This window comes from Pseudoalteromonas luteoviolacea CPMOR-1 (genome assembly GCF_001625685.1).
In the GTDB taxonomy this organism is placed as follows: domain Bacteria; phylum Pseudomonadota; class Gammaproteobacteria; order Enterobacterales; family Alteromonadaceae; genus Pseudoalteromonas; species Pseudoalteromonas luteoviolacea_K.
Genome location: NZ_AUYC01000025.1, coordinates 1 through 115343 on the forward strand (window position 1 = coordinate 1; position 115343 = coordinate 115343).

Sequence of the window (115343 nt, forward strand, 5' to 3'; positions counted from 1 at the left end):
GACGGTAACCACTTTCAGTGCTTCAGATACTAACCTCAAAGCGGGTGAAACGGCGACGATTTCCATTGTATTGAGTGAAGCCAGTACGACTTTCACTTCATCAGACATCACCGTATCTGGTGGCTCGCTGAGTAATTTCAGTTCGACTTCAAGCACACAATATAGTGTGCTCTTTACGCCAACGGCGGATTCAGAGGCCAATGCCACGTTAGACATTGCAGCAGATACTTTTAGCGATGCAGCAGGCAATAACAACACCGCAGCAACACAGCTGCCCATAACGGTGGATACCAAAGCCCCAACGGGTCACAGTGTGTCACTGGGCGATACGTTATATTCCAACACTGAAAAAACTGCAGCCTCGTTTAGCTTTAGCAGTGCCGAAGTAGGCGCAACCTACAGCTATACTATTTCGAGTAGCAATGGCGGCACGTCAGCAACGGGCAATGGCACGGTAACCTCTGCAAGCCAAACTATTTCTAATATAGATTTAAGTGCACTGAATGACGGTACACTCACGCTGTCAGTGACACTGACAGATACCGCAGGGAACGCTGCATCAGCGGTTACCGCAACCAGTGAACTAGATACATCTAGCCCATCAGTGACAACATTCAGTGCATCTGACACTGCACTTAAGGTTGGTGAAACCGCAACGGTTACTATTGTGTTGAGTGAGTCGAGTGATAATTTCACAGTAGATGATGTGAGTGTTTCAGGAGGGACTTTAAGTAATTTTACAGCTACTTCTGGCACGCAATATAGCGTGGTGTTCACGCCGAGTGAAAATTCAGAAGCGAATGCCACGCTTGATATTCTTGCTGATAAGTTTACCGACGGCGCAGGCAACCCAAATACAGCGGCGCAACAAATCAACTTGAGTGTCGATACCAGTGCGCCGACAGGGCAAGCCGTCAATATAGATCAAGCACTTATCAATAGAGATAATGAGTCTGCTCTAAGCTTTAGTTTAACTGGTCTTGAGAGTTCAGGTACATTTACATACAGCATCACAGATACAAATAATGCCTCGGTGACTGGTAATGGCAATATTACAGCTGCTACCGCTCAAGTATCCGCGATTAATGTGAGTAATCTGGCTGAAGGTACTTTGACGGTATCGGTGACTGTAACAGATGTAGCTGGAAACAGCGCAGATCCGATTTCAGATACAGTGACTAAAAAGTATAACGTGGCGCCGACTTTATCTGGCCAGCCTACAGCGTCGATTGCGCAAGGCCAAGCTTATAGCTTTACCCCTACTTTGGTTGATCCAGATGAGCAAGATACACACACTTACAGTATCACCAACTTGCCTAGCTGGTTGACGTTTAGCACGACGACAGGAGTGCTTTCTGGCACGCCAAGGGATGCTGATGTAGGCGATTACAATGGCATTGTGATTTCGGTGAATGATGGCACTGATTCGGCGTCATTGGCGAGCTTTAATATTGAAGTGACCAATGTCAACGATGCGCCAAGTGGCACAGCGTTTAATTTTGCGACTCAAGAAGCAGGCACGCTGAGCGTAACTGCGCAAGCAGGTTTACTCAGCACTGCAACAGATGACGATACTGATAACGGAGATACGCTCACTGTAGAACAGGTCGCCGCTCCTTCATTTGGTCAGTTGACACTGAATACAGATGGTAGCTTTACCTATCAGCATGATGGTAGTGAAAACCATACTGATCAATTTACCTATCGGGTTAAAGATGCATCAAACGCGACATCTGAGACGTATACGGTGACGATTAATGTCACGCCAGTTGCGGATGCGCCAACAGCGGTGAATGATGTGTTGACCGTGGTTGAAGATAATGCAGGTAACATCAATTTATTGGCTAACGACAGCGATCCTGAGCAAGATATGGTGGCCTCCTCTGCAACGGTTGTTACGGCACCGAGCAAAGGGAGTGTGAGCCTATTAAATGGGGTTGCGACCTATACACCAAATGCCAATGAAAATGGTGTAGATACCTTCACTTATACAGTCAAAGATGCGCAGCAAAACACCTCTAACACGGCGACGGTGACGGTGACTATTACCGCTGATAATGACCTCCCTGTAGCGAAAGAATTGGTGATTAATACATCTGAGGATACTCATTCAGATCCGCTGCAAGTTCGTGCGCAGACCACGGATATAGAGGATGGTATACCAACAGGAGACTTGGCAATATCGACTCAGCCGAGTAAAGGCAGTGTTGTTATCGACCAACAGCAGGGTACGTTTGTTTATCAACCTGCTGCAAATCAAACAGGCTCAGATAGCTTTGCTTACACGGTAGCAGATAGCGCTGGAGCTGTATCTGCAGCGATGACAATTACCGTCAATATTGGCGCGATAAACGATAAACCCGTGGCCGCTGCTGACAGTGTCACAACCGATGAAGATGTGAGCACTCTGTTGTCGATTTTATCAAACGACAGTGATGTAGAAGATCAAGGTTTCAACGGGGCGAATATTACACTTGAGGATCAAGGTAATGGCGCTGGTAGCTATGAAAAAGCCATGGTGACTATCCAAGCCGACGGACAGCTTAATATTGCGCCTGTTGCAAACCAAAATGGCACCTTCACGTTTAACTATACCCTGACTGACAGCGAAGGGTTAACCTCTGATCCCGCCCAAGTAACTGTCACTCTAACCCCTGTGAATGACGCGCCAGTGGCCGTTGATAACACTGCGAGTTTGCAAGAAGAGGGCTCATTTGAAGTGAACGTCTTGGGTAATGATACGGACGTAGATGAAAATGACAGCTTTAATCTTGCAAGTGTAACTGTGGTTGACCAGCCTCAATTTGGTCAGGCGGTTGTCAATGCGCAAGGCGGGATTGTGTATACCCCGAACGAGCATTACTTTGGCGATGATACTTTTACGTATACGGTTCAAGATGTAGCGGGCGCAACGTCTAATAAAGCCACAGTAACAATGACGGTGACCCCTGTGAACGATGCGCCGATTGCGCAGGCTCAAAACCTGAATTTAGATGAAGATGGCCGTTTACTTGTTACGCTCAGTGCGACTGATCAGGAAAATGATACGCTGAGCTACCGTGTTGTCACTGGTGTGTCTAACGGGACATTGGTGCAGCAATCAGATACGACTTGGTTATATACTCCGACATCAAATTTCAACGGGGTAGACACATTTACGTTCGTAGCAAGTGACGGCACTGATGACTCTGCGGCTGCAACTGTCTCTTTGACTGTCAACGCGGTGAATGACCAACCTACGGTCACAGGACAAGCTGTTAGCGTAGATGAAGAGACACAGGTAAATATCACTCTAAATGCAGAAGACATAGACAATGATAACCTCACTTATCAGATTGTTGGTGAACCAAGCAATGGTAGCTACTCACTCAATGGTAATGTGTTGAGCTATACAAGTAACTTAGATTACTTTGGAGCGGATAGCTTTACCTTTAAAGTGAACGATGGTCAGGCAGACTCAGAATTAGCGACGGTGAATATTACTGTCAATAATATCAATGATGCGCCAACGATTTCAGGCAGTCCAAGTAACCAAGTTAATGAAGACAGTGCATACAGCTTTGTGCCTACCGCCGAAGATAAAGATGGCGACAATTTAACATTTACCATTGAAAACTTACCGAGTTGGATGTCTTTCAATAGCACAACTGGTGCGATATCAGGCACGCCTGTCAATGCAAATGTTGGTCTTTACACAGGCATTGTGATCAGTGTTTCAGATGGTACAGAAACGGCCGCACTCACTGCGTTTAATATCACTGTTGTTAATACCAATGATGCACCAACGATAAGCGGCGCTCCTTCAACTTCTATCGATGAAGACAGTGCGTATAGCTTTACGCCAATCGCAACGGATATTGATGGGGATACCTTAACCTTTAGCATTCAAAATGCACCAGCTTGGATTGAATTTAATACTGCCACAGGGGAAATGACAGGCACACCGCTTGACGCCAATGTTGGTACCGGCACCAACATTATTGTCTCTGTCAGCGATGGTCAGATAAGCGCGTCTTTAGCGGCGTTTGATATTGTTGTTAATAATACCAATGATGCCCCGACAGCAATTGCACCAAGCTTTAATATTAGCGAGGGAGCAACTCTGAATGTCAGCAGTACTGAAGGCCTACTGAGCGGTAACTTTGCCCTTGACGATGATTTAGATAGCAATGATGTATTGTCGATTGTTGATTTAACTCAGCCAACGTTTGGCACCTTGAGTGTGAATGCAGATGGCAGCTTCGCCTACGCGCATAACGACAGTGAAACGCAGAGCGATAGCTTTACCTATCGATTACAAGACAGCTTTGGTGCTCAATCTGCGGTTGTGACTGCGACCATTGCAATCACGCCAGTGTCCGACTCTCCTGTTACTTTGGATGACAGCGCGCAAACTAATGAAGATACGCCGGTGACGGTAAATCTATTAAGCAATGACACGGATCCTGAAGGGGATATTGTGGCCTCTTCTGCTGTAGTCGTTGATCAACCCGCTATTGGCTCTGTATTAATTGAAAACGGAGTAGCGACTTATACACCTAATCGAGATGTAAATGGCACTGATTTATTTACCTATATCATATCAGACCAAGATGCCAATAATTCAGACAAAGCCACAGTGTCTATCACCATCTCGGCGATAAATGATGTGCCCCAAGTTGAAGATATCTCGGTAAACATTGACGAAGATGCTGAGCAGACCAGCATCAACGTCAGGGCCTTTGCTACGGATATTGAAGATGGTATCCCAACAGGCGATATTTCAGTCGTCACGGCACCACAAAAAGGCAATGCAGTTGCTAATGGCGATACGGGCTCAATTGAGTATACGCCGTTTGAAGACGATGAAGGTACCGATAGCTTCACTTATACAATTGCAGATAGCAACGGAGCTGTTTCAGAGTTGGCCACTGTGTCAATTAATATCGGTGAAATCAATGATGCGCCAATCGCAGCAGATGATAGTGTGACAACGCAAGAAGATACACCAATCACGCTGAATGTTTTATCAAATGACACCGACGTGGAAGACGAAGGCTTTAACGGCGCGAATATTACGTTACAAAATAATGGGGTGTTTGATTTCGCAACTGTGGCTATTTTAACGGATGGTCAATTGCAAATTACTCCGTCACAAGACCAAAATGGTCAGTTCAGCTTCACCTATACCCTGAATGATAGTGAGGGGTTAAGCTCCTTACCAGCCACAGTCAATCTGACGATTGAAGCTGTAAATGATGCGCCAGTGGCCATTAACGATATTGCTGCCCTTGAAGAGGAAGGGGCGTTTGCGGTGAATGTGCTGGGCAATGATACAGACGTGGATGGTAACAATGAAATAGACCCATCAAGTGTGACAATTGTGAGTTCTCCTGCAAAAGGGCAAGTCAGTATCGATGGTTTAGGGCGAATTGTATACACCGCCAATACCAATGAAGTGGGTAATGATACCTTTACTTACACAGTCAAAGACACTTCAGGCCTAGAGTCCAATGTCGCCACTGTGACAATGACCATAGATAATGTCAACGATGCGCCAGATGCCCAAGATGATAGCTATTCAGAAGAAACCTTTGATGAAGCAACGGGCACATATCGCTTAGCGGTGCTGAGCAATGACAGCGATGTGGATACTGGGGATTTACTGACACTTTTAAGTGCTCAGGCGTCGGTGGGCAGTGTAACCGTTGAAGGTAATGAACTGGTCTACACACCAGAAGATACGTTTAATGGTGTAGTGATCATCGATTATGTGATCAAAGATGAGGCTGGCGAAATCAGCAGGGCTGTTGCTGAGCTGACAGTGGTTAGAAATGATGCGCAAGGTACGCCGCCGACCATTAATGTGCCTGCTGATATTAATGTCAATGCAACGGCTCTATTTACCAAAGTTGAGCTTGGTAATGCAACGGCTTCAGACAGTAATGGCAATGTTATTGGCGTATCACTGGTGGACAACAATGTGTTATTCCCTCCAGGGCGTCACCTAGCAACGTGGCAAGCCCAAGATAGTAATGGATTAAGCACCTTTGCAACTCAAAATGTATTTGTCAATCCATTGATTTCTTTATCAAAAGATATGCAGTTATCTGAAGGGCAAAACTTTACATTAGGTGTGTTTTTGAATGGTGAAGCGGCGCAATACCCTGTGCAAATTCCGTATACGGTATCAGGGACCGCGAATAGTGCAGATCATACACTCTCGAGTGGTACGATTACCATACGTGCTGGCATTGAGGGAGAGATCCCATTTAGTGTTTTCGAAGATGGATTGAGTGAAGGAAATGAAACGATCATTGTAACTCTGGATGAGTCATTGAATCGAGGTGCTAAGTTTACTACGCAGATCACCATTGTAGAGCAAAATGTCGCACCTGATATTGTTTTGAATGCTTCACAAAATAATGAATTGCGTACTACGGTTACGGCAAATGAACAATTGGTGACGATTACTGCACAAATTAGCGACCCCAATATTGGTGATACTGTGCAGTTACAATGGAGCGCATTAGATGCTGAGTTGCAAAATATTAGTACAGTAGATAGTGAGTTTGCATTCTCGCCGCAATCATTGACGACGGGTATTTATGGCATTTCTATCACAGCGACTGATGATGGAGAACCTAACTTATCTAGTACTGCTCAGATTTATCTAGAAGTAGTCCCTGAGCTTGCTGTTTTAACCGCGCAAGATACGGATGGCGACCTCATCCCAGACAATGAAGAGGGGCACAGTGACTCTGATAATGACGGTATACCTGATTATCAAGATGCGATCACTGATTGTAATGTAATGCAAGAGCAAGTACTCGAGTCATCACAGTTTTTGATCGAAGGTGAGCCCGGCGTCTGTATTAGAAAAGGCGTTACGATTGCGCAAAATAGCACTGGTGGTGTTCAACTTTTACCAGAAGAGCTACAACAAGATGACACTGCGACAAATATAGGGGGGCTATTTGACTTTATTGCGTTTGGGCTACCTCAAGCTGGTGATAGTTATAGTATTGTTATTCCACAGCGAAACCCAATACCTTTAAATGCAGTATATCGCAAGTTGAAAGGCGAGCAGTGGGTTGACTTTGTTATAGATGAGCAAAACAAAATTTATTCATCGCTTGGTGAACCTGGCTATTGTGCCCCTCCTGGCAGTGATGTTTGGGTGGAAGGTCTCACTGAGGGAGACTGGTGTGTAAAACTTCAAATCGTGGATGGTGGACCTAACGATGATGATGGCATAGCGAACGGCAGCATTATAGATCCTGGTGGTGTTGCCGTCATAAATAATGGTAATACGTTACCAGTGGCGAGTGCCGATGAAAAAATAGTTGGATCTGGCCAATCTATTCAGATAGATGTTCTTGCCAATGATACCGATGCTGATGGAGATACATTGACTATTACCAGTGCGTCAGTTGATTTCGGTACTGTGGTTATTGAAGAGAACAAATTACTCTACACACCACCTGAAACTTTTGTTGGTTTAGCTACGATCCAGTACAGCATCACAGATGGGCAAGGCGGTACAGCAAGTAGTACAGTAGCCGTTAACTTAACTGTAAATGCTGCACCTACAACAACGTTAGACCAAGCTTCTACTACTGATAAAGCTTCTATTACATTAAATGTGCTCGAAAATGACTTTGATGCGGATGGAGATGCACTCTCTGTCATTGAGGCGGTAGCAGAACAAGGTGCCGTGGCTTTAAATTCAGACGGCACAATTACTTACACGCCGAAACTAGGATTTGAAGGCGTTGATATCGTTACATATACCGTGGTGGACAGTAAAGGGGCGATATCAAAAGGAGTTGTACAAGTGACGGTGACCGCTTACAAAACGATTGCTGTCGAAAATAAATCATCAGGTAGCTTAGGAGGGGGCCTTATTGTGATACTTTCAGCGCTGTTAATTCGTAGACGTAAATCTATTTTACCGAGTTTTGCCATGATCTCTTTGAGTTGCCTTTTGCCCTCATCTGCTTATGCAGACAATTGGGTTTTAAAAGGGACTGTTGGTGAAGCCCGTGCAGGAGAGCGATTAGATAATAGTTCCGGCCTTCAAATTCAAGACATTGATAATACTAGTGGGTCCTGGTCTGTAAGTAGTTTTTACGAATTACTCCCAAACTGGCATATTGGTGTTGGCTATGTCGATTTAGGGCAAGGAAGGGTAAATTTTGTTGGAGAAAGCTTATCGCCAAATGAGGCGCACTTGGCTGTTTCTCGCATTGCGCCTGTATTACCAGAGGGGTTTACAGTACAGGTAAATTATGACTTGTTTAAATGGCAAAAGCTCAGTGGCCAAGTGTTCATAGGTGCATTTGATTGGGAGTATAAAATTACCAGCACACGAGATACTCGCTTTCTACAAACCTATGAGGCTGCAGAAACGAATGCCTTTATGGGCGCAGAGCTAGGCTACAAATTGAGTGAGCGCTTAGAAGTGGGGGCACAATACCGTTATTTTGATATCAGTGAAAATAATATTAATGAGTTTTCGTTGTTTATAGGGGTTGAGTTCTAACACGCTTTAAGTGAGGGCACGATAAATTATATTGTGCTCTCATTTTTTTGAATAACTTCACCATGTTTTGAACGTTTTAGGCCGCTCATTTTAAAAGTGCAGACTTATAATATCGGGCAGTACAAATATCAAGCACTCCTTATCTCTCTTTCCTTCTTTTGAATTTAAAATTTATAACTCACCTCAATCGAGAACTAAATAACTAACAACTTAAATTAATCATCCATAACAGGTGTGTTGTCATAATTTTATCTTGTTAGGTGGGTAAGGTAACTTGGGGAATTTTTAATTTAATTGTTTATTTTGCAACCCCATTCGTTTTAATTAACTTTATATTTACTGCCTTTTGCAGCTGTTATCAAGTTTTTGGTTCTGACTTTATAACTTTAGCTGTGCATTTTTATTGTACTGAAAATAATTTGTAACTAAATTATATTTAATAATGAAAAATTTAATATGTTTTTTTTGATGTCGTTTTCTGATTGATTTTAATTTAGTTAAAGTGTATAAATCTCGTGATTTTTATTTGAGTTTTTATTTAAAGGGAATTAATGCGTCTGTTAGCGGATGATAGTTACTTTGAAACCATAAAGGTTTCAAAGGTAGCGTTATTAAAAGTTGTTCTTATTTTATTCTCATGTGCAATTTCGGTTGTACATGTTGAAGCATTTTATTACCAGTACAACTATCCCAAATGGGTTGTTTTTGATCTCTTTTGTATCTTTCTTATATCTTTATCAGTTTACTTCTCACCTAGAATTAGTGTCAATATTGTTAGTTTACTAGTAGGGTTATTGTCTCTATACATGCTCTTTAGTCTAATGTGGGTGCCGAACCGATTCGAAGGCATACAGTTTATTATTAGATTCTTGGCGACTGTAATATCGATATTTACATTAGCATCTTTAATAAAAAAAGAACGCCTAATTGACATACTCACAGAAAGTGTTTTTTACAGTACAGTTGTATTTAGTTTAGTGCTTGTCTACGAACGTTATTTGTTAGGAATAACATACGGTGATACAAACTTTTCGCCGGTTGGGTTTGTTAACTATCTCGGACAAGTTTTAAATATTTGGATCCCCATACTTGTTCTATCTATATATATTAAGCGTAAGTCCATAGCTCACTTAGTATTGGGCTTGGCTAGCTTAATGTTGCTTATGAACCTATTAGTCGAGTCAAACACTCGAGGCACTATTTTGGGGTTGTTGAGTGCCGAAATATTAGTCTTGTTGCTTGTTCTAATAAAAACAAAGAAATTTGCTTTTAAATACCTTTCGATTTCATTCGTGTTTGTGTTGGCTGTTGTAACTTTCAGTTATTGGAAAAATGCTGGAACCGAAAAACTAGAAGAGCAAGTTCAATCTATTCAGAATATGGATACCGGTCGGGATAATATATTTTTAAATACATTGGATATGGTGAAAGAAAACCCCTTTGGTGTTGGGGTTAATAACTTTGAGTTTGTTCATCAAAAGTATTCGAAAGCTGGCACCTCAGAGTCATCACCATATGTATCTAGATATCAAGTGCTGCTTTCGCCATACAATATAATTCTAAAATTTTATAGTGAACTGGGTTTGATTGGGGGGAGTTTATTTGCACTTCTTTATGGTTTTGTTCTGTTTAGAGCATTAAGGAATTTATTAAATGGCAACTTTATAGATGCATGGATTTTTATGGCAGTGTTCTCATTGTCGTTTCATGCCATGTTTAGCTCAGTCTATTTAACCCCAGTTAGTTTATTTTTTTCAGTTATTTTATTCTCTGTTGTTTTTTCCAGAGATAAGCCTGATACACGATTTACTTCGATTGGAAAGAAAAGCTCAATATTAATTTTTTTACCTGTAGCACTGAGCTTGACTTATCTATCTGTAGTAAAAACAGCTTCAGGGTATTTGACTTCAAAAGGTGCTCGCTTGGGAGAAACTAAGCTTGTTGAAAAAGCATTAAAGATAAACCCTCACGATTATTTTGCAGCTGTTCGACTTGCTGATCTTTATTTATATAAAGAGCGTAATAAGAGTACTGCTTTAAAAAGCTTAGAGCATGCAATCAATTTATACCCTTATCATGTTTATCTTTTAATAAGAGCAGCTGAGCTATCGTTGCAATTAGGTTTAACCGAAAAGGCGGCGCAATATAAGCAACGAGCCTTAGATATTTACCCAAGTAACTATAGAGCTTCGGTGATTGATACGGGGGGAACATAAAACCCGACTGTAAATATTTACCCAATACAATTTTGAATACAGACAGTTCATTGATGAACGTTATTTTAATAAAGGAAAACGATGAAAATAAAATTACATTGCTTTACTTTGACACTGCTTGCTTGTGTCAGCCTCACCGGTTGTGGTGGCAGTGATGACCAAGCTGCCAATGACTTAGGAAAACCTCCTATCACTAAACCAGACCCCAAGCCAGATCCCAAGCCAGACCCCAAACCTGAGCCAGGGAAAAAAGTAGCTGAACATAAAATGGAAAAGTCTAAATTAGGGGGTGGCCGAGTCCAGAAAACGACCTCTGGTGCCCATGATTTAGCTGCAACTGTGTCGATCGTGACTAAAAAATCTAGTTCAGAGAACTTTAGCCTCTCTAACGCTGCAACCAATTAATTAAAATTAAAAAATATTAAAGGGAATATATGTTTATTAAAAATGCTATCGCAGCAGCACTTGCTACTGTGAGCGTTATCTCTGCTCCGGCCATAGCTGCTCAACTAAACCATCAAGGTACGTTGACTAATTCCAATACACAAGAAGCTGTGAACGGCACTGTATCAATGACATTTAAGTTGTACTCGCAAGACCTTGTTGTTTGGGAGTCTACCAGAGAGGTCGAGGTCGTTGATGGTGCTTACACCATCAGGTTAGGTGAAAATAATGATATTGATGCGTCAATATTTAAAAATAAAGACTTAGAACTTGGCATTACCGTTGGTGACGATACTGAAATGTCGCCTCGCCTTAGCATTGACACGGCACCGAGTGCTTATCATGCGGATGTTGCAAGTAGAGTTGAAGGTGATGTTGATGCAACGCAAGTTTCAATTGGTGGCAATGTAATTATTGATGAAAACGGTCGTTGGTTAGGTGATAGTACTGGTCTTCGAGGCGCGGATGGTGCAGACGGCCAAGATGGTGCCGATGGATTGCCTGGAGCCCAAGGTGAAAAGGGTGAAAAAGGTGATACGGGTGCGCAAGGTGTGCCCGGTATTCAAGGCGAAAAGGGTGATACCGGTGCGCAAGGTGAGCGCGGTGAAAAAGGTGAAACTGGTGCACAAGGTGAAGTTGGCCCACAAGGTGAAACAGGTGCACAGGGTGAAAAAGGTGATAAAGGCCTTCAGGTAAAAGGCGCTTGGAGTGAAGTTGCTGCCTATGTCATCGATGATGTTGTGTCGTTTGACGGTAGTCTTTATATCGCTATTGCAGAAATAAGCGCACCAGAGGGAGAAATAAACCCCAATCCTGTTGTTGCATCTAATGTTTGGAGCCTATTAGTTGCTCGTGGCGAACAAGGTGAAGCAGGTCAAGTCGGTGAGAAGGGTGACAAAGGCGACAAAGGTGATGCCGGAGCACAGGGTATTCAAGGTGAAAAAGGTGACCAGGGCCTTCAAGGCTTAAAAGGTGATAAAGGCGATAAAGGTGACCAAGGTATCCAAGGTGTCCAAGGTATCCAAGGTGTTCAGGGCCTAAAAGGTGATAAAGGCGACACGGGTGAGCAGGGCATACAAGGTATTCAGGGTACCCAAGGTGAAAAAGGTGACAAAGGTGACAAGGGTGACCGTGGCCTTGTTATGAAAGGCAATTGGAGCGCGACAGAAGCATACGAAGTCGACGATGTGATCGTGCATGCAAACAATGCTTATATTGCTAGAGTTGCAGTCGCAGCGGTTGTTGAAGGGAACGAACCTAACTTACCTCCATCAAATACTAACGATAGCTGGTTACTGTTATTCAACGGTGTGGGTTCAGGTCTAGCTGGTAAAGATGGCCTAGATGGTCGTGATGGCGCGCCGGGTCAGCAAGGTATTCAGGGTCTACCAGGCGAAAAAGGTGAAAAAGGCGAAAAAGGTGAGCAAGGTCTCCAAGGTGAGCAAGGCTTACAAGGTTTACCAGGTGCTCAAGGTATTCAGGGTGAAAAGGGTGACCAAGGCCTTCAAGGTGAGAAAGGTGAAAAAGGTGACGCTGGTGCTCAGGGTATCCAAGGTATTCAGGGTGAAAAGGGTGAGAAAGGCGACAAAGGTGAAAAAGGTGATACTGGTGCTCAAGGTATTCAAGGCATTCCAGGTGAAAAAGGTGAGCGAGGTCTGCAAGGCGAGCAAGGTATTCAAGGTATCCAGGGTATCCAAGGTGAGAAAGGTGAGAAAGGCGACAAAGGTGATCGCGGCTTATCTATCAAAGGCAATTGGAGCGCAACCGATGCTTACGAAATCGATGACGTCATTGTCCACGAAAACAATGCCTATATTGCCCGAAAAGTCGTGGTTGCAGTAGTAGAAGGTGGTGAGCCAAATCTGCCTCCATCAAACACCAATGATAGCTGGTTATTATTGTTTAATGGCGTTGGCTCTGGCTTGGCCGGTAAAGATGGATTAGACGGTAAAGACGGTTTAAATGGTGCTGATGGTAAAGACGGTTTAAATGGTGCTGATGGTAAAGACGGTTTAAATGGTGCAGATGGTATCAATGGGATCAATGGTGTAGACGGCACCGATGGTATCGACGGCAAAGATGGTAAAGACGGTGAGAAAGGTGAGCCTGGGGAAAAAGGCGATCCTGGTCAAAAAGGTGATAAGGGAGACAAAGGTTTACAAGTAGTAGGTGCTTGGTCTTCTGTATCAGCTTATGCGATAGACGATGTTGTTACCTTTGAAGGCAGTGCATACATTGCAAAAGTTGCAATTTCTGCAAGTGAGCAAGCAAACCTTTCACCAAAAGAGGCGACAACACAGTGGACGTTGTTTGCGTCCAAAGGTGATACTGGTATTACGTTTATTGCTGAGGGCTATAACTTAGTTACTGAATTCAATGCGGGTGATGTGATCACATATATGGGGAGTGCTTATATTGCAACACAAAGCACAGTAGCTGTGCCTCCTACAGACCCACAGGGTAATTTACAGCAGCCATGGCAGCTATTAGCTAAAGGCGCAAGTTATGATGAATCACAATTTGCATTGAAAGCTGATTTACCTGATATGACTGTCTATGTGTCTAAAGCAGAGTTTACCGCTGGACTAGAGTCTAAAGCAGATACGATTACAATTACAGGTATGCTTGATACGAAAGTAGATAAAACAGCGTTTGATTCAGCGCTTAGCTTAAAAGCCGACGTAACTTTACTTGATTCTAAGCTGGCTGTTAAAGCTGACCAAACTACGGTTGATACAGCCCTTGCGAGCAAAGCGGATCAAGTTGCGGTTGATACAGCCCTTGCCAGCAAAGCAGATCAAACGGCTGTAAATACAGCACTTGCGAGCAAAGCGGACCAAGCTACGGTTGATACAGCCCTTGCCAGTAAAGCGGACCAAGCTGTGGTCAATACAGCCCTTGCGAGCAAAGCGGACCAAGCTGCGGTTGATACAGCCCTTGCCAGCAAAGCAGATCAAACGGCTGTAAATACAGCCCTTGCGAGCAAAGCGGACCAAGTTGCGGTTGATACAGCCCTTGCCAGTAAAGCAGATCAAACGGCTGTAAATACAGCCCTTGCGAGCAAAGCGGACCAAGCTGCGGTTGATACAGCCCTTGCCAGCAAAGCAGATCAAACGGCTGTAAATACAGCACTTGCGAGCAAAGCGGACCAAGCTGCGGTTGATACAGCCCTTGCCAGCAAAGCAGATCAAACGGCTGTAAATACAGCACTTGCGAGCAAAGCGGACCAAACTGCGGTTGATACAGCCCTTGCCAGTAAAGCGGACCAAGCTGCGGTTGATACAGCCCTTGCCAGCAAAGCAGATCAAACGGCTGTAAATACAGCACTTGCTAGCAAAGCGGACCAAGCTGCGGTTGATACAGCCCTTGCCAGCAAAGCGGACCAAACAGCGGTTGATACGGCCCTTGCCAGCAAAGCAGATCAAGCAATCATGAATGATGCGTTAGCAGGTAAGGCGGACAAAGCCGTCGTAGACACTGCGCTTGCGAATAAAGCAGATAAGACAGCAATGAATGCTGCATTAGCAGATAAAGCGGACAAAGTTGCGATTGATATAGCACTTGCGGGCAAAGCGGATCAAACAGCGATGAACGCAGCATTAGCTGGGAAGGCTAATCAAGCAGCGGTAGACACTGCCCTTGCAACTAAAGCGGATAAAACGACCATTGATGCAGCTTTGAATAACAAAGCAAACCAAGCGGATATGAATACGGCTTTGGCGCTTAAAGCAGATAAGACATCCGTAGATGCCTCTTTGGCAGAGAAAGCCAGCACAACTTATGTGGACAATGCAGTACAGCACTCAATGAAGCTCAACCCCGCTAAATTAGCATGGAGTACAACTATTTCCTATCAAGCCGGAGAAGTGGCTAGATATTTGGATGGTCACCTTTACATCGCACTGAAGGATGTCGAAGGAGGCTCGCGAATAAATCCGGTTTTTGATACTAGTTATTGGATGCTTTTAGTTCAGGGTACCCCGAGCACCGAAAACAGAATGGTGTTTACAACAAGTCAGCGTTACAGCGCTAATTTAGGAAGGGTTTCGGGTGCTGATGCGAGCTGTCAAGCTGCAGCTGATAGCAGTAGTGTAGTGCCTAAAGGAACTTATAAAGCCATCTTAGGCTCAGGTTCAAGGTCATCGGTAATGACTCTATTGGCCTCTGGCTATAATTACTATCGAACAGACGGTAGTTTAGTTGTGGGTAAATTTGGAGATTTCTTATCTGGCAGTCGCTCAATCGCATTTAACTACGATGAAAATGGTAATGCAGTAACGGGGGCTGTTTGGACTAACCTTGAGTCTAATGGGCAGAGATACAGTTGGGAAGCCTGTCGCGACTTTACGAGCTCAAATGGTTGGGATTATTATGCTCCTACAGGTGCAAAAATAGGTGACTCAGAATCTGTTTCAAACACTTGGTTAGATAATGGAACAGCCAATTGTAGCGCTTACGCAAGATTATATTGTGTTCAGCAATAAAGTAATTTAAAAAGAAAAGCCTATTCAGCGAATAGGCTTTTTTATTGCTCATTTCTTCAATAGCTCCACAGAATTTATTTTTTCGAATACTGTGCAGCCAATGCTCGAATTTATTATACAGCACCATTTTTAAAATTTATCTAATCGGTAATGTTGTAAAGTCTTCCCCTTCGCTTTATAGCTCATCATAAATTAACTGGATGCGCGCCACTCAAGTAGTATCTTACCTGCTGAGTGATGTATCTTGTGCTGCTTAACGAGGTGCTATGATTGATGAGGTTCTAAGAAAGTCTCATTGTACGACCGAATTTATCTGTCAAAATGCGACAGGACTTAAAATTGGCTATAAGCTCTACTTCACAATGGCTGACAGCACAATTTTATCGTCCAGAAGATTTATTTTGTTTGAGCGATGCTTTCAGAAAAGTTGCAGACTTTTATCTGAGCATTCTATTGAAATAGTCTTACTTCAAATTTATCTGAGTAGCGTTCTTGAATGGCCCTTGCACGACTACCTTCTGCATATTTAGTATCAAGAGAGCTGTATCTGATCCTTTCCATGTATATGTCAGCTTCACATGACTTTTTGTCATTCAGTGTTTCAGAGTCGAAACCATCAAGTGATGACAAGTCTACACTGAGGTTGCCGTCATCTGTTAAATCAGTATACGACTGGGCTATGCTTTCTTCATTGCCGTCTTTGTTTTTACATCGGATAGTCAGTAGAGCATCTAATCGAGTATCGGTTGCATCGTCAGGTGTCCAGTTGATTTCGACCGTATCTTGCTTATAGTAAGATTGATTTTTTTGCGGTGTAATAATGGTAAATGGTGCTGGTAATAAGAGTTCTGTCTGCAGCGTATCGTTGCTCTCGGCTCTAGTCAGCGTGACAACGAATCGTGTGTCTTTTTCGGCTACGTTAAAAGTGGCTCGGTAGTCTATATCTAAAAAACCATCATCAATTGTTAAATCTTTGGTGATGCCTGCGGCCGTGGCGTGTAATTTATCCTTATCTGAAAGTTTTATATTATTCCCGTTTCTTGAACTGACGTTGAGCTCTGCAATGACACGGCTATCTTCTCCCTGTGACGTAACATAAATATCAGCCCAAATAGCCTCTGTTTTAACATTTGCTGATTCGGTGGTTTCACTAGAGCAGCCTGCTAATAGAGAAAGCGATAAAGGAATTGCCGAAAAAGTTTTAAGATTCATGAGTGTACCCGCAGTTAAAGTGTGTACCTAATAGTAGAGCTGTTTTAGTTAAACTAAAATAACAATTAACACTTTTACACAATTTAAAACAGTTCTTAATTTTGACTAGGTGCAGGTAACTGACTTCAGGGTAAAATGATTAAATTGAACATCCATGTCCAGGTAAAAATCTAGTTCACTTTATTGGAACAATATGAATATAAAATGGATTTTAATCTATGGCAATGAAAAAATTTAATTAATCAAATTTTACAAGGAAAATAGGTTTAATATTACTCAGAATTTATAGATGTATTTATACAAGTATTTAGATAGCGAATTTGGTGACGTCCTAACAAATAAATTTTAATCCGTTTGTATTGCTAATCAACTTTGTATAAGTAAATAAGTTTGTTTTTTTAATCGGTCTTAATTGGCTCCATCCAAATTATTAATCATGAGAGACTTGCACAGAGAGGGAGTTTATATATTTTTGCGTATTGTTAAGGTTGGCGTTTTGAAAGTGAGGCTGCTTAGGCAGGCCAACGTCCGTTCCACCGTAATCACAAACACCAAGTGGGAAAATCTGCTCTAGGCTCGCAATATGATCAGACATTTGCACATTGCCATATAATCCTTGCTCAATCGCTTGTGAGACAGGCATCAGCGGGCATTTGAATATAGCGCCATCCCAGTTACCGCCCGCTTCAATTCTGCTAGTACTGAACATGGGAAATCGATTTTGACAAGCCCCTTCACTTTTGTCGTTCCATTTACCATCAAATACGCCTTCACCTTGAGCGAAAATCGCTCCATCAGGGCCAAAGCAGGTATCGTTTAAGCCCTTTGGTTTGGCAGCAGCAACATCCGCATGCTTTACAGAAGCTAGCTTTGTTAGCCACAAGTCCATCATTGCAAATGCTTGCTCGGTTGGATTAAAATTTTTGTGTGCAACCCAAATGATGTGGTTATGACTATTCCCTTTGCGATTTTCTATCCGAAGTCGGCTGTAGAAAGACGCGGACATATGGTGCATATCGAGCTCGTTTTCCAAATAGTGTCTTGCATCAATGACTGGAATATCTATATCACCTATGAATACTTGCCCAGATAAGTACGCTTTGTTCATTGCTTTAATGGAACCGACATGCCTTGGTGCGACCTTATCGATAGGTGTTGTGATATTATGATTCCCCCATAGGGTTAACCAAATAGGCACTTTATGACCGAGAGGGAGCACTATTTCTTCTTGTTGCATTTGGTGTTGGGGCTTCCAAGCTCCGATATTCGCGTTGAGGTGCAAGAATTCATCTATTGAGATTTCTTTGGCCTTTAGGGCATTCAACCCATATTGTACGCCCACATTGTCCCAAGTACTCAGCCCATACCCAAATTGGTCTGTGCCGAAGATATGTGACATATCCTGCCAATAGCTCCAGTTGGTTTCTGTCACAACATGACTGGTAAAGTGCTCTCTGATAAAGCCTTGCCTTGGATTATTAATGAATGCGGATAAGCCAAAGTAACCATTGATGCATTCGCTACTGCCTTTAGGGAAGCTAGGTACAAACCCTGACATTAACTGATTAATGGGCTGCAAGAACCCGCCTTTTTGTGGAAAACCATTGATGGCATTCATACCTTCGATGAGACGACGTCGTTCCCAATCACGCCATGATTTTTTGTTGTCTGCTCTAAACGTAAAATAGTTGTTGAGTAAGTCACAGTCTAATGCATAGGTTGTTTGTGTGATCATGTCAGGGTAGCTGTATAGGGGGATAAGCCCATCTAAAATTCCCTCACTATTTTGAGCTATCAAGTATTGGGCAAGCCCACCTCCGGACCCACCAACACCGACAGTGTAAAGAGGTGAGCCGTATAAACTGGTAAATTGCAGTTTTACTCTGCGCGCCGTGTCTTCAGCCAAAAGCATGTTGTACGTGTAGCTCGTTTTGTTACCACTAGAGCTAATGACAGCATAGCCATCAAGCAATTGCTGTGCTTGACGAGTCATGACCCGAGCGGCTTTTTGCCGACCTTGTCTAAATCCAATTCCAGAGCCGCCGTTAAATTGATAGATCAAGCGATTGTTCCATTTGCTCTTTGCTAAACGGTTGCCTATCTCGGTCTTTGTTATCGGCATAACTATGGTGTAGATAAAACGATTAATGGACCCTTGCTCTACTCTAAATAGGGGCTGAGTTGTCTTCTTTGCTTGGTCTAAGTCGGTTACTTTGCTGGCTTTAAATGTGTCGCCTTCATTTCCCAATGTGTAATAGTTAATTCGCGTTTTTATTGAGCAGTCTTTGCTATAACCGATTATTTTTTTGTTTTTATAAACAGGGATCCCTAGCATCTTATGGTTGTCTACTTCAGGTTGGCCGAGCAAAGAGTCTCGTGTCATACAATAAAAGGGGTATTGATTTGGACCTGAGTACAGGCTTTCTGTGGGACCTATCTCTCCGATTGATATTGGGAATGAAAAGCGCTCTGGAGGTCTTATGATCTGAGAAATATGAGTATTAAAATCAAGTAAATAGTTATCTTTCGGCTGCGCTTTGTTTTGAACGGCAAAGTAACGATCTTCATTTGTGTAATCTTGATAAAACCAAAATGCGAAACCAATGCTAACTAGTAATAATAAGACCAACATGAGCTTTTTTAACATAAACACCTCTATGACTCTGCCGTTACTTTAAGTTTAGAATTGGTCTTACTGTTATGTTGTTATATGTTTGTTATTTAAGGTGAACTGAAAAATATTAATATATAAAACATGATATTAAAGATTGATTTTTCATGGGTAATTGATTTTAATAGTATAGATAGCTTGATCAAAAAAACTAAAATTAACAATATTAATATGGCTGTTAAAAAGTCTTAAATACTTAAATTTTTATTTATAAAATACCACGTTGCCTTCAATTATCATGGTATCTTTGTTGGACATTTTTTAAGTGTGTTCGTCGGGCGAATAAGTACCAGCTAATATACTTTCTTGTAATAGTGTCAGTTTGTCCTTTTCAAGCGAAATAGTGTCTACGAGTATTTGTTTTTCAGGGAGTGTTAACGCCTCAGATTGATAAACGTCTTTTTCTAGTAAACTGAGCATATCGGCACGAACGCCAGCTTCTTTGTACTTTAAAAAATCAATTCCGAGGCTGCTAAACAGTAATGCTTCGTTGACCTCATCAATTTCAATGTCGACTTTTATTGCAATATCTCTTATCTCGATGACGGCTTCTTCAAAGAGTTGGATTTTTTGGTTTTTTACACTTTGGCTCTTATCTACGCGTTCTCTGGCATTAGGTAAGACTTGTTCATAGTAGTATCTCCTTGTTTGTTCACTAATTTCATCAAAATTGACATTCAGTGACAGTGCCATCAAATGATCTGAGTTACTTTGATTAGGCTTTTCTGTTAATGCATCTTGCAAGGTTGAGGCAAAATTTGCGTGCTGCGTTAACTTGTTACGCATCGAATATTGTTGAGCTTCAACGAAAGGCATGTGTTTTAAAGTTGAAATACTACTCATAGATATCCTTATTTAGTGGTTATTTAATTAAAGTATGGTGTCGATATGATCAAGGCTTAAAGTCAATGGTATCAAAACGCTTTTGAATTGCGTCTTTGTGATCTGTATTCTGTTCTAAATAGGTGCCTGCAAGCATTTCTTCTCGTTGCCGCTCCAATACCTGTCGCCTTTCGTTCAATACGCTTTTGAGCTTTTCTTTATCACTGCTCAGCAGAGTTTGAGAGCTGTTGATGTCTTGTTCCATTAAGTTGAGCATATCAATACGTACGCCCATTTCTTTATACTTTAAAAAATCAATGCCGAGGCTTCCAAACAAGAGGGCCTCATTGATTTCATGCTGTTCAATTTCAACCTCGATGGGCATGTCCATAATTTCAATAGTGGTTTCTTTGTACAGCTGAATTTCTCTCAAACGTTCATCTTCGAGTTCGGGGTCGACTCGTTCTTTAGCTATCTCGAGTGCGAGTTGATAATACTCGCGGGCTTGATCTGATATTTCGTCATAATTTCGATTAAGAGACACTGGCATTATGAGAGCGGGGTCGGTGACTTCAGGTTTGCTATTGATTGTTTTGTTCAACAGTGACGCGAACTCAGCGTGTTTTTCAATGCTTTTATTTATTGCATTGTGTTGGCTTTGAAATGCTCGATTTTGATTGATGACAGAGATGATACTCATTGATATATCCTTATAAGCGGCAACAGTGATAAAAACCTTAATTTTTTAGCAAGTAATAGGCCAGTTTATGCCGATATAAAGAAGTAATATGCTTTTATTATGCAGCTCAAAGAACGGTATAGTCTGATAGACTTTATAGATAAAGCTAAAGACAAACGCTGTGATATAAAAAAGGCGGCAAGTGAATTTGCCGCCGATTAAATATTTAAAATATTTAGAACTGGTAGTTGAACGTGAGCTCAGCGTTGCGTTCGTTAGCAGGTAAACCGCCTAAGAATAGCGCTTTACTGTAGTGTGTGCCGTCAGTTAAGTTCTCAATATTTAGCTGAAGGTGATAATTGTCAAAGTAGTAAGCTGCTGACATATCCCAGCGGGTGTAGCCATCGATTTTCGCCGTTGGTAAACCAAATGAAGGGTGGTTTACGGTACGTTCACCGACATATTGCATACCTAAACTGAGTTCAAGATCACCTCCAAATACTTGATTAACAGTATGTGTTAACCAAGTGCCAGCCATTTTTTCAGGTATCCCTTTTTTGGCTGCTTCTCTTTTGTCTGGATCTGATTCTTGATGATGAATGGATAACGCTTCTTGATATGTTGCATTCACGTTTAGCTTCCAAGCTTCAGCTAGTGCTAAGTTTAGGTCAAATTCGACACCTTTAGTCGTTTCATTGTTATCGTATTTGAACTCTGGAATACCAGCGTTAAACTCAGCGCCTTTTTGCTCATCATACTCAGGGTTGCTGTAACGTAAGTTAGTACGTTTAGTGTCAAATATAACAATTGAACCAAGTAGATCTTCGTCAAATGCAGTAAAGCGGATACCAATATCTAGAGTCTCTGATTCTGAGTCTGGTTGGTTCGGCGTTTCCACGCCATTTGTGATTGTAGATAAAATACCGAAAGCTGTGCGGCCTTTACCAACGTTCACGAATGCCGAAACTTCTGGGATGATTTGATAGTTAATACCAAGTGAATAGGTCAGGCCAGAATCATCAGTATCATATTCAGGTCTCATCCCTTTGACTCTATCAGTACCCAGGTGCTGATATTCTTGCTTAATTGTAGTGTAAGCAACGCCAGCTCTCGCAGTTAGTGCGTCTGTTAGATATAAGACTTCTTGAGCGCTAATACCGTATGCAGTAAGTGATTTATTGTAGTTACTTCTTACACTTGGGTCGTAATCCATAAAATCACCCGCGCCCCAGTTTGGATTACGAATGTCTAAAATATATGGGATTGCATTGCCGGACTTATTACCATCAGCATCATAGGCAGACCATTGCTTGAATGACATATCGCGTTGTTCATAGTTTGCACTGATAAGGTGTTCACCACTGATATCGCCATGGCTCCAACCAAGCTGCAAGTCCGCAAAGTATTGCCATGTTTGTTCATTAGAAATAGCACGTCGGTATTCCTGACGACGCGCTGCATAAGGGTGTAGCTCACCATCGTCAGTGACTAACGGAGCGCGAGGGTTCGCGTTTATGATTGAACCGTGTGCGCGGTCTGAGCGGTTCCAGTAAACATAGTTGTAAGCACCTGTTTGACGCACCAAGTCTGAATCATATTCGCGCCACAGAACTTGCTGAGTCAATGTTGACTCTTCACCCAAGTGCCAGTCATGGCGAAGTTTAAAGCGCAATTCTTGGCCGTCGTTAGGCGTAGATAACGGAGAAATAAGGCTTGAGTCACCTAAATCAATCGGTCGAAGGCCGTCTGTTGTATTAATAGAGGCAGCAAGTTGTTCACGTTGCGCTTCGGTCAATTGGATACCTAAGTACTCAATTTTGCCTGCTTCGTTAGTGATAAACTTCGGGTCATTTGGTAGATCTGCGCCTGTAAGCTTTCTTGGATCGCCATTAATACTGTCCCAGTTAACGATTCGTACCGGATCGCCTACTGAGTCAACTTGCATGGCATCATTAATATACGCCGCTGAGAATAACAAAGCATGATCTTTCGATGCTTCAAACTTTAAGCTCGCATACACTTCATCGCGGTCTTGCTGCAAATCACGGTAGCCATCACTGCGCTCATGATTCAGCACCACGCGATATGCTAAGTCATCAGTGATTGCGTTGGTTGCATCTAGCATGAGTCCGTAGGTGTTCCAGCTACCTACTTTTGCACTAAGTGCATAAGCTTCTTCAAACTGTGGCTTTTTCTCAATTAAGTTAACCACACCACCCGCTGCGCCAATACCATATAAGCCTGTTGCTGGGCCTTTTAACACTTCCATGCTCTCAATATTTGTCATAGAGCGAGTCGGGTTATAATTGTTACCCAAGCTCGCACCGCCGTACATACCATCGTATGTATAGTTGACACCTAAACCTCGGATCGCAAGGTTATCGCCAATACCATAGTTGTTACCGGCTTGTGTAAAGCCACTCACATTTCTGATGGCGTCTTGTAGCGTAATTGCAGATTGAGAATCTAGCAATTCTTTATCAACAACCACAACTGCAGCTGGTGTTTGCATCAGGGCCATGTTTGATTTGGTGGCAGTACCTGATTCTAAAATCAGTGCATTGTGCTTGTTATAAACGCTGATGCGCTCGATGTCTTCTTGGGCTTGTTCTGCAGCCTGAGCTGTTGCGACAACGCCACCTAATAAAGCAACTTTAATCGCAGTTGCAAGAACACTTTTTGAATTTAGTGAAAGAGAGAATTGCATATTACACTCCATACTTCGCAATATGATTGTTTATTCGCAGAGGGGGCGCATACTAACAGCGATGGCAAATGATAACAACTCTCATTTGCGTTTAATAAAAGTTGCCAAAGTTAATCAATGTAGCAAGTTTGTTTATTTGTTTTGTATATGTGCTTTATGGGTTTTTTAATTGTTTTGTTTGTGTTTTTATCGTTTTTTATTTGGGGGGAGGATGTTTGATTTGTTGCAATGATTGCGTTGTTGGTTACTGGTCTTATAAGAATGAAAATTGCACAACTTATTGTTTACATTGCGCTGAGCGAACAATCTCAATGTAGTGCGCCATGCTTTTTGTCTGCTCGAACAAAAAGGTTTCTTCTTTTTTCTCCACGGCTTTTATTCTATCCAGTCTAAACTCACGATATGCATTGCGCAGTAAACAGAAGGCAATAATGGTCCATTTTCCTCCCCAATAGACCAGCCCGAGCGGTTCGATATCTCGTGTACTTTGCACTTCATGGGCATCTTCGTAATATAAACAAAGTCGATTTCTACTCTCTATTGCTAAGCGGATTATCTGGCTATGATTTTGATCTTTCTCACCATGAGCGTAGCCTACTGCAAGAAAAGGTAGGTTATCGTTAAGCTGTTTGAGGTGAGGTGGTAAAACTGCATCAATTTTAGCAATGGCAGATTGAGCGTGTTGTGATAATTGTGGGTCAGTCCACGCCTTTATCATTTGGCTGCCGATAAGCAAAGCTTGAAGCTCTTGAGGAGAAAACATCATCGGCGGTAAATCATAGTCTCGGATTAAATACCCAATACCAGCCTCGCCTTCTACGGGGACACCAGAAGTTTGTAGATTTTGAATATCTCGGTAAATCGTGCGCTCAGACACTGCCAATCGCTCGGCTAGCTGTTTAGCGGTCACTGCTACTTTGCGACCTTTTAAGTGATTGACGAGTTGAAACAATCGTTCTGATTTATGCACGATTTACTCCACTAATAATTTAAGCAGTACAGTCACTTTGTGATAGCACCGAGTGATGGCTGATCCCAACTGACTCCGAATCAACTAACGCACAATATGCCTGACATACAGCTGTGTCTTCAAACGCCAGTTGCATGTGTTGACAGTCTTCCATGGTTTGCCAATAACTAATATCAACGAACGTATCTGTATTGGCTTGCTGTGCTAATGAGCGATATATAAAGCCAGGTTGTTTCGCCACAAACTCTCCAGATGCAGTACTCTTTTCCAGAAGTTGCTCTAGCGATACGCCTTTGTTCAATGTGAACGAAACGATTTTAATGACATTTTGATTCATAATAGCTTGCTCCTTAATATTGGTCTCACAATTAGAGCAAAGGGCTATGTCAGGGAGCGTCAGTAGTGTGGCATTTTACGCGATACCTGCTCATTTTATAAAAGCTAACTGCGGCATATTTCAGCGTATATTATCTCGCTAAGTCATAGCCTCAATTTGTAAAGCTTAGGTTTGTGGACTTTATTGTAGTGACTGGATAGCAAGACTATCATTTACTGTTCGGATAAAGTGTACCGTTTGTCTTAATAATTTGAAGCCACTGTTCAACCATCGCATGAGCATATTCTAACTCTTCTTCAGACATGTTTGGGTACTGCTTTTGTTCATACCAACTGTAACGGTTGTATATATCGTCACTGTCCGTTATTTCCATGATGAGTTTATTTAAGGCATAAGACTTGGCAAAGCTATGTTCATCACTTTGTTGTTGTGTGTAGTATAGGTTTGACAATGCCATTATGGCTTTTTCACTGCCATGCTGACTTGCGCGTTGTAAAAATCCCAATCTTTGGTCGTTAAATTTATCTCGTGTCGCAATATACAGTGCTCTATTTTCCGTCGTTATATTTTGTGATTTCATGTAAAACTCAGCATGTATATTGGCAAAAGCTTCTTGTGCTGGCACAAACCCACTTTTCGCAGCATCTTCAAGATAAGCGTAATAGGCTTTTGTCTCATCATTGCTTAAACCTTTGCAGTAGGTAAACTGATTTAAAGCTGTATCTATGGATGTACTTGCATCACTAAATTGTGCTAGCTGCTCTAACTTAGTATTTAATTGGTCATCATTCTTGGGTGAGGACAAACAGTACTTGAGGTTTTGGGCAATAATATACTTTGATTCTAAATTGCCGCTTTTCGACTTTTCGAGCAGTTTTTCAAAATGCGTTTTGAAATCGTCCTCTAGACGCCAGGTTGGCTTACTCTTAACTAACAGCCGCGGATGACTCTGAACGACTGTGTGGGTTAACTCAATTGCAAGTTGTTGATTTTGCATGGGGCTAAGCGCTGTTTCGCCTTTGTTTTTCGAGGATAAGTCGTCGCTACTCAAACGGGCGTTGTTTTGAATGTGTTCAGCCTGCGTGTTCGGTTTATTATAAAAATGATATGCGGTTAGTAAAAGGGCAGAGAAAAGCAATAAGCTCGATAATATAATGCGTTTATTTTCTGCAATAGGCTGTGTATGGCGCTTGTTCACAATGTAAACTTTATCTAGAAAAGATGCTGTATCATATAGCGTTTTTATTATACTTAATAGTTTAATTGTAAAAGGCTTGCTGAAGCGGCAAGCCTTTGCAAGGAAATTAAATGATTTTCTTTTACTCGATGTGTGTAACATAAAATCAGATGAGAATAGCTTTATCTACCATACTCATTAATAAATAACGGCTATATTTTGAGTAAATAACACCTTAAAAGAAATTGTAGATATCTTTTATTGCGTCATTGAGTGCGATTGGTTATGTAATGGTGGATTAATTTTAAAAAGTGGCTTTCTTAATTTGTAGGTGAGCTAAACTTCAACGTGATTAGCTCATTGATTTAACAAGGTTATTTGTCCGTGATTTTAAAGTCCAGTTGTGCTTTTTCACCTATTTTTTTTACCGGATTACCATTGACCATTTTGGGCTTATACGTCCACTTTTTGATTGCTTCAATGGCCTTTTTATTAAAAAAACCATTGTGACTAGAGTCGATTACAACGATATTTTCTGTTCTTCCTTGTTCATTGACATCAAAAGAGAGTTGCACATAGGCGTCACCTGACATGAGTTCGTCTTTTGTTGGGGTCGTTGAGCAAGCTGTTAAGAATAGAAGCGGTATTAATGTAAGAATTTTTTTCATAAATGTATTCGTATTATTGTTATTAATATTTGATAACTGTTAGTAGCTTACCAGTCTTCACTATATTTTTTTATTGGCTTTAAAGGCCTCAACTTCAAGCGGCGAGTTATTGTAACCATATTTTGCTAAATCAGAGAAGTGCTGTGTCACAATGGTATTTAGATCAGAACGCTCAATTTGTAAAACATGCACTAATTCATGTGCAAGTTTTGCACGATTCAGGTCAAACCCTTTCCTAACATAAATTGAATAGCCAAATACTTGTGCGTTGTTAATGATGCCGTCTCCGATAAAGCCGAGCGCTTCACCTAAGGTTTTTAGTGCAAAATTTTCACGCGGGAAGGGGACTTCATCAACATACACAATTCTGACTTTTTCAGGGTGGCGTATGCCTATTTGGGCAGCTAGAGTAAGCTCTTTATTATTTAAAGGCTCGCCCGATTTCACGCCTTCCTTTTCGATACCATGAGCCCATTCAATGTATTGAGGTAGTAACACCTCGGAGATGACTTTTTGGAATTGTAAGCCGTAATGGCGATAGCTATGACAGTCAAAAGTAACGTCATTTTTATGATTTTCACTGGTAAAATAGCCTGATTAGTTATTGTTCTAATGGCTGATAAGTGAGCACTTTCAACCACTTTGCTATTTTTTAAACACAAAAGTAAGGCTTATTGAAGCACCCTGATACGTTGATGTAAATATCCTTTTTTCATTGCGTTATGAATACAGTGATAATTAAACCATCATCGTATTCGATGAATAACAGACTGTAGTGCAATTTTTTATTCACATTGAGTCGGTAACTTAGGTAAACTCGCCGCCTGAAGTTTTCTGGAGGTAATGATGGATTTATCAGCGTGGCTAAGTTTGGCCTTGATCTGTACATTAGGTGCGATGTCGCCTGGCCCGAGTTTAGCAGTGGTACTGCGTCATAGCATTAATAACGGTCCTAGCGCTGGCATTTCTGCAAGTGTTGCGCATGCATTAGGCGTAGGCAGCTATGCCGCGCTATCAATATTAGGGCTAGCCAGCTTAATTGCGCAATTCCCGGCGGTGTACACGTTTCTTTTGTATATTGGCGCTGCTTACTTAGCCTATTTGGGCTATAAAATACTGACAAGTAAACCGTCAGAAGGGGGCGACTCAGCCGAATCTCTCAGTGCTAGCGCCGATTGGATTATTGCCGCAAAAGAAGGCTTTACAGTTGCATTTGTAAACCCAAAAACAGCCATCTTTTTTGTTGCACTGTTCTCTCAGTTTATTGATCCTGAGGCAATGACTTTTACACTCGCGTTTTTAATGTGTTTTACCGTGTTTATCATAGATGCGGTGTGGTTTATTGGTGTGTCTATTGCCGCCTCTACTGCAAAACAACGCTTTAACTTACAGTCAAAGCAGGGCTTTATTTCTAAAGTGTTGGGCATTGCATTCATCCTGCTGGCTGTGCGTGTTTTATATCAAACGCTATAGCATTGCTCATTATCAGCGGCATAAAAATGCCGCTGAATATTTTCATATTTTAGATTTGAGATAATGACTGAGTATGAGCAGCTTTAACATCGGGTTTTCTCTTGTGTGATGATTAAACTGTAGCGCGATATAATCTTGATTACGCGCTATAGCACGCTCTACATAGACATGGATATGCAAGTTGTCAGAAAGCTCAAGGTATGCATGTTTATTTGTAAAGTATTTCACATGCGCTGATCCACTCAAAGGAAATGAGGCAACACAAGCCCCTGACAACGATAGACTTTGTACCGAACAAATAATTTTTGGATAGGTCAGAGAAAACGTAATTGAGGGCGATGGATAAAAACGCCAGCTTCTTGGACCTTTACTCGTATCCACAATATCTGGGAGCTTATTGATAAGCGTCAAAAGCGTTGTGATTTTGTGCGCGTTTATATCATCGCGATATGCCTCTTCTCCCAACAAAATACGGTCGATATAAGATTTGTTCGCGAAGTATTGATTGTGCGCTAAATAAAGCGCGAGGGGTTCCACTAACCATAATTGGTATATACGCTTTTTTAGCTCTTCTAGGCAGTGCTTTTGCTGCGCAAAGTGGTCGTACTTATCAAAGTGGTTTGTCTCTACTTCGTGGAGTAATTTGAGCTCTTCAGGTGTTAGTTTCATCATAGCAAGCAACCATCCATTGCAATTACATAAAACTAAGCAAAATACGTACCTGTGCAGCATAAAAAAGCGCGACTTATATGGTCGCGCTTTCACTTGGGGTCGTTTATTTAACGACGCATGCTGCCGCTAAATCTAGAGTGATTATCTGGACTGTCATTGTCAGTAGAATCAAGAGGGTGTTCTAGTTTAATAACATCGACGTTCCAACCGTCATCAAGCAAGCTGGTCGGTGTAATAACGTAGGCCTCTACTTGTAGCCCTGCACTCGGTGTGACTGCTGTTAAATGGAGTTGTCCAAGTACGACTTTCCATGTGAATGAACGAGTTTGTCCATTACTGACAAAGTCTGCGGTTCCACCCACTTTAAAATCAACGTAATAGGAGTTGTCACCATTAATGAGGGCAAAGCGCTCATATTCAATTTTATGGCTATCAAAATAGGGTTGTTCACTATTTGATTTGGTGCGAACGACTGCACCAACTTCATCCATGTCTTTCCAGTGGATCACATCAGGGCCTGCTTGATACATAAAGAAGGAAATATCATCAGTATTAAGTTGATTTACTTCAAAAGTCAGCGTTGCTAAGCCTGTTTCTCCATTATAGGTGTAAGAACCATAATTAATGCCTGGACCGTCAGAGTTGGCCGGGTCGTACTCAGCTTCGAAAAACTTATTGCCAGGCAAAAACACAGATACCCAGACTCGACTGGTTGTGAGAGGGTATTCTACAAAGCCGCCCACTCTTGGCTCGTTTTCGTCTAACAAGCGTTCAAAGGTGATGGGAGACTCTCCCTCAACCTCTAGGGTCATGGTATTCCCATTCACGGTTGCCTTATGCGCTAAGTTCTCATCAAATCCGTATACGCCATTGGTGTCTACGACCTTGTTCACTAGCAAGGTGCCGGTTGATTCATCCCAGCTCAGAGAGCCAATTTCCAAACCGGCAAAGCCTTGCGGGTCATTGTCAGTTTTGAGCTCCATATGCACCCAAGTACCGTCTCTAATGATGATGACAAATTCTGGTGAGTTGGGTTGATACCAAGCACCATCAATTGCATATTGCATTGGAGCAGGCGGTGTATACATACTTCTTGAAGCGATATTGGGATCAACGTAGAGGTTTCTGACTTCGCCAAGTTCACAGTTTGTGCCTTCAAAGTAACCACAGACTTTGAAGTAGTCTCTATCAAATTCTTGGATCTCGGTCACACCGACAGACCCCATTTGGTCAATCAGTAATTTACCGTCGGAAATTGAATAATCAGCAACGTCTCCAGTCCCTAAGCGCACTTTACGTGACGTTGAGCCGTCATCATTTTGGCTTTCAGAGAAGAAGTTATCTAATACTTGTTGGTTCTCTACGAAATAAAGCGTTCTATTTGGTAACCAATAATATTCAAATTTATCAACGGTAGACACTGATTTTTTGTACTGTTGAACATAAGAGCCACCGGTTGTATATGAGTTGTCTGTTGGGTAGCTTTCTCTTACATACCAAGTGTCACCATTTTGTGCAATTACCTCAAGTTGTTGTGTCCAGTTGACTATGCACATATCGGCGCTAGCGCCTTCTGGGCATTGGTGCACCAAGGGACGAGGAGTGGTTGGGCCATAACTCAGAGATTGTATGCTAAGTGTTCTGCCTGATTGCGCCCACGTGTTCATCGTTTTATACATGAACCTGTAGGATGTACCGTTAATATAATTGTCCACAAAAAAGTTTTGAGGCTCGGCGACACCTTGATACGCTCTAAACCGACCTATGACATCATTATTTGTCAATGTAACCGCTTGCTCAGGGACCATTAACCCCGAACGTCTTCTGTAATGCTCGGTATCGGTTTTGTCTGTGGTTGCCCAGAATTGATAACCTGAATCAAGGCTTCTTATCAGCCAGTATTTAAACGTCTTTGCTACCATTAGGTCTGTTTTATCAAGCGTGAGGGTTAAGATGTTATCTGTTATTGACCAAGTGAGTGAACGAGACGTGTCGTCAGGCATTTGCGCACTGCCTGTACCATCTTGGTTAAATGTTACCTTACTTGCAAAGCTACCCGATACAGAGTAATACAGCGCATTGATATACCAATCTCCGCTAAACTGGCTTAGCAATGGGGTAATGGTTTGCGTTTTACCAATCATTGACAACTCATGGTTACGACTTACGTCACTATTTACGATCATTTCATTACCAGTACTGTCCATCGTGAACTCATCACCGATGAATGTAATACTGATGGCTTTGGCAATGGGGTTTTCATCATAGATAGAAAAAGAACCACTTTTGTATCGATACTGGCAATCATATTCCTGATCACTCGCACCTTTACATCTATACGTTTTGCTCATAATACCTGATTCAAAAACCAAGGAGACTAAGCCTTCTTCGTTTTGTGACCAAGTCATGCCACCGCTGGAGTAATCGGCAAAAGTTCCGGTATTGTCCTGATTAAAAGAAGCCTCGTAAAAGAGTTGGGTGAAGACTTTAGTTGAACCAATCAAGTAATCCCCAATGATGTCCGATTGACTGTTATCAACCAAGTTATCGTCTTCTTTTATATTATTTTTTGTGCTGTCGATTAGGGTCGGGTTTTTGTCATTAATGGTGTCGGTGAGCTCGGTCACTGCTGTAGGTGTTGATACCAACTCAAATGTTGAGTTCACCCCTTCAGGTAAGCTAAATGCGTTGTCTCCCTCACCATCAACGACGATTTTAATTAAAGCCGCGAGCGTCAGTTTTTCATCGGCATCAATACCCACAAGGGCGTTGTTAAGTGATGTTTCGCTTTGTGGCGTACCCACCTCTCGGGTGATCAAGGCGTATTCAGAAGTGGTTACATTGGTGATGTTTACACCAAAATTGTCGTCTTTGTTTAGGATACCATCTTCGCCGGCTTGGGCTTCTATTGATGAAAAACTGGGCAGTTGAGAGTAAAACTCCACTTCAGATTGCGAACTGCCCCCTTTTGCTCTGATCCTGACTAAATCGTCGATCATGGAGTCATCAATATCTAGTGTGTAATTATAGGTGCCAGTTTCATCAGCAGATAACTCAAAACTTTGATCGCCAATAAATATAGTGAGTGCGGCATTTGGAATTGGTTCGTCTGTTACTAGACCTGTAATGGTCACTGATTTTACAATTCTGTTTACGTTTAGGCTGAAGTCTGCATTTGCGGTCGCTCCGTCATCATCAGTCACCGTGACACGCAGTGTCATTGCGGTGTCTTCTGTGACATCAGGTGCTGTAAATGTCACCGTATTAGTCGCGGCATTAGAGAGCGTAGCTGAAGGGCCCGAAACGATTTGCCAAGCATACGTGTTTACCGTACCGTCGCTATCAGAAGCCTGCGCCGTTAGCGAAATTTGCTGTTTCTCTTGAATTGAGTTTTCACCGCTGACAGTGACAGTTGGCGCGCTATTTTGAGGTGTACTTGGGTTTGATGGCGTTGAAGGTGTGCCACTGTCTGAGCCGCCGCCACCGCACCCAACCAGTGAAATACCTAGCACCCAAGCGAATAGAAGGTGCATCCGTTTACGTGAATAAAACATGTTCTTGTTCCTCCGCAACACACGATACAAACTGTGCAGGTTTTGAGAATATTTATTGGGTTCAGTAAGCATAGTAAAAGGATGAAATTCGTACAGCTTAATTACTCTGTGCATTTGAAAAAGTAATGCCTGATAGGAAATTAACGTAGATAGATTGTGTTAGAGCTTAGTTTATCTGCGAAGTGATTGTGGCAAAAATGCGCGATTGATAATTGACAGAGTGAACTGACTAGATTAGTTTAAAATTCAATGTTTTGTACTGAAAAATAATATAACAATTAAGATTAAAACAGGAATGTTCGATGTTGTATCCTTCTCCAATAAAATCTGGCAGTTGTATCGCGGTAACTGCCTTTTCCTCCGGTGTGCCAAGCATATATCACTCTAGACTAGATTTTGTGCTTGAGGGATTGACTCAGCGCGGTTTCGACGTTATCGAGGGGCAATGCTTGAGGGACAATCACCTTCATGTAAGTGCACCTTCTCATGAGCGCGCGAAAGAGCTTATGGCATTTCTGTGTGATGACCGTATTGATGTGATTATGGCTCCATGGGGCGGGGAAGTGGCGATGGATGTGTTGTCGTTGCTTGATTGGCAACGTTTGGAAACAGTTAAACCTAAATGGTTCATGGGGTTTTCTGATATAAGTACGGTGTTGAGTGCTATCAGCTCCAAGCTTGGCTGGGCGACATGTCATTGTACTAATTTGATGCAGCTGGGATTGAATCAGCAGGATAGCTTAACTTCGAACGTATTTACCTATTTGGCAACTCCCGCAGGTTCAGAATTTAAGCAAAGCGCCGCAACACATTATGAGCCGCACCACGCGGATTATAGTAAACACCCTAATGCCGTATTTAATTTAACAGAGCCGAGTTTTTGGAAAGCGCTCAATACAAATTGTAATAATACTTCTGCTCTTGAATTTTCAGGGCGATTAGTTGGCGGATGTATAGATACACATATGGTGCTGTATGGCACAGACTACTTTGCCCCCTATGACAGACTGATAAATGAGTTTGAACCAACGATTTATTACTTTGAAAATGGCGAACTAACCCCAACACAGTATTTTCGTGCATTGCAAAGTTTAAAGCTCAAAGGGGCATTCAAACATGCCGCTGGCATTTTAATCGGTCGTAATATTGCAGCACAGGGCAAACGGGGGGAAGGCTATGATGATCTGATGGCGTTAAAGCAAGCGCTGGGAGATCTTGATATACCCGTATTATATGATGTCGATATTAGCCATCAAGCACCTAATTTGACCCTGATTAACGGTGCAATGGCGAATGTTAAGCTCATAAATGGTATGGGCGAGATAACTCAAAAGCTGATTTAATCATCATCTTTAAAGAGTAACGATAAAAATATATTAGTGATTTTTTAGTCTTGATGCGCGTATTGGTTATATATCTCAAATGCGCGCTATTTACCTCATGCCTTTTTAATTTGTCATTTTAAAAAGATAAAATAAGGAAAATTTTTTATTTTGAGGTTTTGGATGACCCATTCAAAAAAAATACTGGCTGTTATTTTATTTGTATTTTTCTCTTTTAATACTATAGCGCAAGAAGGCGAGCAAAGTGTTGTGCTATTTTCTCTTGATGGCTTTCGTTGGGACTATATTGAAAAGCATGATGCAAAAAATATTGCAATGATAGCAAAAAGTGGCGTACGAGCGAGCCATATGCGTCCCGTTTATCCGACGAAAACATTTCCCAATCATATCTCAATCGTCACCGGACTATTGCCGTCAAATCATGGCATTATCGATAACTATTTTTGCAATAAGCGCCGTCAAGAGTGTTATAAAATGGGTCAAGGCGGCAAAGACAGCACTTGGTTAAGTGGGGTACCGCTTTGGAATTTGGCCGAGATGCAAGGGGTGAAAGCTGCAACGTATTTTTGGCCCGAATCTGAAGCGCGTTTTAATGGTCGGACACCCAGTTATTACATGCGTTATGCCAAAAAAGGCAGCTATCAAAAGCGTATAGATCAAATGATAGATTGGCTAAAGCTTGAAAAGTCACAAAGGCCGAGATTTGTGGCTGGTTACTTTTCACTGGTTGATGATATGGGACATGATTTTGGTCCAGATGCAATAGAGACTTATCAAGCTGTGCAAGAGGTAGATAAGCTAATTGGTCAGTTGTGGAGTAGGCTTAAAACAGAGGTGGACCATGATGTGAATCTAGTGTTGGTTTCTGATCATGGCATGGTGTCTGTTGATCCCGAAAAAACCATTATTTTAGATAAACTTGGCTTTAATTTAGAACACTTTTATGTCAAAAATGGTGGCACTCGCACACACCTATACAAAAAACCAAATTCTGAGGTGAATATAGCTCGCTTAAAGTTATCTCTGAGCGCGCAAAGTGAAGGACGTTTTGAAGTGCTTAATAATACGGTTTTGGCGTCAAGAGGCGTCAAAATTGATGACACAACGGCAGACATCATCATTGAAGCATTTCCACCGTATGCATTTGGCACGCATGAGAAAATAGATTACGTTGGCGCGCACGGATATCCTTATTCAAAGGATTTAGCCGCAACTTTTGTTGCCATTGGGCCTGCGTTTAAACAAGGGGTTAAACTTCCCGAAGTTAATAATTTAGATATTTACCCCACCGTTGCTAACATTTTAGGGTTGAAATTGATGTCCAAGGTGGATGGGGATGGAAAAACGTTAACGTCGGCACTGAAATAAACGTTTTCATATCCGTCAACGTATATGACTCGTCGATAATTTATATGTGAGAAGCGGGTTTTCGTAACATGAGTATTACACTCCAGCACCATAATTAGATTATCGTCCGTTAGATTGGTGAGTTTGTCGCAATTTATGCGTTAGACAAACTCATTCAGTGTATCTTGTTTAAAAACAATTATCATTTGAGGTGTAAAAATGCGTTGTATGCCTGCGTTTGTATCCGTTGTTGCTATGTCCGTATTTGCGGCGTGGTCAACACCAACCTGGAGCGCGCCAGTAGAAGTCGCGGTTTTTCAAGCCAAGGATCTTCAATATAAAAATAAATTAGCGTTGAGTGGTACTGTTGAGGCATCCCAAAATGCAACCCTTGCTAGCCTAGAAGCTGGCGTAGTAAATGAATTAATGGTGGAAGTCGGTGATGTGGTCAAACGTGGTCAGGCGTTACTGCGACTTGACCCAACTTTAGCGAAACTGGAGCTGGAACAAAGTGAAGCGTCTGTATCGGCTGCAGAGGTTGCACTCTTGGAGGCAAAACGACAGCTAGAAGAAGTAGAATCGCTGTCTAAAAAGCAGTTTGTTGCTCCAACCCTATTGGCAGAGCGACGTGCAAATGTTGCAGCCGCCAAAGCTGAGCTTGCAAAAACTAAAGCAAACTTGGCTGTTAACAAAGAGACATTGAGAAGACAGACGCTGTTCGCGCCATTTGAAGGCGTAGTCATGAAGCGTAATGTGGATTTAGGTGAGTGGGTAACCACTCAGACACACACTTTTACCTTGGTTTCGGCAGAGGATTTAAGGCTCAACGTCGCTGTGCCCCAAGAGTACATCGGCGCTTTTTCAAACGATCAAATCCAATCGCTAAATATTATCCCAGACCACGATCAAAGCAAGCTAGTTGAAGGTCAAGTTCAGGCTGTTGTGCCAGTGATCAATGCGGGAACTCGTAGCTTTGTGGTACATATAGCAGTGCCACAGCAAGCGGGATTTGTCGCGGGCATGTCTGCGCAAGCTGAATTTGAATTACCAAGTACCGGCACTCAGGCTGTCTGGGTACCAAAATCGGCACTTAAATATCATCCGGATGGCGCACTAAGCGTATTTATTGATAACCAAGGTACAGCGCAAAGACACACGGTAAGACTATTAGAGCAGCGCGGTGAGCAAGTGCTGATCTCCGCTGTATCAGGAAACAGTCGTGTATTAACCTCACCCATTATTACAACAGCTGTGCAGCTGCTTAAAAATGGCAGTGAAATTTCTGTGAATAAGGGTTAGTCGATATGATTGAAAGCGCCGTAAAGCGTGGCACGCTGGTTGCCGTCATCTCTTTAATCATATGTATTTTGGGTTTGGTAACTGCGCTGAAAATTCCCGTACAGATGATCCCTGATCTAGAAGTTCGAACCATTACCGTTCAGACTGGCTGGCCTGGAGCGACCCCTCAGGATGTTGAAAAAGAAATCCTCGTAGAGCAGGAGCGATATTTACGTAGTCTGTCTAACTTAAAGCGCATGGTATCATATTCGCAAATGGGGTCGGCAAGAATACAACTAGAATTTCCATTTGGTGTCGATGTTAACGATGCGCTCATTAGAGTCAACAATGCTTTGAGCCAGGTGCCTGGTTATCCTGAAAACGTAGATCAACCTAGGCTTTACTCTAGTTCGTTCTCTTCTAATGCATTCATGCATTTCGTACTTAAACCACAGGCCGGTAATCCACTTGATCTTGACGTAGATATGTTGCGCGATTTTGCAGAAGATTTTGTCAGGCCGCGAATGGAAAGTGTTCAAGGCGTCTCAGAAGTGGGCGTTGGCGGCGGTGCTGCAAGGCAAATTCAAATCAATGTTGACCCGAGCCGATTAGCACAGCGTGGCTTGAGTGTGACTGATTTAAGAAGCGCAATTCGAGCACGCAACCGTGATGCTTCGGCGGGCGATATTGAAAGCGGTCCGAGCCGATATTTGTTGCGTATGGTAGGTCGATTTGAGCAGCTCAATGAACTGGAAGATTTGATCATCTCAGAGCAAAACGGGATTACCACTAAGCTCAAAGATGTGGCCGTCATTTCACTCGATCACTTTGAACTGCGTGGTATTTCATACTCAGACGGTGAGCGTACGCTCAGACTATCTGTACGTCGGGAAAGTGGCTCAAATGTGATTGATATCAAACAGCAGATGTTACCTGTGATTGAGCAAATTAATCAGGAGCTGTTGGCACAAAATGGTCTTGAGCTTATCTTGATGAGTGATGATGTTCAGTACGTTGAAAGCTCACTTAAAAATGTGTGGACTAACTTAGCTTTGGGTGCGTTGCTAGCAACGTTAGTGATGTTTTTATTCCTGCGTTCAGGGCGGGCTACTTTGGTCGGTGTGATTGGTATTCCGATTTGTACCGTTGCGGCATTTCTTGGTTTAACACTGTTCGACCGTACTATCAATGTGATCTCATTGGCAGGTGTTGCATTTGCCATTGGTATGACGGTAGATAACACCATTGTTGTACTTGAAGCCATTGTGCAAGCGAATAAACGCGGTACCAGTAAATTACATGCTGCCATTAAAGGGGTGAAGGAAGTTTGGCCTGCGGTATTGGCCTCCACTGCGACTACTGTCTTGGTGTTTGCACCGATTTTATTTGTTGAGCAAGAAGCTGGGCAGCTTTACTCGGACATTGCCATAGCGGTGTCTTCAGCGATTATCGCTTCAATGTTGGTGGCTATTTTCATTGTTCCGACGACACTTGCTAACTTACCTAATCGCAAAGAGGAAGTGAAAACAGTGACCTTGTCAAAGCGTTGGTTGGCTTTGGTGTCTTTTTGTGTGGCATCCAAAGCGCGCGCGACTGGTATTACTGTCGGGTTCGTCGTTGTCATTTTAGGGGCGGCTTATGCTTTGATGCCCGCAGCTGAATATTTACCGGAAGGTGAAGAGCCAAAAGCGTTTTCTATGATGATTGCGCCGCCCAGCTACAACTTGTCAGAAATGAAAGAGATAGGTGATGAGCTGAGAGTATATTTTAACGGTCATATAAACGCGCCGAGTGACGCATTTGATAACGGCGAGACGGATATGCCACCATTGGCATACTACTCGATGTCTGTGTCAATCGGCCGTATTTGGTTTTTAAGTGCACCGACCGACCCTGATAATATACAAGCGATGATGGACGCGATTACCGCTAAGTTTAGAAGCTATGACAATATGCGTGCGTTCTCGGCCAGGGGCTCAATTATTTCTAGTAATGATGGGGGCACCAGAGCGGTTGCGGTAGATATCGCGGGGAGTAATTTAACCGATTTATATCGTGCAGCTGAAGCGGTTTACGATCAGGCACAAATCACGTTTGATAATCCTCAAATTAACTCAGATCCGCGGGCGCTGAGCTTAGATCAGCCTTTAATTGAGATTAAACCTAAATGGCAAAGACTGGCTGAACTTGGTATTAGTTCAAATGAGTTTGGCTACACGATTTCATCACTTAGTGATGGCGCTTATGTTGATGAGTTTATTTTGAATGATGACAAAATAGATATGTTTATCTTTAGTCATCAAAAAGAAAAGCAGACTATTGAGCAGTTAGCGACGTCGCCTATAGTCACACCGTCAGGTGATGTATTGCCATTGAGTGCCTTGGCAGATTTAGTAGAGAGTAAAAACAGTGATAGCTTACGTCGAGTAGACGGCAAAAGAACCGTGACGGTTTATATTATTCCACCGAGAGATGTAGCACTTGAAACAGCTGAAGAAATAGTCCGTACTGAGTTGCTGCCAACTTTATGGCAGCAAGGTAAAATCGCGCAAGGGACTAAGCTGTCTATCAGTGGTGCGGCGGATCAACTTGAGGCGACTCAAGCATCTTTGTCGAGCAACTTTGTTGTTGCGCTGGTACTGAGCTACTTGCTGCTCGTAGCTATCTTCACACACTGGCGTTATCCGTTGTTTATTCTGGCAACAGTACCGCTTGGTATGGCTGGCGGCTTATTAGGATTGATCTTGGTGAATGGCGTCAATGCGCTATTAGCTAATTTCGGCATGACCCCTTTCCATCAACCTTTTGATATGATCACCATGCTGGGTTTCTTGATTTTATTGGGCACGGTGGTAAATAACCCAATCTTAATTGTTGATCAAACCCGTAAGTTGATTGTTGATCAAGGGATGGAAGTTGTCACGGCGGTTAAACAAGCCGTAGCGACGCGATTAAAGCCAATTTTGATGTCGACAGCGACCACATTATTTGGTCTTGCGCCACTGGTCTTTATTCCTGGTGACGGCACTGAATTATATCGCGGTGTTGGTATTATTGTACTGTGTGGCATCGTATTCTCGATGTTGCTTAGTTTAACTTTCTTACCCGCTCTGTTGGTCAGTGTACTGAGTAACAAGCGGGCCAGATAGTAATACAAAAAGGAGCTTCGGCTCCTTTTTTAATGCCTGAACAGCCCTGCTAAGTGTTGCCGTTATTGGGCTCAGATTGTTTAACTGCTTCAAGATATCGACTTTCAATAAATTGGTTTTCTTTGGTTAGGTGCTTAATTTTTTGTTTGGCTTGTTGTAATTCCGTTTCGAGTGCTTTGGTATCTGCCCCCCCTGTGGGCTCGGGTAAATTCACTGAGAGTTGATCAATAAGTTGGTTTTGCTCTGCTATTTGTCGTTCATATTGTTGCACTAAGGCTTGGATTTCTTGCTCGTTTGGTGACTGTTCACTGACTTGTACAGACTTCATTTGTGTTTTTAATTGCTCGATTTCTTTTTGTAAATCGGTGTTTTCTTGTTTGAGACTACCTACCGATTGAAACTGATCTTCTAACTTCGTTTTTGCATATTTGAGTTTTTTACCACTGATATCTAAATCCCCTTTGAGTCGTTTAATCAGCTTTTGAGAACGAGAGAGTTTTTTATTGAGCTCGTTAATAGAGGCTTGCTCTTCTTTAGTGATATGGTCTGCGGTTGAGGCACGGATCTGGGCGAGCTGGTTTTCAAGATTTGCTTGTACATGAAGGAGTTCAGTGATGGTTTGCTCATGTTGGTTGTTAAATTGTGTTGCCCGATCTACTGAGTCTTTACACAAGGCCATCACCTCATTTGACTCAGGGCTGCTTACTTGATTACCCATGAACACGCCTGCGAATTTTCTAAACTCTCTTAATATCAATAACAGAATATAAAACCATGCCGCTAAAATAAGCAGGCCGAAATTTAAGGCAATATATTGGTAAACTTCTATCGGCAGCATGTTGGCTTTTCATCGCATCATTGATTATCAATAGGATAAGTTTAGTTTTACTGCAAAATTCTGCCTATACTGAATATGAAAATTTAATATTGAGGTGAAAGTGAAAGTACTGATAGTGGATGATAGCCATGCAACATGTGAAATTATCAGGCGTGCACTTCAACAGTTTACGTATCGCAAGTTATTTATTTCTTGTTCAAATAGTGTTGATGATGCACTTGAGCGCATTGAATTGTGGCAACCTCAGATTATATTGACGGATTGGCATATGCCAGATAAAACGGGCATTGAACTACTTCAAGTGGTTGGCACAGCGTACCCTGAGATCCTAATTGGTATGATATCCACGGTGGATGAAGAAGAGCAAATCAATTACGCCAAGTCTATGGGTTGTGCTTTCTTCTTATCTAAACCTTTCGCTGACAGCGAGCTAAGAAAAATCATGATGCCGCTGGTTAAGGATTTAGAAGCCAAAGAGTTTATGTTGGAGCAAGAGGTACCAATAAAAGAAGGGCTCGCACTCCCCAAAACAGATTTTTTGGAGCGCCTAATGCAAAAGAACATCAGTGAATCGCTGACACTAAAACCCATTCGCGCTCAATCTTTAGATGAAAGTAAATTACCTTGTGTCATGGTGGTGTATGCAGAGAGGGGGAGTCAAAAGGTTCGCGTGATCTGTGTATTGGATGTTTACGCCACTTGTGTGTTAGCAAGCAGCGTAGAAGTGATCCCAGAAGATGAGGCGCAAAGAGCCATACACATGAATCAAATAAATTCGCATATCATGACTGCTTGTAAAGAGGCGCTAGGTAAAACTGCATACGCATTTTTAGACAACCAGAGCAAAATGAGCTTGTTTGTCAGAAGCTGCAAGTGTGTTTACACTCACCATCCAAAACTAGAGCTCATGTATAAATACCCCTTAGACAGCCGCATCGACTTAAGTTGCGAAAGAGAGGGGATGGCACAAGGTAAAATGTTGATTGTGGGGGTATGAAACACTCACTCCTTCGCTGTTTCTTGCTGTTTACTCTTTCTATATTTTGCAGGCGTGGTATCGGCAAACTTCTTAAAAGCGATATAAAAAGTGGACTGGTTGTTGTAGCCACATAATTCAGAAACTTGTTTCAAACTCATTTTTTCATTGTCATGCAATAGGGTTTTCGCCAGCTCTACTCTGTGATGATTTATATAGGATGTGAATGAAGTACCTAGATTATCATTTAATATCTGTGACAGTTGAGGTACTGATACATTCAATTTTTCAGCGACTTGAGATAAAGATAGGTTGGGGCATTTAAAGAGTTCATCTTCTATCATTAATTTATCGAGTTTAGTAAGAATGGGAGTCGCGGTGACTTGAGAAATTTTCTTGCTGGCATATTTTTCAGGCTTTTTATTTTTAAAAGTGGATTTAATAATAATGATATTGAAGTAAATCGGCGCGATAAAACATAGTACCACGATTAAGTAAGAGGCATACGAGGTGAAAATATAGGCTAAGAATAGTGCAATTGATGTGCATAACACGACAATAGCATTTAAAATATTTTGGTCTTTTGATAAATCGAAGCTTTTATTGATTAACACTGGATAGGCTGAAATAAGTGAAGCTAATAAATAGGCAAACCAACTATAAACAATAACAGTGGAGATATGGATATTCCACAGTGTCGGGAAGCCAGTGTAAGGCCAAGTTATGCCGACTATCACAGCAAGCCCCGCTGGTGGAAGTAAGTGTACTTTCCAGTTGATATTTTTTGCTGTTCTTATTTTAAACGACTGTTTAATATAGGAATAATGTAGTGGTCCGGACAGGAAGTTAGCTGTGAGTGCTAACTGTAAATAGGTTTTAGTTAACTCTGGGTATAAGAAAAAACTACTCGACTTACAGATCCGTATGAAGATCAGAAAAATAAAAGCAGCCAGTAACTTATTAACTAGATTAGCGCCACGGAAAGTAAAAAAATATAGGCTTAAAAAAAGTGTATTTATTGCGCCAACAACACTTAACACAAACCAAAAATAAGCTGAATCAAAAACCATGAGATTCCCTACCACATACTAAATACTATTTTATGACTGGAGATACATGCTTTTCAATTGCAAAAGTTGCATAAGAGTAGGGGTTGATTTTGATATTTTATTTGTTCAAATAAAATTATCGTAGGCATTTTACTTTATTGAGATAAAGTTTTTTCAGTTAAATTTTTAAACTAAATATATAATATTTAACGGTATATGATGTGGAGATCTCTATCTGCCACATCATTATTTTCAAGCCGAAGCGTAATTTACTGATTTACTTTTCTGGCTCTAAAGTGACGACCTTTCATTTTACCTTCGGAAATAATCTTCAATGCTTTATTGGCAAGCTTACGCTCAATCGCAACATAAGCGGTAATGGCTGTCACTTTAATCTTACCAATTTGAGTACCTTGGATTGACTTATCAGAGGTCAGTGCACCAAGAATATCACCAGGGCGTAATTTTGATTTCTTGCCACCGTCTATTTGCAAAGTAACCATAGGCGCTCTGGCAATTTGATTGCCAAAAACATCGTCATTTGGCAGTGGCGTAGGCTCTATTGTCTGAGCTAAGTAGTCTTCTAAGGCGTTTACTTTGTGGGATTCTTTGTAACTCATAATTGAACAGGCCGTGCCTGTATTACCTGCTCGTCCAGTACGACCAACACGGTGTACATGCACTTCAGGGTCATGGGCTATATGATAGTTCAAAACCATATCTACATGGTCAACGTCAATGCCTCGCGCCGCGACATCTGTTGCGACTAATATAGTTAAGCTTTTATTGGCAAAGCGCACAAGGGTACGGTCTCTGTCTTTTTGGTCTAGGTCGCCGTGTAAGGCTGCACTATCAAAGCCAAGCTGCTTAAGGTTATCACAGACCGTTTGGCACTCAGCTTTTGTATTACAAAAAACCACAGCTGACATTGGTTGAAACTTGAGTAATAGCTTTTGCGCTGCCACAAGTCTTGCGTCATTGTCCGGCACTTCATAGAAAAACTGCTCAATGGAGCTATGGTCGTGTGTTGTTTCAACTGTGACCTTTTCGGCATTGTGCATGATATGTTTTGCTAGCTGCTCAATACGAGGTGGGTAAGTTGCACTGAATAAAAGGTTTTGTCTATTGTTAGGACAGTGATCTAGGATACATTGAATCGCGTCTTCAAAACCCATTTCTAGCATTCTATCTGCTTCATCTAATACAAATGTATTGACCTCATCTAGACACAGCCTACCTTTACGTAAGTGCTCTTCTATTCGTCCAGGAGTACCAACGATAATATGCGCACCATGTTCAAGAGAGCCAATTTGTGGACCCATAGGTGCGCCACCACATAATGCCAGCACTTTGATATTGTGAATAGCTCTGGCTAGCTTACGAATTTCAACAGCCACTTGGTCGGCCAACTCTCTCGTTGGACACACAACTAATGCTTGTACACGGAAACGCTTAACATTGAGGTTGTGAAGTAAACCCAGAGAAAAAGCGGCGGTTTTACCCGAGCCTGTTTTTCCTTGACCAATCAAGTCTTTACCTGCGAGGATTTTTGGCAGTGTTTGAGCTTGAATTTCTGTCATGGCAGTGTAGCCAAGCGTGTTAAGGTTATCTATTAAAGTATTTGAAAGTGGCAAACTAGAGAATGACGGCTGAGACAAAACGAGTATCATCTATTAAGAAATAAAGCACAATTATAACACGAGCTATGGAGTGTGAGTATCATTACAATCGTCATCGTGCTCTATTGCCATGATACTCATTGTTTACTGGGCTTTAAAAGGGTAATTAGAGTGAATGATTGTCTTTTTTCTGTTTTAATTTCGACTCAATTGAGTTGATAAAATGCCTAGGGTTGTCGAGGCCTATATAAATTGTTTGTGTATTGCCAATTGGCTTTTTGAGTTCAATGACTACGTTTGGTACGCCAGAGTAGTTTAAACGCTTTATATGTTTTTCGCGGTTAATATATTCCGCGTTGACTTTTAATCGAGCGATATTGTTAACCGGAATAGGAATTGGTTGGTAAAGGCCATATCGAATGTGTAAAACTTCATCGCAAAGAGAAATTGGTCTTCTATTTATCGCCCTATATTCTGCTATAAAAAAGATTAAGCTAAAAACAGTGAGAAGCGTAACGATATTGGCGGCCATTGGTGACCAAATAAAGTGAAGCAACAAATGCACAATAGGTATTTCGAAGGCGATTAAAATAATGAAGCCTAATAGATTGCTTTTAGCCCCATCTTTCTCATGATAGCTAAAGTGAATATTGCCATGAAAATGAGTTGCTTTAACCTGTTTAGCAAACAGGGCAAATGTCCACATACGAGTTTCAAAGCACAGTAGTGTTGCAATAGCACCCTTACCAACATAACGTGTTATTGCTTCCTCAATAGAATGGTCTGGGTCTAACTTTTGTTTGAGTGCAACGCTTATTGCCAAACACACAGTCAATAAGGCTATGAGTTCAAAAAGGATGATGAAAGAGACTATAAAATAGCGACCTTGTTCAAAGTAGGGCCAAAGTACTTTATGTTGCTCAGGAATGATATAGCTACCAATAAAAATTGCTAAGGTGGTCAATACAAGCAGTTTGAGTAATGCCTGTTTTTTGTTTTTTATACATATAAAACAAATTATGGGCAGCGCAATAAATACATCAATAAGAAATAACCACTCCCATTTAGCATTTCCATAATTATTCCAGGCGCTTTCAGTGTTGTAATAAAAGAACCATAGTGTAGACATGCAAGCGAGAAAAGCAAGGGGGAGTTTTGATTTTATTGAGGTCTTCATTATCTCATCCTGTCAAAACGGTAAAATTAATATTCTAATTATTATATTGGGAAAGTGTTTTTTAAGAGGTAACTTTAAAAATTTGTTATGATTTTATCATTGGTTTGTATTTTAGTAAAATAATTGGTTGAAAATCCGGGTTATATCTTCATTGGCTTTATTTAATCGATGGTTAGATTTTATAGTGAAGGGTAAGCCAGATAATGTATTGTTGATTTTTTAGGTATTAATTATTTTATAAAGATGTTTTCAAGTTTTCAGTGTTAATTTATCTTGAGAAAAATTCAGTTTATAAGACTTTTTTATAAGTAAAAAGCATTGAAATGATCATTAAATGCGCAGATAATGCGCCTGCTCTTAAGTCTTATAATTTATAACCGACTTACGAGTATAGGACGAACTTTAAAAAGGAAGATAAATGAAGAACTTACTCATCATATTTTTTACCACATTTATTTTAGCCGCTTGTAGCAGTACTCAAAGTGGCAAAGACTTTGATATGGACGTCGTTAAGTCGTTTAAAAAAGGTGAAACAACTCAAGCAGATGTAAGAGAGGCCATTGGAGATCCAAGTGGTATGGATGACTTGGTAGATGGTGAAACTGCATGGCAATATTATTTCCATGAAAATAAAAGTAGTGGCCTAAATTACGTACCGATTGCTGGTGCATACGCGGGTGGTTCCAAAGGAACGAGTAAACACGTCACTATCCGCTTTGGTAAAGACGGTATTATGAGCGGTATGTCATTCAGAGAAATTGAGAGTGGATCGTCGCATTTTTAAATTTTGAATTGACTATTCTCGTCGTTTGATTTGCTGTTCAAGCGACGATTTTGGTTTTGAACCTCGACATATACTTATGTTAATAATCTATTTTACTTATTTGGTTCAGTGGCGGATTTAAATTTTGAATACGTAACACAAAAATTCTGGGTTTAAGAGTGATGTGACTATTACCGTAGCTGAACTTTTATCTTATCTCGCATTCTCTACTCTAATCGGTGCCTATTTTAAGCAGACTGTACTGATGGTAAAAAGCAGCAAATATGATCAATGCAATGCTGCCAATAACAGGGATTACTGCAATAAATACCCACCATCCAGAACGATTAGTGTCATGCAGGCGTCGAACACTGACTGCGAGGCTAGGTATAAAAACGACGACTGCATAAATAAAACTTAGCAATGCCGTGCCTAATATGTAATCGAATAAGCTTAATCCGATTGAAAAAATAACGTTGAATAAAGAGAACATCCAAAACTCTTTTCTTCTCGCTTTTCCTTCGAATACTGCTTAACTTTTTAAGACCGATATATACACATTCCATTGTGGGTTCCTTAAATTTAATTACTATTTCCTCTTTTGGGAAAACAGGCCTTACTTGGTAAGCCTCTGCGCACATTGTTGTAAATATGAGAAAATACTTTGTGTTGTACCTATGTTTAAAAGTAAATCAATCTAATTGTTGTCACAAAAGTTCGTTCAGAAAAATCAGAGCGTTGTGCGAAAACTCATCAAGCAGGTATTAAATCATCAATGTTGTTGCTGGGGGGGGAGGTCACAGAACTACTTCTGTATGTGTCACAGTTTGATTTTTTCACATGCGTTTCACGTCACTTATTCGACACTAAAGCCATAAATTAGCTTAAACGTATTAAGGAGTGAGCATGGGTGTTAAATTGGATGTCTTCAATTTGGAGCACACGATTAATCTGGTGAATGGTGATACATTACATCTATTAAAGGATGTTTCAATGTCAATTGAGGCCGGGGAGCATGTTGCTATTGTCGGTGCATCCGGCTCAGGGAAATCAACTTTACTTTCATTGCTTGCTGGCCTGGAAGTCATACAAACAGGCCAGATCAGTTATAAAAAACAAAACCTAACACTTGAGAACATCCATTGTGTATCAGGCTTTGTTTTTCAACATTTTCACTTACTACCTGAACTAAATGCCTTGCAAAATGTGGCGTTACCGCTGTTGTTACGGGGAGAGAAAGATGCAGAGCAACGTGCATTTGAAAAACTCAAACTGGTTGATCTAGAAGCACAAGCTAAGCAGCCTGTCACAAAGTTAAGTGGTGGAGAGCAGCAGCGTGTTGCCATAGCACGTGCGTTATGCAGTGAACCACAAATTTTATTTGCGGATGAGCCAACAGGAAATCTCGATCACAAGACCGCTGATCACGTGTTTGAGCTTATGCGTAGAGGTGCAAAAGCAGCTGGTACTACCATGATTGTTGTAACGCATGATTTGAACTTAGCCGCCAAATTAGACAGGACATTTGATTTAGAAAATGGAGCGTTGAAATTATGATTGACTTAGGCACACTGCATAAAACTGAAAAACAGTGCCAGCTTGGCGCGACAAGTAAGCTGCTTGTGAAACTGTTATTGATACAAGTGAAACAAGGTAAACACCTGATCACATTATTGAGTTTGGCGTTATTATTTTTGTATTTAAGCTTAACAAGTCTACTTGGACAGGGCGTTGACGCATATCTAAATCATAACCTACAAACAATGCTCGGCGCAGATACGCAATTAACTGCAACTCGTGCTTGGCACAATCGGGAGTCGCAATGGATACGCCAACACGCAAGTTCACAAAGTTACATTAATAGCTATGAAGTAACATTGAATCATGGCGAAGCGTATAGCCATACGAAGTTAAAAGCCGTCGATCAAAATTATCCGCTCAACGGTCAAGTCACTATATCTAATAATGAATTACTTTCACCTTTGAAAGTGTCAACTGGTCCAAATGTGGGCGAAATTTGGCTTGAACCGCACTTAGCACGGGCACTTAACGTGAAAGTCGGTAATGAAATATATTTAGGTCGCGAGTTATTTTTGGTCAGTGCTTTTCTGTTGAATGAGCCCGACAGGATCATTCAAGGCTACAGCAGCGATAGGCGCGCGATGATTGCACAAGAAAGCTTAGCTAATCTGTCTTTGTCACCCACTGATTATCAAGTGTTACTTAATCATCGCCATGACTTCAAGCAGGGTGAGTTAAATCAGCTGCAAGTAAGCAGTGCAGACCTAAAAGTGATCAGTAAATTACTCGATAATTACCCAATGGCACATGCTTGGAAGCGTGTACAAAACTTTATGGGTCTAATTAGCTTTGTGATTGTGTTACTTACATGTTTGTGTCTTTGGCTCAGTCAAAGGAGTCATGTAGAACCTTTGCAAATGGCGCTGGCTGTGATGTTGGCAAATGGCGTTAAACGTGAACAAGTTCCGATACTGGTGCTTGTGTTAATGGCGAGTATCTTGTTTATTAGCTTTGTTCCTGCTGTTTTTATGGCTATTGGCATTTCGATGATTCTGGAGCAGGTTATCCAACAACGTTTTTTTGCGACGTTTGAGTTGATGTGGGATATGACAGGCGTAGGGCAAGCTCTTTTGATGAGCGTACTTCTGTATAGCTTGTTGACTATACCAAGTTGGATCCGATTGATCCGAAGCAATGTAAGAGATTTACTGGAAAAGAGAGAAGATGGCGCCATAGCATTTATTATTAGTGGTTTGTGCCCACTACTGTCACTATTGATTGTGGTTGTTTTTAATACGGATAATTGGGTGTTAACTGGGCTTTTACTGTCTGGTCTTGGTGTATGTTTATTGTTATTGTTGATACTTGCATGGGGTGGGTTGAGTATTGCCAATAAAACACTGGCCGGTAAAAGTGGTATTTTGGCTTTTGTTTTGTTACTGATGAAGCAACGTATGCGCGTCAAGACAGTGCAAATATTGGCTTTGGGGTTAAGTGCGACACTGTTGCTCTTATGCTTGCGGGTAGGACAAGATGTGAGTGAGGTGCTTGATAGGGCGCTGTTTGCAGATCAAGGAAATATTTTTGTCACACAAGCGACCCTTGCTCAAAAAAAGGCATTGACCGAGTTTACATCACAGCATGGTGGGGATGTTAAGCAATTTAAGGCCTTTCAAAGCGCCAGAGTAACGCATGTTAATGGTGTTTTATTGACTGATATAGATGCCCCATCGAGCGACTCCAAGTCTCGCCTTGAGAGAAATATCAATCTACATTGGCAAGCGGCACAGCCCGACAATATAAATGTGATTGCAGGCCAATGGCAGCAAAAAGTGGAGACTGACGTGCCTGCCATTTCAATGGAGCAAGAGGTATTCGATGAGCTGAACCTCGAACTAGGGGATGTGCTCACGATGCAGGTAGGCAATACGAGTCAACAATTCTACATTGCTACAGTACACCATTATCGTTCTGGCTCAGACATGATCACATTTTGGTTTGTGGTTCATCAATCGAGTGTCCCTGTGGCAAGTGAGTCAACTTATTTTATGGGAAGCGTCGATTTGCCTGAGCAAGGGTTAGCAAAACTCGGGGAGATCTGGCAGGCACACCCAGATATTCGCATGCTACGTGTCGAGGAGTTAATTGCCCGAGTGCGAAGTTCTGTGCAAACGTTCATTTATTTGACTTTAGCGTACGGAATATTTATCGCTTTGATGAGTAACTTATTAGTCATTGCTTCAATTCAAACACATTTGCAGCGAGATAAACTCAAAAATGGCTTGCTATTAAGCTTTGGGCTGTCAGAAAAGCAAAGCCGAAATATGTTAATAGTCGAATGGACCATTTTGACAATGATACCAGTAGCGTGCGCATTGGCGTCGATTTATTTATTCATTGGGCAGATTTACCAAGAAGGCTTTGGTATGCCATACAGACCAAACGATTTCATGCTTTTAGTTGAGGCCATCACTATCGTTGCGGTCATAGCGTTGGGTGGGATTTTCTTAAGCCGCAAGCAACTCAAGCAAAATGTGGTGACCTTACTTGAACAGCGTGGATGAAAATTGTTCTGAGATAAGATAATAAAAGGACCACGAGGTCCTTTTATTTAGATGTTAGCAATTACTGCATCTGCACCGTTATTTTTTTAAATCGGTAACCCAGTGCTTTTAGTTTGTTTGGTTCTTGAAAGTCAAATACAGTGCCAATCCCACGCCCATACCCTTGAACTTGAAGCAGGTTTTCGTCAACCACTTTCAAAGCGCGTACAAATCCATGTTTGACAGACACGGCTAGCAGCGCTTGAAACTCTGGTGAATATCTTAACTCAATATCACCTATCTCAGGGTTGGTAGTTTCAACTTGGTAATAGCCCAATAACTTTTCTAGCTCAGGAGTCAGTTTTGTTGTAACGAGTTTGCTAAAAACATTGGCTGAGTCTTTCCCGTTGTACGTAAAGCGAAACCCATCAATAGCCTGAGTCAGCTTGATCCTTACATCGCCTTCTTCACCGATTATCTGGTAGCTGTCTGAATCAACTTGTTTGAGCTGTTTAATCGCTTGTCCAGGACTGAACATGACGAATTCTCCATTGGGTGTTTTCTCAATGAATATGTTGCGTCTACCAGTATAAAAACCAGCTTCTAGTGTTTTCGATTGGGGTGACTGAGAAGAAGATGTTTGAGTGCTTTTATTTTCTAAAAATGGTCCTTTTACGGACTGAGTGACCATGTTTGTCACCATTTCGGCGATATCGAAAACCGTATCGTCGCCGTTTCTGTTATTCGTTGTGACAAATACGCCAAAGTTTAGTTCGGGCACGATATACATCATGCTTTCGTAGCCTTGGTAACTGCCATCATGACTAATTGCAATGTGGCCATTAAAATGGTCAATGAAGAAGCCTAATCCCATTTCGTGGTCACCGTCTAACTGGATATGATCATTTTGCAAATTACGAACTTGTTTAATGAGCTGAGATGGTAATATCGCGTGGCTGTCATAGTTCCAACTATCCAATATTGCTTGCATGTAGCGAGCCATATCATTGCCTGTCGAGATGATACCGCCAGCAGGTGTGAGCAAAGAGGCAAACTTAGGCTCTTGCGTATTACCATCATAGCTTTGTGCCATGTGCTCTGGCAGTGGGCCGTTTGGTAAATGACTCAAGGTATTATGCATTGCGAGCGGCGTGAAGAACTCCGATTGCAAGTAGTCCTGCCAGTTTTTCCCGCTTACTCTGGAGACCAATAAACCTGCTAATCCAAATGCATTGTTATTGTACGCAGAAATTGTCCCTCTGTTCCAAACTAGGTAGTCGTTGCTTAGTAGCGTTGTCAATGAATTAAGGTCTTTAATAGGCGTCGTCGTTGGCTCATCACCACGGTACCAACCCGTTGGGATACCACTTTGATGGGTTAAGAGGTCTCGAACAGTTAGTTGACCATTGTTATTGGGAAGAATTTTGGGTTTAAAGTCAGATAGGTATTTGTATACACTGTCATCAAGAGAAAGCTTTCCTTCGTTAACTAGCTTCAAAACAGCCAATGTGACAAAGGTCTTTGTGATAGAGGCAATTCGAAACTGGGTATCTGGGGTCACAAGTTGCTGTGTGTCTACGTTCGCAAGTCCAAAGCCTTTTAATATGATTGGCGAATTGTCTTTCACCACTGCGATAGAGATACCGGTCGTTTCTCCTTCAGCTAAGCGTTGTTCGATGTGTTGAGAGATCGTCTGTATATCAGATTGGTCCAAAGCAAACGTATAACTACTCAGTGATAATCCTGCGATTAAGCTTGCAAGCAATGTGATTTTTTTCATGGTAATCCTTACTTATTGATTTTGGGTCGTGGTGACATTTTTTATAAAAAAGGCGTGTCACTCGATCTGTAGACGATAAAGGTACGATTAAAATTAATGCAATTATCTCAATCTTGATGGACTACCTGAGTTGGAAATAGAATGAGTAGAAAAGTATTTGGCTTTGTTTTTTGCATTTTAGGAATCTTTTCATTTTGCGAATTGCAATTTGCAAAATGAAAAAATAATTCAATCATGCTGAGAATCAGTGAGTAATACGCTAAAAATGAGATGAACGAAATATATAAGCAATTTATTCAATGCTTTAGTGTTTTTTGAATTAGCACTTTTATAAGTATGTAGGCTGCTTGCTGAACTGACATCAATTTGTCACTAACACTGTCGTCGATTTTATTTTTCAGTGAAATAAGCAAATTAATAATGAGGTTGAAATAAAATACCCATAGCTATCAAAGAAGTGTGAAAGATATTATTTTTACGGTGTAATTATTGCATGAGTACGTTTAACTTACTTAAACAATGGTGTATTTATGACAAGAACACAGAGCATAGCAACTAAGCTGGGTGCAGCAGCACTTGCACTTACAGCCAGTTTCTCTGTATTAGCTGACGATAACGCCTGTTTAGAGGGACTTTTTGCAATTGACAGGTTCGCAGCAGATGGGCAGAGCGCGGTTTTTCATATCGATACGAGCACTAAAACGAGCCGAGAGGTACCCGGCGCATCTTTCGCTTCAAGTAACTTAGCTGGGTCTGGTTCAAAGCTTTACGCTATGCAACGTTTAGACAGTGAAACAAATGCTTCGAAATTGTATGAGTTTGATATGCAAACCATGCAGCAACGCGAAGTGGCCGACACGATAAGCTACCCCATAAAGCGCTCAGCAGTTTCCCCATCCGGTGATTTTCTGCTGGCTACAAGCCAAACCTACCTGTATCAATTTGATCTGACAACAGGTGAAAAAACAGTGCTTGGAAAAATGAAGTCAGACGATGCAAGCTACGATGACTTTGATCATGGCGATATTGCCTACTCGGCAGATGGTAATGTTGTCTATGTGTTAAACGCGAAAGCTTTGTATGTGTTGGACGAAGCATCAATGACACTCAATGAAATAGGTGAGCACAACTTAAACTGGGCTTCGGGTTTGGCTGTGGATGAGAATGGTGTGATTTATGTGTCTGCGAGAAACAGCGGCGAGACAGCTAAAATATACACGCTAGATACTCAAACAGCGCAGGCCACCTATTTGATGGATGGGCCCGAACATATCGCTGATTTGACTTATGTACAAGGGTGTGGAAATACCTTACCTGTTATTGCAAACGCGTTGCAGCAAGAAGTCAACAAAGCCAATCAGTATTGGCGAGGTGAGGCGGTCGAGGGCAAAATCGCAAACTTGGCTGGATTCAAAGATGGTACTTTTAACTTTAATGCAGAGGGCTTCCCTGTTGAGTCAAAAGATAAGTTGAACAAGCACAACAAGTTCACTAAAAACCCCAACGCTAATCGCTGTGCACGGATGTGGAATAACATGCTAGACCATCAGTATGTATTAAACCGCAATGGGAAAGGCCGGAAAAAAGCTGATGGCAGTACAAAATGGTATTTCTCTACTGCTGACGGCCAATATAAAGTCGTTAAAGCAAGCAAAGGCATTTGCTATTACGGCTATGCGTCCGGTGAAGCAGGTCGCATTATCTACAACACAAAAACAGGTGTAGTAAGCGTTCAATAAATTAAGTTTTATAGCCTCAACTAAGCGCGGCCAACTGGCTGCGCTTTTTATTTTAAACTCAGTGCAACTATTTAGCTTTTTATAACGTCTAATTCTTCATATTTATGCAAAGTGTCATAATATTTATTTTAACTAGGTATGTGAACTTTTAGGAAAGTAATGAAGTTTTATTTGGTAATATTTATATTGTGGAGTGCGACATATTCGCTAAAAACCGCTGCCTCAACAGTGGCTGAAATACAGCATTTATTGACCTTCATTGAAACGTCTCATTGTCAGTATGAGCGCAATGGGTCACTACATTCAGCATATGATGCTAAGCAGCACATTAGTAAAAAGTATCATTACTATCAAGATGATATTGAATCGGCGGAAGACTTTATAAGTTTAACGGCCTCCAAAAGTAGCTTGTCTGGTAAGCCATACTTTATTCATTGCCGTAATAATAAACCAATAAAGAGTAGTGAGTGGTTACTCATGGAGCTCAAGGCGTTTAGAAAGCAGAAAAAATAGCACAGAGAAAAAAGCGATAACTTATACAGCGAAGGGTTACTCTAGCTTAATTTATAATTCCTTTTTATTGTTTTTGTGTTTTTTTATTTTCTGAAATAGGTGCGATGGTATTGTAACTGTACCTATTACAACTATTTATAATGCAACAAATTATATATGGGAAGCTAAAAATTACTTTTCTCAGTTAATCTTTCTGATCCTTTTATGATCAGTTTTTTATGTTTTATAGTAATTTAATAACATAAATATATAAATATTAATAACTAAATTATTCCAACTTTGATTTGCTTAAATTATAATGTGCCCTTAATTAAGCACTTGTATGCAAAAGTATTTTAATAAAAGGGCACTTCAATTCGTCAGTAAAGAGCTGTATTACTTTGCTGACCTATAAGCTAAGTCTCATACGTTACCTCTGGTACATACACTTTGAGGTTAACACTCATATTTATTCAAATATCTCATAACCAGTAAAGAGCAAAATCTTAACGCTTTCTACTGGTTTTTGTGCTTTACGGTAATCATTAACTTAGGGATGTATAAACAGCATATGGCACTTAAAGACTTGTCTATTTCAAAGCAAATTGGGTTGAGCTTTGCATCGATTTTTATGGTTTTTTTCGGGGTGAGCCTGATGACCTACAATGGTTTAAAGGGGATCAATGATGACCTTGAACTGATTGTACAAACCAGCATTCCATCGGTTGAGATAGTAAAAGATCTGCAAATTGAGATGGCAACCATTCGAAAAGATGAGTTTTTGATTGTCACAAATTCGGAGCACCCAGATATCAATGAATGGATAGTTGATTTAGGTGGTTTGAAATCTGGTCTAGATAATAAGATCCAAGCATACAGTAGTTTAAGTGTTTCAGACCAAGAGCGTATGCAGTTTCAAGCTTTTGAACGAGCATGGCGCAAGTATGCATCGGCAACATCAAGCTTTGATAGACTCGTAAGAAGTGGCCAAGTGAGTGAAGCTAACTCAATTGTTTTAAACAGCTATAACTTCTACTCAGAAGCTATGGATGAATTGAGCAAGCTGAACAAAATTAATAGCGATAATGTGGGCATGGCCGAGACATCAGCTGTACGAGCAGTAAAAACAGTGATCACCGTAATAGTGGTTTGTATATTTGTATCTGCTGTGATGATTGCGCTCATTTGCTTTGCCCTAAGCGGCGCAATTAGAAAGCCTCTAGAAAAGGCGAAAGATCTAGCTGGTAGCATTGCCAATGGTGACCTAAGTTCACGTATTGATATACGCTCAGTAGGTAATAATGAACTTGGCGCTTTGCTAATGTCTTTGGAGAAAATGCGTGAACAGTTAAATAGCCTTGTTGTGAAGATAAATGATAGCGCTATCCAACTGACAACAGCCGTAGAAGAAGTGAATATGATCTCGGCTCAAAATGCCACAGGCATGCAGAATCAACAAAATGAGTTACAGTCAGTAGCATCTGCTATGACGCAGATGCAGGCTGCGGTATCTGAAGTGGCAAAAAGTACAGAAATGGGCGCTGAGTCTGCCAATCAAGCCAATGTTAAGTCTCGTGAAGGCAGTGCTGCACTGAAAAGTAACATTGTGCAGATCTCTAGCGTTGCAGATACTGTGTCTCACGCGGGGGATTTAGCCCATAATCTAGAAAAGAACTCACAAAACATCAATGTTGTGGTGGATGTTATTCGTGAAATCGCCGAGCAAACTAACTTACTTGCATTAAATGCCGCGATTGAAGCGGCGCGAGCGGGGGCACAAGGGCGCGGTTTTGCGGTGGTTGCGGATGAAGTCCGCTCTTTAGCACAGCGTACACAAGACTCTACAACTCAGATTGTTGAGATAGTGAGTGATTTGCAGTCTAAATCGAAAGAAACGGGCGAGGCGACCAGAACGTGTCAAAAAGGCATCGATGTGTGCGTGCAGCAAACAGAGACTGTCAGCGATACCATTATTCAAATTGAGCAAGAGATAGACAGTATTGCTGCAATGAGCACGCAAATAGCAGCGGCATGTAATGAACAGTCTGTCGTATCTGAAGAACTTAATCGCAATATTGAAAATATTAATGTTGCCGCGGTTGAAATGACTGAAGGCGCTAATCAAACGTCACAAGCTTGTCATGAAATCAGTGAGCTTGCCCATGGGTTAAAAGCAAGTGTTGAGCAGTTTAAGCTATAAACTACACAGTTTAATTACCTAAAATGGGTTAATTTAAATTTTTTAAGTTAATAGACTAGTATTTTAAAAGCGGGCCATAGTATGGTTCGCTTTTTTATTATGTACTCAAGTTTTTAATGTTGATGGCGTTTAATAGATATTTAGTAACAATATTTAGCTTTATGGTGAGTGCTTCTTAATGGTTATTTTATTTTAATAAAATGGATTATTTTGTTTTTTGTATTATTCGGTTTTTATTAATTTTCTTGAATATTTCAGTTAAATCAAGGGTGCAGTGTGGCTAGGTGGGTATTTGTATTATTTTTAATGAGCTTTTCTTTTGTTATAAATGCAAAAAACTCTCAAAAAATCGTGTTAAACGTACCCTTGGTTGAGCAAGGGAAAAAACTTTGCGGCCCTGCAACCATCGAAATGATTTTTAAGTATTGGGGAATAAAAGGCTATTCACAATATGATATTGCGGAGTCTCTTTTAAATCAGTACGAAGACATGCCAATTTTTGTTCGCTCAGGTGTATTAAACAATTATCCACGTAATTGGGCAGATTACCCAGGGACTAAGGTGACTTATTTACAAGGTTTTTTGCAGCGCTTTGGCAAAACACGCAGCATTACACTAGACAAAGTGCGTGATAATGCTGACGATATTGATGAAAAGCGTGCGCAATTGTTCAATCATATCAAGGCTTATATTGCCAGTGGCATTCCTGTTATCGTGTTTCAATATTGGGAGCTTCCAAAATCCCAAAGTCATTACCGTGTTGTTGTTGGTTATGACGAAGCTAAACGGCTAGTGTATTTAAATGATGCTAAGGGCGCTCGACGTGTAGTGCAAACGTATGAAGAGTTTTTAAATTTATGGAACGTGGAACATCCTAGGTTACGATATTATGCTTTGGCATTTAATACTGAGCGTAAAAAAATAAATATTGAACTTTGAGTATATAGACAGCGTGAGTGATTGAGGTATCAATGCGCTTACCATGAAGATTAGTATGGTTAGAAAAGGTCTGGCATTCGATATTGAACCTGTACTGATGGTGTGGCTTGCTTCGTCTCAGCAAGCACATCATTTTGTGCCAGAGCGTTTTTGGTGTGAGCACCTCGATACTATGCGACAGGTGTATTTGCCTAGTTCAGATAATTATGTGTATTTGGATAATCAAGAAATCATCGGTTTTTATGCTTTGGCAAAGAACACCCTTGCGGCAATTTTTGATTTACCAGAAAAACAAGGCCAAGGGGTAAGCAGCTTATTATAGATGCAAAGTCTCGACGCAATACCTTGGCGCTATCTGTATATCGGCGTACTGTTGCGAGCGTGGTACTTTATCAGCAGCAAGGTTTTGAAATTATTGCACAAGACGATGAACAGCTCACAGGGCAGGGGCAACTTATAATGAGTTGGCAAGATATGCAGACCGCGTGATGGGGTTTTTAAGCCCTTATTTAAGGAATGAATAGGAAAGATTAAAATTCGGGTGTTTTTTAAACAGTTTTTTTGTAAAAAAGCTCGACAAAACAGAATTTCAGTGTATCCTACGCAGCGTATGAAGATATTTGATTTATTTGTTGTTGTTTGCTTAAGTTTCTGTTTTTGTCATAAAACCTAATTTTAGCCACTCACTTTACTTCCGATACTGTACACATTTTTTTTAATTTTTATATAAATAGGTAATTTATGTCTCAAGTAACAGGCACTGTAAAATGGTTTAACGAGTCAAAAGGTTTTGGCTTCATTGCACAAGAAAATGGTAACGACGACGTTTTTGTTCACTTCAGAGCTATCCAGTCTGAAGGTTTCCGTACTTTGACTGAAGGTCAAAAAGTAAGCTTCACAGTAACTCAGGGCGCTAAAGGTCCTCAGGCTGAAAACGTAACTGTACTTTAATCAGTTATGTCTAGGTGCGGCATCAAGCTGCACCTTGCTATTTCACACTCTCTTCTAATTTCTTGCTTTCCTCTTTCTACTTTTTCTTAGTTCTAGCACCTTCAATTTAAATCACTTTTACTGATAGTTTCTTAGCCACTCTATTTGCATATATTGGCCCATTATATCGATTGACTTTAACGCTCCTCTTCAGGTGGAAGTGCCTTAATTTGTGCCATGCCTGAGCCTATTTCTAGAATTTGCCGCCCGAGGTAATTGCCCGGCGCATTCGATATCCACACTTTTATCAAGCCATCTCGCTTCATGGCCACGATGAGGTAGGGTAATTTTCTGTCTTTATACTGACCAGTTCTGCGGTCTATAAAAGGCTTCATCTCTTTTATAAACTCGTAGCCAGCTTTGTTATCTATTGTTGCCTCGCCTACCCTGAATAGGTCGGTTTCCATGTCATACCATGCGACAAAGACTTTTTTGGGAAATGGGATATCATAAGTAAATGACATTTTTCCACCATCTTTCCAACAGCAACCAACTGACCCTGCGGGTGCCGACCAACCATCATCAAACTGAACGGCTCCTACCATAAAGTCAGAGCCATTTTGCGCACTGACAACGACTCCTAATTCATCAATATCTCTTGTTATTGAACAAGCAGTATTAATGACTATTAAAATAGATAACAAAAAAAGCCTTTTCGCCACTCTATGCCCCTTCCTTGGAGTTTACTTTTTATCTCTAACGTTCTTCTTCTGGTGGAAGCTCTTTAATTTGTGCCATGCCTGAGCCAATTTCTAGAATTTGCCGGCCGAGGTAATTGCCCGGCGCATTCGATATCCACACTTTTATCAAGCCATTTCGTTTGATGCCTACGATGAGGTAGGGTAATTTTCTGTCTTTATACTGACCAGTTCTACGGTCTATAAAAGGCTTCATCTCTTTTATAAACTCGTAACCAGCTTTGTTATCCATTGTTGCCTCACCTACCCTGAATAGGTCGGTATCCATGTCATACCATGCGACAACGACTTTGCTTGGAAATGGAACATCATAAACAAAAGATCTGGCTCCGCCATCTCCCCAGCAGCAGCCAATAGACCCCGCAGGTACAGTCCATTCGTCATCAAATAATACGGTACCAACCATTAAGTCAGCGCTACGTTCAGCACCAATTCCAACACTCATTTCTTTGACTTGATAACGTGAACTGCAACCTATGAGTAAATTCAAAGCACTAATCAAGATAATTATTCTTTTCGCCAATGTAGGCTCCTTCCTTGGAGTTTACTTTTTATCTCTAACGTTCGTCTTCAGGTGGAAGTTCCTTAATTTGTGCCATGCCTGAGCCTATTTCTAGAATTTGCCGGCCGAGGTAATTGCCCGGCGCATTCGATATCCACACTTTTATCAAGCCATCTCGCTTCATGCCCACGATGAGGTAGGGTAATTTTCTGGCTTTATACTGACCAGTTCTACGGTCTTTAAAAGGCTTCATCTCTTTTATAAACTCGTAGCCAGCTTTGTTATCTATTTTTGCTTCACCCACCCTGAATAGGTCGGTATCCATGTCATACCATGCGACAACGACTTTGCTTGGGAAGTTGACTCCATCTACAAATGACAGGGCACCTGCATTTTTCCAGCAACACCCTATAGAACCAGCAGGTACGGACCAAGCGTCATCAAATAATACCGTGCCGACCATTAAGTCAGATTTATCCTCTGCGGCGATTCCAACACTCATTTCTTTGACTTGATAACGTGAACTGCAGCCCATGATTAATAACAAGATACCAATTGAGATAATTATTCTTTTCGCCACTGTGGATTAACTCCTATGTTATAGACCTGCCAACGCCCCTGACTGGATACGCTGTTGCTTGGGGTGTTATAAAAGATTTCCCGAATACCATTGTCGGCGACAAATTCTGCATCATCTTCCACCGAGTAAGCTATGGTGTCGACAAAGCCTGCATACTTATGGCTGTGGTGAATATAATATTGATATAGCCACTGCCAATCTTGGCTGTTGACTCCGCCACGCATAGCTGCCTCGACTGTCGATTTTAACTCATCGGGTAATTCATATTGATAGGTACGCTTTCCATCCGGTTGGTATATCTTTGCGAGTCGGCTTATGTCATTAAAGGGCACGCCATATTTAACAGCCTGTTCATACATGGCGTGCAGTGCATAGTGGGGCAGTTGGTTATTAACTTGACGGTACCAACGGGGCTTATAGGTGGTGACCACGGTATTCTCAGGCCGTTTTTTAAGACGTTTATTTTGGTTTAATCCCGTGCCCATTTTTACAAAGGTAATGTCTATGCCTGGCCAATGATATTTTTGCTCAAGCTCCGCTTTTTTTGCGGCGAGGCGGGTATCATGATGTGGGTGTGATGGGGGCCCTTCTATATATTGCCGTGGGTACTTTATGGTGGTGCTGTGGTGGCTGTAGCCACCACCGACATCTGCATGGGCTCCGGGTAGCGTAATTTCTTTTATATTACTGGCGGTATTGCCATCTGGTGTTTTTAAGCTGTGTAGAGGAAAGCTGTCGCGGCGCTCATCATAGGCAACGGGATGGTAGACAAAGCCGGCAGAGTGCTCGTTAATATCTAAATTGACCGGATAGTCCAGCTTTTGCTTGGCATAATACTCGTTGTGGTGATCGTCTCCATCCCCTCCAATGGAAGACACGGTATCAAAAGGCCCTAAAAACCGTATCATGGGGGTAATGCCGCCCCAATAATCCGGGTTATTGCGGGTGTTCTCATGAACTTGATTGACAAAGCAGCGCGCTGCGGTGGCTCCGCGGCTAAAGCCAAATACGTCAATATGTATAAGTTGAATTAGCTTTGAAAGCTCTGAAATACAGTAGTCTTGTAATTCATTTAAGCCACGCTTCACCTTGTCATCAAAACTAAACGCCAAGGCTAAGTCCATGGTGATATCACTTTTATTGTCTCGGGTACCAATGCCTTCAATGTATAACCTTCTAATAAATGCCTCATTTCTTGGATACAACTCATATAACTTGGTGACATTGGTTGGCTCTTTGTCATCCCCAATCACTTTATTGTCATTGGTGCGGTTGTTGCCGGTGCCATCAAAAAAGAGCCCAAAGCTCGGTGGTTCACTGAGAAGACTAAGTTTGACATGGCCTTCGCTGGTGACTTGGTGATCAAGTAGCTGCACACCACCGCGCTGACCTATATTGAGGGCTTTTAATTTATCTAGGCTTTTAAAGTCCTTGAATGCCATATTGGGGATCAATACTTGCTCAGGGACGCCGAGTATTTTGGCGCTGAGACTATAATGGGTGTCATCTTCTAAGCGTGGAAACAGCAGTTGATCTTGTGCAAGGCCATTATTGCTTCGAGACAAAACGGTTGGTCCCCCACGCATCACGATACTGATGGGGATTTTTCCTTCAATCGTCACGATAAGGCGTTGATCGTTTAAATCAGGTGACTGGGTGTAATCGACGGGCACATGGGCCTGTGTATCTGGTGTAGCCGACGTGTCATGATAACTGAGTGCTCCAGCGCTGCCTTGCAGTGCTTGTGCTCTGGGCATCGCGGTGGTTTTTTTTAGTACAATGAGTTCATCTTTGGTGTTGGCGTGCTTGGCATGGGCAATTAATACATGACCTTTTTTTTCTTTTAAAACCAGTTGAGTATCATGCGTGCTTCTAAGTTCACGCCATGTTTCTGGGGTTTTGACCACAACCCAACTGCTGGCATGGGGCTTAAGCGCTTGGCGAATATCTCCGGGTAGTTTGGTGGCTGAATAGAGCTCGGTCACCTGTTCACCTTTAGCCTTGTCAAAGGCTTCTAGTTTTGTGATCAGATCTTCGATTCCTGATTGCGTATCAACGCGACTTTGCGCATACATAACAATCCTTGTTAGCTAATGATTTAGTATTATGCTATCACCTGTTGGGAACGGCTGTAAATATTTTATAATATTTGTTAACTTCTGGTTTTTGGACGCGGAAGTTTTATTAGCAGGTGTATTTTTATACGGCGGATTCAGGTACAGTCATGGTCTATGTATTATCAAGGAGATAGCCATCATGACCCAGTTACCCATCTTTGTGGTTGATGCATTCACAAATACGCAATTTAAAGGTAATTCTGCCGCGGTTGTGCCATTAGAAGCTTGGATTAGTGATGAACTCATGCAGCGTATTGCTGCTGAAAATAACCTCTCAGAAACCGCCTTCTTAGTTAAAAATACGCCAAACAGCTATCAGATCCGTTGGTTCTCTCCGTTAACTGAAATTGCGTTTTGTGGCCATGCTACCCTTGCCAGCGCATTTGTTTTGTTTAATCACCTTGGCGTCTCTGAGCGTGTCGAATTTACCACGCAAACGGTAGGTAGCTTAACTGTAACGCAAACGGCTGAGTCGAAGTTAGTTATGAACTTCCCGATGCAAAGGCCTGAGCCTATATCAAACGTGCCAAGTGCGCTGCTGACGGGCTTATCAATCCCGCCAAGCCAAGTACTTAAAAATCGCCAAGCGTATTTTGCAATTTATGACAATGAAGTCGATGTGCATCAAGTGGCTTATGACGCGGCACAATTAAAGCAACTGGCGCCTTTGGATGTGGTGGTGAGTGCGCCGGGTTCTGAACATGATTTTGTTTCTCGGTATTTTTGGCCCGCGAATGGGGGCGAGGAAGATCCGGTTACAGGCTCAATTCATACCGGTCTTGCGCCGTTTTGGTCAAAGCGTTTTGATAAGCAAGTACTCAAGGCCTATCAAGCCTCAAACAGGGGTGGACATTTAGTGTGTGAGGTTGATTTTAGTACTGAGCGAGTCACCATCAACGGTGAAGCTGTACTTTACTTACAAGGTCATATTTGGGTTTAGCCTAACGTCTTATTTAATCGTGCTTTATTAGGGAGTAGTGAATGGATAAAAAGCAGAAGTTTGCGATATGGGGTTTAGTTTTTGTTGCGCTGATGGCGGCTGTGACCGTGGTTGCACATATGTCTTGTATCTGGCTTGGGGAGGCCTGCTATCGAGCGCAATTAGCGCCAAAAGAGGTGGTGGAGTCTGCTAAAAATGGTACCTTGTTTGCGCCAATTGCCACGGTAGGCATCTCGTTTTTGTTTGCTTTATGTGGTGCATATGCACTTGCAGGCGCAGGGCTCATTAAGCGCTTACCACTGACTTATATAGCACTGTGGGCCATTGGCGTGTTATGCACCTTACGGGGGATAGTTGGCATTGGCTTTAGCCTAGTTTATGTTGATATGGTAACGGTGTATTCTTTTGTCGCTACCATGATTTGGTTTACCTGCGGGGTTATAACGTGCTTTGCCATCAAGTGGGTGCCGACATGTGCGCAGGCACCCAATAAGTCGGCACTGAACTAGGTTATAAGTATTTGAGTAGCGGACTGTGATGGGTTCGCTTAATGGCCAAGTAATGTTTGCAAGGCACGTATAAAGCCAAGGTGATCCCAAGCCAAGCGACATAAGCAAGTATTAAGCTGGGTTCATAGCGACTTGGCCACTCCTCTGGCGTTCTGAAAAAGTGTATTGTTTGTCCATAGACAAGCCAGCTATAAGCTTGCGCGCTGAGGTTTATCGCAGGAATGTGTAGCAGGTAATAAAATAGCGGAACGCCGCCTAAAATCTTAAACCCATCTAATAAGGTCAGTTTAAAGCCGCGATTTTGTAAATACTCTAAACTGGCCAAAATCAGTAAACCCGGACCTAAAGTCATTAACAGATAAACGAGCGACGGTGGATATTTGCTGTTATTCAGTAAAGACATGACGGACTCTGCGAAAGACGCTTCAGGTGTAAATAAATTCGGCTCTCCATAAATGTTGCCCAATTTGAGCAATACAAACAGTACCACAGCGAAAGTGCCAAACAGTGCAAAGACCTTATATCTATATTGCGCACTGAGCTGAAACAAATATCCGCAGCAGTACCCTAAAGACATGACGGCAAACCAAGGGATCAAGGGGTAAAGGGCAAGTACGTCAACTTGCGTCGAAAAGGTCAATGTCGTCGGGCTATGTAAAATATGCCATAGCCACGCAAAGTCTTGTCCAAACCAGTTTAAGATGGCTTGATCTGGCAAGGCATTATGTGCACCGATCACCACAATTGACACAATGCAGATCCATGTTAGAGGCAAGTAAATCAGTGCAGCCAAAATAATCATTGACCAGCCAATGGCCCAGATCACTTGTAAAAACACCACGTCATAACCAAACTGCCAACTAAAGTTGATCACGGTGAGCTCTAAAAAAATCAACCAAAGCCCTCGGCTGAGCAGATAGTTACGTACTTTTGCAGTTGAACGCACTTTGTCTGCATATAAGTAAGCGCCTATGCCAGTTAAAAATATAAACAAAGGGGCGCAAAAGTGGGTTACCCAGCGGGTTAAAAACCATGCCAGTGTCGTCTGATCAAGATCTGTCGGTGAAAAGGGGGTTTCAGCCCAGTAGCGCCGAGTATGATCCAGCGCCATGAGCACAATAATAAAGCCTCTTAGTATATCAAGAGAATAAAGTCGTTCTGTTTTGACCACGCACATATCTTTTGTGAAATTAATGTTAATTTTAAAGTTTAGTTGTAAAATAAGATACTGGCCAGTTAGCGCATAAAATAGAATACAACTTTAGTTATAGATGAACGAGTTGCTCTCTAAAAGCAGCGACTGATTTACCAAAGTGTCGCTTAAATTGCTTTGCTAAGGCTTGATGATCCTGATACCCAACGGATAGTGCAATATCAGCAAACGGATGATTTGAGTAAATCAGTAATTCTTTGGCTTTTTCCAGTCTAAGTAAACGGATATAGTCAAACGGTGTCATACCGACTGACGATTTAAAGCGTCTGATGAGAGTACGCTCAGAGACACAGGCTAAACTGGCAAGCGACTTTAGTGTGAATGGTTGACGCAACTGTGCTTTGATATGAGTTTGCACGGTATGCACCGTAGCGTCTTGATGAGCATCAAGCGCACTACTGGTGATGAACGCTGTTTGCGATAATTGTGGTTCAGGTATCGCTAACCAACTTACTACTTGTTCAGCAACATCAGTGCCTATTTGCTGTTTAATTAAAGCCAGCATCACATATATATAGCTTTGTGCAGCTCCTGCGGTGTAAAGCTTTTGGTTGCAAAGGTAAATCGGTGAGGTATCTAACTCCAATTGTGGAAAGTAACGATTAAAAAATACTTCAAGCCACCAACTGGCGGTAATGCGTTGCTTGTCCAAAAGGCCAAGCGCTGCGGCATAAGCAACGCCGCAACATCCTGCAACTAGAGTAGGAGACTTACTCATTTTTAGTTTTTCACTCAGTATGGGAGCATAGCGGTTTAACTTTTGGCACGTTTGCCACAGGTGCTTGTCTCCTTGATATTGACTTCCAATGATGACCAATACATCAATTGGTTGCAGGTCTTTAAGTTGGCAATCGACATTAAACGCCGCACCCTGGCTACTGATAACCACCTCCTCTTTCAAAGAGACAATTTGCCATTGGTAGAATGCTGTTTTCATGACTTGATTGGCGACATTTAAAACATCGATGATCCCTGTTAACGCACTTGCCATCACACCTTGTTGGCATAAAATTGCAACTTTCATGTCGTTTTCACCTTAAAAATTGTCACTAATGACACTTTAGTGGGGTGTGACGCTACTGTAAAGTGGTTGCATATTCATTGAGTAAGGAAATTTATATGTGGATCCAATACCCCATTTTCGCATTGGTACTTTTATTCTTGTGGTTATGGCTTGCAACGGCATGTTTACGTATTAAGGCCGTTCGGCGCGGCGAATTGTCACTGCAAGCTGTCAATTTTGTACTTAAAGAGCAGATGGCTGAGCGAACACGGCTTTATGGCAACAGCTATGATAACCAGTATCAGCAACCGGTCTTGTTTATCTGTCTGTTAGCCCTTTTACATATTGAATCTGTGTCTGGAGTTGGCTGGTATGCACTTGCCTGTGTGTTCGTTGTAGCGCGTTATTGGCACTGCTATGAACATATTCGCTCAACCAATATTAAAAGGCGTACTATGGCATTTGCCTTATCGAGTGTCAGTTTATTTGGTGGCTGGACTGCGTGGTTTACAACCATGACTTTAGCTCAGTAGATACACAACTTAAAGAGTAAAAAAGCAAGGTATAGCCTTGCTTTGGTTGGTATCATAATTTGCCACAAATTAACTGTTGTGGCCCAGCGAGAGTGCTTTAATGGCTTTGATTACTTTAACCACTCAATCATATTGGTCATCAAGGCTTGCGCTGCAACTAAGCCATCTTGTCCACCAACATCACACAAACCTAAGCCACAGCCATCAAAATGATGCTCGGCTTTTTCTAGTAAATGCAATTCGCTGCCGTCGCGACATTGAACCTGAGCATATTGCTTGTTAAAGACAAGACTATTTGCTTGTGCAGGACCCGTTGCAATACTGCCTGACAGGGCATTACACAGTCTCAATGACTGACTTGGCGAAACAATGGTGTCTGCCATACCGTGGCTGATAAACATTTCTGGGGCTTGGGCTGGTGCGTGTTCGATGGCTTCTAGTAAACTGTTGTTGAGCACGACAGGCTCGTCGCCTGTTAAATCTTGCCAGTGGGCTTTACCTGATAAAATGGCAATCATGCGTTCAATATAGCCGTGTACATAAGTACCGTCTTGTACTTCTTTTAACTGATGAGCAAAATCGGCAACAGGGAACATAGGGGCGATTTTATCGACTTTATTCGGGAATTGCTGAGATAACCATACAGCCATGTGTCCGCCTGCTGATTGTCCCGTAATTCGCACTGATTTGTCGCTGCTGGTGTAGTTAGCATTGTTTGCCTGCACCCACAAAAATGCATCGCGAATATCTTGTTTGCTGTCTTCTATATTAACCTGATTACAAGCAGGACCTGCTTCTCTGTCTTCCACTAAACGGTAAAATGGCATATATACTACAAAACCTGCATCAGTGAATTGTGCAAGTTGAGCCTCAGCAGTACGTGCTGTGCCGAGCCTTTCTAACCAGCCTCCTCCGTGGATCATCATAATAGGTGTGGCATTGTGGTTATTGGCATTTTTGTAAACACGCATTTCTAAATGACACGAACCGCGCTCGTTAAACGTGGTTTTATACGTAGTGCGCTGCACCAAAGGGATCTCTCCAAAGCTCTGTGGCTTAGTAGTAATAGGCAAAGTTGCTGTGTAACCAGGCATCCATGCATCTTGAACGAAATTTAACTCTTCGCTGTTGCCGTATCGCTGTGCCTTGTAATCAAACTCTCTTAAGCAAAACTCGGTGTCAGACTCATTTTTGTATTCAATGGCTGTTTTACATTGAGGATCTGTGTAATACCAGCTCCTTTTTGCTAAAGCAGTGTCTATCGCATTACATTGACCGTCTTGACTATACAGTGTTGGTAGCAAGCTTGGAGATGGTTTACTCGCAACGGCGGCAAAGCAATAGCTGGCACCTGTCACAATGCTCTCTACCTCAGCAGAGCCACTGTTTAGCATGTCCTTAAGTGCGGCGTCATGATGAGCAAAATACCCCATTGATGCAGCTAAAGCTGGGTTTCCTTCGGTTGGTTTTCCTTGCAGATAGTGCGCAAGCAGCGCCTGTGGATCTGGGAATATTGATGCACTTGCAACAGCTGACATCGATAATGCGAGACAACTTAGCAGGTTTGGTAGATGTTTCATAAAAGGTCCTTGTTGGTGTACTGATTGTAGTGACGTGTCTTTAGTTCGGATATTTAGGCGTTTTTTATTATTTTGTTTTTTGTAATTATTTGTAACGGATAGGGTTTGTTAAGGTGAATGAAATAAGTGCAAATTACTGAATAAAATAGTGTGAACCCTCAAGAATAGCTGTCATCAAAATGACACTTTGGTAACTTTTTTGTTTTTTGGGTGTTATTTTTTGGTGTTTTTTATGTTTATATAAAATACGAGTTTTTGGGTACATACGTTAAAACAAAAAGTAAGTAGCGATTTATGAATATAAAAATAACAAAACTAGCATTGGTTGTTGCAGCATCATTGTCTGCAAACGCATTTGCAAATATTGAGTATCCACTGATGCCAGGTGATCCACTAGTCGATCAGCAATGGCACCTTAAAAACACAGGTCAAGCCGCTTTTTCAGACAGAGGTGGTAAAGCTGGTGAAGATATGAATGTGTCCTTGGCACATGCCATGGGTATCATGGGCGCAGGTGTGACAGCTGCTGTTATTGATGGTGGTGTAGAAGTACAGCACCCAGACTTAATCGACAATGCTCGTCCTGGTTCTTGGAACTTTACAACCAATAGTCCTGATTTAGCACCAGGCAGCCCAACGGACAGGCACGGTACTGCGGTAGCAGGGATCATAGCATCAAGCGCTTTTAATGGTATTGGTGGTCGTGGTGTCGCACCAAGAGCGGGTTTGGTTGGTTTTAACTATCTTGTATCAGGTAACCAAACTACGGCGAATTGGCTTCAATCTCATGGTATGTACTCAGATGGATTTGCGAAACAGTCCTTTGATTTCCCTCGTGTATTTAACCAAAGCTATGGCCGTACCTTATCTTCACCAAGAAGTTTTGACTATGAAGAATCGCCATGGCTGAAAACATATGAAGATGCTCAAGAAGAAATCACACGTACTACCCATGGTGGACGTGGTGCAATTTTTGTTAAATCAGCAGGTAATGGCTACGAAAGACAAACGTTTACACATAGTGAGTTAGGCCGTGGTTATCTGTGGTTTGATAACAAAAACCATGGTTTACCACTGCAAAATGTAAACCTTGAGCGCATGGATACCAGTTTCTGGAATCTGGTTGCTTCAGCATACAATGCAGACGGTGAGCTTTCATCTTACTCTACTGTTGGCTCGAGTGTATTTGTTTCAGCACCTGGTGGTCAGTATGGTACAACTTCGCCAGCTATTATCACAACGGATGTCTCAGGCTGTAGTGCAGGTTACAACCCCCTTCGATCAGGTAACGATTTGCATGGCGGTCATCCACTTGATCCAAACTGTGATTACAGTGCCAGATCTAATGGTACCTCTGCAGCAGCACCAAACGTAGCAGGTGCAATTGCTGTCATTATGTCTGCAAACCCAGCGCTTTCATGGTTGGATGTGAGAAATATTCTTGCAACAACTTCACGTCGCATTGATGCGGATCATCCTGGTGTTGCATTGTCATTCAAAGACTCGGAAGGTCAGCAAGTAAGTTACCAAGCAATTGATAAATGGCAGACGAATGCGGCGGGTTATCAATTCCATAACTTCTTTGGGTTTGGTGCTGTTGATGTCGATGCGGCAGTTAATCTAGCACGATTCTACGATAAGAATTTAGGTGAGTTTGTTAAAACTGAGCGCGTACTTGTGACGGCTGATACTGAGATCCCTGATGGTCACTTAAGTGGTGCACAAAGCACATTCAATAACGAACAAACGCTAACTGTTGATGCGGTTCAAATTCGAGTGAATATTGATCACACAAGCACACGTGACTTGGCCATTGAGCTTATTTCTCCTTCAGGCACTCGTAGTGTCGTTATGACACCAAGAACGGGCACTATTTTGGGCAAAAGTGGCATGCAAAACACCCAAATGCTATCTCACCATTTCTATGGAGAGCAAGCGAAGGGTGAATGGACATTACGTGTAATTGATACGGCGTCTGAAGATGAAGCATATATTTTTGACCCGCGTACGTCTGGTGAGCCGAACGTGAATATGGTGCACCGCAATAATACAGAAAACGGTGTGCTTAAATCTTGGGATATTCGCTTTTTTGGACGTAAATAAGGAGTCGTAAAATGAAATCTAAATTAATCCCTTTACTCGCTGTGGTTGGCAGTTTATATGCAGTACAAGCGAGCGCCCAAACTGTTTATGAAGCGACGCCAGTGACCAGCGACTCTGGTGTGACTGTGAACGTCAACGGTAAAGACTACGTACTTGTTGCTGCGAAGAGTGATAAAGAATTGGTGACAGGTGCAGCACTTGTCGATATCAAAACTGATGAGACGATCGTATTAACAGGTGAGCTGGTTGTTGAGCTTGAGTCTTTAATCGATGCACAAGAGTTTGCCCAAGCAAATCAACTAAACCTGATTTATGTTCGTGGCAATCGCGCTATTTTCCAAGCGGATGCAAACGTCGCTTTGCATACTTTTAAAGCGCAAGTAGCGCGCTTAAATGGTGTGGTTAATACTCAGATTGGTTTTAATCTTGAAGGATTAGAAGCAGAATAAGAATGAATAAAGCCACTTAAGTGGCTTTATTTTAATGCTTTAACTAAGCCCCGAATTGGGGCTTTTTTATGCGTGACGGTTATTGCATTAGTTGGCTAATGTACTTAACCGGAGCGCTGCCATAGCTTAAAAACTCTTCATGGAACGCTTTTAAGTCAAAGTCTTTACCAAGTTTTTCTTTTTGCTTTTCACGTAAATCGTAAATTTCACGATAGCCACTGTAGTAGCTCGTTAATTGAACTTGACTCAGAGTCGCTCTGCGCCACTTTCCTTCAGCTTCAGCACGTTCTTGGAAAGCACCATTCATCAGTAGGTCTAGACCTTCATCACGACTGATCCCTTTAACCTGAATAGCATAGTCTAAAATTGTGTTACAAATAACGCGTAAGTTCCATTTGTAGTACATCAACCACATCTCAGGCTCATGATTACCATAGCCTTCTTCAAGCATCATGCGTTCTGTATACACAGCCCAGCCTTCAATCATGGCACCATTTCTTAAAATAGTTTTAATGAGTGATGGTGACTTATTGGCATAAACAAGCTGAGTATAGTGGCCTGGTACTGCTTCGTGGATGTTGAGAATTTGCAAGATCCAGTGGTTGTACTCGCGTAAAATAGAGCTTGCTTGTTCTTCTGTTCTCAGCTCAAGCGGCTCTACATTGTAATAGGTGTTTTCTTTTGCATCGTATGGACCTGGCGCTGAAATAGATGCCATCGCGAAACCGCGCATGAACTCAGGTGTTTCGCGCACAACTAACGGCTTTTCAGGATCAAGTGAAATTAAGTCCTTTTCCATAACAAACTTTTCAAGTAGCGGGATTTGACGCTTAATCTCATCAACAAACTGCTCTTTTGGCACATGCTTTACAGATAAATGCTTAATAAGCTCAGCAATGGCTTGTGCGTCATCCGATGGGCGTGCTTTATTTGGGAAGTATTTTGGCCACAATTGGTCGGTTAGCTTTACCATCTCTTGTGTTACGCGTGCTTTGTCAGCAAGCGCTTTCTCGTACATGGTTTTAGCTGTGTAACCAGATTGGATATCAAAAGCAAACTTCTCCTCGTACAGCTCTTCACCAATTCTGAAGCTGCGTGCGTTACCATTGGCAGTTAACTCTTTTTCTAATTGAGTCAGAAAGTCGATATAACCATTAATCGCAGTTTTGGCGTTGACAAAACGGGTCTTAAACAGCGCTTTTTCATCAGCAGTAAGTGCGTTCGACGCATCGACTTTATCTAATAGGTCATCTTTTAATACTGCAAATGCGCCTTGGTTTTGCGCGATAGCGAGTTGAGTGTACTCAAGCGTAGGTGTATCTATGTTGTTTTTTGCCGCTTGATAAAAATCTGGAACATACTTCAAGCGCTCTAATACTGTTTTGTATTTTTCTGCGTCTGACTTAAAGCGGCTATTTAAAATGGTCGCGAAACCATAGGAGATGTTGTAATTAGACGGGTTCCATTGCCAATCTTTAAACTTTTCAACTTCCCAAATTCTTTTCTCAAGACTATTTTCAATTAGATAATAATCAGACTTTTGATTGTCACTTAAATTATTTAGATCAAAACCACGCAGTTCACTTAATTTCGCTTTTGAGAAAGCAACACTACTTGCGCGTGATTCCGCATTAGGGATAGTCATAATATGATCATACTTGCCGTACCCAACATACAGAGAATGTTCTGGGTACTGGCGCCACATGTCTTCGATAAGCTGTGCTGAAAAATCAGTAAATGCTTGATTTTGAGACTCTTGTGCAACAACCTGAGTTGTTGACTGTGAAGGAGTACTTGTTGTTGTGCAGCCAACTAGAGCTAAAGCCGCTGCAACAGCCATTGTGAGCGCTGTTTTTTTCATTCGCTTGTTCCTATTTTAATTTTCCTTATCATATCAATTTTTCGCAGCGCGCGCTCGTTCTGGCTGATCTAAGATCACTGCACCGTTGCACTCTTTCGCTACGATGTCATCTGGGTTATAAATAGGACAAGACTTCATAGATAAGCAGCCACAGCCTATGCATCCGTCCACCATGTCGCGAACGCGTGTCATATAAGCTATTTTTTCATCAAGTTTGGTTTGCCAAAATCGTGACATACTGGCCCAATCTTCCTTGGTTGGTGTACGGCTTTCAGGTAGTTTAGACAAGGTTTCTTGGATTTCTAGTAGTGAAATCCCCATTTTTTGTGCCGCTTTAATGACCGCAATACGCCGCAGCACATCTTTTTTATATCTTCTTTGGTTACCTGCGTTACGCCAGCTTCTTATCAAGCCTTTGGTCTCATAAAAATGTAGCGCAGAGACTGCCACATCTGCGCGCTTTGCTACTTGCCCTACACTTAAACGCGGCTCGTCTCGGGTTGTTGGCGTTGTCATTTTTGCCCCTTTTTTAAAATAACGCTTTACCTAAGGTTAAGTTGAGGTTTTAGCCTATCAACAAATTTACAAAAGGAGAATCATTTTGAACACAATCATTGTTTATTCTAGCGCTAAAAAAATGGGCAATACTGGCAATGCGGTTGAGGAGTTAGCTACGGAGTTTGATGCGCAAACACTATTTTTGGATGACTATGTGATCCACGATTACAGTTATGATCACAAAAATAAAGATGATGATTTTCGCAGCGTATTTAGGCGTATTTTACAGTTTGACCATGTGATTTTTGCCTCGCCCGTATACTGGTATGCGGTAACACCGAGAATGAAGGCATTTATTGATAGAATCACAGAATTTATGGATGATGAACAGCTCAAGCCTGAATTACGTGAGCTTAGAAGCAAACAGTTTTCAATATTATCCACGTCTATTCACGAAGCTGCGCCGCAGCCTTTTACTGAGATGCTGCAAAAAACATTTGAATACTTAGGCATGACACCCAAAGGTCAATATCACAAGCAATACCCCTATGAAGGTTAATTTGTTTTCGCTTGAAGAAATTGAGTTTGATATTGTTTTGGTGTCTGTTTAAAGGTCTTCTTAAACCCTCGGCTCAATTGACTTGGGTGATTAAACCCTAAGGTGAAAGCAATGCTTGTCACGCTTTCACCGCGCTCCAAGCGCTTGCGTGCTGACATCATTCGTTGGCCATTCAACCAATTTTGCGGGGTCGTACCAATGCGCTTTTTGAACTGGTCAAAAAATTTACTGCGGCTCATGCAGGCTATTTTGCATAATTCATCGACGTCGAGCTGTTCATCCAGGTTTCTTTGCATATATTCAACCGCAGCATGGATCCCCGTTGTTAACTCATATTTCGCGATTTGTTTAAATAAGAGGTCGCGGCTCTGCTGTTGCAGTAAACGAGCTACTAACTCGTTTAACGCAAGGTCGATATAAAAATCTCTTTGTGGCGTATTTTCGCAAAATAAATGCATTAAGCGCATGAGCAGTTGCTGTGTTTGCGAGTTGTGCTCGTTATGAACAAGCTCTGGCATGTAATTAAACTGTGGTTCAGAGCACCTCTCAAGTTGGTTTAATTGCTCTGCGACAGAGGCTATTTTGTCTTTACTAATATCAATGGCCAAGCAGGTTGTCGGCTGATTTCTACAGGCGGTGGGAAAGTCGATATGTACAGTTTGTTCAGGTGCTAGTACGAAGCTTTCATTGGGTAAAAATGCATGATGATAGTCGCAGCTTTCTACATGCATGACCTTTTTTCCCGAGAGCATGCCACAAAACAGCACATTGTTAGAAAACAATCGAATATGCTCTGCATGTTCATAAGTATCATAAATACTGAGCTCGACGTCATCGCCTGCAAAATGAACGCGATTCTCAACCAGTGAATTGACTTTTTGTCTTTTTTTATGAAGCTGTTCTAGCATTTTTATTCCTTATTTGGACTCAAACGCAAACATTTTATACGCAGAGTTAAGTTTTTAATCTGCCTTTAAATTAATGTCAACAGAATAACAACAAGTAGCCACCTCATTGAGAGAGTGCCGCAGTCACATAACAACTAAGTTGAAGAGGCATTTATGATTTATGCAAATCCAAATACATCAGATGCAATTGTTAATTTTAAACCCGTTTATGATAACTATATTGGCGGAAAATGGACCCAACCTGTCGAGGGGCAGTATTTTGATAATATCAGCCCAGTCAATGGTGCTGTTTTCTGTCAAGTCGCCAGATCTGGGCAAAAAGACATTGAATTAGCTTTGGATGCGGCACATAGTGCCAAAGAGTCTTGGGGCACAACGTCAGTGACAGAGCGCAGCAATATTTTGCTTAAAATCGCCGATCGTATAGAAGCCAATCTTGAATATCTCGCCGTGGCCGAAACGTGGGACAATGGCAAAGCCGTACGTGAAACGTTGGCGGCAGATGTGCCTTTGGCAGCCGACCACTTTCGTTATTTTGCAGGGTGTATCCGTGCGCAAGAAGGCAGCATTGGGGAAATTGACGAGCATACTGTGGCGTACCATTTCCACGAGCCGTTAGGGGTTGTTGGACAAATTATTCCATGGAACTTTCCATTGCTCATGGCAGCTTGGAAACTTGCGCCAGCGCTTGCTGCGGGTAATTGTGTGGTGTTAAAACCTGCTGAGCAGACACCTGTATCGATTTTATTATTGATGGAACTGATAGAAGATCTGCTTCCAGCAGGGGTCGTTAACGTGGTAAATGGCTTTGGTAAAGAAGCCGGAGAGGCACTGGCGACCAGCGACCGCATTGCCAAAATTGCCTTTACCGGCTCAACGCCAGTGGGGTCTCATATTTTGAAATGTGCGGCGGATAATATCATTCCATCAACAGTAGAGCTTGGCGGCAAGTCTCCCAATATTTACTTCAGTGATGTAATGGAAAAAGATGATGAATTTTTGAGTAAATGTGTCGAAGGGGCTGTATTGGCTTACTTCAATCAAGGTGAAGTATGTACATGCCCGTCTCGATTGTTTGTACAAGAAGATATCTACGATGAGTTCATTGCAAAAGTGATAGCGCGCACGCAGCAGATAAAACGTGGCAATCCTTTGGACACAGACACCATGGTAGGCGCACAGGCTTCCCAAGCACAATTTGACAAAATTTTAAGCTACATCGAAATTGGTAAGCAAGAAGGTGCAGAGGTACTACTCGGTGGTGAACCAGAAAAACTCAGTACGGAATATCATGAAGGCTATTATATTCAGCCGACGTTGTTAAAAGGTCATAATTCTATGCGAGTATTTCAAGAAGAGATATTTGGTCCAGTGATCTCCTTGTGTACTTTCAAAGATGAAGCGGAAGTACTCGCAATGGCTAATAGCAGTGAATTTGGTCTAGGAGCGGGTGTGTGGACCCGTAATATGAACCGTGCTTATCACTTTGGTAGAAAAATAGAAGCGGGTAGGGTATGGACTAATTGCTATCACATGTATCCGGCTCATGCCGCTTTTGGCGGTTACAAGCGCTCGGGCATCGGCCGTGAAACACATAAAAAAGCGCTGGATCATTACCAGCAAACTAAGAACCTTCTAGTCAGCTATAGCGAAAGTCCGCTTGGATTCTTCTAAGTTATAGCCTTAGCAAGATGCGCAACCATGGCCATGGTTGCGCTCTTTTTTGTTATGTTATTAGGCCAAATAGCATAGGCCGGTATAGGGGTTACTTGCCAATTGGGCAGTAACTCAATCAATTTATTTTCTCTTAGGGCTTGCTCAACAAGAAAGTCCGCAGGTGTCGCAATACCCAGCCCTTCCATACATAATTGTGTCATGCCCTCAACCGAATTCGCTGTGACTTGATAGCCAAAATGAATGTCTTGTTTGCCGAGCTCTGGGTGTATGATCGTACGCTTATTGGGTAAGCTGGCAAGCCTTATCCATGGTATGTTTTCAAGATCTTTTGGTGTCTTTGGGAGCGTGTTATTTTTTAAAAATAAGGGTGAGCAGGTGAGCTTTCGCTTTATATTACCTAGTTTTTTACTTTTTAATTCGCTATCTGGTAGGTTGCCAAGGCGAATTGCAATATCGATTCCTTTCTCTATTAAGTTCTCATATACATCACTAAAGTGAAAGTTGACCTCTAACCTTGGATGTTGCTGGCAAAATTCTGCCAATGCATGAGTATAGTGGGAGCGTATAAGTACAGTCGGCAAACTGACGGTGATCCGGCCAGATAACGCCTCTTGCTGGGCACTGATATCGGATAGGCCTTGCTCAACGGTTTTTAACATGTTTGTACTCATTTTGAATAACTGCTGTCCTTGCTCTGTTAACGAGAGCTTTCTGGTCGAGCGGTATAGCAAGGCGGTATCGAGCTTTGTTTCGAGCAAAGTAATGTGATAGCTGATCACTGAGGGCGACAAGTTAAGTGCGCGCGCCGCACCGCGAAAAGATCCTTGTTCCACAACGGTTGAAAAAATGGCGATGCTTTTGAGTTCGTCAATCATATTGAGTAAGTTTTTAGAACAGTGATATTCATTTATACCATCTAATCAAATTTTAAACAGGGGTATACACTCAAATTTTATACAGCGATGGAGTGAGCAATGTTGATAATATTGGCAATGGGCTTATATGCATTTTCTATGTCTATTACACCGGGTCCGGTGAATTTGATTATTTTTTCAGGTGGCATGAATCGTGGTATCCATGCCACGTTGCCATTTATTTTAGGCGCAACAATTGGGTTTAGTCTGTTGCTTTTAGCAACAGGGCTGGGGCTTGGTTTGGTAGTGCAGCAACATAAGTGGTTAGTATATGGTTCTACAGTGATCGGTTGTGGTTTTATGATGTATCTTGCTTTGCAACTGTTTAAATCTGAACCAAGTGTAGGCCAAACGACAGCGGTGCGCTCGGGATGGTGGGCAGGCTTGATGTTGATGTGGCTGAATCCAAAAGCGTGGTTGGCTGCTATCGCGGGCAATAGTTTGTTTATTGAGCCTAGCCAAACCAGCAAATTGTTTGTGTTTGTACTCATTTACTCCTTGGTGTGTTTTGTTTCTTTATTGTTGTGGGCAGTGTTTGGTAAGCAAGTGTCTAGCCATATCTCGAACGACAAGTATGTGCGTTGGCTTAACAAGGCAGCGGCGCTGGTGCTCACAAGTATGTGTGTGATGGTATTGTACGAGCTAGGAGGCAGAAATCTTTAGCGGTGTAGCTATTCTGTGGTAACTTTGTTTGACTCAAACTAAGTTGCCAAGGACTTTGAAGTAAGCCGTGAGAAAAGTTAAAGCTGCCCCATATTTGATTTTTAGTATTAACATTATCATCGTATTTGTTGCTATTTTTTGGCATCAAATTTCTAGTGCTAATGGTGGCTTATCTTTTATCTTACTGGTGATATTTTGCATTTTGTCATTGTCTAATTGCGTCTATCATATGAGTGTCTTGCTAGTTTATAAAGTGTTTAAAATAGAGCGCTTTAAAGTATTGGTCTTGATGATACCTGCCTTATTATTACTTACTTATAGTATTTTTGCACCGGTTCCCAATATGGAAGAGAATAGGCGCTCTATGAATATTTCTAGTTCTGAACAGTTTATCGCCCGGGTATCTGCATCGTTTAATTATTGGCATATTGAGGTGGAAAACGCCTTGGGGGAGACCATATATAAAAATGAAAATACGGCGATGAGAAGCGCATTCTCCCTATATTGGGTGTGGGATAAGCAAGACAGATTATGGTTTTATTACAGTGATGATGGCTCTGTACATTATCTATCAAAGAGTAATGATGGTTGGCAGCTGCGAGAATACAACAAGTTTAACGATGCTTTGGAACTTAAGCCCCCACCGAGTTTATTTCCATCCTATTTAATCCCTAACCATAAAAAACAATAAAGCCAATGCTTCAACTTGCTTGTTATAGCCCCCTTTAGGTTCAAGGTTGTCTGTACGAGACTATCAAAACATTTTTGGTACTGAGTACTTAATATAACGCTTACAGCATTTTTTATCGTATCATGCCGTATGCCTGTCGGTATGTTTTAATTAGTAATATAAGAATTTGCCCATGTATAACCCAAACTTACCTTTAGTTTACCACCCTAACTATTCTTTCAGTTTTGATCCTAAACATCGTTTTGTGGTGAGTAAATTTGCAAGATTAAAAAGCTATCTAGAGCAACAAGGGCTCATTGGTCAAAACTTGCATCAGGGTCCTGTTGGTCACTATGCGGACTTAGAGCTAGTACATTGTGAGCAGTATGTTCGAGACTTATACCATAATGAGCTTTGCCCAAAAGCAATGAGACGAATCGGGATCCCTTGGTCTAAAGAGTTGATGGCGAGAACATTTACAGCCCCGTTGGGCACTTATCTAACAGCGTCTCTCGCGCTTAAAAACGGCGTGGCGTGTCATTTGGCGGGTGGCACCCACCATGCTCATTACGATTTTGGTTCTGGGTACTGCATGGTGAATGATTTGGCATACACAGCAGAGCGATTAATCAAAGAAAAGCGAGTTCATAATGTGCTTATTTTTGATTGCGACGTGCATCAAGGAGATGGCACTGCCGCGATGCTCACACACAACCCTTTTGTATTTACCTGCTCAATACATTGTGAAAAGAACTTTCCTTTTAGAAAGCAACAGAGTGATTTAGACATTGGGTTAGACCCTAATGTCAGTGATCATGAATACCTGCGAGTTGTAGAAGCAACAATCCATGATTTACTGGAGCAGCTAAATCCTGATCTAGTGTTATATGATGCTGGCGTTGATGTTTGGCAAGAGGATACGTTAGGTAAATTAGATATTAGCTGGCAAGGGCTTGAGAAACGCGACCGTATTGTACTTAATGCGTGCAATCAAAAAGGCGTGCCAGTGGCGACCGTGATCGGTGGAGGATATGACAAAGACCATGAACGTTTGGCGAAACGTCATGCTATCGTCATTGAGCAGGCTGCAAAGATTTAACTTGTAGCCAAAAAGTATGTCATTAAATTATTTATACTATTTTAATTCGGTTGCTTGGTCGCTGTGTGGCAATACGCCACTTGTCTTTTACTTTTTTGGTATTATTTGAATAAGTTCAATATAGTTGCGTCAAAGTTTCCTAAATTTGGAAAGATATCGCTAATTTCCGTGTCATTTAATCCAAACCACTTTGCAATTGGGGCAAAGTATTGCTCATTAGAGTACTGAGGAATAAGCCGACCTCCGCCTACATCTATGCTATTTCCTACTTGCTGAGAGAGCATTGCACCATGAAGGTCTTGGCCATTTACTGCGCCGCCCATTATAAGTTGGTTACTGGCCCAGCCATGATCTGTACCATCTCCATTAGATGAGAGCGTGCGGCCAAAGTCGGACATTGTGAAGGTTGTTACGCTGTTTTGCAGGGATAGTTCGGTTAGGGCGTTATTAAACTCAGTCAGTGCAGTTGCTAACGTTGAAAGTAAAGCAGGCTGTCTGACTGCCTGATCATCATGCGTGTCAAACCCACCTAATGAAACAAAAAATATTTGCCGTTTGTTGCCTGTTTGACCACTTATGCTCAGAGACTTAGCCACTGCGGCTAGCTGCTCCGATAAGCTGTTATCACTAAACTGTGTGGTCAGTATCGGTGCTTGTTCCAGTAAAGTATTCATGTTTTGTACGTTATTGACTGAATTTGCCAGTCTACTGGCATAAGCATCTTGCAAAGGGGTTGTTTTGGCACTTAACAACCTATCCATAATGCTTTTGACATGATCCACTTGTGGTTGGTAGCCTGTGAGCGCATTGATTTTCATGATACCGCTTTTGTTGAGGGCATAGGGCGTGGTCTCAATACCAGCTTGCCAAGGGTTTGCGCCCGCCAGTGAGATATTGCTAGTAAAACTACTATGCTGATTGAGCCTTTCTAACATCCGTGCGCCCCAGCCGGTGTTTAGCGACACTTTTTCTTGGCCATGCATCCAAGTAGCTTGTTGATCATTGTGAGAAAATAAATGATTGGGCAAGGGCACTGTCTTATTTTGATACTCTGAGAGAGTAGTGGGGGTGATGAGTGTGCCAACACCGCCAACAAAACCGAGAGTTCCCGCATCAAATATGGAAGATAATGAGGCCATACTTGGGTGAAGCCCAACACCACCCTCATAGATTGTGCTGGTATTTAAAGCCAAAGCATCGGAAACAACGAGGTTTTGTCTACTTTGTTCATAATACGTACGGTGTTCTCCAGTTAAGGGAACCAGCATATTCAAGGAGTCGCTGCCACCATGCAAAAATATACAAACTAAGGCTTTGTAATCATTGATCGGTTGGCTGCTCAATGAGCCACTAATGGCTTGTAATTGTAGGCTGGTGAGTGCCGCTACTGAACACCCTCCTTTTAGGCAGAGAGATAAAAAAGCGCGTCTAGATTGCTCATTGCGATATGACATGTAATCAGCTCCTAGTTTTGATAGTTAAAATCAGGGGATAAAGAAATCATATACAGTAGCTGAGCGACACGTTGCGCTTCGTCTTTATTGACAAAATAACTATCTAAATCAACCAATGCTGTACGCGTGATATCTGACATGGTGCCTGCAAAATAAACCAGATCATAATAATCAAGTAAGCTTTGCAGCCCATGGTTAGCCAACATAGAAATGTCGTCTTGGGCAAACATATAAACGGTATTGGGGTTGAGCGTTGTTTTACGTTCTGCCATTCTCCATACCAAATCGCCATAATGACCGTTGATTGTGGCGACCATATTCGAATCAGTTGCAATTTGTAATTCAGGCGCAACTAGCTCGAGTGTTTGTAATTCATTTGGTGTGTGATCTGGTCTAAAAAAGTTAAACACAGAAGGTGACAATAAAGGCCCTTGGCCATAAGTAGTAGACAGGTTCCATGTGTAATAGCGGTTCAGTTCAGACCGCGCATTCAATACTCGCCATAAATGTACTTTAGTGAGTATGGGCTCTTTTATCTTCCCACTGTGTAACTGAACTTGAGAAAATTTTCTCGCTTCTTCATCAAGTAAAATCGCTTTAACTACTGCGCCAAGATCACCCCTAACACCGAGTCCGTTATCGTTAAACACGGTGGCGACACGCGCGACATATGCCGGCGTTGGATTAGATTTCACTAATCTTTGTATTAACTGTTTACTGATAAAGGGCGCGATGTTGCTGTGCGAAAATAGATTATCAAGTGCTAATTGCATTGACTCATGGGGGCCGGTTTCTGCGGGGATAACCTCTCCGTTGAGTAGCTCTTTTGGCTCCATTGAATGGTAGGCAGAAAAAGCATGCATGGGTAACGTATAATTTCGGCTGGGTCTGTCCCACCTTGCTGAGTAAGCAAATGTCCACCCAGTAAATACCTTGGCAAAGCCTGCAACTTCTTTTTGGGAGTAGGTTGCAATGGACTTTCCATCGGTGTCTAGTTTTAGGGTTCCATCGAGGTTGAGCTCATTTAAACCTATGGTAAAAAGTTGCATCACTTCTCGTGCGTAGTTTTCATCAGGCCTGATGTTACGCTCTAAATTGGCTTTTTCGTTCCCTAAATGGCTCAAATATACTCCCATCGCAGGAGATAAAGTCACTGACTCTAACAGCGTCCTAAAATTACCAAAGGCATGTTTTAGTAGCATGTCATAGTAGGCAGCCATACCTTCAGGTTCGCCGCGCAAAGAGGTATTAGCATCTGAAATGACAAATATTTCACTCAATGCGAAAGCGACTCTTTGCCTAAGTTGATCTGGTGCATTAAGACTTGCTTTCCACCATGCGTCAATTCTATTAATGTGGTTTGGGTTGTCTCTATCGGGGTAATTTTCTAGTAAAGGGGTGTGCAATGTCGGGTCTAGGGCAATTTGTTGATTGAGCCATTCTTCTTCACTTAAGCCTGATGCAGCTTGGATTTCAGAATAAGTGGCGCCAAGTGTTGCTTGCTGCATTAATGCAGATGCTTGTAGTTCGCTCATTGCATTGACAGACTCTAGCGTAGTTTCAGTGTATGTACTCGTGCCTGCACTATCAGTCACCGTGAGTGAAAATGTATAACTGTCTTTATTTATAGAGCTTGCGCTGGGCAGTGTGATGGTTAAGCTTGCACTGTTAGCACCGCTCAAGGTGACCGCCGGTCCACTGGTCTGTGTCCAGATGTAAGTTAGACCTTCTGTCGACCCCCTGACCACACTATCAATGGTGATAACGCTTCCTTTTCTGACAACTTCGCTGGGTACTCTGATATCAACGACCGGTGATGTGCTGATATCTTCTGCTGATCCTTGATCGTTTGTTGCAGATTGATCTTGAGTGTCTAGCTCATCGTTAGATTGCGTATTAGTATCGCTATTCTCGTTATTGTTATTTTCACTTGGTGTGGTGCTTGAAGATGACTGATTGTTCGGACTCGTGCCTGTGCTGTTCGCAGACCCTCCGCCTCCACCACAAGCAGATAAAATCAACGCAGCGAGCAAAGTGAGTAAGCGCATTTTCATAATGAGTGCCTCATTAAACCTTCATCTTTTTATAGCATAGAGTGTGACTATTTCAATTCTTTTTTATTGCTTTTTTGTTTTTTGTTGATTTAAAAGTATTGGTTTTTGCTTGTAACGTTATGATTGAAAATAGAAACAAATATAAAAAATAAATTAATTACTGAGTTAAGTATCAAGATGATTTAGTAAGCGAGTAAAAAACGCCTATACACAATCTCGTTTATATGTTGTTAAATGATTGAGAAAGTAAAACAAGGATTAGAATAATGAAAAAAATAGTTTGTTTAGCTTTGCTTACGAGTATGTCTTTGTTGTCGCAATCGAGTATGGCTAGCGAGTCCAAATTATCCGACCAAGAGCTTAACTTATTGCCACTTGTCCAAGTTCAGGGTGAAAAGTACATAGCCAGTACCATTGAAAGCGAAATGAAAAAACACAACTTGCCAGGGTTAAGTGTGGTTGCTGTGAAACATGGACAAGTAGTTTGGGCTCAAGGGTTTGGGTTAGCTGATAAGCTCACAGGTCGTAAAGTCACTGCTGACACTTTATTTCAAGCGGGGTCTATCAGTAAACCCGTTGCCGCCTTGGCAGTATTAAAATTAGTGGATGAGGGAAAGGTAAAACTCGATTCCGATGTTAATCAGTACTTAAAGGGTTGGCAGATCCCAAGTAACAAGTTTACCAAAACCAATAAGGTGACGGTTCGTCAGCTGTTAACCCATAGCGCAGGTTTAACACAGCATGGTTTTCCCGGTTATCAGCGAGGCACAAACATTCCCACCGATATTGATGTACTAAATGGACTTGGCAATACAGGAAAAGTCATCGTTGATAAGGCCCCAGGAGAAGGTTTCCGCTATTCTGGTGGGGGTTATACGGTCTTGGATTTACTTGTTGAGAGTGTGACGGGACAATCTTTCATTGACTACACATCAGCGCATATTTTACAGCCACTGGGTATGACAAATAGTACTTTCGCACAGCCATTACCTAAGCCTTTGTGGTCAATGGCAAGTGCTGCATTTGATGGTAGTGGGCAGCAAATTGAAGGTAATTGGCATGTCTATCCTGAACAGGCCGCCGCAGGCCTTTGGACCACTCCGAGTGATCTTGCATTATATATCGGTGCCATTCAAAGTGCGCGTGCAGGAAAGTCGGTGGGGCCAATAACACCGAAGTTAGTTAAAGATATGCTTACATTTCATGATAACGATTGGGGGCTGGGACCCGTACTCAAAAGTTATGAGCAGGGGTTAGCATTTTCTCATGGTGGAAAAAATAAGGGTTTCACCAACATATTTAAAGCTTATGCTGATAAAAAAGATGCCTTGATAATCATGACCAATGGTGACTCTGCAGGGCCTGTTATTCGTCAATTAGAAATCGCAATGAGCGATCATTTTGGTTGGGACCTTTCAACACCCAAAATAGTGCAAAAGCATGAATTCACAACGCCAAAATTAAAGCAAATGACAGGACAATATATTTATGACAAAGATAGCCAGTATTCATTTAAGTTAACGTATGATAATCAATACATATTGGCATATGATGCATCAAGAGATCATACGAGCCAGTTAATTGCCACCAGTGATGGCGAACTCATTGATATAAATGATGGCTCAACAGTGGATATTGAGCGAGATACTCAAGGTGAGATTAAGGCGTTAGTTTGGAATGGACAGTATCGCTTTGTCAAAAGCAAATTGTAAGAGACTGGGTTTTTAATTCTGCTTAGAACAGGGCTAATTATGCTAGCCCTATCAAAAGCGGGCTCTTTTGTACGCACTGACAAGCGTGCTTATGCTGGTCGTCTCTAATAATCGCTATTTACGAAGTTTACCTATTTTGATATTTGGTGTGTTCAGAAGAAGGCGTGAACATATTCGACAGTTCAGATTGTGGCAAAATACAATTTAAGTGCTGAGGTAAGTGTACTGCTTGATCATGTTGAAAGGGGGTAGTATTGGTTATCAAGAAAGTGGATACTGCTTGGTAAGAAGGCGTTTATTGTTATTAGTATATTCTTACCAAGCAGTTCGCACAAAAAACCAAGCGACGGGCATGTACTTGGTTTTTTATCAACTCTGCCCGAGTAGGCGGGCAGAAATGATAGACGATAATCGTCATTGCTTTATTACGTAATTACCACTTAAACAGCTTACATTTCTGGATACGTTTTCCGCCATAATTAGACACCATGTAAGGGCCGACTTGCTCTTCGCGAATTTTATCTGCGGTGTAGCTAATAATTTCTACGTCTAACGATCCATCGCTGTGTAGTTCATATTCGGCGTTTAGCTTGGTGTCACCAAACTCAAATAAGCTGACAAATTTGTTGTCGAACAAGTATTGGTCGATGATGATGCCGTTGTTTTCATCAACTTCATAATGGCCTTTAGCTGTATCAACTGTCACTAATGTATAGTTGCGTGGCCTAGCTTGTGCACCTTCACCATAAGTTACGATCCAGTCAGCGCGGTTATTTACTGGGCTGCCAACTTCAAGTGACATAGGGAAAGAGTATAGTGCGCCCTTACCCGGTGCTAGTAGTTCACATTGACCCTTAAAAAAACCTTGCCATTCAGTGGGGGCTGCTTGAGCCGTCAGTGAGATGGCCGACAGACCAACGCACAACGCGAATATTTTTTTCATTTTATCTTCCTTATTGATGCTTTTTTTGTGTGAGTCATCTTAATGAACGATGCTTTTTTCAGAAAATAACAAGGTGGAGAATTATTTTCTCAAATTAATAATTTATTGAGATTTTGTGCCGTTGGAGAAGGAGTTGCTGAAGCTATCGTTTGTAACTTACTCGCGTTAATTATTTCATCGAGTCAGCCTGTATATGTTCTAAATTTTGTACATGCTGTCTTTAAGGTATGTGTATCTCTCTGCTTAGCAAAGACCTCATGTTGCTCCAGTTGAGAGAGCGCCTTAGCTGATAATGGACTTAGTGCAGATAAATAGGTTTTTTTAATGGAAGGCATGATGGTGTCAAATATGAGTTTGACTCTGGGTATATGAAATTCTGAGCTGATTATAGACACATCTGGTGAACCTAGTTGTGAAAGTACAGGCAAAGTTAAAGTAGCATCTTCAATAGTAAAGCGACTTAACGTATCAGGTAAAAATGCTGCAGGGTCCACACCGTGAGCGCATAAGTACTGTCTGTTAAAGTGGGCATGTGGCGTTGATGTTGGATTGAAGTTTTCGCCAAACCCGCCTGTACAAATGAATTTCGCCTCTTGTGCTGAATGAAGTGCCTTGAGCGCAAGCTGACATCTTGCGACTGAAAGTGAAGACAAGTTACCGTGTTGGTCATTTTTATGTCCCAATACAATTATCACTTTTTCCATTTTTAACCTGCTCTAAGTCCTGTTCGAAACGTATTCTTGATGTTAAATAAAGAGTGTATTTTGCCAGTGTTCCATTAAAAAAATGCAATGGCATATCGCTTGTTATGCTGAGCAATTACGCATTAAGCAGCTTTGATTTTTAATACTCAAAAAACGTTTAAATGTGTTTATGTCTGCTTACTTATCTCTACATCATTACCTTATATAAAAACACTTTTTTAGATACATGTCTCATATGCTGTAAGCGTGATTTAATAAACCTTAAGGATATAGATGTGAAAAGATTAACCCTAAGTATTATTACGGCAGCCATACTATTGTCTGGCTGTGATAAAGATAATGATGTAATCGTAATAAAGCCAGAGAAACCAGCCACGATTGAAGACTTTAATGGGCTATGGGAAATAAAAGGTTCTGGAGAAGTTTGGGATCTATCCGCAAACGGATTAATAACCTATAACTTCAATAGTAAAACATGCATTAAAGCAGATGAAGAAAATGCACAGTTTACAAAACCACTCGTAAAGTATTTGTCGCTTAATGATGAAAAAGATCAGCTTACGTTCATCAGCCCTGCATCATCAAAGGTGCAGCTGTCTAAGCTGGAGTCACTTCCATTGCAATGCGATGCAAAAAATATTACGACAGACATGTCGTTACCAGAGACGTTTGACTATGTATGGCACACGCTGAACGAGTACTACGGCTTTTTTGAGTTACGTGGTATTGATTGGTCAGCCGTTTATGAGACATATAAGCCAAAAGTCACGGAGTCTACGACCCAGGCTGAATTTATGAGTATGATGGATACGATATTTACTGAATTTGGTGATGGTCATTTGAGTTTAGAGGGGCCTCAGGGGGCACAAGCAGATGGCAGTAAAATTGATAGTTGGATCAGAGAGGGGGTGCTTAATGGCGGTGATGATATAAGCGGCAGTTTAGCTGAGTTACAAGTTAAGGAGATTGCTGTATTAAAACACCTAATGTCGGATGGTGAGTTACATAGTTACCAAGGTACCGATGCGATACGTTTCGGCACAATTTCTCCCAAGCTTGGTTATATTCGTATAGACAGGGTTGCTGGGATGATTTTGGATGAAGCTGAGGACAATATTCTATCCCGTGTAGAAAGTGATTTGCGTAACACCGATTTGGTGATGGCTCATACTTTGGAGCAACTTCAAGACGTTGACTCAATCATTATTGATTTAAGATATAACCAAGGTGGTTTTGATAAAGTATCTCAAAAAATAGCAGGCTATTTTACAGACTCGACTTATACATTTGGCAGTAAGCAACTGAATAATGAAAGTTTTAAAGGTGAAGAGATCGCCCTTAATGTAGAGCCAAATGCGGATTTGAATTTCACTAAACCAATCTATGTGCTTATTGGTGAGCATACAATCAGTGGCGGGGAAGTGCTTGCAATGGCGTTGCAAACCTTACCACAAAGCCAGTTAATTGGTGAGGCGACAAATGGCAGTGTATCCGATACTTTAACGCATCAATTGCCTAACGGGTGGGAGCTGACCTTAAGTCACGAAGTCTATAAAAATCAGGCAGGTGAGGTAGTTGAAGGAGTAGGTATTGAGCCTGATATTGCCACTTTCTCCTACGCTTCCGTAGATCAAAAATATATGACCGATACGCCTATAGAATACGTGATGCAGCAACAAGGTGTGCACTCTTCACATAGCATAACTGCTGACAATCTAAGGCAAAAAGTACGAGATGTGATTTCACATACGAGCTTACCCAGTGTATCTGTTGCGGTAATAAAAGGTGATGAGATTGTGTTTGAACATGCTGAAGGGTTGGCAAATGTAGCTGAAAAACTGCCTGCCACAATTCATACGCCTTATAACGTAGCATCTATTAGTAAAGCAGTAACCGGAGTCGCCATAATGCAATTGGTGGAAAACGCCATTCTTAGTTTGGATGACGAAGTGGCTGATATGAATTTGTCATTCGATCCGAATAACCCGCTCAACCCTGATCCCAAAATGACGTTACGCCACCTAGTAACACATACCTCAGGGATAAAAGACAGCGATATGTTCTTCTGTACTTACTACGTTCATGAAAATAAACAGCCGTTGGCAGCCATGTTTGGACTCTCTTTTTGTGAAGATGATATGCCTGTTACCACGAGCTTAGAGCAGTTACTAGCGCAAGACTATTTCGCTGATAATGGACGCTACGTGGGGAGCGGTGTGTATTTGGATGGTGAGCAGGGTTATCCCGGCAGTGTGATGTCATACTCAAATATGGGTACGGCGCTTGCGGCTCATGCAGCAGAAAAAAAGGCCAATTTAAACTTAGCACAGCATATGAATGAAGCGATTTTTGTGCCTCTGGGGATGAATAATACAAATTGGCATCATACAGAGTTACCAGAAAATAACCCCAAAGCGGTGCAGTACAATATCGACTCAGAAGAGGTACTTCATGCCATGCCTGAGTACGGTTATGCAACTTTCTACGACGGTGAGTTGAATATCAGTAGTCATGATTTGAGTAAGTTATTAGCTGCCATTGCCAATGATGGTCGTTATCAAGATACACAGATCTTAAGTGCGTCAAGTGTTGAGCAGTTGCTTGGGTCGCAAAGCGACGTATTTAACATTCCATATCAGCAAGGCGTATTCTGGTATTGGGATGGTGCCTTTTTTGGTCATAATGGCGGAGATCCTGGCACAAACGCGTTGATGATTTATAACGCACTGACAAAAACAGGTGTGATTATGCTTGCGAATGGAGAAGATTTTATAGGCGGAAAAGAGACCATCCAACCTGTTTTAGATAGTTTGGCTGCTGATTTATATCGATATGGTGTGCAATATAACTAGTGAAGATATATACGAAATAACATAAATGAGGGGACGTGCATCGCTGTTTTGGTGTACGTCCCCCTTCAGTGTATGGCTATTTGGTTATTAAAACGTAACAGCCAAATTCGAAATGTTAAAAATATATCCATATTTATTATGTAGTTACCTCTATTGAAATTCTATTTACTTAAATTAATAGATAACTATGAAGACAAAAAGTGCTGCCAATTTCATAGTGATTATGAATTTAATTGAGGAGCTACTATGCGTTTTTTTCCAATGTTTATCAGTGCAGCTTCACTGATCTCAGTCACTATCCCTTTACCTGCTCACAGCAAACAAAGTGCTTACATTGAGCCCCCTATGATCAGTATCCCAACAGGAAGTTACATGATGGGAAGCGAGCAGGGGAGAGCAGATGAGAAGCCGGTGCGCAAAGTCACGGTGCCCGCCTTTCAAATGGGTAAATATGAAGTGACCGTGGCCGAATATCGAAAATTTATAGAAGCGACTGGCTATGAATCCAGCAAAGGGTGCGTTCATCGTATCGGTCCGCAGTGGTTTGGTAGCGGTGAACATGATGGGACATGGGATGACAACATGTATGTTCTTAGTGAGTTTCATCCAGTGGTCTGTGTGTCTCGAATAGATGCGATTAATTATGCCAAATGGTTATCAAAAGTATCTGGTGCACAGTACCGATTGCCTACTGAAGCTGAATGGGAATATGCGGCACGAGCTGGCACCACGTCAAAGTACTTCTTTGGCGGTGAACATAGGGCAAAAGAAGCATGTCGTTATGCAAATATTGCAGATCTTCATGCCTACTCTTTATCAGATAAATTATATAACGCCCCTTATTCTCAAGACGCAATCAATACATGCAATGACAATGAAGTGATGATTTCAACGGTGGGGTTGTATAAGTCAAATGGCTTTGGATTACATGATATGGAAGGCAATGTGGTTGAGCGACTTGCGGATTGTTATCAAGATAATTACGAAGGGGCGCCTGTCGATGGCAGTGCGGTCATCAAAAAAGAATGTGAGGTATTTGTTGCCCGAGGGGGCAGTTGGCATTGGCCAGTGTTTGGCTCCAGTCGAAGAATGATGATGTATGAAGACTTTTTTGCAGCCCTTGAGGGATTTCGGCTAGTAAAAGATACCCAAGGCGAAGCACTTGAGGCGAGCCGTGGCTCACTCTGGTTTGTAAAGCTGCTGGAGCAAGCTCAAAAAAAAGCAAAAATGAAACATAAGATAGAAAATCCCCATTACCCTGAACAACTGACCGATATTGACCTTAGCATTATGGCAAATGGTCATATAAACATTACATGGCAAGCGGCTCAGAAATCTGGCGTAACGGGTTATGCAGTGTTTAGGCAAGACCCCTTGAGTAATAACGTGGTCGCACTGACAAAACTAACGAACAAAAACATGTCGTTTATCGATGAAACTCCGCTAAAACACAACGGCAGGTATTATGTTGTTGCACTAAATGGCGCTGCAAAAGGCTTACCAAGCCACTATGTTGATAGTAGCCCTAAAAAAGTATATCAAGTTCCTGCACGAATAGAAGGTGAAGCTTTTGACTTTGCTCCCGGTGTAGTGGTTGTTAACTCTAGTTTTGAGCCAGAAGGCGATAAAATTATCGGCTCTATCGGAACCAGTACGGCCAGTTATACACTTGAAGCAAATTCTTCAGGTGAGTACTTAATGTCAATTCGCCTTTTTCATTCAGGTCCTACACAAAATTATACGTTGATGTTGGACGAGCGCCCGATAAAAACACCCGAATTATCTGGTGAAAGAGGGTGGCGTACCATTAAAAATATTAAAGTTCGGCTTGATAAAGGGCATCATACCTTAACAATACAAGGAGAGACGCCCCTATTCGCCGTAAATTGGTTTGATATCAATAAAGTATAAATATTTAATACTGATTTTTATCCTGTTCATAGGGGTTAGAAATAACCCCTAATTTAACCAATTTCTCATGTCGTGTATTGAGCCACCTTGGGTGGGCTGTATCCCGAATATAGTGGCGATATATCATCGTATCAGAATCGTCATCAGCCTGAAAATTGAGCTCTAGTAACTTAATTGCCATTGCTAATCCAACCCAGTCTATATGTTGCATTCTGGCAGTGTTAAAACTCGACTGTGCATACCGCTTAGCGTCATCTGTTTGCTCGAGTTTGTGATAAATCTGTGCAAATAACATGTCTCTTCTGGCTGGCTCATCGATGTTTTTTGCCAGAGCCATGGCTAAATCAGGTTTGTTTTGCTCTAGGTAGAGGTTTGCAAGTTGTTCACTGACAGAAAAGTAAACCCAGTAGTTTTCTGGAGTGAGCTCTTGTTCTAGCACTTTTAAATAATAAGATTGTTTTTCCTCTATGTTTTTTGCAAAAAGCGCAAAGTGATAAAATATCAGCATATAATGCGAACTATCTAGCTGGTGGTCGGCTAATAAGGTTTTTGCTTGATATAAGTAATCATATTTTTCTTTTTCTAATTTCAGTTTAAACGCTTTAATTGACAAAAGTGTATAAGCTCTTATTTCTTGCACGGGGCGATTAGCTAATCGAGCTTGGCTTGCAGCCTTATACAAATGTTTTTGTATTTGTGAGAAATCGCGATCATAAGCGGCGATGTCGGCAAGGGATTTGCTGATTTCGCTATTCAGCGCGTTGAAATCTGCTTCATTCATTAATTCACTGGCCCGAGTTAGATGCCGTTTGGCTTGGTCATACTGATTTAATGTCATCAAGAGCTGCCCTTTAAGCCATTGAGCATATGCCTTATAAATTGGATGATTTTGCGATTCGCTGAGAATTATCATTTGCTCAATATGGGCACTGGCGACGTTGTGGTTATATTCTGCCAGTAAGCGCTCGATAAGGTGCTTTAAGATGTCTAAATCTTCGGGCGTTTGGCTGTTTAACTTTTCCAGTTCAGTGGTCGTAAATGTATCAATTTGAACTTGGAAATAATCAGATTTCTGTATCTGATCAACTCGAGATGCGACAAGGTCTTCAAGTTTTTCGATTGAGTCGGCATAAATATACCCTTGCCAATGTCTGAGTTGATTCTGTAGGCGGTATTCTAGTAAGAATTTTGTTTTGTTTGACACTTTCTTAGTATAAATAAACCCACTGAGTAGCAGCTTATCCGACTTGGGTATGAGTTTCTTGTATTCAGTGTAAGGGGAATTAAAAATAGCTTGGGCAGAGTTATGAGACTTATCTGACGCATCATAATTGATTAAAAGTGCGTTATTCAATTGACGGGTTTGCGCTATTAAATGCCCTTCAAACCTTGCTGAGAAAGGAATAAGTAAGACTTCGTGCTGCGCTTTTTGCACAGGCGAGTTTGCACCGACATTGTGATGTGGCCATAACCAATAACCTCCAGCTATTCCCACGAATAAGCATGCGGCTACGACAAAAGAGAAGAAAATATGGCGTGCATTTACTCGTGTCGGTGAACGATATGGAGAAGCCGTCCCCGAGGGCGTCAGTTGTGTTGTGATCTCGATTTGCCATTGGTAACCGCGCTTTGGAAAAGTTTTTATGGCTGCATCTGAAATCAAAGCTCTAAGTTGACTGATGTTTTGAAAAACGACTTGCTCCGAGACAATCCGACCTTGCCACACGTGATCTAATATCTCTTCTTTACTTAAAACGTGTGCGCGTGACTCAATTAATAAAGTGAGCAACTTCCCTTGGGTAGGCGTCAATGGGATTTCACTTTGATGTTTGAATAATCGTTTTTGTTGAGTGTCAAATTCGAAGTCTAGAAAATACAGCATGATTGTAGATAGTCACTCCATTGTCATGACAGCAATAGTAGCCTAGTCACCAAGGTTTGTGAATGGCTTAAACAAGAGGTCAGTTTTTCATTACACAGGTAACAAAAAAAAGCCAAGCTACACTTAACAAAGTGAGTGCCCAATGTGCGGGTCACAGATAATTCAATAAATGATGGCAAGTGCTTATGAAATGGTTAAAGGATATCGACGGGTCTTTCGATGTGTTGCTCACCGATTGCTATCAGCAAAGAGAAATGGAAATGGAGTATCACATCAATCAGATCCGGTTTGTCGGGTTGATGGCGCTCTTTTTATTAGAACTGCTGATAGGGCTGTTAAATCGAGGTTTAGATTGGACATTAATTGTTGTTGATTTAGGCACTATGATAATGACAGCTATCTGGTGTTTCTGTGTATCTAAGTGGGCAAAAAGTGATGGCTACAAACCCTGGCTTAAATATGTTTCGATCCTTTTTGATTACCTGATTATCTTAGCTATTACACTCGAAATGGAGTTTTTATCTGAAATCGGCCACTTTTTGCATGATATGCACAATACTGAGTTTGAATTAATGCTTATCAGCGCGCTGATACTGTTTAATGTAATGAGTGCATTCAGACAAGGTAAGTTGATTATTTACTATTCCACTTTGTGCTGTTTGGCAACTGGGACAGTGATTCTTGAGCACAGTGGGACCGCCAGAGCGATAGAGATGCATGAGCAGATCATCATTTTATTTTCAGGTTTGCTATCTTGGTCAATTTCTAGTTACATTACAAATACCTATACCAGGCTTAGACATAGAGAGAGATTACTTCGATACTTACCAAAAAAGCTGGTAAGTGCAGTAGAAACTGGCAAAGTTGATATCGAGCCCGGCGGCGAACGGCGAAATGTAACTGTGCTGATGGCTGACATTCGGCGTTTTACCAGCATGTGTGAATCTCATGAACCCGAAGTTATCACAGGCTTATTGAACCGATATTTTTCGGCTATGAGTTCGATTGTTTTTAAATATGACGGCATGATAGATAAGTTTATCGGTGATGCGATTATGGCCGTATTTGGCACCCCTCAGGGTGAGGGGAATAGCGCCAGCAATGCAATTAATGCGGCAAAAGAAATGCTAGAAGCACTGACTGCATTAAATGAGGAGTTCATTAAAGAGGGATTACCGCGCATAGAAATTGGCATAGGGATACACAGTGGTGACGCAATTGCTGGTAACGTCGGGAGTGTCAGTTGTATGGACTATACCGTTATAGGTGACACCGTCAATGTTGCTGCCAGAATTGAAAGCAAAACAAAAGAATTAAATAAAGCGTTATTGATCAGTAAGGTCAGTGTTGAACAATCAAAGAAACAGAATTTGGAAAAAGCGGCTGAAGTCAGCTTGAAAGGCAGAGTAGAGCCGATAGAAGTGTTTTTCGACCCGCAAATTTAAATTGTTAAAATGATGTGTTACATGAAAATTTTTTGGTTTTAAATTGCATGTTTTAGATATAGTATAGGTACAACTCAAAAATAAGCTTGCCTTATTTGTTGTTCTTATTGAGCGGGTTGTCAACAACCTCGTGCTTTGAAGCGCATGGAAGGGATCATAAGATATTCAAAGAGTGATGGATTTACGGTAAGCATATTTTTGAGTGATCAAAATAAAAGAGTAAAACGGAGTTCCTTCGCTTTACTCTTTTGACATGGAAAAGGCTTATTTATTCGCTTCTTTAGCTGCTTTTAAATTTGCCGCATGGTCTATTTTGTAATCTGGCATGTTTTTATTACCGTGGATTAGATAATTGTCCATCCAACGCATCAGACGAATACTATAGTCATATTGCGCCGCAACTTTACGGTTGCCGTGTCCTTCACCTGGGTAGTAAATTAAGCGTACATCTTTACCTTGCACTTTCATGTATCTATACAATTCCATAGATTGTGCTGGGTGTACTCGCGGGTCGTCTTTACCATGCATAATCAACAGTGGAGTTTTTGATTGGCCAGCCCAGTAAATAGGGCTGCGCTCGAGGTACCATTGCCATTTTTGCCATGGATAAGAGCGCGCGTGTACTAAAAACATTTCGTTTGAGATATCAGTCGTACCAAACTTTGATAACTGGTTGGTAACACCAACGAACATAACGCTTGCTGCGAAGTGCTCAGTTAACTTTGTAGCGCCCCACGCCGATGCATAACCGCCATAGGAACCGCCTGTTATCCCTACTTTTTTGCTATCAACCAATCCTAAATCATCTACTAGGTATTTTTTCATGTCTACTAGGTCGTCAAATTCCTTACCAGCATAGTCACCTTGACCTAGTTTTGAGTAGTCAACGCCTTTACCTGTAGAGCCTCTGTAGTTGGGATAAAATACCGCATAGCCACGAGCGGCACCCATTTGACCTGGATCTGAGTAGTTTGTTAACCAGCCATTTTTATCATGAGACTCGGGACCACCATGAACGGACATGATCAATGGGTAACGTTTGCCTTCTTCATAATCAAGTGGGTAGATAAGAACACCGCCGATCTCAACGCCATCTCGGGCTTTAAATGTCAGAGCTTCTTGTTTTGCGAAGCGCTTACTATCGAGCCAAGTGTTTGAGTTTGACAAACGAGTCGTGCGCTTTGAACGTAACATATAGACTTCATTTGGGTGCTTCGCTGTATTCGCAGTGAGCGCAATGGTTTTATCTGAGTCTGACACTGACAGCTTACCAGCGATGAGCTTGCCGTCTTTTACCATTTTTTTGTATTTGTTTGAGCCCGCTTTTATTTGACCAACAAAGCTTTCCGCGCCAACATGACCAACAAAGTTAAGCGTATTTTTACGGTTAGACCACTCAAAGTCACCGATATGTCCCATAAAGTTTGGGATCCACTCTTCGATTTCCCCTGTTGTGGCATCGGCTAAGAATAGTCTGCCTTTAGCTGGGTCATGCTTGTCTTCGGCACCTAAGATGGCAATGTATTTACCATCATGAGAAAACTCAGCTTCGCCAAGCTTACCTTCTGTTTTGAAAGAGGTGGTCATCTGCTGTGTTTTGGCATCCATAATGTGCCACTGCGACTTCATATACTGGTCGTCAATTAACGCGGTAGGCTGAGTTTTGACAAGCAGTTTACTCGCATCATCTGACCAATTCATGTCACTGACATACCCTTGCACAGCAACTACGTCTGGAGTAAGAGCTTTCTCACTTGGCTGCAGGCTTACAATATGAAGCTGCTTGTTTTTTAGGCCTAATTCATAGACTTCAGCCATGAACCCGAGCTTTTTGAGTTCCTTTTCTGAGCTATCTTTAGGTGGCATAGCCAAGATAGCAACTTGCTTGCCATCTGGGCTTAGTCGATACTTAGAAATTGAAGTATCTTTTAAAGCGAAGACTTTTTGTGCTTCACCACCGTTTACGGCAATACGATAAAGCGACGTAAATTTATCAGTCTTTTTCTTCGTTAAGAAATATATAAATTGACCATCTGCCGACCAAGCAATGCTGTGAATATTCACCTGACCAGTAATAAATGGGCGTTCAACACCTTCGTCATCCACAAGGTGCAGCTCATTAAAGTTTTTACCGTTTTCATCTATGTATAATTCTCTTGGAACTGAACGTGTAAAAGCAACTGACTCGCCGTCAGGGCTCACTTTGGCGCTGACAACTTTTTGGATTTTAGGGATGTCTTCTAGGGTGATTGTATTTGACTGAGGGCTTGTAATGGCGCTTGTACTCACCAAGCCAACTGCCAGTGCAATTGTGGATTTTATCAATTTCATTTTACTAGCCTTGAAAAAGAGAATTGTGAGAGACGTGAAACGTCGAGCTAAAAAATCACGCTATTTTACGATTGGCTCTAAAGAAAACCAGCGTTTGCGACTAACTGTCACATGTATGCGGTAAACTACAAAGTTTGCATAAATAAGTATAATACTTGAGTAGATAAATATGCTGTTTTTTTAAATCACAGGCATATAAATAGGGACAGAGGTCATCGTTGGGTATATTTTATGTGCCTTATATCTTAGAGAGGAGATTAATGAGCTGCGGCTTTTTGTATCGAAAATAGGCTTGTTGTGTTTGACGCAACCTGAGACTAAACGATTGAAGCAGCTCTGGCATGGTGAGCTAGGCTGATCAGTGAGTTGAAAAGCGATATCTAGCGCCTAAGTAAAAACGTCTTCCATTTTGGTAAATTGCAGTAGGTGCGTACTCATTTCTATCGTATGTGTAAATCTGTTCATCGTTAAGGTTTAAAAATTCAAAGACGAGATCCAAATTATCACTGAACATTAGTGTGACACTACCGTCAAGTTGCCCATAATCGTCCATTTTTGTTTCGCCAATTCCAGTGGCAAATTGCGTGCGGTAGTTATACGCAAGGCGCAGGCTAAGCACGCTATTTTCATAGTAGGCAGTGAGATTGGCACTGTGTCTTGATGTGCCTGGCACCCAGTCGGTTTTACCTGTTAACTGAGAGGTTCTATCACCATCAACGAAGGTATAGTTTGCGATGACTCCAAATCCATAGGCAATGGCTTGTTGATAGCTCAATTCGACGCCTCTGATCACACCGCCAGCACCGTTTATTGGTCTGTCTATCGACATTAAAATACCTTCATGTGACTCTATGTTTCTATTAAATTCAATAAAAGACTCAACATCTTTATTAAAAATAGCGATAGAAGCCAATGCCGAATCTGTAAAGTACCATTCTAAGCCAAAATCATATTGTGTGGCCCGATAAGGGTTTAGGTTTGGATTACCGCCTTGGCCTTGTGCTTGGGTGACATTGTAATTAGTCGAAGGCATTAAGTGGTGAAATTGCGCGCGGGACATGACGCGTGCAACAGCAAAACGCGAAATAAGTTGATTACTTAAGTCAAATTGAATGTTTAGGCTCGGTAAAATATCGGTGTAATTTTTTGATGTTGCTTGCCAGTTATAACTTGGTACATCTGCAGGTAAAGTGGCTATTCGTTCATAAGCGCCTGCTTTTTGCCACGTTGATACTATTCTCACACCCAAGTTAGCCTGGTATTCATCTCCAGCCAGCTCAATCATTGCATAGCCTGCTAAAGTTTCTTCTTCGATTGTGAAGCGACTCGTCTTTTCTTCTTCTTGTTCAAAATTGAGCGTTGCAAAATCACGTGATAATGCATTGATATCCGCAAAACTATACGCCTTCAATGTATTGTCATTTCCAACCTTATCTAGATAACCACTGACAAACTGAGCAGGGTAATCTGATAAGGTGGTATTCAGCCTACCTGCCAATCCCTGAAGGCCGCCGTTTTGCGATCTAAGTCTTTGAAAATCTCGCTTGTGGCGTTTATATTTACCGCCAAAACGAATGGTACTTAAGTGCTTAAACGATAGATCTCGAGAAAAATCTTTTTGTAAAAAGTAGCCTGTATCATTGCCATCTTGACTGTCGTTACGCGCTTCACTTAGGAACCACTGTCGGCCATTCAAAGGTGAAGTTTGATAGTCTGTTTGGATATTTTTAGCGTCTCGTGTATCGAAGCTGTACTGCGTATTCGTGGCAAATTGCGCGGTGTTATCTTCGCTGGTGCCACCGCTGCCTCGGGTGTAGCCTATCTGGTATTGTGCTCGCCACCACGGGCCACTGTAATTGAGGTCGAGGTGAATACTCTGAGTTTGTATTTCGGCTTTGCGCCAAATTGCTTCCATACTGGTATTAAATGGCTGTGTTTGAGCAGGAGTGAGGGAGCCGTATACAAGCGTATTGTCTTTTATCTGATAGTCGTTGATTTGGCTGCCAGCGTCCAGAGCTTTGCCAGGTTGCCACAAGAAGTTTTGATTCGTGTTGTCCGCATTGAGTTGAGAATGAAGTAAATGGCCTTTTAAAGTCCAATTCTCATTAATATGGTAGCTTGCACTAGTGGTAAAGCTGGTTAGGGCTCGGTCTTGTTGGAAAACAGCTGAACCACCTCCCCCAGGAGACCATATGTTTTGTAAATCAGCCGTTCTCTGGGCATTATTTGTAGACGTTAAATGTCCAGACTCATTGGTGAAATAGCTTCTTTCGTGCCACCCCCAAGATTCGAGTCCATCTCTGCGTAAACTTCTACTGTGATGATTAATCGTAAATAGTGTAGCGAAGTTTTGGTCTGCATTTATCCAACTGTACACAGCGGAAAGTTGCGGATCATATTTGTGTGAAAGGTCGTTGTATTGCGTTTGAGCTGTAATAGCCAGCACGCCAGGGTCTGAAAAGAATGGATCCAGTGTTTTAATGTTGATTGCACCACCGAGCGACCCTTCATCTTGATTGGCTTTGGGGGTTTTATACACCTCTAAACTTGAAACAATGTCTGCTGGTAACAGTGTGAAATTGAATCCGCGACTGGGCAAAGAAGAGATCCACCAATCAGCAGAAGCCAGGTATTGTCCGTTGAGATAGGTGCGGTTTTGCTCCGGGGTGGTGCCTCTCACACCTATTCGTTCGCCTTCTCCTTGAACTCGTGATAATGATATCCCGGTGATCCTTTGTAATGCTTCGGCCACATTCTTGTCAGGGAATTTACCGATTTCTTGTGCACTAATACTATCTGATGTTTGTTGGCTATATCGTTTTACATTAAGTGACTTGATAACGCTGTCATGAAAGGCGCGAATTTCTATGTGCAATAACTCGTTCTGGTCGTTGTCTGGCGATTTTTCTGAGGCTCTTTGCCCACTATTTTGCGCGTAAGTCATCGATGTGTATAAAAGCGTGAAGAGAAGAAACAAGTAACATATGCGTTTCATGACCATTGTTTCCTACTCCTATTCTTAATTAACGTTCGGGAAACTTTGCTTTTATATTTCTGTTTAAGTGCAACACAAAGTGCTGTAAAGTTGCTTTAAGGTAAAATATTTTTGTCCCCATCATAACATAGTATGATCATAATGGAATAGCTTGTTATGTATTCGGCCATGTAACTATGACGCGCTTTTTGGATTGGATCAGTAAATGCAGTTTGAACGTTTTCTGTTAAATGATGTTTTGATAGATACCCAAAAGATGAGTGTCAAAGTAGAGGGAAGTTGGCTACCTCTAGAGCACAAACAGCTCTCCTTAATAAAGTTGTTGATAGAAAATGCGCCAGAACCGGTCAGTCGAGATGAAATAATCAATCAGCTCTGGCCTAATTTGATTGTCAGTGATAATTCGGTAAGCCAACTAGTGGCGCAAATTAGAAAAACGCTGAGCGATACTTCTAAAGAACCTAAATTTATTAAAACAGTGCCTCGAGTCGGATATCAGTGTATAGCTGTCGTTGCAGAGGCACCTACGTTTATAGAGCGGGGGAAAACTCCTCAACAAAATGTGCCTTTTAATTGGCTTTTTTGTGGGGTCTTGGTTGGTTTTTTAATTGCGTGCATTGTATTTTTTGATGTCAGTCTGTTTAAGCATGAACATAAAATTAAGTATGTTTCTCGATTAACTTCTTCACCCGGTGCTGAAGTGTACCTTAACTTTTCACCTAATGGTCGTTATTTAGCGTATAGCCAAATTGTAACTGGTGAAAGCCAATATGATCTGGTTGTACACGATCTGCAAACGAATACGTCTCATACAATCAAATCGTCAAGGTATAGCGAGCAAGCACCTAGTTGGTCTGAAGACGGAAATTGGCTTTTATATTATCGATATAGCCCGTTTAGTTGTGAGATACGTGCTGTGTCGGTACACAATGCGATTGAGTTATGGCGATTGAATCGAGATATGGCTTTATTGGAATGTAATAGCGCCTATAACCCTCAAACGATTATGTGGGATCATGTAAATGCGCTTTTTGTTAATGAGGTCGACTCAGGCAAAAAGGTATTGGTTAAATATAATATAAATAAGCTGCAAGATAATGCCTTGGTATTGTCTGAGAGAAAGGTAATCGTAGAGGCTTCAGAATATGACCTCTTTGAAGATAATATTATCTATTTGTCAGAGGGTAACTGGTATAAAGCTAAAATTAATAATGAGGGTAGCTTGGTGTCTTCAGAAGAAATCGAAGTGCAAGGCAAGCCTTATTTTGGTTTTTCAGATAACAGTTTGTTTGCTGTAGGTAGTGATCTTAAATTGCACTTTTTGGATCAAAATTCAACTACTTTATATCAACCCTATGGTGAAATATCAGAAATTTCTATAGACAGAAAAAAAGGGCTCATTGCGCACACTGAAGGGAAAGCCGAAGTAAATCTATATGAATATTCTACCATGTCTAAACAGTTTACTGCGATTTCATCCAACGCCAGAATAGATACCCATGCGAGTATTTCACTTGATGGTATGCAAACTGCGTATGTCTCTGAAGCAGCGCATGCAGCGCTGCAAATTGAAGAGGTAGAAATATGGCTAAAGCACAGGTATAAATCAAGCCCCAGTTTATTAACTAAATTACCTAAAAATGATAAGCCTAAACTGCTTTTATTTTCCCCTAATGGCGAATACTTAGCTGTATTAAGCGAGTCTAATACACTATTTATTATCAATACCTTTTCAAAAATACCTCGCTCAGTTATTAAAGAAAACTCGACTTTAGAGAATATATACTGGTCAAGTGACGGTAAGTCCCTTCATTTTAAAACAGAAGAAGATGAGCGTTTACAGTTTTGGCGTCATGATATTGCAAATTCAAGCAACTATTTACTACCTGATTCAAGCCAAGAGTATATCCCGCTGATGAATAAAAATGAGAGTTTTAGAACGTATTTATCTGATGTGGAAGATTATATATTTAATGCACTTGGTGGTGAGGTGCCATTGCAGCAATTATCACATTCCTTACAGCTTTATAAGCCAGCTATCTATGATGGTGGAATTTATTATGTTGTGAGGCAAGGGCATCAACTATCTTTGTATAACTATGAGATAAAGGGACAAAATAATCACTTTGTTTCAGATGTAGGTCTTTATTTATATGATGTAAATGCGGTTTTGAGCCTGAGCACAAACTACGATGGTTCATATATTATAATGAATCGAGTAGAAAATTTAGAAAAAGATATCGTACTTCATGAGTTTACACTTGATTAGACTTTAAACCACACTTACTTATTGCAATTAGCAATCCAAAAGCGCAATGTAGAGTGGTGTATTAAAAAGGCGGTATATATGAAAAAAATAAAAAATGTACACATATTATTGTTATGCGTAATGTTAGGCGGCTGTGCTAAATCAACGATTGAGGCGCATAAATTGAGAGAGACTCAAAGTGGTATCATTTGGGGGAGTATGTCTTATGAAGGTGAATATGCAGACTATCAATTACATTTTAAAAATATTCATACGGGAGAAAGTGGATTTATAACATTAGGTTCAAATGTCAATGAACATGGCATTTTTGCGATGACTGTACCAAAAGGCGTCTATAGTGTTACTGGTTGGAGGGTCAATCAACAGTACATTTCAAGATATAGTGATGGCGAAACGAGAAAGCTGTTTAACAGTGATTCGAGTGCACCGACTTACCTTGGTAAGTTTCACTTTACTTCCGAAAGTGCACCGAATTCTCCGCAAGCAAACATTCAAGCGTCAATAAGTAATCGATATGAAGCAGACGTAAAGCTGTGGCGAATGTCTTACCCAGATATAAACATGCCACGGCATGTGGCAGAGCATTTACCAGAAAATATTATTTTATGTGCAGCGTGTGATGTTCAGGTGATACATACTCCAGCACAAATACGTTAGCTACAGTAGTCGATAGTTAGGGTCATATGTGTCGAGGCTTTGTAGTGATGGTTGAGTAGAGCACCAAAGCTGCTCATAGCCTCGAATCAATTGCCTCAAAGTATTGATATCCATGATCCGTAAGTAAGTTAAGTAAAGCCATTGCTTTTTCATCGATATTATTGCCACTGTGTACACTTTGCAGGTTTTTTACTTTACAAGCGTTTAAAGTGTTTTAAAGTCATCAGATAAATGTAGTGATAACGTGTTGTTATTACCCACTAATTCAACAATGCTATTAATGATAAAGCAGCTATTTTGTGACTCACTCTAGAGGGTCAATGATTTTGAAAAATCATAGATATTTCTGTAAAGATTTACTCCTTCGAAAGCATTGCTTCAGTATTGGTAGATGGGTGAGAGGACCTGCGTAATTTTATTATTGCATAGGTTTGTATATTTAGAGTGTTGTACAACTCAGCTGAAGGATAATTCACGGGTTAATTTGCTAATTATTTCCAGTATTGAGAATGGTTGTGAGCGAAGGTTTAAGACAAGCTTATAGGAAACAATTAAGTTCAGGCTACAGAGATACCATAAATTTTTGAATTTGTGCTGTGTCCCAACCCCTCTTTTGCGCTTGTTTGAGTGCTAGCTTGGCGATTTTAATTGACTCTTTGGTGTTGCTACTGCGTAATAACTTTGCTTGTAATAAGAGTAATTCAGGGTCGTTTTTATCTTGGCTGAGGCCTTTGTTTAACCAATCAAGTAGTGACTCTTCGTCATTAGGGTGGTCGTACAAATGTAAACTCAATGCTTTGGCCGCCCTTATGTCATTGTCGGCTGAGCGTTTAAACCATTTTGTTGCTTCATTCGGTGCAAATATCTTACTGTTTTGTTGGCTGTGTAATGTTGCTAGCTTGTATTGTGCAGGCGCGAAGGAAGCCGCACTTCGCTTTAGCCAGTTTAAAGCAACATTGAACTGTGTTTTATCTTCTGTACTGGTGAGTAATTCCATTGCGAGCTTGTATTGTGCAATAGGTAGGTTATTTTTTGCAGACGCCAGTAACATGGTTAGGTAAGCACTATCGTCTCGCCAGTGGTATTTCAGTAATCGACTTGCGTTATAATCATTGGAGCTCAACCAATTTGCAATATAGTACTGAACTTGAGCGTTACCTTGTTCAGCTGCATCGATATGTCGTCTAATTTCCTTATGATAATCCTGTTGTTGGAAAGCCAAGGTTCTTTTATATTCTTTCCCTTTATATGTTGTAAAGTGATAAATAAGAGAATGATTTTTTTTAGGGTTACCAGAGTCGTAGCGCCACACACTGACAGCGTTTATAAGTGCAGATGTGAAGATATTCTTTGGATAGTCATCAATGACAACTAGGTTTTTCACGACACCTGAGTTGTCGATGTCAAACTCTAACCAGACCCATCCCTCAAGGCCTTGCCTTGCTGCTTGTTCTGGGTACTCGGGCTGTTTGTCAAATACCCGAGAGAGACTTGTGGTTGAAGACAAAGGCAGTGTTAGGTCAGGCTGGTACTTATCGCTAATATATTGATAACCATAGCGGTTTTTTGTTTCTTGTAGCACTTGTGCCAACACTTGTTGATCTGGGTATTGCGATGCGATTAAGTGAGCTGTTTTCAGCGCTTCGGCAATGCCATATTCTCCGGCTAACGCGAACCATGCATGGGCAAGGGAGAGGTTTTTTTCGGTACCTTGGCCATGTAATGACATAACAGCCAAGTTATAAATCGCATCTCCATTGCCAAGCTGAGCAAGTTGATAAAATTCATTATAGGCCTTAGCGTAATTTTGCTCTTGGTAGTACTTAGTCGCCGTATAGAGATCGGCGTAGCTGCTAGGTGATAACAGCGCTAGAATAAATACGAGTAGTTTAATTGGCCTAAATTGATTCATGCTAACTAAATTGGCACCTTATGATAATTATCTAGCCTGAATGAGGCATTATGTTACGTGTTGACTATATTAATCTGTGTACCTAAATTACCGATTCTACAGCTTTTACAAACAATTACCATATCTCAAAGTTTAAGGTGTTTCAAAAGAAAAGCTGAAGGCCTACGCAAATAGTCTTCAGCTCAAATCTCCTGGGCAGGAGTGGCTTTCCTTTGCCGGTGTCGCGTTGATTACAACGAACTTTATGTAGACCTCAACATGCTTTAAGTACAAAACACTTGTTGGGCATGTTGAGGCGGGGCTTTATATTAAAAATTAAAACGAACTCCGGCGACAAAGCGTCTACCGTCGGCATACACACCTGTTAGCGCTTGTTCGACACCCTCTTCCTGATAACTAAATGTATGTTCATCAGTCAAATTGATGGCTTCCAGCACAACAGAGATGTTTTCATTAATGTTGTATGTCAGATTGGCATCGATCTGACCATATGCATCAATGTAACCTGGCCAATCATTACCTGAGTCGTAACCTGAGCGGTGGTTGTAAGAAATACGACCGCTGAGTGTCTCATTCTCGTAGTATGCGCTTAAATTGACAGTGTGCTCAGAGTTACCAGGGATAGTAACATCGTTGCCATCTTTGTCTTTGGCTTCACCATCAACATAAGTGTAGTTTGCTGAGACGCCGAAGCCTTCAAATAACTCTTGTTGATATCCAAACTCTAAACCTTGAATTTGACCAGCACGGCCATTAGAAGGGCGGCTGATCCGGATTGGTGTATTTTCGTGTATTTCAAGTGCTGGGGTACTGTCTAAGAAAGATTGGATATCTTTATAGAAGAATACGGCTGAAAATATGCCTGCTTCATTAAAGTACCACTCAATACCAGTGTCAAATTGTGTTGCACGGAACGGGTCTATATCTGGGTTACCGCCCGTACCTGTTTGGGTCTCAACATTATAAGACGTTGAAGCAGTCATACTTGCATAGTCTGGGCGTGACATAACTCGGGCAGCACTAAAGCGCATCAGTAGGTCATCGTTTAAATCAATTGCAAGGTTGATACTTGGTAAAATATCGAAATAGTCTTTATCTTGTGTAGTCCAGACTTCAGCACCCGTTGCACCAGCAAATGCGGAAGACTCCTGTTTGGTTTGCACGAGCCGCACACCTAAGTTACCACGCATGCCATCTGCATCTATGGTGGTTTTAACATAACCTGCTAATATTTTTTCTTGAATATCAAATGTGCTTGCTTTTAAAACAGTATAGTTCCAAGCCAGTGCATCACCGTCCTGTCGTACTTTATCTGAGTCGGTAATGGCGTATGCGCGAAGCGTACCAGACGATCCTAAACCAGACAGATAGTCACTTGGCATAGCGAGTGAGTAATCTGCTAGACTCCAATTGAGATCTGTGCGTGCAGTGGTGGTGTTTTTGGTATTGAAACGGCTGTGGTCTCTGTATTTAACCCCCATTTTGATTTCACTGAATACGGCGACATCAATGGGGCGTTTGAAATCAGCTTGGAAATAGCTTTCTTCATCTTTGGCGTCATTATTGTCGTAACGCAAAAAGCCGAGGTTCCACTTTGTGCCATCTTTAGGATCCGCACCATAAGACGTTCTAACATCTTCAATGTGAGATGTATCATAAGAGTGCACATAGTTGCCAACCCAGCCGACAGAGCGATCAGCTTGTGAGCCACCTGAGCCCTCGGTATAGCCTAGCTGATAACTAGATTGCCAAAGCTCTCCTTCATGCTCAACCTTCAAGTCGTATGCTTTTGTTTTAAGTTTGGAATTTCTAACCTTGGTTTCATTTAGAATGTTCGTACCGTTAGGTGATAAACCCATGGTGCCACCAACAACCATTTTACCAACTTTACTTTGGTCTATGATCGTGATGTCTGTGTATTGAGAGTCACCGCGCTCAGGTAACCAAAGAAAGTTTTGGTTTTCATTGTCAGCATCTAGTGTTGAATCTAATAGGTTAAATGAAATATCTGTTGCTTCACTAGGTCGATATTGTAATGCAAGTGTGATCCCCGTTCTGACACGCTCTTGAGAAAACATCGCTGATCCGCCGCCGCCTGGGCTGTAAACATCTTTATGAACGGTGCCATCCGCCATCGTGATATCTCTATCAGTCCAGCTCCATGCTTCAATACCGTCACGACGAAGGTTTCTTTCTTGTCTTATCACAGAGACCAGTGCGCCGAATGTTTCATCGTCGTTTTTATAGTTATACATAATAGAAGCTTGAGGGTCAGTTTTACCTGAAACTTCGCTATGTTGGGCCAACAGTGAACCTGCGATTTTATTGGCTTCTAAATCTAGTGGCTTTCTAGTTCTAACAATGATGGTGCCGCCGATTGAACCCTCATCAATATCTGCTTCTGGTGATTTATAAACTTCTAGACCAGATACAATTTCTGATGGAAGCATTGTGTAGTTAAAGCCTCGACTTGCCGCAGAGTTTGTCCACCAATCCGTAGAGCCGACCGCTTGACCGTTTAATAATGTACGGTTTTGACTTTCACTGGTGCCTCGGATACTGACTCTTTCACCTTCACCGAAACTGCGTGTTAACGATACACCAGTAATTCGTTGAAGTGATTCAGCCACATTTTGATCAGGGAATTTGCCAATGTCTTCGGCAGTGACGGCATCAACGATTGAGTCTGCATATCGTTTTGTATTTAAAGATTTCACCACACTGCCGCGAATACCACGAACCTGAATTACTTCGACTTCTTTTTGATTTGAAACAGCGCTGTCATTTTGTGCAAATGCGTATGGTGAAAAATATAAAGTTGAGGTCATTAATGCTGAACTCACAGCTAACGACAACTTATTCTTATTGTTAAACATGATACCAATCCCCTTGGATGAAAAATGAACGTAATCACTTAAATGTAATTTTGTGCACTAAGGATTTAACATCATGTCTAGTTGTTAAATCTTGAATATAGATTAAAAGTTGTGAATTTAGAAAAAACCTTTGCTTTAGTTTCTATATATTTGAAAAATAACAGTAAATATTGTGTTTTTTATATTTTAAGTTCTAATAAGTAAATTTACTCAAAAAACCATATTGCTAATTTTGTTTACATTCACAACTAGTGATACATAAATTTTGAATTTTTTTATATTTTGAAGTAACGGGTACTTTTCTATAGGGCTGATAAGAACATCAATGATCAGTGAATAGTCATATACTTGCTCGGTAAGTGATGTCTTGCAAGGCGTACATTTAGCCCTATCGTTTATTTTGTGGGGTGTTAGATGTTTGCAGTGTTAGCTGTGTTCTTGTTATTAATTGCCTGTCATCAACGGTGAGATTTCGTAGAGTTTATGTTTTGCAAGCAGGGCGGCTATTGTGAACATTGAAGTTTGGCTAAGGTTGACTGTGTGAGAAGCCCCCATTATTTAGGGGGCTTAAGAATAGATCACAAACTCTTTTTGGGTGGTAGCGTGACGTTTGCGAAAATGAGTCCTGCAACAAGTGACATAAATATTAAAAAGGTTTGTTGCCCAATGTGATCTGCCATAACAAAGCTTTGTCCTTCAATCAAAGAGTTTAAGCCGATATAGGTTTTGGAACCGGGTACAAGGACGATCAGCCCCTTCATGGTTACGATAGACGCTGGCGCATTTTCGACGCGATTAAATATGTTACTGAAAATACCAACGGCAAATGCCCCTGCAAACGTCCCAAGCGCATAGTCAAAGTAAATTGCGGCGCTGACAGAAACTGCATAGGCAATAAACCCTGACGTTATGCACCAAGGGACATGCTTCAGTTTGGTTTTGAAAATTACAACAAGGCTGATACAAAGTAAAAATACTGCCAGCCAAGCAGTCCATTTTGGCAGAGGATCTGGTTGTACAAAGTCGACTTGCCCAAATACATAAAAACCAATACTAATACCTAGAAACGCGCCAAAATACAGCTTGAACAACAGCATAAAGGCATCCATAACTCTGGCTGTGCCTGATACCAAATGGCGTGCTGAGAGTTCAGCGAACCCTAATGCCAATGCCAGTCCAGGTATAAACACGATGATCGCAGATAAAACGACTAGACGGATGTTGAGCTGAGGGTCTAAATAAGCTGACACGGCACACGCTGCAAATGCAGAGGCAATGGCTACCATAGGCTCAAGCATGTGAGTGACACGCTTGGAGTGCTCTGACCATAAGATGAATAAGTAAACCAAGATCGAGATGATGCCGGACCATATCACATCACTCCAGCTTGTACCCATGAGCATAGCGAACGCACCACCTGACACCGCAAAAGCTAAAGCCATTTGCCATCTTGTGTATGGGGAGTCAGCATTTTGAATTTGATCGAGGCTTTCGTCCGCTTCAGCGATAGTTAACTCACCGGCAAGCATTTTGTTTACGACATCATCGGTATTAGCAAGTGAACCTAGGTCGTGGTCTCCAGGCTCAACCCTTGCAACGTGAGTATATTCCTCTTCGTGCCCGTCTGTCCAAATAACAAACGTCACCGATGTTGGTGACATAACAAAAGAAGACTTTAAACCAAGGTGTGTGGCAACTTCCATCAAATGAGCTTCTAAACGAAAAGCAGGGGTGCCGTATTGATGAAGCATTTTGCCAAGCTTTACAATAAACTTGCGCTTTTGGGTAAATGTAGCTGAGTTCAACTGTGCAATACCTAATAGTTGAGAGGTTGAGGGCGAGCCCATACATTTAAGTGTTTTTCACTTAAATCCCAAATTACAGTAACTTATAGTACAGCTAAATTATGTTGTAATTTTGAAGTCTCAACCGGATGCGCTGAGATTAAAAAAACCTTCAAAAACTAGTATACACATAGTTTGCGGCGTAATTAGCGCTTAAGCACAATAAGAAACCAATTCAGTATTCATTTCTATAAAACTAATAATAAGTTACGCCGCGCATTCTAACCAGTTTTGTCTTATTTTCAACGCATTTTGTTTGCGTTTTTTTCTTCAATCCACTGAGACATATACTGGGTACTACGTAAAGTGTGGTGTTTGAGCATTTGCCCATAAAAGTTTTGTGTTCGATGAGCTGCTAAATTGCTTTGAATATTGGATATTTTGTTTAATAAACGGGTACTTAAAGTGTCTTTGTTGTACCTGTCGTGCAAAATGTTTAAGCCATTTTGTTGTGCTTGCTTGAATGCTGCTTGATCTTTGTAAAGTGCGACGGCTGCAGCAATAAACTCTTCATCGCTAGTCGTAATTATTCCATGCCAAGGAAGCGTACCATGCATACCTTCAGCCCCGATTTCAGTTGTAATGCAAGGAGTTTGAGTGAGCATCGCTTCTAAAAGTTTACCTTTGATACCAGCGCCAAACCTAATCGGCGATAAACATATTCGACTTGTTTTCATCACCTCTATGGCATCTTCAGCCCAACCCTTAACTAAAAAACCTGTTTTGGGGTTGTTTAGAGCCGTAGCCTTTTTAGGGGGATACGAACCATAGATATGTAACTGCGCTTCAGGGAGTTGCTTTTTGATTGCAGGCCAGAGCTTTTGCAAGTGCAATACAGAGTCCCAGTTGGGGGCATGACGAAAGTTACCAATGGTCATAAAATGTGCACGTTCATCAAATGTAGGCAGCGTAGAAGGCAGTGATTTTAAGTCAACTAAGAATGGCAAATGGAGCAGTATTTCAGAGCATATGTTGAAAGTTGATTGTAACAGCTCTAGTTCATAATCCGAGATAATAAGAGATAAGTCACATCGTAAAATAGCGGCAATTTCTCGTTTTGCTAATTCGCTATCTAATAACTGATCCGTATTAAAGTCAACGTTTGCTTTTAAGGCTGAATGCCTCGCTCCTCTGAGGCTCTGTAAATCTTCTGTATCTAGGATTTTCAAAGCATGTGGGGCAAACTTATCAACTCGCCAGCCAAATTGTTCTTCCATCATAAAGCGGTCAAACAGAACAATATCTGGATTTAGCGCTTCAACATAACTGTCAAAGCTGCTGCAATTAAGCGCAATTTGTTTGCTTGAAATGCCATAGTCAGGCAGGTGTACCATGTGTTCAGTCTGTTGCGCAGGGCTTGCAAATTCCACTTGCCAGCCTTGTGATTTAAATAGCTGCAACAAGGAGAGCATATGCATACCAGCAGCCGATGAATTTGGCTCAGGCCATACATAGCCAATAACTAAAACTTTATTCATTTATGATGAAGATTCTCGAATTTGTAAAGAAATATCTACCAGTGTTCTCACTGGAGGTTGGGATTGGTTGAGGATTTCACTCAGGGCTTGGCAAGTTCGTTTACCAATATCATTGGCATCAATACGAACTGATGATAGTGCAGGGCGCATTAAGCGAGAGTCTGCAAGATCATCAAAGCCAATGACTTTTACATCTTTTCCGGGCGTTAAATTATGTTCTCGCATGGCTTCCATAACCCCGTATGCTATGACATCACTAAAACACACCACAGCTTGAATATCAGGCTTAGTACGATAGATCTCATGAAATGCATCTCTGCCACCCTGACGGTTAGTGGGTGCCATAATTTCATATGATTTCACTGGAGTAGCGTGTGCAGATATGGCAGAGCGAAAACCGCTTAAACGTTCATGATAATCGGATATTTCCTCAGTGCCGCCTAAAAAAGCTAAAGAGGTCAGGCCTTTATTAAGCAGGTGCTCTGTCGCTAAATGTGTCCCTTTTTGGTTATCTGGCAAAATACAGGGCGCATCTGCAAATTGTATTTCACGCATGATATTGATGACAGGAAAACCTGATGATACAAGCTGGTTGACCCATTCTTTAGTTGTTCCTGGTGCTGGGACCATCACAAACGCAGACACATTGTACTCTTTCAAGGTGTTTACCACTTGTTGCTGACGTTTAAAGTCTTCACCGGTATTAACTAGCATTGGCACCATGCCTAGCGCGTAAATGTGCTTTTCAAGACCGACAGCAAGTTGAGCTGAATATGGGTTTGTTAAGTCGTTAATAACGACCGCGACTAAATTTGATTTTTTACTGCGAAGGGCTGCTGCATCTCGGTTGTAGACATAGCCGAGTTTCTCAATCGCCTTAAGGACTTTTTCTTTACTTTTATCGCTTACCTTATCCGAGTGAGTTAATACGAGTGAAACTGTAGATTTGGAAACTTGCGCTTCTTTGGCAACATCAAAAATTGTTATTTTTTCTGGTTTTTTGTCGTTGTTCATAAGTGCCTGATCGCATACGTTGTGCTGATGACGGTTGCATAGTTTAAACCTATCAACTTAGACTCTGCAACTTACAATTCAAAAGTCGCGTTACTGTATAAAACAATAGTTTAAAAAACAGCTTTTTGACTGCAAAATGTCTCTAAAATACTGCATTGGTCTGAAAATAAAGATATGATGTCCCGTTGTGGCTATTTGATTAGGACTACAGACGTGATAATTATCCGGGCATTAATGCTATTTGTAAGTGCATGTATATTAAGTAATGTTGTTTATGCAGATGCTTCTAGTTATAAGCAACCATCGCCTGAAATTGCAGAATTAATACAACAACATAGTGTTCCCGAAGCGCTTGTAAATGCAAAAGGGAGCTGGATGGCACTCCTTGAGCTTGCTGAACACGCTGGGTACAACACACCAGCAAACACGCTGCTGGGTGTGCAGTATAATCCTGTAACGAGTCTACACAGCGATGCGCCAAGATATTCAGGCCTGTCTTTTAAGCACATTGATACAGGTGCTTTAATTCGCGTTACAAATATACCTCAAGGTCAAATTGTATACCCCGCATGGAGTGCAAATGGTCGTTACCTCTCGTTTGTTCTTGAAACTAAAACAAGCGCCCATTTGTGGGTGTATGATATAAAGCAGAGAAAGCCAGTGGGCTTATCAAACTTTCCGCTTAACGGGTTTGTAGTGGCAAAACCTTATGAGTGGCTGGCAGATGGCTCGGGGTTGATTGCCAATGTGCGAGTAAATTCTCTGAAAACCCACTCTAGTCCAAAGCAACCAATCACAGAGTCGAACGGGCCTTTAGTGGTGAACTCAATGGCGCAACCAGCGCTTGAACAAGACAGCGTATTCAATGCAAAAAAGCATGCTCAGTTTATGGCATTAGCGCTCGGCCAATTATATAAAATCCCGCTCAAAGGAAAAGAAGTACCGATTGGTCAGCCGGCTTACTTCAGTGAGTTTAGCTCTTCCCCAGACGCAACGAATTTGCTTGTTGCTATGATGGATGTACAGAATTTATCCCAAATGACTGAGCAAGACTTTGAACAACAAAATTATAGTGTGTGGCAGATTTGGGGCATGAGAGGGGCTCCCTTGTATGAGGTATATCGGCCGCAACAGACGCTGTCAGAACAAGCTCTACTTGCGCAGACAATTTCGGACCCGACGGTGAAAAGTCGTTTCCAATGGCGTGCTGATAAAGGAGCGACTTTGGTATGGGCTCAATCTGACATAGCCTCTGAAAGTGACAGTTTATACAGTATTTCTGCACCATTTAGACGTGAGCCCAGACTGTATGCTGAGGTTGATGGTCGTGTGTTAGAGATAATTTGGGGCGACAATCAACTTGCCTTAATAGTGATTGACTTAGGGAATGGAAAAAAAGAATACCGTGCCTTTTCTCCACTGACGCCAGAACGCGTGCAAATTAGGTTGAATTTATTTGACGATATGGCGACGAATGAGCGCCGCGAATTGGTGATGACAAAGAATGACTTGGGTGTACCTGTCGTAAAAGTGGCAGGGGGTAGATACCTCTTTATTAAGGGCAATAAACATAACGAGGGTGTAGACGTACCATTTTTAGCTCGTTTCGATACGCGAGGTAATCTTCTTACCTTTATATGGCAATCTAGTGCACCTTATTTTGAGCAAGTGATTGCCCTATTGTCGAATGATGGAATGCAATTTGTTACCCGTAAAGAGTCTAAAGACAATCCAACAAATTATTTTTCAAGAAACTTGACCTTCGATGTGGTTGAGCAACTTACAAAATACCCGCATCCATATCCCAGCATGCAGGGGATCCGAAAAGAGGAAATGCAATTTGTCGTCGGCGGTGGGGAAAAAATAAAAGGAGACTTTTATCTACCCAACCGCTTTGACCCTAGTTTGGGCCGTATTCCCGTTGTAATTTGGCTAAATCATGACGCAGTGAAAACGAGTAGCCAGCGTGAAAAGTCCCCGTATTTATTCCCAGAGTTAAATGCGATGAATGGCGTGCCTTTTGTACATGAAGGGTACGCTGTGCTCAATGTTCAAAATATGCCTGTGCTAAGTGACCTTCACCAAGGTGAGCAACTTGATAAGTACCTGCGAGATGCTGCCAAGGTGATTGTAGATACATTGGTATCGCAGGGCATTGCTGATAAAGATAAAATTGCAATCGGTGGGCAAGGGCTTGCTGCTACCAATGTGCTCAAGTTGCTGACTCAAACAGAGTTGTTTGTGACGGGCATTGCACGTAGTGGGCTGTATAATTTAACACTTGCGCCATTTATATTTGATGGAGATGAGCATAGTATGTGGTTGGATAAATCAAAATATTTGCTCAATTCTCCGTTGTTTTCAGCGCATAATATTCGCAGCTCAGTGTTGTTAGTGCATGGCTATCAAGACCGCATGGAAGGTCGTTTTCCTATTCAGTCTGAACGTATGTTTAGTGCTCTGAATGACTTGGGGAAAACCGCAAGATTAGTTTTACTTCCTCATAGTGATCATCGTTTTAGCAATGAGCAAGATTTACTGCACATGCTTTATGAGCAACAACAATGGTTGAAGCTGCATTTTGACCCGTTACCAGAGATTGAGACAGACGAGTCGGTGCCAGAGCACTTGCGCTTTGAGCCAGTCTCTGAAGAGGCACAGCTTGAATATCCCTCTCCTTGGGGATAGATAGAAAGGCCCCATTTGTGGGCCTTTAAATTAGGCTTCTTTGGTGGTGATAGAGCTACCTACAGATGCAGTAATGACCAATAATATAGCTGCCCACTGCCAAAATGTGAGCAGTTCCCCCAGTATGAGTAGCCCAGCGAGCGCTGCGATAGCAGGTTCAAGGCTCATCATAATACTGAACCCTTGTGCGGGCATATTTTTCAGTGCAATCATCTCTAAAGTGTAAGGTAAAGCACTCGAAAGCAAGGCGATAGCAATGCCTAGCGGTATAAGAGACCAGTCTAGTAATGCGCTGCCCTGTGATATTACTCCGTATGGGACAATCGTGATGGCGGCTATACTCATTCCCAGAGCAACAGCCATACCTCCAGAGCCTTGACTGCCGGTTTTTTTTCCAAACACAATGTATCCAGCCCAACAAGCGCCTGCTGTTAAGGCGAGTATTACGCCAACTGGGTCTAATCCGTCTACTTCATTCATATCAGGAAGCAATAAGAAAATCCCGACAATGGCTAGCAATACCCAGAGGTAGTCCCGTTTTCTTTTCGACGCAAACAGTGCAACCGCGAGCGGGCCGGTAAACTCTAAGGCAACGCCAATCCCTAGGGGAATACGAGCAATGGCAAAATAAAAAGTTAAATTCATGACACCTAGAGATAAACCATAGAGAATAACTGGTCGCCAGTTTGTTGGTAATTTTCGCCATGGTTTAAAGACAAGGCACAGTATCAGGGCTGAAAAACCTAGGCGATAGGCGGTGGTGCCTTCAGGCCCAACATGGGGGAACAATTGTTTTGCAATTGATGCCCCTGATTGGATAGTTACCATGGCCAGTAGTAAACATGCAATTGCATATAAAAAGCGTTTGCCTAAAAGTTGCATAATTGAGCCTG

Annotated in this window: 78 protein-coding genes and 1 pseudogene; 37 read left to right on the forward strand and 42 right to left on the reverse strand. The window is 41.6% G+C overall.

Annotation, left to right across the window (positions count from 1 at the left end; translation table 11 throughout):
* The 4 genes from N473_RS09855 to N473_RS09870 all read left to right on the forward strand — a co-directional run.
* On the forward strand, positions 1-8524 hold an 8524-nt coding region (locus N473_RS09855), incomplete at its 5' end, for a tandem-95 repeat protein (RefSeq protein WP_063367765.1).
* A gap of 551 nt (positions 8525-9075) precedes the next feature.
* Positions 9076-10740: an O-antigen ligase family protein gene (locus N473_RS09860; RefSeq protein ID WP_063367766.1), complete on the forward strand. Its 1665-nt coding sequence runs from the start codon at positions 9076-9078 to the stop codon at positions 10738-10740.
* Positions 10741-10821: 81 nt separating this feature from the next.
* Positions 10822-11145 carry a hypothetical protein gene (locus tag N473_RS09865; protein ID WP_063367767.1) on the forward strand — a complete coding sequence of 108 codons (324 nt, stop codon included), beginning with the start codon at positions 10822-10824 and terminating at the stop codon, positions 11143-11145.
* Positions 11146-11174: 29 nt separating this feature from the next.
* Positions 11175-15668, forward strand: a complete 4494-nt coding sequence (locus N473_RS09870; RefSeq protein WP_063367768.1) for a hypothetical protein — start codon at positions 11175-11177, stop codon at positions 15666-15668.
* Positions 15669-16118: 450 nt separating this feature from the next.
* Here the strand turns inward: N473_RS09870 and N473_RS09875 are convergent, their stop codons facing one another.
* The 10 genes from N473_RS09875 to N473_RS09920 all read right to left on the reverse strand — a co-directional run bounded on the left by N473_RS09875 (position 16119) and on the right by N473_RS09920 (position 27358).
* The gene (locus N473_RS09875; protein ID WP_063367769.1) at positions 16119-16880 is read right to left on the reverse strand and encodes a hypothetical protein; all 762 of its coding nucleotides are present in this window, start codon (positions 16878-16880) and stop codon (positions 16119-16121) included.
* A 430-nt stretch (positions 16881-17310) separates the two neighbouring features.
* Positions 17311-19527 carry a DUF6351 family protein gene (locus N473_RS09880; protein ID WP_063367770.1) on the reverse strand — a complete coding sequence of 739 codons (2217 nt, stop codon included), beginning with the start codon at positions 19525-19527 and terminating at the stop codon, positions 17311-17313.
* 285 nt (positions 19528-19812) lie between these two features.
* Positions 19813-20394 carry a hypothetical protein gene (locus N473_RS09885; protein ID WP_063367771.1) on the reverse strand — a complete coding sequence of 194 codons (582 nt, stop codon included), beginning with the start codon at positions 20392-20394 and terminating at the stop codon, positions 19813-19815.
* 49 nt (positions 20395-20443) lie between these two features.
* Entirely contained in the window at positions 20444-21073 is a 630-nt protein-coding gene (locus N473_RS09890) for a hypothetical protein (RefSeq protein ID WP_063367772.1), read from the reverse strand.
* A gap of 214 nt (positions 21074-21287) precedes the next feature.
* A complete protein-coding gene (locus tag N473_RS09895) occupies positions 21288-23759 on the reverse strand; it encodes a TonB-dependent receptor (RefSeq protein WP_063367773.1) in 2472 nt (823 codons plus the stop codon).
* Positions 23760-24036: 277 nt separating this feature from the next.
* Positions 24037-24729: a helix-turn-helix transcriptional regulator gene (locus N473_RS09900; RefSeq protein WP_039610828.1), complete on the reverse strand. Its 693-nt coding sequence runs from the start codon at positions 24727-24729 to the stop codon at positions 24037-24039.
* Between the two features lie 19 nt (positions 24730-24748).
* On the reverse strand, positions 24749-25066 hold the full coding sequence (locus tag N473_RS09905; protein ID WP_063367774.1) for an antibiotic biosynthesis monooxygenase family protein: 318 nt from the start codon (positions 25064-25066) through the stop codon (positions 24749-24751).
* Positions 25067-25274: 208 nt separating this feature from the next.
* A complete protein-coding gene (locus N473_RS09910) occupies positions 25275-26264 on the reverse strand; it encodes a hypothetical protein (protein ID WP_155735568.1) in 990 nt (329 codons plus the stop codon).
* Between the two features lie 353 nt (positions 26265-26617).
* Positions 26618-26911 (reverse strand): energy transducer TonB, encoded by a 294-nt coding sequence (locus tag N473_RS09915; RefSeq protein WP_063367776.1) that lies wholly within the window; start codon positions 26909-26911, stop codon positions 26618-26620.
* Between the two features lie 60 nt (positions 26912-26971).
* Complete coding sequence (locus tag N473_RS09920; protein WP_196766389.1) at positions 26972-27358, reverse strand: hypothetical protein; 387 nt, start codon at positions 27356-27358, stop codon at positions 26972-26974.
* 399 nt (positions 27359-27757) lie between these two features.
* On the opposite strand from N473_RS09920, the gene N473_RS09925 reads away from it, so the two are divergent.
* Positions 27758-28384 (forward strand): LysE family translocator, encoded by a 627-nt coding sequence (locus N473_RS09925; RefSeq protein WP_063367777.1) that lies wholly within the window; start codon positions 27758-27760, stop codon positions 28382-28384.
* Positions 28385-28426: 42 nt separating this feature from the next.
* On the opposite strand, the gene N473_RS09930 is transcribed toward N473_RS09925, so the two are convergent.
* Together N473_RS09930 and N473_RS09935 are read right to left on the reverse strand one after the other, a co-directional pair.
* Positions 28427-29056 (reverse strand): hypothetical protein, encoded by a 630-nt coding sequence (locus N473_RS09930; protein WP_063367778.1) that lies wholly within the window; start codon positions 29054-29056, stop codon positions 28427-28429.
* A gap of 107 nt (positions 29057-29163) precedes the next feature.
* Positions 29164-32610: a PKD domain-containing protein gene (locus N473_RS09935; RefSeq protein WP_063367779.1), complete on the reverse strand. Its 3447-nt coding sequence runs from the start codon at positions 32608-32610 to the stop codon at positions 29164-29166.
* Positions 32611-32912: 302 nt separating this feature from the next.
* Between N473_RS09935 and N473_RS09940 the strand changes: the two genes are divergently transcribed.
* The 4 genes from N473_RS09940 to N473_RS09955 all read left to right on the forward strand — a co-directional run bounded on the left by N473_RS09940 (position 32913) and on the right by N473_RS09955 (position 39727).
* Positions 32913-33953 carry a S66 family peptidase gene (locus N473_RS09940; protein WP_063367780.1) on the forward strand — a complete coding sequence of 347 codons (1041 nt, stop codon included), beginning with the start codon at positions 32913-32915 and terminating at the stop codon, positions 33951-33953.
* A gap of 162 nt (positions 33954-34115) precedes the next feature.
* Complete coding sequence (locus N473_RS09945; protein WP_155735569.1) at positions 34116-35321, forward strand: ectonucleotide pyrophosphatase/phosphodiesterase; 1206 nt, start codon at positions 34116-34118, stop codon at positions 35319-35321.
* A 198-nt stretch (positions 35322-35519) separates the two neighbouring features.
* Complete coding sequence (locus tag N473_RS09950; RefSeq protein WP_063367782.1) at positions 35520-36599, forward strand: efflux RND transporter periplasmic adaptor subunit; 1080 nt, start codon at positions 35520-35522, stop codon at positions 36597-36599.
* A 5-nt stretch (positions 36600-36604) separates the two neighbouring features.
* On the forward strand, positions 36605-39727 hold the full coding sequence (locus N473_RS09955; RefSeq protein ID WP_063367783.1) for an efflux RND transporter permease subunit: 3123 nt from the start codon (positions 36605-36607) through the stop codon (positions 39725-39727).
* Positions 39728-39776: 49 nt separating this feature from the next.
* Here the strand turns inward: N473_RS09955 and N473_RS09960 are convergent, their stop codons facing one another.
* Entirely contained in the window at positions 39777-40445 is a 669-nt protein-coding gene (locus tag N473_RS09960; RefSeq protein ID WP_231099553.1) for a chromosome partitioning protein ParA, read from the reverse strand.
* Positions 40446-40665: 220 nt separating this feature from the next.
* Between N473_RS09960 and N473_RS09965 the strand changes: the two genes are divergently transcribed.
* Positions 40666-41562, forward strand: coding sequence for a response regulator (locus tag N473_RS09965; RefSeq protein ID WP_039610841.1), 897 nt, complete (start codon positions 40666-40668; stop codon positions 41560-41562).
* A gap of 5 nt (positions 41563-41567) precedes the next feature.
* Here the strand turns inward: N473_RS09965 and N473_RS09970 are convergent, their stop codons facing one another.
* The 3 genes from N473_RS09970 to N473_RS09980 all read right to left on the reverse strand — a co-directional run bounded on the left by N473_RS09970 (position 41568) and on the right by N473_RS09980 (position 45386).
* Positions 41568-42611: a helix-turn-helix domain-containing protein gene (locus tag N473_RS09970; protein ID WP_063367785.1), complete on the reverse strand. Its 1044-nt coding sequence runs from the start codon at positions 42609-42611 to the stop codon at positions 41568-41570.
* A gap of 248 nt (positions 42612-42859) precedes the next feature.
* Entirely contained in the window at positions 42860-44260 is a 1401-nt protein-coding gene (gene dbpA / locus N473_RS09975) for an ATP-dependent RNA helicase DbpA (RefSeq protein ID WP_196766390.1), read from the reverse strand.
* Between the two features lie 115 nt (positions 44261-44375).
* Positions 44376-45386 (reverse strand): hypothetical protein, encoded by a 1011-nt coding sequence (locus N473_RS09980; RefSeq protein WP_063367786.1) that lies wholly within the window; start codon positions 45384-45386, stop codon positions 44376-44378.
* A gap of 418 nt (positions 45387-45804) precedes the next feature.
* Between N473_RS09980 and N473_RS09985 the strand changes: the two genes are divergently transcribed.
* The gene (locus N473_RS09985; RefSeq protein WP_063367787.1) at positions 45805-46170 is read left to right on the forward strand and encodes an outer membrane protein assembly factor BamE; all 366 of its coding nucleotides are present in this window, start codon (positions 45805-45807) and stop codon (positions 46168-46170) included.
* A gap of 211 nt (positions 46171-46381) precedes the next feature.
* Here the strand turns inward: N473_RS09985 and N473_RS09990 are convergent.
* A pseudogene (locus tag N473_RS09990) lies at positions 46382-46666 on the reverse strand (DUF805 domain-containing protein); the annotation flags it as partial.
* Between the two features lie 389 nt (positions 46667-47055).
* Here N473_RS09990 and N473_RS09995 point away from each other — a divergent pair.
* Both N473_RS09995 and N473_RS10000 read left to right on the forward strand, forming a co-directional pair.
* Complete coding sequence (locus N473_RS09995) at positions 47056-47706, forward strand: ABC transporter ATP-binding protein (protein ID WP_063367788.1); 651 nt, start codon at positions 47056-47058, stop codon at positions 47704-47706.
* A complete protein-coding gene (locus tag N473_RS10000) occupies positions 47703-50234 on the forward strand; it encodes an ABC transporter permease (RefSeq protein ID WP_063367789.1) in 2532 nt (843 codons plus the stop codon). The genes N473_RS09995 and N473_RS10000 overlap by 4 nt, the downstream gene beginning before the upstream one ends.
* Positions 50235-50295: 61 nt before the next feature.
* Here N473_RS10000 and N473_RS10005 read toward each other — a convergent pair whose 3' ends face one another.
* Entirely contained in the window at positions 50296-51993 is a 1698-nt protein-coding gene (locus N473_RS10005; protein WP_063367790.1) for a serine hydrolase domain-containing protein, read from the reverse strand.
* A 530-nt stretch (positions 51994-52523) separates the two neighbouring features.
* On the opposite strand from N473_RS10005, the gene N473_RS10010 reads away from it, so the two are divergent.
* The 7 genes from N473_RS10010 to N473_RS10035 all read left to right on the forward strand — a co-directional run bounded on the left by N473_RS10010 (position 52524) and on the right by N473_RS10035 (position 58314).
* On the forward strand, positions 52524-53732 hold the full coding sequence (locus N473_RS10010; protein WP_063367791.1) for a hypothetical protein: 1209 nt from the start codon (positions 52524-52526) through the stop codon (positions 53730-53732).
* 159 nt (positions 53733-53891) lie between these two features.
* On the forward strand, positions 53892-54245 hold the full coding sequence (locus tag N473_RS10015) for a DUF5329 family protein (RefSeq protein ID WP_063367792.1): 354 nt from the start codon (positions 53892-53894) through the stop codon (positions 54243-54245).
* Positions 54246-54795: 550 nt separating this feature from the next.
* Positions 54796-56424, forward strand: a complete 1629-nt coding sequence (locus N473_RS10020; RefSeq protein ID WP_063367793.1) for a methyl-accepting chemotaxis protein — start codon at positions 54796-54798, stop codon at positions 56422-56424.
* Between the two features lie 276 nt (positions 56425-56700).
* Positions 56701-57363: a C39 family peptidase gene (locus N473_RS10025; RefSeq protein WP_155735570.1), complete on the forward strand. Its 663-nt coding sequence runs from the start codon at positions 56701-56703 to the stop codon at positions 57361-57363.
* 43 nt (positions 57364-57406) lie between these two features.
* Entirely contained in the window at positions 57407-57685 is a 279-nt protein-coding gene (locus N473_RS26480) for a hypothetical protein (RefSeq protein WP_196766391.1), read from the forward strand.
* 23 nt (positions 57686-57708) lie between these two features.
* A complete protein-coding gene (locus N473_RS26485; protein ID WP_196766392.1) occupies positions 57709-57852 on the forward strand; it encodes a hypothetical protein in 144 nt (47 codons plus the stop codon).
* A 252-nt stretch (positions 57853-58104) separates the two neighbouring features.
* Positions 58105-58314, forward strand: a complete 210-nt coding sequence (locus N473_RS10035) for a cold-shock protein (protein ID WP_023398163.1) — start codon at positions 58105-58107, stop codon at positions 58312-58314.
* Between the two features lie 176 nt (positions 58315-58490).
* Here the strand turns inward: N473_RS10035 and N473_RS10040 are convergent, their stop codons facing one another.
* From N473_RS10040 to N473_RS10055, 4 genes are read right to left on the reverse strand one after another with little or no spacing between them, the layout of a single operon-like run.
* Positions 58491-59015 (reverse strand): hypothetical protein, encoded by a 525-nt coding sequence (locus tag N473_RS10040; protein ID WP_063367795.1) that lies wholly within the window; start codon positions 59013-59015, stop codon positions 58491-58493.
* Between the two features lie 34 nt (positions 59016-59049).
* On the reverse strand, positions 59050-59574 hold the full coding sequence (locus N473_RS10045) for a hypothetical protein (protein ID WP_063367796.1): 525 nt from the start codon (positions 59572-59574) through the stop codon (positions 59050-59052).
* 34 nt (positions 59575-59608) lie between these two features.
* Positions 59609-60133: a hypothetical protein gene (locus N473_RS10050; protein ID WP_063367797.1), complete on the reverse strand. Its 525-nt coding sequence runs from the start codon at positions 60131-60133 to the stop codon at positions 59609-59611.
* On the reverse strand, positions 60118-62208 hold the full coding sequence (locus tag N473_RS10055) for a T6SS phospholipase effector Tle1-like catalytic domain-containing protein (protein ID WP_063367798.1): 2091 nt from the start codon (positions 62206-62208) through the stop codon (positions 60118-60120). The genes N473_RS10050 and N473_RS10055 overlap by 16 nt, the downstream gene beginning before the upstream one ends.
* Before the next feature lie 181 nt (positions 62209-62389).
* Between N473_RS10055 and N473_RS10060 the strand changes: the two genes are divergently transcribed.
* Positions 62390-63190: a PhzF family phenazine biosynthesis protein gene (locus N473_RS10060; RefSeq protein WP_063367799.1), complete on the forward strand. Its 801-nt coding sequence runs from the start codon at positions 62390-62392 to the stop codon at positions 63188-63190.
* Between the two features lie 41 nt (positions 63191-63231).
* Positions 63232-63699 (forward strand): hypothetical protein, encoded by a 468-nt coding sequence (locus tag N473_RS10065; RefSeq protein ID WP_063362713.1) that lies wholly within the window; start codon positions 63232-63234, stop codon positions 63697-63699.
* Position 63700: 1 nt separating this feature from the next.
* Here the strand turns inward: N473_RS10065 and N473_RS10070 are convergent, their stop codons facing one another.
* Complete coding sequence (locus tag N473_RS10070; protein WP_196766393.1) at positions 63701-64870, reverse strand: DUF1624 domain-containing protein; 1170 nt, start codon at positions 64868-64870, stop codon at positions 63701-63703.
* A 94-nt stretch (positions 64871-64964) separates the two neighbouring features.
* Positions 64965-65936: a GlxA family transcriptional regulator gene (locus N473_RS10075; protein WP_063367801.1), complete on the reverse strand. Its 972-nt coding sequence runs from the start codon at positions 65934-65936 to the stop codon at positions 64965-64967.
* A 95-nt stretch (positions 65937-66031) separates the two neighbouring features.
* Here N473_RS10075 and N473_RS10080 point away from each other — a divergent pair, with 95 nt between their 5' ends.
* The gene (locus N473_RS10080; RefSeq protein ID WP_063367802.1) at positions 66032-66448 is read left to right on the forward strand and encodes an MAPEG family protein; all 417 of its coding nucleotides are present in this window, start codon (positions 66032-66034) and stop codon (positions 66446-66448) included.
* Positions 66449-66558: 110 nt separating this feature from the next.
* Here the strand turns inward: N473_RS10080 and N473_RS10085 are convergent, their stop codons facing one another.
* Positions 66559-68028, reverse strand: a complete 1470-nt coding sequence (locus N473_RS10085) for an alpha/beta hydrolase (protein ID WP_063367803.1) — start codon at positions 68026-68028, stop codon at positions 66559-66561.
* Between the two features lie 294 nt (positions 68029-68322).
* Between N473_RS10085 and N473_RS10090 the strand changes: the two genes are divergently transcribed.
* A complete protein-coding gene (locus tag N473_RS10090; RefSeq protein WP_063367804.1) occupies positions 68323-70131 on the forward strand; it encodes a S8 family serine peptidase in 1809 nt (602 codons plus the stop codon).
* Positions 70132-70142: 11 nt separating this feature from the next.
* Positions 70143-70580, forward strand: coding sequence for a hypothetical protein (locus N473_RS10095; protein WP_039610860.1), 438 nt, complete (start codon positions 70143-70145; stop codon positions 70578-70580).
* A 79-nt stretch (positions 70581-70659) separates the two neighbouring features.
* Here the strand turns inward: N473_RS10095 and N473_RS10100 are convergent, their stop codons facing one another.
* Positions 70660-72441, reverse strand: a complete 1782-nt coding sequence (locus N473_RS10100; protein WP_063367805.1) for a DUF885 domain-containing protein — start codon at positions 72439-72441, stop codon at positions 70660-70662.
* Between the two features lie 33 nt (positions 72442-72474).
* Positions 72475-72957, reverse strand: coding sequence for a redox-sensitive transcriptional activator SoxR (soxR, locus tag N473_RS10105; protein ID WP_063367806.1), 483 nt, complete (start codon positions 72955-72957; stop codon positions 72475-72477).
* Between the two features lie 85 nt (positions 72958-73042).
* Here soxR and N473_RS10110 point away from each other — a divergent pair, with 85 nt between their 5' ends.
* Positions 73043-73498 (forward strand): flavodoxin family protein, encoded by a 456-nt coding sequence (locus N473_RS10110; RefSeq protein ID WP_063367807.1) that lies wholly within the window; start codon positions 73043-73045, stop codon positions 73496-73498.
* Here the strand turns inward: N473_RS10110 and N473_RS10115 are convergent.
* Positions 73495-74406 (reverse strand): helix-turn-helix domain-containing protein, encoded by a 912-nt coding sequence (locus N473_RS10115; RefSeq protein WP_063367808.1) that lies wholly within the window; start codon positions 74404-74406, stop codon positions 73495-73497. The genes N473_RS10110 and N473_RS10115 overlap by 4 nt on opposite strands.
* A 153-nt stretch (positions 74407-74559) precedes the next feature.
* Between N473_RS10115 and N473_RS10120 the strand changes: the two genes are divergently transcribed.
* The gene (locus tag N473_RS10120) at positions 74560-76080 is read left to right on the forward strand and encodes an aldehyde dehydrogenase family protein (protein WP_063367809.1); all 1521 of its coding nucleotides are present in this window, start codon (positions 74560-74562) and stop codon (positions 76078-76080) included.
* Here N473_RS10120 and N473_RS10125 read toward each other — a convergent pair.
* Positions 76077-76958 carry a LysR family transcriptional regulator gene (locus N473_RS10125; protein WP_063367810.1) on the reverse strand — a complete coding sequence of 294 codons (882 nt, stop codon included), beginning with the start codon at positions 76956-76958 and terminating at the stop codon, positions 76077-76079. The genes N473_RS10120 and N473_RS10125 overlap by 4 nt on opposite strands.
* A gap of 99 nt (positions 76959-77057) precedes the next feature.
* Here N473_RS10125 and N473_RS10130 point away from each other — a divergent pair, with 99 nt between their 5' ends.
* The 3 genes from N473_RS10130 to N473_RS10140 all read left to right on the forward strand — a co-directional run bounded on the left by N473_RS10130 (position 77058) and on the right by N473_RS10140 (position 79429).
* The gene (locus tag N473_RS10130) at positions 77058-77660 is read left to right on the forward strand and encodes a LysE family translocator (RefSeq protein ID WP_063367811.1); all 603 of its coding nucleotides are present in this window, start codon (positions 77058-77060) and stop codon (positions 77658-77660) included.
* A gap of 364 nt (positions 77661-78024) precedes the next feature.
* Positions 78025-78351 (forward strand): hypothetical protein, encoded by a 327-nt coding sequence (locus N473_RS26165; RefSeq protein ID WP_155735571.1) that lies wholly within the window; start codon positions 78025-78027, stop codon positions 78349-78351.
* A gap of 172 nt (positions 78352-78523) precedes the next feature.
* Positions 78524-79429, forward strand: coding sequence for a histone deacetylase (locus N473_RS10140; protein WP_063367813.1), 906 nt, complete (start codon positions 78524-78526; stop codon positions 79427-79429).
* 101 nt (positions 79430-79530) lie between these two features.
* On the opposite strand, the gene N473_RS10145 is transcribed toward N473_RS10140, so the two are convergent.
* The gene (locus N473_RS10145) at positions 79531-80883 is read right to left on the reverse strand and encodes a DUF1501 domain-containing protein (RefSeq protein ID WP_063367814.1); all 1353 of its coding nucleotides are present in this window, start codon (positions 80881-80883) and stop codon (positions 79531-79533) included.
* 11 nt (positions 80884-80894) lie between these two features.
* Positions 80895-82937, reverse strand: coding sequence for a DUF1800 domain-containing protein (locus N473_RS10150; protein WP_155735572.1), 2043 nt, complete (start codon positions 82935-82937; stop codon positions 80895-80897).
* 266 nt (positions 82938-83203) lie between these two features.
* On the opposite strand from N473_RS10150, the gene N473_RS10155 reads away from it, so the two are divergent.
* Complete coding sequence (locus tag N473_RS10155) at positions 83204-84649, forward strand: serine hydrolase domain-containing protein (protein WP_063367815.1); 1446 nt, start codon at positions 83204-83206, stop codon at positions 84647-84649.
* A gap of 433 nt (positions 84650-85082) precedes the next feature.
* On the opposite strand, the gene N473_RS10160 is transcribed toward N473_RS10155, so the two are convergent.
* Both N473_RS10160 and N473_RS10165 read right to left on the reverse strand, forming a co-directional pair.
* Positions 85083-85592 (reverse strand): hypothetical protein, encoded by a 510-nt coding sequence (locus N473_RS10160; RefSeq protein WP_155735573.1) that lies wholly within the window; start codon positions 85590-85592, stop codon positions 85083-85085.
* A 182-nt stretch (positions 85593-85774) separates the two neighbouring features.
* Entirely contained in the window at positions 85775-86296 is a 522-nt protein-coding gene (locus tag N473_RS10165; protein ID WP_063367817.1) for a YdcF family protein, read from the reverse strand.
* Positions 86297-86571: 275 nt separating this feature from the next.
* On the opposite strand from N473_RS10165, the gene N473_RS10170 reads away from it, so the two are divergent.
* Both N473_RS10170 and N473_RS10175 read left to right on the forward strand, forming a co-directional pair.
* Complete coding sequence (locus N473_RS10170) at positions 86572-89148, forward strand: serine hydrolase (RefSeq protein ID WP_063367818.1); 2577 nt, start codon at positions 86572-86574, stop codon at positions 89146-89148.
* Between the two features lie 246 nt (positions 89149-89394).
* The gene (locus tag N473_RS10175; protein ID WP_063367819.1) at positions 89395-91059 is read left to right on the forward strand and encodes an SUMF1/EgtB/PvdO family nonheme iron enzyme; all 1665 of its coding nucleotides are present in this window, start codon (positions 89395-89397) and stop codon (positions 91057-91059) included.
* A 4-nt stretch (positions 91060-91063) separates the two neighbouring features.
* Here N473_RS10175 and N473_RS10180 read toward each other — a convergent pair whose 3' ends face one another.
* Positions 91064-92941, reverse strand: a complete 1878-nt coding sequence (locus N473_RS10180; protein ID WP_063367820.1) for a winged helix-turn-helix domain-containing protein — start codon at positions 92939-92941, stop codon at positions 91064-91066.
* 185 nt (positions 92942-93126) lie between these two features.
* Between N473_RS10180 and N473_RS10185 the strand changes: the two genes are divergently transcribed.
* Positions 93127-94386 (forward strand): adenylate/guanylate cyclase domain-containing protein, encoded by a 1260-nt coding sequence (locus tag N473_RS10185; RefSeq protein ID WP_063367821.1) that lies wholly within the window; start codon positions 93127-93129, stop codon positions 94384-94386.
* Positions 94387-94650: 264 nt separating this feature from the next.
* Here the strand turns inward: N473_RS10185 and N473_RS10190 are convergent, their stop codons facing one another.
* Both N473_RS10190 and N473_RS10195 read right to left on the reverse strand, forming a co-directional pair.
* The gene (locus tag N473_RS10190) at positions 94651-96717 is read right to left on the reverse strand and encodes a S9 family peptidase (protein ID WP_081221069.1); all 2067 of its coding nucleotides are present in this window, start codon (positions 96715-96717) and stop codon (positions 94651-94653) included.
* 358 nt (positions 96718-97075) lie between these two features.
* Positions 97076-99712: a TonB-dependent receptor gene (locus N473_RS10195; RefSeq protein ID WP_231099554.1), complete on the reverse strand. Its 2637-nt coding sequence runs from the start codon at positions 99710-99712 to the stop codon at positions 97076-97078.
* Positions 99713-99917: 205 nt separating this feature from the next.
* Here N473_RS10195 and N473_RS10200 point away from each other — a divergent pair, with 205 nt between their 5' ends.
* The gene (locus N473_RS10200; protein ID WP_063367823.1) at positions 99918-101981 is read left to right on the forward strand and encodes a winged helix-turn-helix domain-containing protein; all 2064 of its coding nucleotides are present in this window, start codon (positions 99918-99920) and stop codon (positions 101979-101981) included.
* A 78-nt stretch (positions 101982-102059) separates the two neighbouring features.
* Entirely contained in the window at positions 102060-102638 is a 579-nt protein-coding gene (locus N473_RS10205; protein WP_063367824.1) for a hypothetical protein, read from the forward strand.
* A 562-nt stretch (positions 102639-103200) separates the two neighbouring features.
* On the opposite strand, the gene N473_RS10210 is transcribed toward N473_RS10205, so the two are convergent.
* The 5 genes from N473_RS10210 to N473_RS10230 all read right to left on the reverse strand — a co-directional run bounded on the left by N473_RS10210 (position 103201) and on the right by N473_RS10230 (position 111762).
* Positions 103201-104550 (reverse strand): TonB family protein, encoded by a 1350-nt coding sequence (locus N473_RS10210; RefSeq protein WP_063367825.1) that lies wholly within the window; start codon positions 104548-104550, stop codon positions 103201-103203.
* 308 nt (positions 104551-104858) lie between these two features.
* The gene (locus N473_RS10215; protein WP_063367826.1) at positions 104859-107426 is read right to left on the reverse strand and encodes a TonB-dependent receptor; all 2568 of its coding nucleotides are present in this window, start codon (positions 107424-107426) and stop codon (positions 104859-104861) included.
* 578 nt (positions 107427-108004) lie between these two features.
* Entirely contained in the window at positions 108005-109231 is a 1227-nt protein-coding gene (locus tag N473_RS10220) for a threonine/serine ThrE exporter family protein (RefSeq protein WP_081221074.1), read from the reverse strand.
* Between the two features lie 281 nt (positions 109232-109512).
* Positions 109513-110748 (reverse strand): glycosyltransferase, encoded by a 1236-nt coding sequence (locus tag N473_RS10225; protein WP_063367827.1) that lies wholly within the window; start codon positions 110746-110748, stop codon positions 109513-109515.
* Entirely contained in the window at positions 110749-111762 is a 1014-nt protein-coding gene (locus N473_RS10230) for a LacI family DNA-binding transcriptional regulator (protein WP_063367828.1), read from the reverse strand.
* 213 nt (positions 111763-111975) lie between these two features.
* Here N473_RS10230 and N473_RS10235 point away from each other — a divergent pair, with 213 nt between their 5' ends.
* Complete coding sequence (locus N473_RS10235) at positions 111976-114450, forward strand: S9 family peptidase (RefSeq protein ID WP_196766394.1); 2475 nt, start codon at positions 111976-111978, stop codon at positions 114448-114450.
* Between the two features lie 30 nt (positions 114451-114480).
* Here N473_RS10235 and N473_RS10240 read toward each other — a convergent pair whose 3' ends face one another.
* Entirely contained in the window at positions 114481-115332 is an 852-nt protein-coding gene (locus tag N473_RS10240) for an EamA family transporter (RefSeq protein WP_063367830.1), read from the reverse strand.
* Positions 115333-115343: the final 11 nt, after the last annotated feature.

Excerpts from the sequence above, each read along its gene's own strand:
- N473_RS09860 (WP_063367766.1), top strand. The coding sequence starts at position 9,076 with ATGCGTCTGTTAGCGGATGATAGTTACTTTGAAACCATAAAGGTTTCA.
- N473_RS09865 (WP_063367767.1), top strand. The coding sequence starts at position 10,822 with ATGAAAATAAAATTACATTGCTTTACTTTGACACTGCTTGCTTGTGTC.
- N473_RS09870 (WP_063367768.1), top strand. The coding sequence starts at position 11,175 with ATGTTTATTAAAAATGCTATCGCAGCAGCACTTGCTACTGTGAGCGTT.
- N473_RS09875 (WP_063367769.1), bottom strand. The coding sequence starts at position 16,880 with ATGAATCTTAAAACTTTTTCGGCAATTCCTTTATCGCTTTCTCTATTA.
- N473_RS09880 (WP_063367770.1), bottom strand. The coding sequence starts at position 19,527 with ATGTTAAAAAAGCTCATGTTGGTCTTATTATTACTAGTTAGCATTGGT.
- N473_RS09885 (WP_063367771.1), bottom strand. The coding sequence starts at position 20,394 with ATGAGTAGTATTTCAACTTTAAAACACATGCCTTTCGTTGAAGCTCAA.
- N473_RS09890 (WP_063367772.1), bottom strand. The coding sequence starts at position 21,073 with ATGAGTATCATCTCTGTCATCAATCAAAATCGAGCATTTCAAAGCCAA.
- N473_RS09895 (WP_063367773.1), bottom strand. The coding sequence starts at position 23,759 with ATGCAATTCTCTCTTTCACTAAATTCAAAAAGTGTTCTTGCAACTGCG.
- N473_RS09905 (WP_063367774.1), bottom strand. The coding sequence starts at position 25,066 with ATGAATCAAAATGTCATTAAAATCGTTTCGTTCACATTGAACAAAGGC.
- N473_RS09915 (WP_063367776.1), bottom strand. The coding sequence starts at position 26,911 with ATGAAAAAAATTCTTACATTAATACCGCTTCTATTCTTAACAGCTTGC.
- N473_RS09925 (WP_063367777.1), top strand. The coding sequence starts at position 27,758 with ATGGATTTATCAGCGTGGCTAAGTTTGGCCTTGATCTGTACATTAGGT.
- N473_RS09930 (WP_063367778.1), bottom strand. The coding sequence starts at position 29,056 with ATGATGAAACTAACACCTGAAGAGCTCAAATTACTCCACGAAGTAGAG.
- N473_RS09935 (WP_063367779.1), bottom strand. The coding sequence starts at position 32,610 with ATGTTTTATTCACGTAAACGGATGCACCTTCTATTCGCTTGGGTGCTA.
- N473_RS09940 (WP_063367780.1), top strand. The coding sequence starts at position 32,913 with ATGTTGTATCCTTCTCCAATAAAATCTGGCAGTTGTATCGCGGTAACT.
- N473_RS09945 (WP_155735569.1), top strand. The coding sequence starts at position 34,116 with ATGACCCATTCAAAAAAAATACTGGCTGTTATTTTATTTGTATTTTTC.
- N473_RS09950 (WP_063367782.1), top strand. The coding sequence starts at position 35,520 with ATGCGTTGTATGCCTGCGTTTGTATCCGTTGTTGCTATGTCCGTATTT.
- N473_RS09955 (WP_063367783.1), top strand. The coding sequence starts at position 36,605 with ATGATTGAAAGCGCCGTAAAGCGTGGCACGCTGGTTGCCGTCATCTCT.
- N473_RS09960 (WP_231099553.1), bottom strand. The coding sequence starts at position 40,445 with ATGGGTAATCAAGTAAGCAGCCCTGAGTCAAATGAGGTGATGGCCTTG.
- N473_RS09970 (WP_063367785.1), bottom strand. The coding sequence starts at position 42,611 with ATGGTTTTTGATTCAGCTTATTTTTGGTTTGTGTTAAGTGTTGTTGGC.
- dbpA (WP_196766390.1), bottom strand. The coding sequence starts at position 44,260 with ATGATACTCGTTTTGTCTCAGCCGTCATTCTCTAGTTTGCCACTTTCA.
- N473_RS09980 (WP_063367786.1), bottom strand. The coding sequence starts at position 45,386 with ATGAAGACCTCAATAAAATCAAAACTCCCCCTTGCTTTTCTCGCTTGC.
- N473_RS09985 (WP_063367787.1), top strand. The coding sequence starts at position 45,805 with ATGAAGAACTTACTCATCATATTTTTTACCACATTTATTTTAGCCGCT.
- N473_RS09995 (WP_063367788.1), top strand. The coding sequence starts at position 47,056 with ATGGGTGTTAAATTGGATGTCTTCAATTTGGAGCACACGATTAATCTG.
- N473_RS10000 (WP_063367789.1), top strand. The coding sequence starts at position 47,703 with ATGATTGACTTAGGCACACTGCATAAAACTGAAAAACAGTGCCAGCTT.
- N473_RS10005 (WP_063367790.1), bottom strand. The coding sequence starts at position 51,993 with ATGAAAAAAATCACATTGCTTGCAAGCTTAATCGCAGGATTATCACTG.
- N473_RS10010 (WP_063367791.1), top strand. The coding sequence starts at position 52,524 with ATGACAAGAACACAGAGCATAGCAACTAAGCTGGGTGCAGCAGCACTT.
- N473_RS10015 (WP_063367792.1), top strand. The coding sequence starts at position 53,892 with ATGAAGTTTTATTTGGTAATATTTATATTGTGGAGTGCGACATATTCG.
- N473_RS10020 (WP_063367793.1), top strand. The coding sequence starts at position 54,796 with ATGGCACTTAAAGACTTGTCTATTTCAAAGCAAATTGGGTTGAGCTTT.
- N473_RS26480 (WP_196766391.1), top strand. The coding sequence starts at position 57,407 with ATGAAGATTAGTATGGTTAGAAAAGGTCTGGCATTCGATATTGAACCT.
- N473_RS10035 (WP_023398163.1), top strand. The coding sequence starts at position 58,105 with ATGTCTCAAGTAACAGGCACTGTAAAATGGTTTAACGAGTCAAAAGGT.
- N473_RS10055 (WP_063367798.1), bottom strand. The coding sequence starts at position 62,208 with ATGTATGCGCAAAGTCGCGTTGATACGCAATCAGGAATCGAAGATCTG.
- N473_RS10060 (WP_063367799.1), top strand. The coding sequence starts at position 62,390 with ATGACCCAGTTACCCATCTTTGTGGTTGATGCATTCACAAATACGCAA.
- N473_RS10065 (WP_063362713.1), top strand. The coding sequence starts at position 63,232 with ATGGATAAAAAGCAGAAGTTTGCGATATGGGGTTTAGTTTTTGTTGCG.
- N473_RS10075 (WP_063367801.1), bottom strand. The coding sequence starts at position 65,936 with ATGAAAGTTGCAATTTTATGCCAACAAGGTGTGATGGCAAGTGCGTTA.
- N473_RS10080 (WP_063367802.1), top strand. The coding sequence starts at position 66,032 with ATGTGGATCCAATACCCCATTTTCGCATTGGTACTTTTATTCTTGTGG.
- N473_RS10085 (WP_063367803.1), bottom strand. The coding sequence starts at position 68,028 with ATGAAACATCTACCAAACCTGCTAAGTTGTCTCGCATTATCGATGTCA.
- N473_RS10090 (WP_063367804.1), top strand. The coding sequence starts at position 68,323 with ATGAATATAAAAATAACAAAACTAGCATTGGTTGTTGCAGCATCATTG.
- N473_RS10095 (WP_039610860.1), top strand. The coding sequence starts at position 70,143 with ATGAAATCTAAATTAATCCCTTTACTCGCTGTGGTTGGCAGTTTATAT.
- N473_RS10100 (WP_063367805.1), bottom strand. The coding sequence starts at position 72,441 with ATGAAAAAAACAGCGCTCACAATGGCTGTTGCAGCGGCTTTAGCTCTA.
- soxR (WP_063367806.1), bottom strand. The coding sequence starts at position 72,957 with ATGACAACGCCAACAACCCGAGACGAGCCGCGTTTAAGTGTAGGGCAA.
- N473_RS10115 (WP_063367808.1), bottom strand. The coding sequence starts at position 74,406 with ATGCTAGAACAGCTTCATAAAAAAAGACAAAAAGTCAATTCACTGGTT.
- N473_RS10120 (WP_063367809.1), top strand. The coding sequence starts at position 74,560 with ATGATTTATGCAAATCCAAATACATCAGATGCAATTGTTAATTTTAAA.
- N473_RS10125 (WP_063367810.1), bottom strand. The coding sequence starts at position 76,958 with ATGATTGACGAACTCAAAAGCATCGCCATTTTTTCAACCGTTGTGGAA.
- N473_RS10130 (WP_063367811.1), top strand. The coding sequence starts at position 77,058 with ATGTTGATAATATTGGCAATGGGCTTATATGCATTTTCTATGTCTATT.
- N473_RS26165 (WP_155735571.1), top strand. The coding sequence starts at position 78,025 with ATGAATATTTCTAGTTCTGAACAGTTTATCGCCCGGGTATCTGCATCG.
- N473_RS10140 (WP_063367813.1), top strand. The coding sequence starts at position 78,524 with ATGTATAACCCAAACTTACCTTTAGTTTACCACCCTAACTATTCTTTC.
- N473_RS10145 (WP_063367814.1), bottom strand. The coding sequence starts at position 80,883 with ATGTCATATCGCAATGAGCAATCTAGACGCGCTTTTTTATCTCTCTGC.
- N473_RS10150 (WP_155735572.1), bottom strand. The coding sequence starts at position 82,937 with ATGAAAATGCGCTTACTCACTTTGCTCGCTGCGTTGATTTTATCTGCT.
- N473_RS10155 (WP_063367815.1), top strand. The coding sequence starts at position 83,204 with ATGAAAAAAATAGTTTGTTTAGCTTTGCTTACGAGTATGTCTTTGTTG.
- N473_RS10160 (WP_155735573.1), bottom strand. The coding sequence starts at position 85,592 with ATGAAAAAAATATTCGCGTTGTGCGTTGGTCTGTCGGCCATCTCACTG.
- N473_RS10165 (WP_063367817.1), bottom strand. The coding sequence starts at position 86,296 with ATGGAAAAAGTGATAATTGTATTGGGACATAAAAATGACCAACACGGT.
- N473_RS10175 (WP_063367819.1), top strand. The coding sequence starts at position 89,395 with ATGCGTTTTTTTCCAATGTTTATCAGTGCAGCTTCACTGATCTCAGTC.
- N473_RS10180 (WP_063367820.1), bottom strand. The coding sequence starts at position 92,941 with ATGCTGTATTTTCTAGACTTCGAATTTGACACTCAACAAAAACGATTA.
- N473_RS10185 (WP_063367821.1), top strand. The coding sequence starts at position 93,127 with ATGAAATGGTTAAAGGATATCGACGGGTCTTTCGATGTGTTGCTCACC.
- N473_RS10190 (WP_081221069.1), bottom strand. The coding sequence starts at position 96,717 with ATGAAATTGATAAAATCCACAATTGCACTGGCAGTTGGCTTGGTGAGT.
- N473_RS10195 (WP_231099554.1), bottom strand. The coding sequence starts at position 99,712 with ATGAAACGCATATGTTACTTGTTTCTTCTCTTCACGCTTTTATACACA.
- N473_RS10200 (WP_063367823.1), top strand. The coding sequence starts at position 99,918 with ATGCAGTTTGAACGTTTTCTGTTAAATGATGTTTTGATAGATACCCAA.
- N473_RS10205 (WP_063367824.1), top strand. The coding sequence starts at position 102,060 with ATGAAAAAAATAAAAAATGTACACATATTATTGTTATGCGTAATGTTA.
- N473_RS10210 (WP_063367825.1), bottom strand. The coding sequence starts at position 104,550 with ATGAATCAATTTAGGCCAATTAAACTACTCGTATTTATTCTAGCGCTG.
- N473_RS10215 (WP_063367826.1), bottom strand. The coding sequence starts at position 107,426 with ATGTTTAACAATAAGAATAAGTTGTCGTTAGCTGTGAGTTCAGCATTA.
- N473_RS10225 (WP_063367827.1), bottom strand. The coding sequence starts at position 110,748 with ATGAATAAAGTTTTAGTTATTGGCTATGTATGGCCTGAGCCAAATTCA.
- N473_RS10230 (WP_063367828.1), bottom strand. The coding sequence starts at position 111,762 with ATGAACAACGACAAAAAACCAGAAAAAATAACAATTTTTGATGTTGCC.
- N473_RS10240 (WP_063367830.1), bottom strand. The coding sequence starts at position 115,332 with ATGCAACTTTTAGGCAAACGCTTTTTATATGCAATTGCATGTTTACTA.